Source organism: Listeria marthii, from assembly GCF_014227425.1.
Taxonomy (GTDB): domain Bacteria; phylum Bacillota; class Bacilli; order Lactobacillales; family Listeriaceae; genus Listeria; species Listeria marthii.
The window spans coordinates 172,746-288,088 of record NZ_JAASWB010000004.1 but is presented as its reverse complement, the minus strand read 5'-3'; the positions used below and the strand labels follow the sequence as shown (position 1 = coordinate 288,088).

The following is a 115,343-nucleotide window of genomic DNA, read 5'->3' as shown; positions in this document are numbered from 1 at the left end:
ATTTTTTTCGTTTTAAAGGCCACCTGTATTTTCACCGCATCCGTCCGCATATCGTCCAAATAGTAATCCAGCTCCACACTCGCACCCTTTAGAACAATCACCCGATCCGCAATCGCCTCAAGCTCTTCCAAACGATGAGACGCAATCACAACACTCGTCCCGCGCTTCTTCACCGTATCCTTAATAATCGCCAAAATCTGTTTTTTTATAATAATATCTAACCCGTCCATCGGCTCATCCAGCAACAAATACCGAACATTAAGCGAAAAAGCTAAAATAATAAAAAATAAAGCCTTTCGTCCCTTTGAAAAAGACAGTAACTTCGCCTTCATCGGTAGTTCAAATTGCTTCATTAGCTCCATAAAAAATGTTTCATCAAAAGTTGTATAAATTTGCTTATAAATCTTAACAACCGTGTGTACACTATATGTATTAAAGTGATTCATATTATCTTCCAAGAAAAATAGTTGTTGTTTCACTTCTGGGTGTTTAAAAATACTCTTTTCATCTAAGAAAACATCGCCCTCATCCGGCAAATAAATCCCTGTCATCGTCGAAAATAATGTCGTCTTCCCAACACCATTTCGACCAATTAAAGCCGTTACCTCGCCAGCTTTCAAATCAAATGAAACATCCTTCAAAACCAAGTTATCATCCATCTTTTTAGTTAAGTTCCGAATTTCCATTTTTCCACCTCTTTCACTCATTATATAAGCTCTGTACTATTTTTTCTACACTTTTAAAAACTTTCTATCAATTCACGAAAGAAAGTTGAAACCAATCATTATACTAATTTCACATATTGCGGTAAAATATCTCTATATGAACTTATTTAAAACCCCTGAGGTGAAAACATGATAAAACTTGATACAACCATGCTCGATTCTTTTAAAGAAAACCCGACGCTCCGGAAACACTTATTTTCTGGACATTTTGGTTTGGAAAAAGAAAATATTCGCGTAACTTCTGATGGAAAACTGGCTCTTACGCCACATCCAGCTATTTTTGGCCCAAAAGAAGATAACCCATATATTAAAACCGATTTTTCGGAAAGTCAGATTGAAATGATTACTCCGGTAACTGACTCAATCGACTCTGTCTATGAATGGCTTGAAAACCTTCATAATATCGTTTCTTTACGCGCTAAAAACGAACTACTTTGGCCGTCTAGTAATCCGCCAATTTTACCAGCCGAAGAAGATATTCCGATTGCTGAATATAAAACACCCGATAGCCCGGACAGAAAATATCGCGAGCACTTGGCTAAAGGCTATGGCAAGAAAATCCAATTATTATCCGGAATTCATTACAATTTCTCCTTCCCGGAAGCTTTAATTGACGGACTTTACGCCGAAATTCGCCTTCCCGAAGAATCCAAGCAAGACTTTAAAAACCGTCTATATTTAAAAGTTGCCAAATACTTTATGAAAAATCGTTGGTTACTCATTTATTTAACTGGCGCGAGCCCGGTCTACCTTGCCGATTTTACAAAAACGGCAAACGAAGAAGCTTTGCCTGATAGCACTAGCGCCCTTCGTGACGGCATTTCGCTTCGCAATAGTAACGCTGGCTATAAAAATAAAGAATCGCTTTTCGTCAATTACAATTCATTTGACGCTTATATTTCCAGCATTTCCAACTATATCGAAGAAGGCAAAATCGAGAGCATGCGCGAATTTTACAACCCAATTCGTTTGAAAAATGCTCATACCGACCAAACCGTTGAAAGTTTAGCGGAGCATGGCGTGGAATATTTAGAAATCCGCTCCATTGACCTAAACCCGCTGGAGCCAAACGGTATTTCCAAAGATGAACTTGCCTTTATCCACCTATTTTTAATCAAAGGTTTGCTTTCAGAAGACCGCGAACTATGCGCAAACAACCAGCAATTAGCCGATGAAAACGAAAATACCATCGCGCTTAACGGCCTTGCACAACCAGCCATTAAAAATTGCGATAACGAAGAAATGTCCCTTGCAGATGCCGGACTTTTAGAACTCGACAAGATGAGCGAATTCATCCAAGACTTACTGCCAGAAGACACCCAGCGCCAAGCAATCATCGAAAAACAAAAAGAACGTCTGCTACACCCTGAAAAAACAATCGCCGCACAAGTAAAACAACAAATAACCAAACAAGGCTACATCGGCTTCCATTTAAACCAAGCAAAGACTTACATGGAAGAAACCGAAGCACTAGCCTACAAACTAATCGGCGCAGAAGACATGGAACTTTCCACCCAAATCATCTGGAAAGACGCCATCGCGCGCGGCATTAAAGTAGACGTATTAGACCGAGCAGAAAACTTCCTCCGCTTCCAAAAAGGCGACCACGTGGAATACGTTAAACAAGCCAGCAAAACGTCCAAAGATAACTACGTCTCCGTTTTAATGATGGAAAACAAAGTAGTCACAAAGCTTGTACTCGCAGAACACGGTATCCGCGTCCCATTTGGCGACAGTTTTAGCGACCAAGCCCTTGCACTCGAAGCTTTCTCGTTATTTGAGGATAAACAAATCGTTGTGAAACCGAAGTCCACCAATTACGGATGGGGCATCAGCATTTTCAAAAATAAATTCACACTTGAAGATTACCAAGAAGCTTTAAATATCGCATTTAGTTATGATAGCTCCGTTATTATCGAGGAGTTCATTCCTGGCGACGAGTTCCGTTTCTTAGTCATCAACGACAAAGTAGAAGCAGTACTAAAACGCGTGCCCGCCAACGTAACTGGCGACGGGATCCATACAGTACGCGAACTAGTTGAAGAAAAAAACACCGATCCATTGCGCGGAACTGATCATTTAAAACCACTTGAAAAAATCCGTACTGGCCCAGAAGAAACACTCATGCTTTCCATGCAAAAACTTTCTTGGGACAGCATTCCAAAAGCAGAAGAAATCATCTACCTTCGCGAAAACTCCAACGTCAGCACAGGTGGCGACAGCATTGACTATACCGAAGAAATGGACGATTACTTCAAAGAGATAGCTATTCGCGCCACACAAGTCCTTGACGCCAAAATTTGCGGCGTAGACATAATTGTTCCACGTGAAACAATTGATCGAGATAAACATGCTATCATCGAGCTAAACTTCAATCCCGCGATGCATATGCACTGCTTCCCGTATCAAGGGGAGAAGAAAAAAATTGGTGATAAGATTTTAGATTTCTTATTTGAATAAAAAAGAACCGTCATCCTCCTTAAAGCGAGAGGATGACGGTTCTTTTCAATTCCTAGCTAACAAAAGCTTATTTGTAATTAAATTTAAAACAAAATAAATTCCTACAAAGCTGCCCCAATAAACAAACAAATTCTCATACCCCAACAGCAACATCCTAAATAAAATTTTATGAATAAGAACAACAAATAAGATAAGCCCACTATTCACCAAAGAAATACCAACTATTTTCATTTTATTTCTCCTTTCTGGATTTGAGTGACACGATCTGCTTTTTCGGAGATTTCTTGATATTTAGTATGGAAAATTTATTATCACATCCTTTGTTAAAGGTTATCTTTACTGTAACATTAACAAACCATGTATAACCAAAACCGTAATAAACGACTTAATTCTTATCATAAATAGCTAAAATTATAGTGTCTTAGTGCATTTTCTACACATATCGTGTTAAAAACCTTCATTTTCAGAATAAAAAAAAGCACTAGACGACTCATTATACATGTTTCTATTCAGCATCAAGCTTGATAGTCACAAAAGTTTCACATACCAGCTTAACTTAACTACATATATTTGAAATTTTTCACTTAAACACCGAAACCATGTAAATATCATTGTATATTTATTCAAACACTCACCAACACTTTATCTTTTCGCCCATATATACTACAATGAACTTTAACGAAAAAACGGAACCACCTCCGTTTAAAATAGAAAGGGGTGACTACATGCTTTTTTACGAGCGTATTAAAATCATGGTCCCACCATTTCCCTGTGAAGGATGTTTTTTTCCCAGATAAATAACTTATTCAGGAGAGAATTTTATGGAAAAAAACATCAAAACAAAGAAAATCAATTTAGCATTACTTGTTTGCCTTGTGGGATTTCCACAAATTAGCGAAACCATTTATACGCCCTCTTTAACCGAGATTGCTACGAGCTACGGCGTCTCATTAAATTTGGCTCAAATGACTTTAAGTATCTACTTTCTTGCTTTTGCAGTTGGTGTCTTCTTTTGGGGCGTTAGTTCCGATTTTTTAGGTCGACGAAAAGCAATGAACTTTGGGTTATTTATTTATATTATAGGTTGTTTGGTTTGCCTTATGTCTAATAGTATTACTGTCCTTTTTATCGGGCGGTTTATCCAAGCATTTGGTGCTAGTACGGGCTCGGTTACTACGCAAACAATTTTACGCGACAACTATCACGGAACAGATCGCCACCATTTATTTGCAAAAATATCAGCTGCCTTAGCCTTTTCGCCAGCAATTGGTCCATTAGTTGGTGGGTTTATCGGACAGTATTACGGCTTTCGTGTAGTATTTTTATTTTTAGTAATGATGGGAATGGGCCTGCTATTCTGGAGTTTAAAACGACTACCCGAAACCATTATTGTTACGTCTCATTCTTTCAACGTGCAGAAAATGGTAGGAATTGGTAAAAAAATGGTATGCGACCGCTATACTGTTGTGTTTGGCGTATTAATTGGTATTTTTAACGGAATATTGTTTAGTTACTATTCCGAAGCCCCAACTATATTTATCGAGAAGTTCCATTTTAGCCAGAGTCAGTATGGCTTTATGGGATGTGCTGTCGCGGCGGCAACTATATTAGGTGCGTGGCTTTCCAACCGGCGCCTAAAACAGCACTCGCCCCAAAAGATAATTACAGAAGGAATTTTGTTAGCCCTTGGCGGAACTCTATCTCTTAGCATAGTTTCTGCATTCCCCTTAATAATCCAAGTGATAGCGTATATTCTTTTCGTTTCTATTATCTTGGTAGGAATCGGCATGGCATTACCAAACTGTTTGAGCTTAGCGCTAGTGAAATTTCAAGAAGTTGCAGGTACGGCTGGTGCCTTTTTAAGCTTAGGGTACTATGTCATTGTCAGTATTTGTACGTTTTTAATTGGCATCCTACACTCAGGATCACTGCTTGTATTTCCAGCGTTTTGCACAGTGCTTCTTTTAATTGCACTTACTTGTATAAAAGCAGTAACTAGAAAAAATAGCTAACTAAAAAACAGGAAACTTTTGAAAACCATTTTCGAAAAAGGTGGCTTAAAGAAGTTTCCTGTTTTATTTCAAACTTAAGCTAGTTGGCTTGTTTACATCCAACCTTATTTTAAAATTAGCACTTGATTCTGCAATTACGATACCTTCGCACTCTTCCATAATATTTACAAATGGATTGGAAGTTTCCGAGTATAAAACCCAAAGTAAATTTTTACTCTCATCAAGATAAGCAACAAATCCTTCCGAACCATAACTTCCCTCACCAACACAACAGTAAAAACCATTTGATAACTTAATTTCCTTAAAAACATCTATTTTTGTAATGTTTTCTTGATCCGCTTTATAAACATCCAAAAATGAAAAGTAATGACCCTTTTTGATATCCGGAATGGGATAGTAGCTGATCTCCACCTCCACCCCCGAACCATCTGAAAAATGAATACCATTTTTAATCAGCAATTCTTCTCTATTCCATAAATCATTTATTCGTATCATGGATTTCTTCTACCTCTCAATCTATTTTTCACACATTCATATGATTTTCTGCATTGTTAAAGTCAACAATTCTTGTAGCGAATTATATAACAATTCACTTTCTCCAGAGTCATGATAATAGATAGTTATTTTTCCAGCAGTATCCATCAAAATTGGATTTCCTGAACCATCATCTGAAACAACATAACTCTCGCTTAATTCTTTCGAGATAGTTTCTCCATAAATTTTTCTAAACTTAAGGGTTAAATCTATTACTGTCGCTTTTCCAATTAACGAACCATTGTTAAATGCATGAATACTTATTCCGCCAAAAGCACCACCAAACTGCTTTATAAAATGAATATATTGCTTATTAAACTGCGCATCTAGTATTTTCTCCGCTTCATGTATTTGCTCTTCAGTCGCTGGTTGCCCCTTCAAACCACTATGCTGCTTATAAAATTCTTCTAGTTTCTCAAAAACATCCAATACTATCCCTCCCGCTCAATCTGCTCGTCATGAATTATTTCCGCCACATTAAGCTGATTCATCACGTTTTTCATGAACTTATATCTACTTAATTTATCCGCATTTCTTCCCTCAATGAACGCCATATTAATAATTGTTTCATACTGCTTATGTTCTTCATTCAACCATTCATTTGAGTGTAAATAATTATCCGTTATCTTTAATTCATCCGCATGCATTCCCCTATATCGAAAATAAACACCGAAGTACGAACTATCATTTTCTGTGCATACTATATCCCATCTCGTATCAAGAAAACTACGTATTTCCTCTTTTGAATAATTACTGCCATATTCTAAATAGTAGGTTTTTATCATAATTCTCCTTTCCGTTTCCAGTAACTCTTTTATTTTAAATTATTCAAAATAGAAATTTCATTGGTTTTCACATTTAAAGTAATAAAGAATCCTGCTGTAGATTTTATATATACAATATTATTATTGGTTGTTAGTTCGATAAAAGGGTTTGATGTCGTAGAAAAAAGCATCCAATTAATCTGATTATCTGCATCTGTTTTGACAATAAATCCTTCATTACCCATCTCTCCCTCACCACAGAAAACAAATTGATCATCAACGGAAATACGATCATTTATTTGGTAATTTGCCCATGGATCCTTATAATCTTGCAATAGTTTAGGCAATGCAGTATCTACACCATATGAAATAACATACTCTTTTTTAAAAGTATCTATTAAATTTTCATTGTGCGTATATGTAATATCAATCAGTTTCACATGTCCAGAGTCTTTAACGATAACATCTATACCTATTAGTTGGTTTTGTAGCCATCTTCTTTGTAATTCGTTTAACATCTGTTCACCCCATATCTAATATTTCCCAGGGAATAAAAACTCTCCCCATATACCTATCATAACAAAAAAAGCACCCAACCCCTAAGAGCCTAGTGCTTATTTTTTATGCTAATTGTTCGTTCATGCTTTCCATTTGAGCAAGGAAGGCTTTTTGCCATTTTTTCTCGTTTAGGAATTCAATTGGGAACTGAGGGTCAACCGTAATTAAAATTTTAGCCCATGAATCTGTACGTAATGAAGATGCTTGACGAACTGTCATAACAAACATAACTACAATACCTGCGATTAAATATAGCGTCACAATAATTCCTGAAACTATTATAGCCATTACGTTATTACTCATTATAAAGAAATAAATTATATAACCTAAAATTCCTGCTCCAACAAAGAATCCTCCAACAAAAATGAACGTTTTCTTACGGTCGCGTCCATAAGTAGAAATACCTAGTGCCTTTTCTAACAAGGCCATTTGGCGAATTGGATTTTTTTTCTTCGCAACTTGAATACCATATTTATCAATTAGCAAATGTGCTGCTTTTACTTCTTCTTTATTATTCTTCGGCATAAGTACGATTAGAACAATAAAAAGTGCTATAAAAATTAACTGTACCAAACAAAACACTCCTATAATAAGATTTATAGTTAATTATAGCATTATTAAGCTCTACGCAAATTGTACATTTTGTGAATTAATTACGACATATGCCTAAGAAAATAGCCAATACGCACTTGACAAAATAGCTATATTGCGCAAATGTTTCACATGAAACTTTTTAATGTCCCCTCATTTACATCAAAAACCGGTTAAAGATTCTTCTATTTCCACTAGTAGAAACTCGCCAAAATTATCTGCTACAATCCGCTTCTCGGCATTGTGTTTGAATGATAATTGCGTTTCAACTATCACGGCCTCACCCGCATCTCCAATCGTCGAAGTGTCGATAGAAAATACCGATCCATAGCCTGAATTTTTTATCATAATCAGTTCTTTATTTATATCCCCAAGTGCGCGCGCCTGCTCCGTTGCAAATCTAACATCCGGGATAGATGCAGCGCTTAATCCCCTTTTAGATATGCCGTAAAAAGATTCACCATTAAAAGTTAATGTTCCATATTTTTCTAAAAAAACCTTATATGACTCCGGAAACTCATTCCCTAAAGAGTCCTGATAAACTTCAATTAATTCAGGCGTTCCTGTCCCACTAAATTGATAGGTTGTTTCGCTTAGAATCATTAGTCTTTCTACTTCCTCAATAAAACTACTAGTCATCATAGTTACACTCCCATAGGCTTTTTATTTTTTAACATTAAGATACTTTATTATATCACCCTAGGCGTTTGTAGGACTTATTTATGACTAATCCCATAAAAAAAACAATCTTTTGACATACTCACTCGTCAAAAGATTGTTTCACGTGAAACCTTACTTCTCAATTAATCATTCTAATTTACCATATTCATAATCTAATTCCTCTTGAATACAAGCCTTTTCAAGATATTTGATTACCTTCTTAAAACTAGGACCTGCTGGAATATTAACTGAATAAAACGTCTCATTCATGCATTCCCAAGAACATCCCAATTTCACTAGTTTATTTAAGCTCCTCTTTATCACGTTCTCATCAAAAAATACGATTCGAATCGTGCTATTGCCACTATATCGAACTATTTTATGAAATAAAAATTCAGCATCAGGCCCCACTCTAATTGAAACCACATCATTAAGTGAAACTTCCTTAGCGTAAAAAGGAATATTTTTTATCTTATAGTTCCCTGATGATAATTTCTCTGCCCACAAGCTCTCGGTATATACAGGCGGATAGCCTTCTACAACATCTAGATTAAAAAATATTTTTTCCATAGTAATTACCATCTTTCTAATAAATCAGTTGTTTATATTCTTAAGTATAGCATTAATGGGAACTAATAAAAAACAATCTTTTGACATCCTCGCTCGTCAAAAGATTGTTTCACGTGAAACATATTAAACGTTAAAGCGGAAATGAACAACATCTCCATCTTTCATTTCGTATTCTTTACCTTCTAAGCGTACTTTACCTGCTTCTTTGGCTGCTTGTTCTGAGCCGTGTTCAAGCAAAGCATCATATGCAACTACTTCTGCACGAATGAAACCGCGTTCGAAGTCAGTATGGATAATCCCAGCACATTGTGGAGCTTTCATACCTTTGATGAATGTCCAAGCGCGAACTTCTTGAACGCCTGCTGTGAAGTAAGTCGCTAAGCCAAGCAATGTGTACGCGGAACGAATCAATTGATCTAAACCAGATTCTTCAATTCCAAGCGCTTCTAAAAACTCAAGCTTATCTTCGTCTTCAAGTTCAGCGATTTCTTCTTCGGCACGAGCACAAACCACGATAACTTCGGAGTTTTCAGCTGCAGCGAATTCGCGTACTTGTTGTACGTATTTATTGTCGTCCGGGTTAGAAACGTCTTCTTCACTTACATTTGCCACATATAAAACTGGTTTTCTTGTAAGTAAGAAAAGATTGCGGACGATTTTATCTTCGTCTTCGTTAAATTCAATCGCGCGAGCTGGCTTGTCATTTTCAAATGCTTCACGTAATTTAACTAAAACGTTATATTCTGCAACCGCATCTTTATCTTTTTGTTTAGAAAGCTTCTCAACGCGTCCAATACGCTTCTCTACCGTTTCTAAATCCGCTAAGATAAGTTCCAAGTTGATTGTAGAAATATCGTCTAGCGGGTCTACTCGGCCTTCTACGTGAGTAATGTTTTCGTCGTCAAAACAACGAGTAACATGACAAATTGCATCTACTTGGCGAATATGGGATAAGAATTTGTTCCCAAGCCCTTCACCTTTACTAGCACCTTTTACAATTCCGGCGATATCTGTAAATTCAAAAGTAGTTGGAACAGTTTTTTTCGGTTTTACAAGTTCTGTTAGTTTGTTTAATCTTTGGTCAGGAACTTCAACAATTCCTACGTTCGGGTCAATCGTTGCAAACGGATAATTCGCAGCCTCTGCTCCTGCTTTTGTGATTGCATTAAAAAGTGTCGATTTCCCAACATTAGGAAGCCCGACAATACCAGCTGTAAGTGCCATTATATATAAACTCCTTTTCATTAACTTCATTTTAAAAATGCCCATCAATTAGACATTTTTTCACTAACGTATATTATAAAGGTTTTTCACACAAAAAGCCACCCACCAAAAAACGAAAACCCTTTAAATAACAAAGGATTTCCGTTTTAAATGAACTTATTTTAAATCTGCTACATGTTCTTCAAGATTAATACCAGTTCCCGCAGCCACTCGACTAGCGAATTCAGGCTCTACTTGATAGAAGTTACGCAAGTTGCGAATTTTAATATCATCACGCACGCCAGACCAATCGTCGACAATATTTTTCACAAGCGCCGCACGTTCTGCATCTGAATAACGATCCCACACTTCTTTTGCATGTCCAAAATTATTTGGTTTTTCCGCAATCAGGCGGCCAGCAATATCACCACGAATTTCTTGTTCCGGTTCGATAAACGCTGGGTTTTCTTTCGGTTCTGTATCATAACTATTTGGCTCATAATTAATCGAGCTCGTTTGTTGTTTAAACGGCATATGACCATCACGTTGGTTGTTCGCAACAGGCGCTTTCGGGCTATTGATTGGCAGTTGCAAGTAGTTCGGTCCCACGCGGTGTCTTTGCGTATCTGAGTAAGAGAATAAACGCCCTTGCAACAAACGGTCCTCAGAAGGAAGCATTCCGCGCACAAGTACACCAGGATTAAAACCAACTGACTCTGTTTCCGCAAAAATGTTATCTGGATTGCGGTCAAGCGTCATCGTTCCTACGTGCTCATACGGGAAGACATCTTCAAACCAGTCTTTTGTTGCGTCTAGCGGATTAAAATCAAAGTTATCCAAGTCTTTCGGATCCAACACTTGCACAAATAAATCCCACTCCGGATAATCTCCATTTTCAATCGCTTCATACAAATCACGGCTTGCATGGTTGAATTCTTTTGCTTGAATTTGTGAAGCTTGCTCCGTTGAAAGGTTGACAATGCCTGCTTTTGGAACCCAGCGTAATTTTACATAGACTGTTTTTCCTTCTTCATTAATCCATTTAAAGGCATGCACACTAGAACCGCGAATTTCGCGATAAGATGCCGGAGTTCCCTCATCACTGAACAAGTACATAATCATCGTTGTAGCTTCTGGGGTTAAGCTAAAGAAGTCCCAGTAACGATTGCCATCTTGAATATTCGTGCGCGGATCCGGCTTCAAAGAGTGAATAACGTCCGGGAACTTGATCGCATCACGGATGAAGAATACTGGTAAATTATTGCCAACAAAATCATAATTTCCCTCTTCCGTATAAAACTTAACCGAGAACCCACGTGGATCACGCAAAGTTTCCGGAGAATGTTGACCATGAATTACTGTTGAGAAACGAACAAAAACCTCTGTTTCCGCCCCTTCTTCTTGTAAAAAATTAGCCATTGTATATTTTTTCATGCTCTTTTTAGTAACAAATTTCCCGTGCGCACCAGCACCCCGAGCATGTACAACCCGCTCTGGCACCCGTTCTCTATCAAAATGCGCCAATTTTTCAATAAGCACATAATCTTCTAGCAAAGTTGGTCCTTTAAGCCCCGCCGTCATCGAATTTTGGTTATCACCGACTGGCACACCTTGATTCGTCGTTAAATTCTTTCTATCTGTCATATGTATATACCTCCATAAAAATAATATATCATTTTGTTTATAATAATTATTAAATGATACTATTTATATTCTAAAGAAGGAACAGCTAAACTTCAACTAAAAGGCTTATAAAAAAAGAACAGGCGACTAATTAATCGCCTGTTCTTTATTCTTGTTCTGCTTTAACTAAAATCTTCTTCACTTTTCGCTCGAATTCTCGGCGTGGAATCATGACGCTATGCCCACAACCTTCACACTTAATTCGAATATCCATACCCATGCGGATAATCTTAAATCGATTGGTACCACATGGATGAGGCTTTTTCATTTCTACAACATCATTCAAATCGAAATGCTTTTTTTCCATAAACATCACAACCTATTCATCATCAAACTGAATATCTAAAATCTCTAAAATGCGATCTAAATCATCATCTGATAAAAATTCAATTTCAATTTTACCTTTTTTGTCGCGACGTTTAATCGAAACTGCCGTACCAAATTTATCACGTAATTGGCTTTCGCTTTCACGGATAAAGATAGGCACTCTAGCTGGTTTAATTGTTTCACGTGAAACATTTTCGTTTAGATTGTTTATAACATCTTCTAATTGGCGAACTGTTAAGCCTTGCGCCACAGCCTTTTTCGCAGTTGGTATGATGTTTTTCTTGAGTTTCAATCCTAGCAATACACGGCCATGTCCAGCTGATAATGAACCATCTCGCAACATTACTTGCACTTCTTCTGGCAATGTCAACAAACGAACAAAGTTAGCGATATATGGTCGGCTTTTCCCAACTCGTTCTGCTAATTTCGCTTGTGTTAAGCCTAATTTCTTCATAAGGAACTGATATGATTCAGCTTCTTCTAACGGAGATAAATCTTCACGTTGTAAGTTTTCGATAACAGAAAGCTCCATCATTTCTTCTTCTGTCAAGTCACGAACAACTGCTGGAATCTCTTTTAATTTAGCCTCTTTTGCTGCACGATATCTACGTTCGCCTACAACAATTTCATATCCTTTTTCCGTATTTCTTAAAATAATTGGCTGTAAAACGCCGTGAATTTTAATGGAATCACGTAATTCATTGATTGCTTTTGCATCAAAGATTTTACGTGGTTGGTATGGGTTAGGCTTAATTTCTTTTATTGCGATATTTTGAACTGTTTCTTCGTTGGCATCAACATTATTAAATAGTGCATTGATTCCTTTACCTAGACCTTTAGCCATGTGCAACCACTTCCTTTGCTAATTCTAAATAAACTTCTGCACCTTTCGATTTTGCATCATATAGCAAAATCGGTTTTCCATGACTAGGTGCTTCACTTAGGCGTACATTACGTGGAATGATGGTACTAAATACTTTATTTTGGAAGTATTTTTTCACTTCTTCTATTACTTGAATGCCCAAATTTGTTCTGGCATCAAGCATTGTTAGTAAAACACCTTCAATTTGTAAATCTTCATTAAGATGTTTTTGAACGATTCTAATTGTGTTTAAAAGCTGGCTTAGACCTTCTAGCGCATAATATTCGCATTGGACTGGAATTAAAACCGAGTCCGCTGCTGTTAATGCATTTAAAGTCAAAAGCCCAAGTGATGGTGGACAATCAATAATTACATAGTCATAATCATCACGGATTGAGTCGATTGCTTTTTTCAATCTAATTTCACGTGAGATAGCTGGAACTAGCTCTACTTCAGCACCCGCAAGTTGAATTGTAGCTGGAATAACATTTAAATTATCTAAGTCTGTTTTTTGCAACACATCTTGAATGGCTACATCGTCAACTAGTACATCATAAATACAATGTTCAATTTCACCTTTGTTAACACCAACCCCACTTGACGCATTACCTTGTGGGTCAATATCAACTAGTAATACTTTTTTACCTAAAAAAGCTAGGCTAGAGCTTAAATTAACGGATGATGTCGTTTTACCAACCCCACCTTTTTGGTTTGCTAGTGCAATCACTTTGCTCAATCTTTTTCACCAACCCTTATTTTGTACCGAGATTTCCGGTTCTTTTATCTTCTATTCTACCAAAAGATTTTCATTTAGTCTTACAAAAAGTAAAAATAAATTGAAATTCGTGTTTTGAAAGCCGAAAAATGATGAAAATAATGTTTTGAAAAACTAGAAATGTTTCACGTGAAACATTTTAAAACAAAAAAAGCAACCAACCTAAGCTGATTACTTTTCTATCTTCACTCTACTGAAAAAGTTGCTTTAACCCCTAGAACTGTGCAGACTTTCTGATACATTCTAAGAGTTAAATCTGGATCTCCAGCTTCTAAACGACCAATAATAACAGGAGATAAATCTGATTTAAGTGCTAAATCTAATTGCGACCATTTTTTCTCCATTCGTTTAGCAAAAATATATTTACCAAGGCTTGCGGAAAAACTATCTAAGTAATGAGCAATGCCTTCATTTTCTAATGCTTTATTTTTCAGTGTTTCAAATTGATACTCTGAGTTGCCAATGCTTGTTTCAGCTTCGATACGGCGCAAGAATACGCGTTTTACTTCCTCGCGATAAGAGCCCATTTGATCTGTAAATGGATTTTTATCCTTAAAATAGCCTTTAACGAAGCAATAATATGTTTCATCTCCACTAAATGCAGTGAAGTAAATTAAACGACAATTTTTATCTTTAAAATGTGCTTTCATCTCTTGAATTGGTTGGTCTACAGTTGTTTCTATACGAGTGGTTTGCAGTGAATAAGCTTGACTTTTACCGATGATTAAATGCACATCGGGGAGAATTTGCTTCCCAGTACTAAGTTTTCTTGTTTCTGCTGTTTCTAATTGTAGTAGGCCTTGGAATACTAAAGTGGCCATGAGTGGTTCTTCCACAATTAAATTTTGTAAGAAATCATAAGCTTGGAACTCATTTTGTTCGTCTTTCACAAAAATGATTTTTGCCATTCGTTTCGTGATTCCACCCAGAGTTGAGTGAATCACTCCCTCCTTTACAACTTTACCTAATTCTATTGTACTTTTTTCTGTTCAAAATTGCACTTATTTTCTCTAATTTTTAAGAAATAAAGCCATATCACTCAATTTGAGTTGATTGGCAATTAAAAAATAAAAACCCCACTTCGCTAAGTAGGGTTTCACGTCTATTTTTTTGCTTCTTTAGCTATTTGGTACCAACCATAAATCTTCACTATTGCAAAGAAAGTATATGCAAAAGCGATGATATACGCGCCATAATTCGTTAGTAAAATATTAAAGCCACTTCCCCAGCCAGCCTCTTCTGCTACGGCAACTGCTCGTACGTAAGGGCTGGTGAAAAAGTATGTAATGTATATTGGGTTCAAGCTCATGATAGCGCTAGTGATTGCTATTGCTAGGGATGGCAGCACCATGAAGGAGCTAATAATCCCGATTGCATGGCCAATTATCTTCAAAAACCTCACTGTTACACCTCTTTACTTCTTTTTAGGAATTTGAATGGTAATTTGATAAAAATCATCTGTTTCTTCTTCGGTGAAATCTAGGTCCATTCCGTTATCTTTAACCATTGTCACCGACTGTTTAATCGTGTTCATGGCGATGCGCACGTCACGACTAATAGCTTGGCGTTTTGGTTTTGGTTTTTTCGGTGCTTCTGGTTTTTTCACGCCTAAAATTTCTTGAATTCTTGCTTCGGTTTGTTTGACGTTCCAGTGATTTTCTTCTATTTCAGCTAAAAGAGCCACTTGTTGCGCTTCCGTTTCTAAAGCTAGTAACGAACGAGCATGGCGCTCCGAAATTTGTTTGTTAAGAACGGCATCTTGAATTGTTTCTGGTAGTTTTAGAAGACGCATTTTGTTTGCAATGGCAGATTGGCTTTTGCCAACACGCTGCGCAAGTGCTTCTTGTGTGACTTCTTGCATGTCCAGCAAGCTCCGGTATGCTTTTGCTTCTTCAATTGGTGTTAATTCCTCACGTTGTAAGTTTTCAATTAACGCAATCGCAGCTACTTCTTCATCATCTAAATTTTGAATAATTGCTGGGATTTTTTCCAATTCTAAAGAAAGCACGGCACGAAAACGGCGCTCTCCTGCAATGATTTCATAAGAATCTGGTTCCATTTCTCTAACCACAATCGGCTGTATAACACCGTGAATTCGGATAGTTCGAGCAAGCTCATCAATCTTATCTTGATCAAATACTGTCCGTGGTTGGAATTGGTTCGGGAAAATTTTATCTGTAGGAAGTTCTTGTACGCGCTGTACCTCTTCTTCTGCTACTTTATTATCATTATCGATATCATCTACTTGATTCTTATCTTTTTTTCCAAATAAACGTGAAAAAGGCATCTGGGTCCTTCCTTTCCGGAAAATCTTGGGGTTTCTTACTATAGGCTATTATCCGCAAGTCTCTTAAACTATTTTAGCAGAAATGTTACAGAAAAACACGCTTATTCTACAGTTTACATACGAAAAAAATAGATCGAGCTGCGAAAATTCCACAGTTCCATCTATTTTTCTAATGTATCTTAATGAAATTCATCGGTTACTGTATTGATGGTTTTTTCCATATTTTCCCGGTAAGACTCATTTTGCAGTAGCATCATGGAAATAATATCCATCACATACATAATCGAAAACTGGCTGTTGGCGAAGTAGTGTTTGCTTACGAATAAAGTATTATAAACCGGGATTGTCACGTCACTAATTTCGGTCATTTCGCTGTTTTCAAAGCTAGTAAATGTGGCGACTTTGCTTTTGTTTTTCTTGGCAATTTTTAGCGCTGTGACTAGCTCTGGGGTGTTGCCTGAATTGGAAATACCGATAACGAAATCTTCTTTTGTCGTAATCGAGCTGGTGATAATCATCATGTGCGGATCGTTGACACTGATAACGTTCAGCCCCATCCGAATCAGGCGCTGCGACATCTCCACGGCAGTGAGCCCCGAACTTCCAACACCGCAAATATAGACCCGTTTCGCTGCTTGAATATACTGCACCACTTCACGGATTTTCGCTGGTTCAATCAACTTGACCGTGTTATCAATCACTTTATGGTAAAACGAATAAACTTCTTCAAAAAGGTCGTCGTAGCCAAGCGACGGAACCATTGTTGCTGCTGTATTTACCCGCATTTTCAAATCAACAAAACTATCACAGCGAACGTGGCGGCAAAATCTCGTTATTGTCGAAATGGACGTACCGGTTTCTTCAGCTAGCTCTTTAATATTAATGTTCTTGAGTTCATCACTTTTTTCTAAAATATATTTCGCAATTTGCTTTTCTTTATTCGGTAATCGATTGTAATTTTGTTGAATTTCATTTAAGATCGTCATCTTTTTTGACCTCTTTCTGGTTTAAGAAATGATAGAGCGCGCCAATCATCCCCGCTTCATTTCCCAGCTTTGCAAAGGTAAGATCTGCTGTATCGAACATCGGTGAGATTAATTTAGCTGAAATAGCCGCTTCGATCCGAGGTTTAAAGAACGCCTCTTCTTCCATTAATCCGCCACCGAGCACAATCACTTCTGGGTTGAAAATATAGATTAAGTTTACTACACCTTCTACTAAATTCTCAATCCATTGCTCTATTTCGGCCAGCACATCCGCATCCTCGCCATAGGCCCATTTCATCACTTGGCGTCCATTTAATGCATTTACATCGATATTTTTTCGCGAGGCTACTTGTTTAATCAATGTTTTTGTCGAAGCGACATCTTGAAATTTCCCATGTGACAGCTGCATATAACCGACTTCGCACGCGGTAAAAGAATAGCCGTTTATTAATTTATCATTTAACAGCATTGCTCCACCGATACCAGTTCCGATTGTCAAACAGAGCACGCTCCCACGCCCCCGTGCTCCACCTTGCCAAAACTCGCCGAGACAGGCCGCATTTACATCATTTTCCACTGCGCACGGAAGACCAAAACGATGCTCTATTGTTTTTTTTATTTCCGTTCCAGTATATCCGGGAATCGTATAACCAGCATAAATAATTTTGCCTTTTTCAGGATGAACGACGCCCGCAGAAGCCACACAGACACCTGCTACATCCATTTTTTCTTGTTCGACAATCCGAATAAGCGCGGGCATGATTTGATTCGCTCCGTCGCTTATAGGGGTCGCACAAGACTCAAGCGCACTTACCCGCTCGCCTGCTTGGTTAAATTTGGCATATTTGATACTCGTTCCACCAATGTCGACACAAAGATAATTTTCCATTTCTTCACCTCTTTAGTGAAATTATTATCCTTCTTTTGTTAATTCATCATAAAATGCTTGGCTTGAGATTGCTGTGATTAAACGGGCTACTTTTTCCTCGTCCATGAGCACTTCAGCAAGCTCCGATAATACTTCTAAATGGCTTTCTGAATCTGTTGCCGCTAGCGTAATAATCAGCTTCACTGGGTCAAACATTTCACTACCAAAAGCTACACCATCAGCGAGTGTTGCAAATGTTAAGCCACCGTGGATGACGCCAAACTCTGGTCGTGTGTGTGCCAGTGCGATATGTTTCGCGATCACTATATATGGTCCATTATTTTCTACACTTTGAATCATTCCGTCGATGTAACTCTCTTTGATGGCACCGCGCTTTAGTAAAAGTCTCGCGGATGTTTGGATGGCTTCACGCCAGTCTTTTGCTTCAATATTTACCTCAATATCTTCCAAAGTAACTCGGTCTAACAACATACTTGCGCCCCCTTATTTGTTATATTCAGCTATTATTTCAGCTAAATCCACCTTAGCTAATGACTCTCGCTCCAAATAGTTCGGTGTTAAATCGCTGTGTTTCGTCACTTCATTTGGAACGACAAGTACATTTACACCCGCACTATTCCCCGCCAAAAGTCCATTGCGCGAGTCTTCCACAATAAGCGCCTCCTCGGCCTTAACATCAAGCGCCCGCAAAGCTTCTAAAAACAAATCCGGTTCTGGCTTAATCCGCGTAACATCCTCCGCTGTAATAATTGCGTCAAAATATTCCAGTAAACCAAGTCGTTCCAAATGATAAAGTGGTTTTGGTCGCTGCGATGAGGTGGCGAGCGCTAACTTTAATCCTCGCTCTTTTAAGTTGTGAATAAAATGCTCTACGCCTTCTTTGGCCGGTAAATTTTTACTCTTTTCAATAAAAGTTGCTTGGGTTTCTGCTTCGAACACTTGTCGATTAACATCCATTTGCTGCGTCTCGTTTAATTCGCGAAACAAATCGTCCACATTAGACCCAACACACTGCAAAAACTCCTCGATAGAAAGGTCGTAATGTTGCTTTGTTTTAAACCAATCTTTGAAAATTTCATACCAAACTACCTCTGTATCAATAACAATTCCATCAAAATCCATCACAATCGCTTTTAACATCATTTTCCTCCTACCCACTTTACTATTCAAAGCGCTCCTAAAAAGAAGCGCTTACAAATAAGTTAATTCTTTTGTTCTCGGTCTGCAACTATTTTATCTATCAGCTCTTGATATTCAGGTGCACCGAGGTAATCCGTTATTTCGACATAATACGCGTCTGGTTGCTTTTCTTTGGCTCGGTCGATGAGGGATTTGTGCGTCACGACCACATCACATTCGGTTGGCAATTCATGGATGGCGATATGGAACACTTTGATATCGTCCAAGCCAGCGTTTTTGATTTTTTTCTGTAACACGGTTGCGCCCATCGCACTTGATCCAAGCCCCGCATCACAAGCATAAGCGATTCTTTTAACATTTTTAAAATTAAAATCATCGACTGGTGATTCGAAAACAGAGGAAATACTGCTTTTTTTGCCTTTAAGACTTTCCATTTTCTTCGCCGCATCTTGTAATTCAGCGTCTTTGTTGCCCATGCGTTTAATAAATGGAATGGCGGTAATGAACGTAACGAGCGCCGCACATAGCACTGCGATAAGTATCTTAATATGGTCGCCGGGCGCTGCCATCATCATAATCGTGATAATACTACCCGGGGAAGCTACACCAACAAGTCCCGCGTTTGTCATTGTTAAAATAAATGTTCCTGTCATACCACCAAGAATTAGCGGCAAAATTAGAATTGGATTCATTAAAACGAACGGGAAGTAAATTTCGTGAATACCACCAAATAAGTGAATAACACTTGCCCCATAAGAAGATGCTTTAGAGTTTCCTTTTCCAAAGAACATATAACCAAGTAAAATTCCAAGACCTGGTCCGGGGTTAGATTCCAGTAAGTAAAGCACCGACTTCCCTGTTTCCGCGAGTTGCAAGGTGGCTAGTGGACTAAGAATACCTTGACCAATCGCATTGTTTAGGAATAGCACTTTGGCTGGCTCAATAATTAAGGCCGTTAGTGGGAGCAAATGGTTATTAATTAACACATCCACGCCGCTTGCTAACACTTTTGTTACCGTTTCAACCATAGGAGCAATTGCAACATAAGAAAATAGTGCTAAACCTGCTCCGATAATCCCAATCGAAAAGTTATTAACTAATAGTTCAAATCCAGCTGGTATTTTTCCATCAATACGTTCGTCAAATTTTTTGAGTAGCCAAGCAGCGAGCGGACCCATTATCATTGCGCCGATAAACATGGTTATATCCGAACTAATAATTGCCCCCATCGTTGCAACAGTACCAATAACTCCACCTCGGTAACCGTGAACCGCTCGACCTCCAGCAAAAGCAATCAGAAGTGGTAACAAGTAATTTAGCATTGGTGCGATAAACCCTTTTAACATCTCAGAGCCTGTCGCTACCCCAATTGCCGTTAAAATACCCCAAGCCATAAAAGCCCCTAAATTCGGAATGACCATACCACTTAGCTTACTCCCAAACTTTTGTACATGTACCCGAATAGACATAATTCCCCCTCCAATCATATGTGTGGCGCTATTTTATAGTGATACTTCTTTTCCTTCCGCAATCGAACGTTCAATGGCATCTACTACTCGCAAGGAATCATACGCTTCTTTTGGTGTGATAATCGATTTTGTGTTATTTGCAACGTTATTAATAAAAGCCATAACTTCTTCTGCCAAATCTCCGGACACTTCTCCATTTGTGTAGTACCAGTGCCTTGAGTCAGGATAGGAAACCCCTTTTTCACTAACAAAACGAACGCCGTGGTCACAAGAGTCTACATATGCCACGCCTTTTGTTCCGACTAATTCTAGCTTGTCATCAATGATGGTTGGTGAATTTTCTGGTAGCACCCAGCACGCTTCAAGGCAAGCAATTGCGCCATTTTCGTACGTAACAATGGCATAGATAACATCATTCATGCCGTATTCTTTTAGCAATACACTGCGGCTTTTAGCAATAACTTTGACTGGCTCGCTATCCATATACCAATTGATATAGTCAATATCGTGAATCATTACGTGCATACTTAAATCAGATGCACCTATGTAACGCTTTGGACCGGTAATTGGGCTGTTACGACGACAATAAAGATGAATAATATCGCCTAATTCGCCGTTGTCTAGGCGCTGCTTAATCATATTAAAACGAGGATCAAATCTTAGTAAAAATCCAACTGTAAATACTTTGTCGTAGTCTTTTGTCAGTTCATACATGGCTTTTCCGTCTTCAAGTTCTTTTGCAAGCGGCTTTTCGAGCAAAATGTGCTTGCTGTGTTTCACGGCTTCTTCTACACAATCACGGTGCATATTATCAGGTAAAACAATGCTCACAGCTTCAATCTCCGTATTTGCTAGAAGTTCATGGTAGTCTTTGTATGCTTTGCACTGAAATTTCTCTGCCATTTCGGCGCGTCTTTCATCGTTAAACTCACAAATTGCTACTAACTCAACTTGCGGAAGTTTTTGATAAATTTCTGCATGATACTGCCCCATTTGTCCAACGCCAATTACGCCAACTTTGATTTGCTTTGTCATGTCACTTACCTCTTTCTTCTTGAATTTTTTGGATTTCGTTTGTAAAGCGGGTGGTTATTTCCTGTGGCCGAGTTACTGCGCCGCCAACAACGACGGCATAACAACCTAACGTAAGAACTTGTCGTGCTTTACTAGGCGAATCGATTTTCCCTTCTGCAATCACCGGGCGCTTCGTACTTTTCAATACTTCTTTCAAATGGGAAAAATCGTGATCGCTGATATTTTTATTCGCTGTTTCCTCGGTGTAGCCGTAAAGCGTTGTACCAATTAAGTCGAAGCCAAGGGAATCAGCGTAATAAACGTCTTCAATACTGCCTGTGTCCGCCATAAAAAGTGTATCTGGAAACTCTTTTCGAATGGCGCTTAGTATCTCTTTGAGGTCTTCGTTATGTGGTCTTTTTCTCGTTGTCGCATCCATTGCAACAATTCCCACTCCCGTTTCGCATATTTCTCTAACTTCTTTTAAAGTGGGGGTGATAAACACGTCCGAATCAGCGTAGTCTTTTTTGTAAATGCCAATAATTGGGACGTCTACCTCACTTTGAATTGCGCGAATATCTTTTGCCGTATTTGCTCGAATGCCAACAGCACCACCTTGAACTGCGGCCAGAGCCATTTTCGACATAATAAATGCGCTATGAAGTGGTTCGTCTTCTAAAGCTTGGCAGGAAACCACTAACCCGCCTTTGATTTTTTCCATAACAGAATTAACCACTGATACTCCTCCTCTATACTGTGTTTCAGTGTAAAGTATGCGTTTTCAAACAGACTATATCACAAGAAAATGGTTTTATCAATATCGATTAAATGAAAATTATTTTCATATTTAGGTGCGGTTGCTTATGGAAACTAGCTTTGAAAAATGACGTTGCTGTTAAAAATAAAAAGCCCTTTCGATTGAAAGGACTTATCTTAGATTATTCGATTGGTAATTTGTTGGGTGTGCCTGGTTTGCGTGGATATTTGTTGGGCGTTTCTTTTGTTTTATTAATGACGTAAATGTTGCGCTCGCTTTCTTCTACTGGTAATAAGAAGGAGTAATGATTGACCACTTTTCCGCCAAATAGTTTGATGGCTTTTTCGGCCGTTTGTAGCTCTTGCTCGGCTTGGGCTGCTTTCATTACTAGAAACGAACCGCCTTTTTTGACAAGCGGCATGCAAAGCTCGGATAATACGCTCATTCTTGCTACGGCACGTGCGGTTACAAGGTCGTATTTTTCGCGGTGTGCTTTGTTTTGGCCAAATGTTTCAGCGCGATCATGGTAAAAATGCACATCGGTTAGGCCTAATTTTTCTGCTAGCGCATCAAGGAAAGTCATGCGTTTTTTCAAGGAATCCACGATGCTCACTTTTAAATGCGGGAAACAGATTTTAATTGGAATACTTGGAAAACCAGCGCCAGCCCCGACATCACAAATGGACTCGAATTTCGTAAAATCAACATAAAACGCAGCTGAAATGGAGTCGTAGAAGTGCTTTAAGTACACTTCTTTTTCGTCAGTAATAGCTGTTAAATTCATTTTTTCATTCCATTCTACTAACATTTCGAAGTAGTCGTGAAATTGTTTTAGTTGCGTGTCGCTTAGTTCTATTCCTTTTTCAGCAAGTGCTGTTTGGAATTGTTCTGGGTTCATGTTTTTTCCTCACTTTATTTTCGCGATTTTGCCATGTTTAGGTGGTTATTTATAAACTTTTAAACAGGCTTGTACCGTTGATTTTCTATATTTAGCTCATTATTTTCAAGTATAAATATTTTCTTCTTATTTAGCAAGCTCCTATTATGTGACGCATTTAACAATTATCGAACTTATTTGCGTTCTCTTTAAAGCTTTTTTTGGCTTGATTTACCCATTTTCCTTTTGCTGTGGTAGAAATTCCGTCTATGTAAGCCTGACAATTGCTTTTGATATCGGCTATTTTGTCCCGCTTGATCATTTTTAACATTCGTTTGCGATTTTCTGATGTTGCATGCGTTTGACTCGCCACAAACATCCCAATAAGATTTTTTTCTAAATTTCTGCGTGACTCTAATAATTCTGCTTTTAGTTTATCTATCATGTTATAAATCACGATCCTTTTTTAGCTGATGTAATTCTTCTTCATAAGAATTCACTTGTTTCTTATAAAGCGCTTGATGCTCTTCGTGTTCATTTTCTAGTTTTGTTAGTGTTTTTTTTACTGTCCAATCGCCTTCTTCTTGGATAGAACTGATTAAATGGTAGGCTTTTTGCAAGTCTTCAGATGCTTCGTAATCTCTTTTTTGATGGATGTACCTGATTTGATCAGAAAGGTTTTCTAGTTCTTGGTGAAACCGCCATTTTTCTTGAGAAGCCTCATCCATCGCTTCATCCAATTGACGTCTTTTTCTATTAAAATCATCATCTGAATTCTCGATTTTTAGCAGTAGTTGTCTTTGTTTATCCATACATGCTCCCTATTTGTTTGGCTAATTCTTGGTCGGTTTTTAGCTGGCTTTTTATCGCTGCGTTGATTTGTTCTAGCAATTTATCATATTCTTGCTCTATTTTGGTTGCTTCGACTAAGGATTTTTCGCAATCTTGCACTGTGTCTATCACAATTTTCGGCTCAGTCGCCCCGCCCCAAGCAAGTGCGGCGTGTATTTCTGACTCAGATAGATGGGAACCGATGTCCCTTGCGTCCGAAAGCGTATCCCGCCACAACTCTTCGGCATTCTCGATTTCTTTATCAAAAACATCTTTTAAATCTCTAATTTCGCCTTGAATCGTTTGTTTCATCCCTTGCGTAATTGCTAATGCTTCCGCTGCATCCAAAAATATTTCTTCGGATGAGGATAGGCCACCGCCGCTTTTTGTGAAACTGGTTCGCATGATGTTGATTGCTGCTAATTGTTGAGCTGTTGCGTATTTGGCTAGTTGCAGGCTGCCTTCTTTATTTGTTAGGATGTTTCCTTCTTTGTCAAATTGATAACCACCCCACATATGCTGCTCCACCATACCAGCTTTTTTAGAATCAATCTCTATTAAATGACCAATTGTCGGGTCCCCGATACCATAACCAATTGGCACAAGATCCTTTCTATCAACGAAATTAAATAGTCTATCTAAAGCGTTTAATGCTTTTACAGTGTCTTGTTGTTTTGGCGTTAGGTTCGAGTAGATATTGGGACCTTGGTAGAAGAAACCACCGCTGATACGTTTGATGTCTTTTTTATCTAAGTCTGCGATAGCGTATTGGGCATTCATGGAGCCTAGAGAATGACCGTAAACATAGACCTGAGCGTTTGGGTAGGTTTTCATTGCTTGTTTTAAAGTTATAGCCGCGGACTTTAGTTGGTTTGTTACTGTTGAGCCTCCTCCATTTGCAATTTGGATTGCGGTTGGAATATCATTTTGTCCCCAGTCCATCCATACATCCAAACTATCCTTATGAAATGGCGTAAGAGCACTTCCAGGAGTGGGCGCAGTGGAGCCTCTGTAAAGGATTGTTAGTTCTTTTACTTGGTTTCTTTCAGTGATTGGGGCTGTGGGTGGTGTGTATTTGTCTGTGATGATGAAGGATTGTTCTCCCAATGCTTCTTTGTTGATTATTTGGGATACGATGCCGATGGTTTTTTCAGTTCCATTAGCTGTAGGGATTTTCACTACTTCCTCCTGGTTAATTTTAGCATACTCTTTTCGGGCTAATTCAACTCTTTCTTGATCAGTATAAGCTCCGTTCAATTACTTTCACTTCCTCTTTCTGTTTGTTTTGCAAGTTCCTTTGATACAATTGCACCTCCACCACTTAATTCTCCATTATTCTTGCTCATGGTATATGATACGTATAGTTCTGGATCATTATTAATTATTAATTTGACTTCTATACCTCCCATTGGATTGTGCTCTATACTTTCTTCTTCAATTTTATAAGAATGAATTATACCTTTTTCTGTAAAAGCATTTGGATCTAAATTTGTTAACCTTTTTTTGAATACTTGTTTCGCTTCATCACTATAAACTACATTCATCATTTCTTTATTTAATTTCTCTTCATCCATATAGAATTTCACCCCTAAACCCAAAATGGTTATTACTGTAATTGCTAGTACTATTATCCATCTCTTTTTCAACTTTTCACCTCTGTTGTATGATTTTTATTTGTAGGCCTATTTTATCACATGTTAGAAATTTTCACTTTCTTTTTTTTCAGTCTTTTAACGTTTGTTTAATTTCTTAGTTAGTATCGGCTGGACTATCTTAACTCCCCTTAAGTTCCAATTTCTTTGTAAGCTCCTTAGAGATGCTAGCACCCCCACCATCCATATTTGTCAGCCTTTTTTCGAATACTTCTTTTGCTTCATCACTATAAACCACTTGCTTCATTTCTTTGTTTAATTTCTCTTCATCCATATAGAATTTTACCCCTAAACCCAAAATGGTCATTACTGTAATTCCAAGTACTATTATCCATCTCTTTTTCAACTCTTCACCTCTGTTGTAAGACTTTTTATCTGTAGGTTAATTTTATTATATGTTAGAAATTTTCACCTTCTTTTTTCAGTCTTTTTAAAATCGATGGTTAGTATTGTCGTGATTCATTAGCTCTCTTCTAGTTCATAAGAAGTTTATCAAGATTTCCCGATGTAACTGAAGCTCCACCGCTCAGTTCTCCATTAAAATCGTTCATAGTATATTTTATATATAATTCAGAATTTCCGTTTATAATTAAAGTGATATTGATTCCTCCCATTGGATTTTTCTTTATACTTTTCTGATCTATTTCATACGATTGAATTACACCTTTTTCTGTAAAAGCATCTGCATCCGCGGCTTTCAATCTAACTTCAAATACCTTTTTCGCTTCATCACTATAAACCACATTCATCATTTCTTTATTTAATTTCTCTTCATCCATATAGAATTTCATCCCTAAACCAAAAATAGTCAATACTGTAATTCCTAGTATTATTATCCACCTCTTTTTCACACATTCACCTCTGCAGTATGTCTTCTATGTAATCTAATTTTACCTTAATTAAAGACAAGAAGAAACCACATTATTCAACGAAAACTTTAAACTTAGACAATAAGTTTGAAGTTTTCGTGAACATGTGGTTTTGGTTTTGATAATCAGCGCTCTTATTTACTTATTTTCGCGATTTTCCCTTGCTCAATATAAACTAGCAATATCGATATATCAGCTGGGTTTACCCCACTAATACGGCTGGCTTGAGCGATGGAAAGGGGTTCGATTTTCTTTAATTTTTCTAGGGCTTCTGTTGCGAGTCCGCTGATTGCATCATAGTCGATGTTTTCTGGGATTTTTTTGTCTTCCATGCGTTTCATTTTTTCTACTTGAAGGTTGGATTTTTGGATGTAGCCTTCGTATTTTACTTGGATTTCTACTTGTTCGGCGATTTCGTCGGTCACAAATGTTTCACGTGAAACAATTTGGGCGATTTTATCGTAAGTTATTTCTGGGCGGCGAAGTAAATCTGCTGCTAGAATTCCGTCTTTTAGCTCTCCTGAACCGATTTCTTTTAGCATTGCTTGTACTTCAGCAGTTGGTTTGATGCGTGTTTTTTGTAGTCTTTCTTTTTCTGCTTCGATGGCACTTTGTTTCGCTAAAAAGCGTTCATAACGTTCGTCGCTAATTAAGCCGATTTCATGACCGATTTCAGTTAAACGTAAATCTGCGTTGTCGTGACGTAATAGCAAACGGTATTCAGCACGAGAAGTAAGCAAACGATATGGCTCTTCTGTTCCTTTTGTTACTAAATCGTCAATCAAAACGCCGATATAAGCTTGGTCACGACCGAGGATAACAGGTTCTTTTTCAAAGACTTTGCGTGCGGCATTAATTCCTGCCATTAAGCCTTGGCCAGCTGCTTCTTCATAACCACTTGTACCATTAATTTGGCCTGCTGTGAAAAGTCCTTCGACTAATTTGGTTTCAAGTGATGGCCATAATTGGTCAGGCATCACTGCGTCATATTCGATTGCATAGCCAACGCGCATCATTTCGACATTTTCAAGTCCCGGAATGCTTCTTAACATTTCGCGTTGTACTTCTTCTGGTAAACTTGTGGAAAGACCTTGGACATATACTTCTTCAGTATTTTTGCCTTCTGGTTCAAGGAAGATTTGGTGTCTAGGTTTGTCGCTGAAACGGACGATTTTATCTTCAATGGATGGGCAATATCTTGCGCCAGTACCTTTTTTTGTTGCTGTAAACATTGGTGAACGGTGCAAATTGGCTTGGATTATTTCGTGTGTTGTTTCGTTTGTATAGGTTAACCAACATGGTAGTTGATCGAGCATCATATCTACCGTATCAAAACTAAATGCGCGCGGATGATCATCACCCGGTTGTTCTTCTGTTTTTGAGTAATCAATTGTACTTGATTTTACGCGTGGTGGTGTTCCGGTTTTAAAACGGCGTAGTTCAAAGCCTAGTTCTTCCAGATGCTCCGAAAGTTTCACAGATGGTTGTTGGTTATTCGGACCACTTGAGTAGCGCAGTTCGCCGACAATAATTTCGCCACGTGAGAAAGTTCCTGTCGTAATAACGACTGTTTTCGCGTAGTAAATCGCGCCGCTGTTTGTGATAACACCTTTACACACGCCATCTTCAATAACTAAACGGTCAACAAGTCCTTGACGCAAAGTGATATTTTCTTCTTTTTCAATCGTGTGTTTCATTTCGTGTTGGTAATCCCATTTGTCTGCTTGAGCACGTAATGCGCGAACAGCCGGGCCTTTACCTGTATTTAGCATCCGCATTTGGATGTACGTTTTGTCTGTATTACGACCCATTTCGCCGCCGAGAGCATCAATTTCGCGCACAACCACACCTTTTGCTGGACCTCCAACAGAAGGATTACATGGCATGAAAGCGACCATATCTAAATTTATCGTTAACATCAGTGTTTTGGCGCCCATTCGGCCACTGGCAAGACCTGCTTCTACACCCGCATGGCCTGCACCAACAACAATGACGTCAAAAGTTCCTGCATCATAGGTTTGCATTTTATAAAAACATCTCCTAAAAAATCATTTTCCAAGGCAAAATTGGTTAAACAGCTGATCGAGTAATTCATCCTGGACAGAATCACCAGTAATTTCGCCTAGTAAATCCCATGCGCGAGTCATATCAATCTGGACGATATCCACCGGCATGCCGAGTTGAATTCCTGTTGTAACGGCATTTAACGCATCCAGTGCTTGATGAAGGAGCGCAATATGGCGGACATTCGATACATAAGTTGCATCGCCGGCATCAATATCACCAGCAAAAAATAGTGTTTTAATCGCTTCTTCTAAAGCCTCTAAACCTTCATCGTTCACTAAAGAAGTCGCGACAATCGGGTTTTCACCGGCGATTTCACGCACTTTCTCTATATCAAGCTTTGTTTCCAAATCGGTTTTATTTAAAACAACCACATAATTATGACCTGCCGCTGCTTCAAATAATGCTTCATCTTCCGCAGTTAGTTCTTCATTTTGGTTTAATACTAGCAGGATAAAGTCCGCATCCGCTAGCGCTTTTCTAGACCGTTCTACGCCGATTTTTTCGACGATATCTTCTGTTTCGCGGATTCCAGCTGTGTCTATTAAACGTAATGGGACGCCGCGGACGTTGACGTATTCTTCTATAATATCTCGTGTCGTACCAGCAATATCTGTCACAATCGCTTTTTCTTCTTGAATTAGTTGGTTAAGCAAGGAAGATTTTCCGACATTTGGTCGACCGATAATTGCTGTTGCTAGACCTTCGCGGAGGATTTTCCCTTGGCTGGCTGTTTGTAAAAGTTGCTCGACGGAAGCGCGAACTAGCTCTGTTTTTTCCAGTAGCATTCGCTGGGTCATTTCCTCTACATCGTCGTATTCGGGATAGTCGATATTTACCTCGACTTGCGCGAGTGCATCCAAAATTTCTTGGCGCAAATTGCGAATTAAACGTGAAAGATTCCCGTCCATTTGTCTAATTGCTACACCCATCGCCCGGTCTGTCTTGGCGCGAATTAAATCCATCACAGCCTCTGCTTGTGATAAATCGATTCTTCCATTTAAAAATGCGCGCTTTGTGAACTCACCTGGTTCAGCTAGGTTGGCGCCATTTCTAAGTAACAATTGCAATACGCGATTCACGGAAACGATTCCGCCATGAGCATTTATTTCGACGACATCTTCTCGTGTAAAAGTCCGCGGGGCACGCATTACTGTGGCCATCACTTCCTCAATCACTTCGCCGTCTTCTTTTATATGACCATAATGAATGGTGTGACTTTCCGCATCACTTAAACTATTTTTGGCATAAAAAATACGATCCGCTATCTGAATCGCCTCTGGACCGCTTAATCGAATAATAGCAATGGCCCCTTCTCCCGGCGGTGTTGAGATTGCAGCAATAGTATCAAATTCCATTCTTTACTCATCCTTTCTCATTAGAATTCCAGCCCAAATAAGCCTTATCCTATTTTGAATAAATTTTGGCACATGATTTTGTGCATTTTCAACAACTTACGCTCCGCTTTGACCAAAGCAATTAAATTGTTAGTATTTTGAAGGTTATCCATAGACTTATTAACATATCCACAGAAAAACCGTTAATAAAAATTCATCCCTATTATTTTAACTTATCCACATGTGAATAACAATAGTTTTATCTCTACTAGTTAAGAAAACTTAAATTTTCCGACCAAAGCTTTAAAATATCCTTCTACTTCCTTGGCTTTAACTCAATTCTTTTTCTCTATACTGAAGTCAAAAGGAGGAGAAAAAATGAAAATACATAAACTCACTTGGGTGCTACTAATAGGGCTATTACTGCTCTCATCATGTTCCGCGAAGCAGCCAGATGTATATTTATCAGCCAAAGCTGCCGCGGTTTTTTCAATCGAAAATGGCAAATTGTTATATGAAAAAAATGCCGATAAAGTCATGCCAATCGCAAGTTTAACTAAATTAATGACAGCTTTTTTAGTTCTTGAGGCTGTGGATAACAAAAAATTATCGTGGGACGAGCAACTTGATCTCGTTCGGCTCGATGATCCCTCTGCGGTTTCACTTTACGCTATTACGCAAAAAAGAACGTGGTCGGTCAGGGATTTATATAGCGCAATGCTTGTCATGTCTGCAAATGATGCCGCCGAGACGTTAGGTGACCGTTTGGAAGGAGCGAGTTTCCCTCAAAAAATGAATAATGAGGCGAAAAAACTCGGATTGTCTAATAAAACCAAATTTGTCAGTGCCAGCGGGCTTGATGTTGATGGGGAAATGGCTGTTTCTACTACAAAAGATTTATTTTTGCTATCATCTAAATTAATTTCCACTCATTCTGAAGTGCTTGAAACAACTTCCAAATCCAGCATCATAACCGAAAAAGGCGCCAAACTCGAATCAACTAACGACTTAATTGGTGCAATACAAGGACTAGACGGGCTAAAAACTGGTTTTACAGATGAAGCTGGCTATTGTTTTATTGGAACGGCTGAGCGCGGAGGAAAACGTGTTATTTCAATTGTTTTGGATGCGGATACTGCGGAGAAACGGTTTAAGGATACGGAGCAGTTGATGAAAGTTGGATTTTGACCATAATAAAAAGGGATTTGCTAAAGAGCAATATCCCTTTTTGTCACTTAACTAACTGCCAAACACGCTCAAATAATTCTTGATAGCCCGCTTGCTCCCAACGATTCGCAAAATATGGATTGTGAAAATAAACAAACGCCGTTATAATCGCGGCGCCTTGTTCCTTCCGCCCGCTAACTTCCTCTGCTTTTTGCGCTAAATGCTCTAAATGATCCTTCACCAATGCTTCATTTTGTTCAATGTAATCCGTATAAAGCAAAAACATCTTCCGATCAGTTGCATATAGCTTTCTCTTCGTCCCAGCTAAGAGCCAGAGCCAATCGTGAAGCGCCTCATCTGATGATTTCCCAGCGTCCGGCATCCACGCAAAAATTTCTTGTGAAGTTTCCTCCAGCCAACGCAATGCTAGTTTTTGAAATAAATCCTCTTTGTTTCGATAATGCTTATAAAGCGCCGCATGTGTGACGTTCAAATTCCCCGCAATATCATAAAGAGTCGTTTTCTCCATCCCTTTTTCATAAATAATTTTTTCTGCCATATCTAAAATAATTTCTTGTGATAAACGTGCCATTTCAAGCCCTCCATTCCGCTTATTCTTTGCTTTTAATTATACATGAATTTAAAAAAGTTACAAATCCTTGACAAAGTAACCAAAAGGAGTATACTTCCAACTATAAAGTTACTTAAAATAAAAAAAGTAACTATTTTACAATTAAAGGAGCGAATAGACCATGACAAATAAACGTGTTGCATTTATTTTAGGGGGTTCTGGCGGTATTGGTAAGGCAGTTGTTGAAAAATTAGTCGCGCAAGATTACGCGGTGGCTGTTCATTATGCTGGAAATAAGGCGAAAGCGGAGGCGCTGGTCGAAACGATTGTGAAAGCTGGTGGAGAAGCGATTAGCGTTGGTGGCGACGTTGCAGATGAGGCGCAGATGATTAGCGCATTCGACTTAATCGAAGCGCATTTTGGTGGGGTTGATGTCGTCGTTAATACAGCCGGCATTATGAAATTAAGTCCAATTGCCACTTTAGATATGGACGAGTTTGACCTTATTCAGCGAACCAATGTCCGTGGCACTTTTGTTGTTTCCAAGCAGGCTGCCCTCAGAGTGCGAACAGGTGGCGCGATTATTAATTTCTCCACTTCGGTAACCAGAACCAATTTTCCGGCGTATGGGGCTTATGTGGCTAGTAAGGCTGCCGTTGAGTCGCTCACTTTAATCCTCGCGCGCGAACTTCGTGGCAAAGATATTACCGTCAACGCAGTCGCTCCCGGTCCAACTGCCACCCCGTTATTCTTAACTGGAAAAGATGAACAAACGATTGAAAACTTAGCAAAAGCAACACCACTCGAACGCCTCGGACAGCCGGATGATATTGCTGAAACTGTAGCCTTTTTAGCCGGACCTGCACGCTGGGTCAATGGACAAGTCATCTTTACCAATGGCGGATTAGCTTAATTAAAAAGGAGGAAAACAAAGCCAATCTTGTTTTCCTCCTTTTATTTTATTCGCTGATTACGGAACGTTTTTTAATTGCTAAAACAATAATTCCTGATATTAATAAAGTCAGTGCCAAGAATAGAAAAGCAGACTGGTAGGAGTCAGTAGCTTTCACCAAGTCTCCGATAATCATCGGTGCAAAAAATCCACCTAAAACCCCGCCCGAATTAATAGCCGCATATTTTGTCGCAATGTGGCTCTGTTTAAATAACTTGTGCGGCAGCCCCATCAGCGTTGTAAAGGCCATAATGAGGAACACATTGCATAAACACAAGCAAATAATCGAAAGCGTCAACTGATCAAATAAATACACGCCGTACACCGTAAATGCCCCAAGTACGCAAAACGTGAAAATGACCATTGGCTCTTTTCCTTTGAAGAAACGACTAATAAAATAGCCACCAACAACACCCGCGATTAAGATACAGAGACCCGCTAAAGAACTAATATAACTCACTTCACTAATAGAAATCCCGCGCACCTCACTCAAATAGGAAGCAAGCCAACTTGTTAGACCGTAGTTCGCCGCATTGATAAAAAGTGCCGATAACAACAGAATCCACAACTTTTTGTCCTTTAAAAGTTCCGAAAAAGGTACTTTGATTTTTTCTTTTTGAGCGTTTAAATCTACTTTTGGCGCTTTGGGTACTACTAGTAAAATCAAAAATCCAATCAAAATTACTGCAATCCCAATCCAATAATATGTATTACGCCAACCTACTGTTAGTAATAGTTGCGCGATTAAAAGCGGACCAATAAAGGCCGCAAAGCCAGAGGACGCTAGCATTGCCGATTGCGCAAAACCTCGCTTATTTAAAGGGATATGCAGAGAAATATAGTTGCTGACAGATGGCGGATAACCCGCATGTCCGAGCGCCCCAGACAAGAAACGAATCACAACCAAAAACAACAAGGAATAGCCAAAACCAAAAATAACAAGGAACAACCCGACAATCATAATGGATATTGCAAGGACAGGACGTGCGCCAATCCGGTTATTTAAATACCCCATCGGAATTTGAAAAAGCGTATAACCTAGAAAGAAAGCACTTAAAATCAAACCTTTTTGACTTGGATCAAATCCTAAATCCTGAGAAACAGTTACAAGCGAAATTCCGATAGTATATTTATCCACGTATACACTGGTATAACCTATAAACAGAACAAGTAATACCATTAACGAATGCCTTTCTCCTTTTGCCTGATTCATTTGAATTCACTCCTCTTTAAATCCCGCTACTAACAAAAGAGCATAGCCAGATTCTTAAAGTCTGACTATGCTCTTTTCAAAGCTATTATCCATTTAATTTATAATAATCTAACACAACGTCTGCAACTGATTTAGCCGCAACTAACAACGCATCTTCATCAATGTCAAATTTCGGATGATGATTAAAATATGCATGTGAGACATTTTTTGGCTTTGCACCAATGTAGAAGAAAACGCCCGGGATTTTTTGTAGATAATATGCAAAATCTTCTGACCCTGAAAGCATATCATATTCAGAGATTTCTGTTAAGTACTCCCCAAGACCTTTTTGCAAACTACCAATAACTTGTTCCGTTACAGCTGGATCATTATAAAGTGGCGGATAATCGTTTGTATACGTTAATTCCACGCTTACGCCAAACATCGCCTCAATACCAGCAACAATTCGGTGGATTTCCGCATCCATTTTGTCCCGATTTTCGGTATTCATGTAACGAACGTCGCCTTCTAACTCCACAGCATCTTTAATTACATTAAAGCTACCTTTCCCGTCAAAAGAACCAATTGTTATAACACCCGTATCAAATGGATTCAAGCGTCTGCTCACAACCGTTTGAATAGCTGTCACAAAATAAGCACCCGCAACAATCGCATCATTCGCCATATGCGGAGATGAGCCATGCCCACCAACACCTTGAATTTTTAATTTAAAATAGGTGCGGCCAGCCATCGCGTAGCCACTATGATAATATACTTGACCACTTTCACCGAATGGAAATACATGAATCCCAAAAATTTGGTCCACATCATCCAAAATACCAGACTCGACAACGCTTTTCGCTCCGCCGGGTGGTGCTTCTTCGGCATGTTGATGCACAATTTTAATCGTTCCAGGAATATTTTCTTTCAGCTGGATTAAGCAATCTGCCAACACAAGTAAATAAGCCGTATGTCCATCATGACCACAAGCGTGCATTACGCCAGGATTTTTAGACTTAAATGGTAAATCGGTTTCTTCTTCAATCGGAAGTGCATCGAAATCGGCGCGCAAGGCAATTGTTTTTCCTGGTTTTCCACCTTTGATCGTTACAACGACCGCGTGGCCATTACCTACTTCCGTTGCAATTTCTACATCTTTTCCTTTGTAAAAATCTTGAATGAATTTTGCTGTTTCTGCTTCATGAAACGATAATTCAGGATGTTCGTGTAAATGACGTCTAATTTGAGTGATTTCATCTTTTCGTTCTTCAAGCATGTTCATTAACTTGGTACGCATGATAAATACAGCCTCCTATTCTTTTGCCGCTTTTAATTCGAGTGCTTTTTTCGCTGACGGTGTTGTTACCGCAACAGCAATAAGTGACACTACACAAAAACCAACATTTGTTAAAAGTCCAACCATTGCAGCTAAATCAATATTTCCGGAAAGTGCGATAACACCGTAAATTGTAGCGGAAATCGCCACACCGAATGAGCCGCCTAGCGAACTTGCCATTTTGTAAATCCCAGAAGCTACTCCGACTTTATCTTCCGGCGCGTTGGAAATAGCTGTATCTGTTGAAGGTGTTGCATACATGCCAAGTCCGATACCGAATAACGCAAAACCGATGAATACAAGTACTGTATAAAGTGTTCCCGGAACAAATGTTAGTGCCATTAATGCGATACCAACAGCTGTAATCCCAGAACCTAGAATCATTGGTTTACGCGCACCAACACGTTGCAAGATTTTTTCACCGATACGAATCATTCCAAGTACACAGACTAGATAACCGATAGAAAGTAAACCTGATTGGAATGCCGTAAAACCACGACCAATTTGTACATAAGTATTTGCAACAACAAGTGTTCCAGCTGCTGCGTTTAATAAGAAGTTAGAAAGTGTTGCGCCTGTGTAAGCTTTATTTTTAAATAGCGAGAAATCAATAAATCCATTGGCTTGTCGTAGTTCCACTCGGAAAAATAATCCTGCAGAAATTAGGAAAACAACGAGCATAGCGATTGTAATTGGGCTTGTCCAGCCAAATGTAGCACCACGAGTAATGATAAGGTTTAAACAAACCATTGCGATAACAAAAAGAACAAGTCCAAATGAATCAAATTTTGCTTTTGTATTTTGAATTACTTTGCTTTCTGGAGTGCCTTTAATTAGTAGCATTCCAAGTAGTGCGAATACGATGGAAATAATGAAAATCCAGCGCCAACCCATGTAAGTTGCAATAGCTCCACCTGCGAATGAACAAATACCAGATCCGCCCCATGAGCCGATTGACCAGTAACTAAGCGCTCTTTGTCTGTCCGCGCCTTCAAAATAAGCTTTCATTAGTGCAAGAGTTGCTGGCATAATACAAGCAGCCGAAAGCCCTTGAATAATACGACCGATAATAAGTAACGTTGCCCCTTGAGTTACAACAAGAAGTAGTGAACCGATAATGCTAAGAATAAGTCCAATATAAGTTAATTTTACACGACCAAATTTATCAGCCATCCCACCCGCTACAACGATAAAAATACCTGAAAATAGCGCGGTTAAGCTGATTGCGATACTAAGTAAATCCGAAGAAATCCCCAGATCCGATTGTACCGCTGGAATAATGTTTACCATTGATTGAGCAAATAGCCAAAACGTGATAACCCCGAAAACAATCCCAACAATAAGTTTATTTGTGCCTTTATAAGCAGTTGATGTCATTAGTTATTCTCTCCTTTTAAGTAATCTACAACACAAGCTCCCATTGCTTTTGATGCAATTAATAATGCGTCTTCATTAATGTCGAATTTTGGATGATGATGCGGGTAAAAATGACCATCAGCCGGCATCGCGCCAACATAGAAAAATGAGCTCGGACGCTCTTTTGCATAATAAGCAAAGTCTTCCGATGGCGGTTGCGGTTCGCAGCGTATAACATCCGTGATTTCTGGAATATCCGCGCCTTTAATTGATTTAACAACAAACTCTGTCAAAGCTTCGTCATTATTTAAAACCGGATAATCATTTTTGTAATCCAGTTCACAAGTAACGCCAAACATCGCTTCAATCCCGCCAACGATGCGCGTAATTTCTTTTTGAATAGTGTTGCGCGCCTCTTCTGACATCGAGCGAACATCACCTTCAAGTTCCACAGCATCCTTAATTACATTAAAACTACCTTTTCCGTCAAAAGAACCAATCGTAATCGAACCAACATCAAACGGATTCAAACGGCGGCTAATAACGGTTTGCACAGCGACCACAAATTCACTTGCTGCAACAATTGCGTCATTTGCCAAATGGGGAGAAGATCCGTGCCCACCTTGACCTTGAACTTTAAGTTTGAAATAAGAACGACCAGTTTGAATCGCACCTTCGCGGTAAAAGACTTCGCCAGTTTTCATGGTAGACATAACATGAATCCCAAGTACATTATCCACGCCGTCTAATGCGCCATCTTTAATCATTTGAATCGCGCCACCAGGAGGAGTTTCTTCCGCATGTTGATGCAGAATAACAATTTTCCCAGTTAATTCTTGCTTCATTTCGATAAGCGTTTCACCTAAAATAAGCATATAAGCCGTATGACCATCGTGACCACAAGCGTGCATTACACCAGGGTTTTTAGAGGCAAAAGCTAAACCAGTTTCTTCTTGGATAGGTAGTGCATCAAAGTCGGCACGAATAGCAAGCGTCTTACCCGGTTTTCCTGTATCAATCGTTACAACAACGCCATTTCCCCCAACATGCGTCCGCACATCGCAGTCCATACCTTTGTAAAAATCCGCCACATATTTCGCCGTATTTTCCTCTTGAAAAGAAAGTTCAGGGTGCTCATGTAAGTAACGACGAATTTCTATCATTCGATCTCGTTTTTCGTCTAGTTTTTGAAACAATTTCTCTTTCATTATCCAAACCTCCATTTTTAATACTTCTGCTGGCCAGAACATCCGTATTCTTACTACACCTTTATTATAAAAAATTTTAATCTAAAAGAAGTTTGCTTTTTTGCTTAGTTTTAGCTTGAAATTTTCTTCTTTTGTAAACGGCACCGGCCAATGTCAAAAATTCGGTGTTGAAGGTATAAAAAAAGCTCAACTGCAATAGTTGAACTTTTTAAATCGAACTTCTAAACTCATAAAAATGAATCGCATTAATATCTAAATACGCATAAAACGACCAATCTTCCGTAATTGACTCATCCGTCACCGTAAGCGTTGGCTGAGAAACATCCACAATATAATCTAAAATTTCTTGATCCATCCCATACTTACTATTCAGCTGCCAATACTTTGAATAAAGCGCCCCATTATCTCGGTCAAACTGCCATTTACGGACCTGATAATCACCAGCCTCAAGTCCCGTAAGCCGAATATGCATTTCTTTTTGCTCTTCTTTAATGAACCGTTCCTCCACCGAATAGCGCGGATTAATCGTCGCACAGTTCATCAAAATCAGTTGATATCCGTCCACATGCTTCGTCATAATAAAGTCTGGACCTTCCGCGACAACAACACCTTTAAGCCGTCTCAAAAATTTCACCGAGTAAAACGCTGGCCTTTTCCCATTAAAAAAGTGGAACATTTCAATCCCATCAAGGCTAATATTTAACTTGCTATCGTCGCCTTCATGCAGCTCCGTATTAATCCAAAAGCCTAACGCATCCACTTCTGGCACCAAATCTAGCATCGTTTTCAGAACGAGCGCGCCCCGGAAAAATGTCCCATTCGTATACCTAGTATTCCCTGATAACGTATTCCAATTCACCAACATCAACGGCTTATTAATATGATGATGCTTCAAGAACGCCTTTAACTTCAACGTTTTCGACAAACAATGATCCTCTGAAACTAAAAACGACTGCGTATCCTCTTTCGAAAAATCTACCGCTTCATTTTGGTTTGCATTAAAGGCAACAAAATCAATCTTGTCCGCTTCTTCTAAAAACCACGTGTGGCACTCTGGCACCGCATCTTTTGACAACGAAAACGGGACAAAATTCCCAACTTGGATAGCAGGAAAACGCGATTTTATAATTTGATATAGCTTCAAATAGAGTTTTCTTAACTCCTCTTTATCAGCATATGTATTTTTCGGCTCAAAAAACATAAAATGCCATTTAGAAACAAATTCCCGACCAAAAACTTGAATACAATGCCTTAAAAAATGATCCAACCTCTCAAAAACAGCTTCTTCCTCACCTAAAATATCTTGATACTCCAACCGAATAAACAACTGTAAATTCTGCTGTTTTAAAAAAGTGAGCGCTAAATCCGCATTAGCGTATGGCGAAGACGTTGGCACTAACTCATCCGTTTCCGTTTCAGGCAAAAACGTCGAACCTCTAAACAAATGGCGAATACCAATATAATTTATCCCAATTTCATCACGCGTCGTAATAATCTGCTTTTGCACGTTATGCTTCAACACTTCTTTAAGCTCACCAATCGTTAAAATATTCATATTCTTGCTGAGAGAGCGCGCCGACTTTTCCGTAATATCAATCTTCTTTTTCTCAAAAGGCGCTTTGTTTAATTCCTTACCAAGCTCCACATCATAATAAAGCCCCGCTAACTTCACTAAAATCTCCGGCGATGGCGCAATGTGTTCGATACTTGCACCCATTTGCGACGCCCGGTTTTCTATTAGCAAATTAGTTTCCGAGTGATGCTCCATGCGATATTCGCTAGGCGTTAACTCAAAATGAAACTTGAACACTTCCGAAAAATGTTTTTGACTCGAAAAGCCATTTTTAAGTGCTATTTCCGTAATAGTTTCCGCCGAATGAAGCAAATCTTGAATCGCATGTTTCAGCCGAACTTCCGTCAAATACTGCAAAAATCCCAGCCCCGTCGTCTTTTTAAAATAACGCGACAAATACGCTTCACTCAAAAACTCTTTTTGGGCAAACTCCCGCAGAGACAAGGCTTCATCAAACCGCTCTTCCACTTCCCGAATAATACGCGAAATCCGTTTATCATTAACTTCTTTCCGTGCCGAAGACGGAATTCCTCTTTTCAAAAAGCGCGTAAGCAAAAGTAAAATTTGGAACAACGCCGATTGCGCCTCTAATTTATTCGCGCGTTTTTTAGTCGCCGAGGCAATCAAAAGCTCACTAACCGACTTTCGCAAAGACCCAACAACCCGCTCGCGCCCCGGATCACTCTCCTTCGAGAAAAATTTAAACGAATGCTGGAAATAATCCTCATAATAATGCGCAAAAAATGTATCTGAAATAGTTAAATCAATAATTAAATTAGCTTCATTTCCTTCAATTGTATAAAAAGTGTTGCGATCAAGAACTAAAATATCGCCTTCCTGCAAATAAAACTTCTGCTCTGAAAGCTTAATCGTTATCTGTCCAGAAATAGCAAATACCAACTTTGTTCCAAGTGAAATTTCCGAAGTCAGCTGCTTTATATGTTGAATCCCAATCGTATAATCTTTCAAATGTGGCACATGATTCACTCCTTCGTTTAACTTAATCGGACACTTTTATATTATCATAGACGTGAAGATTAAGCGCTAGTGTTTTTGGTTGGGGTTTATAGAATCTTGCCAACTACCACCAAAAATGCTAAAATTTATTCAAAGGAAAAAACGGTTCGACCGTTTATCACTCATGTACAACATTGTATGTAAGTTGGTTATTCTTCACAAAATAAACTATTTAAGACAAGCTTCCGTTTTCTAGTCTGTCTTAAGTAGTTTATTTTTTTACTGTATAAAAAAGCCAGCCAGGATTAATTTCCCGACCGGCTTTTTGATTTTAATCTTCTTCCACTTGAATTGAAACACCCACATCTAGCAATTCTGAGATAGCATCAATAACAGAAAACTCGCCATACTTGTATACTTCCTCATTCACAACTAAAACCGGCAAAGTCTCCATCCCATTCTCGTCAAGCAGCGTCTCAACCAACTCTGGCAAGTCCTCTTTCCCGACTTCTCCTAGCTGAATATCAAACACAATGCCTGTATAATCAAAATGGATTTCTCGCTCAGCTTCACTTTGATTCATAAACACTTTCCATATCTCTAAGTTAATCTCCGACTCATTTTCCGCAGAATAAAAGTAACTAATTTGCTTCATCCTAAAATTACTTGCTCTCTAAATCATGAACAAACAGCCCACTTAATAATTTCGGCTCAAACCAAGTCGATTTCGGCGGCATGATTTCCGAAGCATCCGCCACACTAAGTAAGTCGTCCATTGTTGGCGGGTACATTGCAAACGCGACCGAATGACTGCCATTATCAACGAGACGCTCTAGCTCACCCAATCCGCGTATTCCGCCAACAAAATCAATACGATTGTCGCGACGAATATCCTCAATCCCAAAAATCGGCGTTAAAACTTGCGATTGTAATATCGAAACATCCAGCTGCCCGATAACATCACTTGGAATCACTTCACTTTTCGCCGTAAGTTTGTACCAATTTCCGTCCAAATACATCCCAACTTGTTTTGGCTTTTCGGGTTTAAATGCTTCTTTACCAACCTTCTCCACGTCAAAACTAGCTCCTACTTTGCTAAGAAAATCCGCTTCAAGTGGTACATTCACAACCCGATTATAATCAAGAATTTCTAATTGCTCTTCCGGGAAAACAACCGATAAAAAGAAATTGAATTCCGCTTCTGGCCCAGCCTCCGGGAATTCTTCACGCCGCTTCAAGCCAACTTTTACAGCAGATTCCGTTCTATGGTGTCCGTCTGCAATATATAGCGCTGGGACTTCCGAGAACGCCGCTGACAGGTCTTCTAAAATATGTGCGTCCGTAATTGCCCAAACCTTATGAGCAACCCCATGGAAGCTCTCAAAGTCGTATTCCGGCTCATTTTCCCTCACCCAAGACTCAACAAGCGTATTGATTGCTTCTTTTCCACGATAAGTCAGGAAAATCGGACTTGTATTCGCATCACAAACATCGACATGACGAATCCGGTCCAACTCTTTCTCCTCACGAGTCAGCTCATGTTTTTTAATCTCCCCATTCATATAATCATCAATCGAGGTACAAACAACCAGCCCCGTTTGCGGACGGCCATCCATCGTCAGCTGATAAATATAAAATGCCGGATTTGCTTCTCTACCAAGCCAACCATCCAGCTCAAATTGCTCCAAGTTATCAGCCGCCTTTTGATAAACAGCTGAGTCGTAAGGGGAAATCGCCGGATCTAAATCAATCTCCGCCTTATCAATATGTAAAAAAGAATATTTATTTGCATCACCAAGTTCGCGCGCCTCATCCGAATTAAGTACATCATATGGCAATGAAGCCACTTTTTCCGCTAAATTTTTAATTGGACGAATTGCTTTAAATGGACGTATGTTTACCATTGTTATCCTCCTTTTTAGTAAAAGAGCATGAACCCCTCTGGCAATAACCATCACGTTTCATGCTCTCATTATTTCCCGGGTAATAATTTAAACTGTTACACCTAATGGTTCAATAAGTCGAACACGCAAAACCCCTTGTACAGACAACAAATCTTGCTTTAATTGTTCCAAATTAGCTTGCGTTTCCTTATCGATATCAATTAACGTGTAGGCATATTCATTTTTACTGCGGTTGGTCATATCTAAAATATTTAAAGAATATTTCCCAAGTTCTGTCGTGATTTGCCCAACCATATTCGGAATATTTTTGTGGCAAATACCAATCCGCGGATGCCCATTATACGGCATTTCAACGTTTGGATAGTTAACAGAGTTTTTAATGCTACCAGTTTCAAAATAAGCTTGTAGTTCTTTCGCAGCCATTTTGGCGCAGTTTGTTTCCGCTTCTTCCGTCGATGCGCCTAAATGAGGAAATACATGTACTTTTTTATGGTTTAATAATTCTTTTGTCGCGAAATCTGTAATATATAAACGTAAAAGTCCATCGTCTAAAGCTTCTCTCATAGAAACAGCATCCACTAATTCGCCGCGTGAAAAGTTCAGTAAAACCGCATTGTCTTTCACTAATTGCAGCGTATCTGCGTTAAACATGCCGCGCGTTTTATCTGTTAAAGGCACATGCACCGTTAAATAATCACATGTTGCTAAAACTTCTTCTATCGTCATCGCGCGTTCCACTTCTTTAGAAATTCTCCAAGCCGTGTCCACCGAAACGAACGGATCATAACCAACCACATCCATTCCAAGTGATAAGGCATCATTCGCCACTAAGGCACCAATCGCGCCCAAGCCAATAATGCCCAATTTTTTACCCGCAAGTTCTGTTCCCGCAAAAGCTTTCTTCCCAGCTTCGACTTTTTGCTCGACATCATCTTCCGCCGGTAATTCTTTCACCCATTCCGTCCCTTCCAAAATAGGGCGCGCCGAAACGAATAAACTCGCAAGAACCAATTCCTTCACAGCATTGGCATTCGCACCAGGCGTGTTGAATACAACAATACCTTTTTCAGAACAATTTTCTACGGGGATATTATTAACTCCCGCACCAGCTCTAGCAACTGCCTTCACTGTTTCTGGAAAGTCAAAATCGTGTAAGTTGTAACTCCGTAGTAAAATCCCGTCTGCTGGCTGGTTCGCATCAATCACATATTTTTCAAGATCAAATGTCTTTAAGCCTTCTTTCGCGATAGCATTAAACGTTTGGATATTAAACACGTACTTCTCCCCCTTTTCTTGCATTTGCAAATTTTTCCATAAAGGCGATTAGTGCTTCAACCCCTTCAATTGGAAATGCATTGTAAAGACTTGCTCGCATCCCGCCCACTGAGCGATGTCCTTTCAAGTTTTCAAAACCATTTGCTTCAGCTTCTTTGACAAAAGCTTTATCAAACTCCGCGGAATTCGTCACAAAAGGAACATTCGTGAGCGATCTGGCAGAAGGTTCGACCGGTGAAGAAAAGAAATCCGATTGATCAATATAATCATATAATAATGCCGCTTTTTTGCGATTTAACGCTTCGATTCCAGCAACGCCACCTTGCTCTTTAATCCATTCAAATACTAATTTCGCTACATAAATGGCGAACGTTGGTGGTGTGTTATACATCGAATCATTCTCGGCTTGTACTTTGAAATCTAACATAGAAGGAAGCCCCTCCACTTGTCCTATCAAATCTTCGCGCACGATGACAAGCGTTAATCCAGCAGGCCCAATGTTCTTTTGCGCTCCCGCATAAATTAAACCGAATTTCTTCACATCATAAACGCTAGACAAAATATTAGAGGACATATCGGCAACGATTGGGACAGTTGAATCTGGCACATCAAACATCGCTGTTCCTTCGATTGTATTATTTGTTGTTACATGTAAGTAAGCCGCATCACTAGAAACTGTAGGAATTTCAGGAATATAGCTGAAATTGCGGTCTTCCGATGAGGCAATCACTTCCACCTCAACACCCTGAATTTTCTTGGCTTCGGAAATTGCTTTCTTCGCCCAAGATCCAGTATTTACATACGCCGCCTTTTTACCATTTGCAAGATTCATCGGCACCATATCGAATTGCAAACTCGCGCCACCTTGCAAAAACAGTACTTTGTAATTATCTGGAATCTCCATCAATTCTCGAATTAAGCTCTCCGCGTCGTCTAAGATGTTTTGAAATAATTCTGAACGGTGACTCAGCTCCATTACTGACATTCCTGAACCATTATAAGAGAGTAGCTCCCTTTGAACCTTTTCAAGTACCGGTAATGGTAAAACTGCCGGACCTGCCGAAAAATTATAAACACGTTCCACTCAACATCTCTCCTGTCATCAAATTTCCCCAATTACTTACAAAAATTTTCACCAATAATAGAATACTTATTGGCCAGATATGAGCCTTCCTCGTTACACTTATGCTTTTCGAAGTTCTGTTCTTAAGAAATAAAAAAAACGAACCTGTGATATTCCACACAATATTCGGATTTTTCAGCGCTTAAAAGTAAACACTGCCTTTTGTACTTTTGTATATTATAGCAGAAACAGCGCTGTTTTTCAGAAAATTTATACTAAATCTACAAATAAATGTGATGTTCCAAGTTTTTACTATAAAAAAAGCGCGAGAATCGGCTATTTAAAGCAATTCTCGCACTTATAAAATTTAAACCCAGCTTCACAAAAGATGTTAGCTATTTTTCACTTTTCGTCCTAAAGTAAACCAATACACGGCAAAAAATACGACAAGCGCAATAATTGCTGTGCGGTACATGATCGCATAATTGTAGTAAGTCGCCACAATACTCAGGCCAAAACTACCAACAGCCATCCCAATATCCATCCCCGAAAGAAACGTCCCATTCGCAGTACCTTTATTATGCGGTGCGGCCCGGTCAACAGCAAGCGCTTGAAGTGCCGGCTGTGTCATCCCGTAACCTAGCCCGAAGAACAGCGATGCAATAAACAAACTAATTGCTCCCGTTGCAAAAGAAAGGATCAATATCCCAATAATCATCGAAAGCGCGCCCGGAATAACAACAAAACGGTGCCCCTTCGTATCATAAAGCTGTCCAGCAAACAAGCGACTAACAAGTACCATAATCGCCTGCCCGATGAAGTAAACCCAAGTCGTCGAAATACCAAGCTCCGTCCCATATACCATCATAAATGTCTGAATCCCACCTAGCGGAACAGCCATTAATAAACATAATCCAGCCGGAAGCAAGGCCGTTTTCTCGAATAATTTCATTTTTTGATGTACGACTTTTTCCGATTTTGGAATTTTCAGCTGTGTCATTAAAATTAAAATAAACACCATCAAAACTAGCGAAAATGTCACCAATACATCGAAAGAAAAATAATTCATAATTAAAATTGCAATAATCGGCGCCAGTGACATTCCAAGCGCAGTCGTAAGTCCGTAAAATCCAATTCCTTCTCCAGTTCTGCTCGGCGGTACTAATTTAGAAACCCCAGTCGCAATCGACGTCGTCCCAATCCCCCAACCAGCCCCGTGAAAAAGCCGTAATATAAGTAAGGCCGCAACCGCAGTCGACCAATAAAAGTTCACCGTCGTTAAAATTAAAATCAAAAACCCAACAATAATTAATACTTTCGGGCCAAATTTGTCGTTCCAACTCCCCGCAATCGCTCGCATCAGTAGAGCCACAATCGAAAATAGTCCTACCGCCAAACTTGCTTGCATTTGTGTCCCGCCAAGTTCAATAATCCGGGCCGGTAACGTCGGCATAAACACCATAAATCCAATATATAAAAGCACACTTCCTAATAATAAAAATACGTAGTCCTTCGTCCAAAGTCTTGTCTTATTTTCCAAAATTTACCCCTCTTTACTCTATATTAGTAGAAATGTTCTTTAAAACAGCCGTGAATTGCTCTAAATCCTCGTGCGCAATTCCCGCAAACATTTTTTCACAACTTGCTTCCACGATATCTCGCAGTTCATTCGTCTCTTTTCGCCCTTTTTCCGTTAAAGATAACAGCGAAATCCGTCTATCTTCGGTACTGATTTCCCGTACAATAAGCTCTTTCCTGAGTAAAACATCTACAATTCTGTTCACAGTTGGCGTGTCCTTCTTCGTCCAAAGCGCAATCTCTTTTTGTGAAATTGGCTCGTTCGCCTCAATCCCTTCTAAAACAGACCACTGCTCAGGCGTCACATCATAACTCGCAATCGAACGCAGCAAAAACAAATGCATTTTCTTCGCTGTCGTATTCACATCAAATGAGATTTCATCATAATATCCGCGCATTACTATCCCCTTTTCCATTGTCGTAACAATAATTGTCATAACAACCATTATACATATAGACTGTCTCTTTGACAAGAAAAGCAGTCGAATAAACGACTGCCCCTACAATAATTCCACATCTATAATATCTCTAAATTCAATAACGTACTCATACCCAACTATATCCTTAAAAATAACTTCTTCTGTTAACATATCTATTTCGAGCGGCACTAAGTCTTGTTTTTCAAGTTCTCCAAGCCCAAGGAATGCGGAAGGATATTCAAAGGATGCTAGACGTAAAGAAGAAACATCTGCTTCTTGAAAATAATTTAAACGAACAACCCATTCTCGCTTCACGGCGTCTTGTAATGTGATAAAGAAGCTCTCACGTTCTAAATAATCCACTTCTGGCCGACTCGTTAAAAAAGCAGCATTCTTCGCTGTCCTTACTTGCTCCTTCTGAATTGCCGTAACCATAATTATCACCTCTTAACCATATTATACGAACAAACGTTCTTAAAATCAAGTTTTTTGTTAAAAAAGTTTTTTCGCAAGAGCCAGAACTGGTTTAGCGCTTACATAATCTTTTTCCGACAAAAACACTTGCAAATTAATGAATAGTTGCTATACTTATGTAAGTAAATAACATTAACAAAGGAGTTTTATTATTATGACTAATACATTTTTAGATTCTATTAAAGTTCGTCGTTCCATTTATGCACTAGATAAAAACGTTTCCCTAGAGGATTCCAAAATTGAAGAAATCATTAAAGACGCTGTTAAATATAGCCCATCTTCATTCAACTCTCAAAGTTCTCGCGCTGTGATTCTTTTAGGCGAAAACCATGATAAACTTTGGAATATCGTAGAAGATACTTTACGCGCTATCGTACCTGCTGAAAACTTTGCAGCTACTGAAGAAAAAGTTGGTTCTTTCCGCGCTGGATACGGAACAGTTCTTTTCTTTGAAGATACTGCTGTTATCGAAGGCTTACAAGAAAACTTTGCTTTATATGCAGATAACTTCCCTGTATGGTCTGAACAATCTTCAGGTATTGCGCAACACTCTGTATGGGTTGCTCTTGCAAACGCTGGTATTGGTGCGTCTCTTCAACATTACAACCCACTAATTGACGATGCTGTTAAAGCTGAATGGAATATTCCTGCAAGCTGGAACCTACGTGCACAAATGCCGTTTGGTAACATCGTTCAAGAAGCTGGTGAAAAAGAATTTATCGATGACGCTGATCGTTTCCGCGTTTTCAAATAATAAATGTTTCACGTGAAACAAAAAATTCCGCGACCATTAACTGGTATCGCGGAATTTTTATTTTGCTAGACTTTTAAATCTGCTTCTAAGTTCTTCACAACTGACAATACCAGCAATTGCGCCTTTAATTTCTCCATCAACAAGAACAAGCGAATTGGGTATTCCTTTTACATCAAACTGTTGAGCTAATGCACGTTGTTTATCTACATTAATTTTTACAACTTGGACATTACCTTCTTCCATCTCAGAGAATTGCTCAAGTGTTGGCCAAAAACAGCGGCACGGTGCACACCACTCTGCCCAAAAATTAAGTAATATTTTAGGATGGCTACTAATAATCTCTTCCAAGTCATCTTCTTTTGCAAAAATAATCGCCATACATATCCACCTCACATTCAGAATATTCCAAAGTTGTATCGTGGTCAAGTAAAGGGTTTTAGAATAGCAATATATCTTGCTCTTTGTTCATTTTTTGACACTTTTGTTTCACGTGAAACATTTTATTTGCTATGTAATATCTCTAAAATACGTAAATCTAGCAAACCGGTACTTTTCAGGGTCATGTCCGCCTCGCGCAGTCCAGAACCAACGCCCACACTTACAATTCCAGCTGCATTTATAGCTTCAATACCAGCTTGAGCGTCTTCAACTCCGACTACTTCAGACGTTTCTAAGCCCAAACCACGACACGCTTCCACAAAAATTTCTGGATCAGGTTTTGACTTAGTGATTTTAGCAGCGTCGACAATATAATCAAATTCCTGTTCCATTTCTAGCGCGCTCAACACTGTACGAGCATTTTTTGAAACAGATGCAATTGCGCATTTAAGATTTTGCTTTTTAAGATCTACAATAAGGTCTTTAATTCCTGGCAAAACATCAGCTGGCGTAATTTCTTGCAGTAAGCTCACATAAAACTCATTTTTATCAGCTGCAAGGGCTTCGATTTGCTCTTGTGTAAAGTCGTTTTCGCGTCCGTCTTTTTTCAAAATAAGCAGTAGCGAGTCAATTCTACTCACGCCTTTTAAATTCTCATTAAATGCTTCATCGAACTCAATTCCGATGCTTTCTGCTGTTTTTTTCCAAGCTAAGTAATGATAATGCGCTGTATCTGTGATGACACCATCTAAATCGAAAACTACTCCTTTTAATGCTGTTGTCATTCTACTCTTCCTCTCCAAACTGCCGCCACATTTCGCGCGGTTCTTCTTAAATTATTTGGTGTTTCTTTAAGTATGTTTTCTAAAGTTGCTGGTTTGGCAATGGATGGAAATACTGCGCTGATTCCGACTTCATAAACTGCTTCGAGGCCCTCACCAACACTTCCACAAATTGCAAAAACCGGTGTTTCTTTCGGCACTACTTTTGCAACGCCAACAGGAGCTTTTCCTTGAGCGGTTTGCCCGTCCATTTTCCCTTCACCAACGATGACTAAGTCGGCATCTTCGCAAATGGTTTTGATTTGAAGTGCTTCAATCACAAAATCAATTCCCGATAACAAATTCGCTTCTGCAAATGTCACAAGTCCAGCGCCAATTCCGCCTCCAGCACCAGCTCGCGGCATTGTAATCATCTCTTGGTTGGCTAACTGATAAAAATGGCGCATGGCTTCATCTGCTCTTGCCAAATCAACTGCGGCCAAACCTTTTTGCGGCCCAAACACATACGATGCGCCAGATTCCCCACAAAGCGGATTTTCAACATCAGTCACAATATTCACTGTGATATTCTTTAGCTCGGCTGCTACATTTTCAGAACGAATCGTTGCAATTTCTGCTAAATTGGCGCCAATTGGATTGACGACATTATTTTCTGCGTCTAGGAACTCATAACCAAGCGCGCTAGCCATGCCAATTCCGCCATCGTTTGAAGCGCTTCCACCAATACCAATGATAATCTCGGTCGCACCTTGCTCTATCGCGTGCAACATTAGCTCGCCCACACCTTTTGTGCTCACTTGAAGTGGATCGCGCTTACTCGCCGGAACTAAGTGTAAACCGCATACCTCGGCCATTTCAATTAACGCAGTTTTGTTCCCATCTGTAAATGCAACTTGCGCTGAGATTTGGTCGCCAAAAGGTCCAGACACGCCCATTTTCATTTTTTTCGCACCTAAAGCATTACTTAAAATCTCTAGCGTACCTTCCCCGCCATCACTGACAGGGAGCAAATGATAATCTGCATCTGGATAAACTTCTTGAAAGCCCTCTTTAATATACTCTGCCACCTCATGCGCCGTCAAACTTTCTTTGAATGAATCCGGTGCAATGACAATTTTCATAAAGACACATCCTTCTGTTCCAAATTAATGGTTAATGTATCCGTTAATTGTTGTTTTTCTCCGTAGATAACTAATTCTAGCACGCTTTTTGTGTTTTTTGAAAGTTGCAATCTGTTTGCTGCAATATCTACTAAGATTGTTTCACCTTTCCAAACAAATTCAAACGCGACAAATTGCCACGCATCCGGTAAGTTTGGCGCAATTTCCAGCAATTCCCCACTAGTATCAATACCCGCAAATCCAAAAACTACCGCCAGCCAAATTGCCCCAAGCGACGCCGCATGAAGTCCATCATCTGATGAATGAGGCTCACTTCCAAGATCAATTAAACACGCTTCTTGGAAAAATTGGTAAGCTTGCGCACGGTTTCCAGTTTGATTTTCCACAATTGCATGGATTGCTTTACTTAAAGAAGAATCATGAATCGTTCGTTTTTCATAATAGTCCAGGTTTTTCTTCACGATTTCCGGTGCAAACATCTTAGGGAAAAGATAAAACAGCATCACTAAATCCGCTTGTTTTAAAATTTGTAATTCGTTTACTTCTTGACGTGAATAATCTAGCAAAATCCCTTGCGTGCCTTGTGCCGCCTTATATTTATCTAAATTTATCCAGTCTTTTTGCAAGAAAGTATCATCTTGTGGGATTAAGCCGGCTTCGTTTGTGACTGGTAAATATAAGTTATTAAGGAATTTTTCCGCTCGTACCGTGAAAGATTCATTATCTTTATTCCATTCAAGCGCCTTTTTGACATTGTAGTGCGCCATGTAATTTGTGTAAGTATTATTATCGATATGCTCCGTGTACTCGTCTGGCCCAATCACATCAAGGATTTCCAAGCGACCATTACGCTTAGTTGCACGGCTCATCCAAAATTCAGCTGTTTCGAGAAGTAGTTCCGCGCCACAATCAGCCATGAACTGCGCATCGTCCGTTGCAGCTTCATACTCACAAACCGCATAAGCAATATCCGCCACTAAATGATGCTCCGAAATTGCAGAAGCTACCTTTTGACGTGTTCCAGTCCGAATGTTAATCGCTGCAAATTCTGGCGTTTCTTCTTCTCCAGAAAATGCACTCTCCCACGGATAAAGTGCCCCATTGTAGCCATTTTTAGCCGCTTTTTCTTTCGCTTCTTTCAAATGAAGATAACGATATCGCAGCAATTGTTTGGCAATTCCCGGCTGATTATAAAGGAAAAATGGCATAATGAAAATTTCTGTATCCCAAAAAACATGCCCCTTGTAACCTTCCCCAGTCAGCCCTTTCGCACCAACACTGCAGCGAAAATCATCTTTCGGCGTCATAATTTCTAAATGATAGCACGCAAAATCCAGTGCAAATTGATCGAAATCATTCGTGCTCTCGACGCGAACACCCGCATGCTCCCAAAAATCAGCCCACATAGTTTCCGATGCTGATTTTAGTTCGGCGTAGCTAGCTTTTGGAAATTCCGCTTCCACTTCATCTAGCGAAGTTTTAACAACACTTATTTTTTCCAAAACAAACGTTTCATTCACAGCGACTTCTTGCTCCACTTCGGTCATCAATTGCCGATTTTTCGCAGTGAAAATCCCTTTTTCATTCACTTTTGTCGCTACTGTAATTCGCTGTTTGCTCTCGATTGTTTCGTATTCGCCGACCATCAATTCCTCGTCAAAAATCCGCAAACCCGACTCTGCCAGCTGCTGCGTTCCAAAATTAGTTTGTTGCGCGTCAATCCCCGTCTTTACTTTCACTTTCATATCGTCGCTTAAAGGTGTGATCTCCACTTTAGCCGCGATAATATGTTTTACAGCTTTTGAAACAAATCGGTGAAAATTTAGTTGATATTTTTTGCCCGCGCTACTTTCCCACGTAATTTTGCGAACTAATTCTCCCGTGTCCATATCTAAAAAACGTTCGTATGTATGGACCTTCCCCGCTTGCATCGAAAAAACTTCGCCATCAAGCGTCACTTGGAATCGCGTCACATCCGGCAAATTCACTAGCTCTGAACTCATCGAACCGCTCGGACGATTGTAGATTCCCGCCACATACATACCGCGAACTTGCTCCGGGTACTCTTCTTCAAGAGCACCGCGCACGCCCAAATAACCGTTGCCCACAGTCATTTGGCTACCATATTTATTTAGATAATTTAATGCAAATTCCTTCTCGATTATTTTCCTCATAAAGAAACACTCTCACCTTTTTCTGCTGATTCGTACAAGCTTTCAACGATTTGTTGGATGATATAACCTTGTTCTGCCCCAGCTAACTCCACTTTCCCATCACCAAGAACGCTATCAACAAAGGCTTTCATACTATTTTCGTGTTTATTTTCGTCCAGTTGACCAAGACTCTCCAACAATTGAAATTCACCCGCATTATCAGTATAAATTTCAGCCGGATATAAACTTCCACCTGCTAAATCACCGAAAAAATCGACATTTAGCATATTTTCCGGTTTAATATGTAGCGCAAAAGAAGTATCCAGCTCAATCAATCCGCCATTTTCCAATTCAATAAATCCAAATAAAGAATCTTCTACGGTATATTTTTCCGGATCCCATGAACCAAACGTCCCAGCACTTTTCTTCGTACCGATTTTTTGGAAACTTTTCGCAGTTACTTTCTTCACTTTTGGAAAACCAAGAACGAACATCGCCGCGTCAAGCATATGAATCCCCATATCAATCAGCGGACCGCCGCCTTGCATTTCTTTATTCGTAAAAGTACCCCAACCCGGGACACCAGAACGACGAAGCGCAGTAGCCTTCACACAATAAATCTCACCTAAAAGTGCCGAATTTCCTTTTAAAAACTGTGCTTCACTAGAAAAACGATGGTGGAAATCATATGCCAAAATCGCACCCTTTTCCTCAGCCAGTTCCCACATCGCTTTTGCTTCCACCGCACTCATAGCGGGTGGCTTTTCACACATAACGGCCGCACCATGCGACAGCGACAGCATCACATTGTCAAAGTGGAACCGATTGGGCGTACAAATGCTCACAATATCGATTTTCTCGGTCGCAAACATCTCTTCTGCCGTAGCATAATGCTTCTCAAAACCATTGTTCACGCGAAACTCTTCGCCGCGTTCCATACTCGGATCGCAAACAGCTACAAGTTCCAGTTCATTTCTTGTCTTATAATACGCAGCGTGGACCTTCTCAGCGACTTGTCCCGCACCGATAATCGCAACTCTTTTTTTCATATCCGAAACTCCTTTTAGAAAAATCCGTCCGCTTTGAATGGGACGGATTTTCTATTTTAAATTAAACAGCTTTTTAAATGTGCTAATGCATCTTTATAAGCTTGTTCAGGATTTTCACTGCGAACACGACATTCAAAAGTTAAAAATCCGTTGTAACCATTCTTTTTCAGTTGATCAAAACTTGTTTTAAAATCAAGGCTGCCGCTTCCTGGTTGGTAGCGATGATTATCAGCAACATGAATATGACCAATCGAAGCTTTGTACGTCTCAAGTGCAGCTGGAATGCTATCTTCTTCAATGTTCATATGATAAAAGTCAGCAATAATTTCTACATTTTTAAGATTATTTTCATCAATGTATTTCTGCGCATCACCCAGCAAATTAATCATGTGATCTTGGTATCTGTTAAGCGGCTCAAGATAAACTTTCGTGCCAGTCTCACCAGCAATTTTATCCAAGTAAACTAACGACTCGCTCACAGCTTTGAAATCGCCGGCTTGGCTACGCGGTGAAGTCATTGGTGGAAGGCGGTACGTGAACATTCCCCATGCCGCTGGAACAACAATCCCTTGCCCGCCAACTTCTGCTAAAGCTTCTAAAATCGCCTTAATTTCTTCTAAACCGTTCAGTCTGCGCTCTTCAATGAAGTCACCAATCCAGCCATCATAACCACCACATGCAGTACTAACAGGTAGCCCAGTTTTTTCGATAGCCTTCTTCACTTCATCCAAATTTTCAACAAGCAATTTACCATCAATTTCAAAACCTTCAAAGCCCATTTCTTTTACATAAGCAAATTTTTCTTCAATATTTTCTGGGAAAAATGCTTGGTTTTGTGTGCCTAATTTCATTATTATCGCTCCTTAAAGGGTAATCCCCATTTTAATACTTAAATCAGGTTGTTGGTCGACATATTTCATGTAACTCTCAGCAGAATCAGCGAATGGAACGACTGGATCAATAATATCTGAACAATCTAAGTAGCCATTCATCAGTAGTTCCCAACAAGTTTCCTCGATACGCTTACGATCCCAACGCGGATAATCCGGATTTGGTTCACTTGCTGCACGTGAAAAGACGATTTTCGCGTTGTTGAAATGAGCTTCTCTCCCAAGGTTAAATCCTTCTGGGAAAGGTTTCGCGAATGCTACGTAAGAAATCGTGCCTCCGTATGCAATTCCGCGCAACGCAGCTTGAAGTGCCGCCGCATTCCCGCTTGTTTCAATAATAGAATCCGCACCAAGTTTACCAGTAAGACGTTTCACTTCTAAGCCAACATCTGTAGTAATCGGATCAAATGTAGCATCTGCACCGTGTTTTTCAGCGATTTCACGACGATGACTAAGTGGATCGACCCCAATAACAACACTTGCGCCAGCTTTTTTCGCTAGTTGAATCGCAATTTGACCAATCGCGCCAAGTCCGACAACAACAACGTAATCACCCGCACGAACATGTGCATCTCGCACGCCACTCATTGCAAATTGAGCCGGGTCATAGCAAACTGCATTTTTCCAATTAGCACCTTTTGGCAATTTACGTAATTTATAATTATCAACAGCTTTTACAATAACTGTTTCCATAATCGGTCCGTAAGAACAAACGATGTCTCCAAGCTCGTATTCTGTTACTTTGCTCCCGCGTTCAACTACTTCACCAACGACCATGTTACCTAGCTGAAACTCGCCAAATACAATGCCTCGCGCACTATTTGTTTCACGTGAAACAAATAGATTCCATTCTGGTGAAAATTCTTCATCAATAAAAGGACTAATTCCTCTAAAATCAACTACTTCTGTACCATGTTTTGGAGAAGCAAATTGCACTTTAATTTTTACTTCATCTTCTAAAACTTCACGATCATTATATTCTACTAATGCCGCCACACGAGGCGCTGTCGCTACTAATTTTTTCATTTTAAATTACTTCCTTTCTTATCCTTTAACTCCACCATCAGTTAAGTTTCCTTTGATAAATCGTTCTGAAATTGCGTACATAATAACGACTGGAAGCGCCGTAACAAGCGATGCCGCCATCATTCTACCCCAAATATAATCTGGTGTACTAAATAATGTATTCAAGCCAATCGGTAACGTGAATTTCTCTGAGCTAGATAGGAATATCGAAGCAAACAGATAATCATTCCAAGCTACCATGAAGCAATATACGAACACGGAAACAATACCCGAAATCGCAAGCGGAACGATAATTCGTAAAATAATCTGGAAGCGATTCAGCCCGTCCATCATTGCGGCTTCTTCAATATCAGTTGGAATCGTGTCGAAATAACTTTTTAGCATAAATACCGCGGTTGGTAGTGTTTGTACAACCATCGTGATAATTAAAGCTGTTTCCGTATCATATAATCCCAAACTCGAAATTATTTTGAACAACGGAACGATTAGCAAAATTCCTGAGAACATGTAAACCGTGTAAAAACTTGCATTAATCGTCATTCGCCCTTTAAAGCGTAATTTCGACAACGCGTAAGCGCCTAAAATCCCCAAAACAACCGCAATTCCGGCCGCAAAAATCGAAACAACCAAGCTATTTTTAAAGTACGTTAAAAACGGGAAAATATCTGGATTAAAAATATCGATATAATGCTGGAAAGTAAATTCTTTCGGGAAAAATGTAGGATTCGTGGAAATGGCTTCTTTACTACTCTTGAATGAAGTCATTAACATAATCGCAAATGGGAATAACGTCATACATAAAAACACAACCATCGTCGTATAAAACGCGATTTTCTTCGTTCTTTTTGACTTTTTACTACTTACCGCCATTCAAATCCACCCGCTTTCTTGCAAAAATAATAACAACAAAAATAATGACAAATAATATCACAGAAATCGCTGCTGCTTTTCCTAAATCATTGAATGCGAATGCTGTTTTATATAAATAAACTCCAAGGATATTTACTTTATTCGTGAGTAAGTATACATCGGTGAACATATAGAACATCCAAATCGCACGAAGCGTAATAACTGTCGCAAGAACCGGCATAATCGCTGGCAAAGTAACAATTTTGAATTTATCCCAAATGTTCGCTCCGTCCATATCAGCCGCCTCATAAAGCGACTTATCGACCGTCTGCAAAATCGCCAAAAACGAAATAAATGCATACGGGAAATAACGCCATATCGCAAAGAATGTTACTAAAAAGAAACTAGAAACTGGATTATCAAACCATAGTGGCGCTTCTTTGAACATATGAAGCACATCCACTGTCATAAAATTAATTACGCCATAGCCATTATTAAACATATACTTCCATGCAAAAATAAGAGAAATAGATGGTGTTACATACGACAAAATAATAAGCGACCGAGCCGTTCTTCTAAAACGAAATTCGCGGTTAAAGAATATCGCCACAAGTAGCCCCATCCCAGTACTTCCAACTACTACCAGCCCTGTATAAGCCACCGTAAGACCAAGTGATTTATAAAACTCTGGATCCTTCAAAATATCTATATAGTTTTGAAAGCCAATAAAAACCGATTTAATATTCGGGTTTAAAGGCATATCTAAAAAACTAATCTGGATATTTGAAATCATTGGATATAAAACAAGTGCTGCTAATAAAACAAAACTTGGTGCAAGTAAAATCATTGCTAACTTAAAGTCGGACCTTTTATATACTTTTGTTTTCATAATGCCTCCTTAAATCAAAAAGCGACGTGCTAAACTGTTAAAAAAGACGGGGAGACTCAACTCCCCGCTATTTGATTATTTACCTTCTTCGGCTTTTTTCTGTGCAGCTTTTAAGTCCGCTGATACATCTCCACCGCCAACAGTTACGTTATTAACCATTTGTGCGAGGATGCCTGAGCTAGTAATATCACCCATTTTTGTAAGGTTTTTACCGTCAACAAGTCCGAACACTTGGATGTCATTGAATGATGCTGCGATTTCATTTGGAAGATCACCAAACGATTTAATTACTTCATTTTCTTTGTAAGCTTCTTGTTCTACTACTTCTTTATTTACTGGTTGCGCCCCGCCAGGAGACATTAATACCCAAGTTGCCATATTTTTCGGTTGAGACAAGTATTCAACAAATTTCTTCGTTGCTTTCTTTTGTTCATCATCAAGACCTGCAGAAATAGTTAAACCAGAAACTGTTCCATAAACTGCTTTTTCTTTTTCTTCTGGAATTGCGAAACCGATGTTTTTTGGATCGCCTTCTTCATAAACGGATGGAAGGATATACGTAGAGTACATTGCCATTGGAACAGTTCCATTCATGAATGCATCTTTAATTTCTGTTACGTCATTTGAACCAGGCATAGTATATGCTGATAAATCTTTGTAGTATTGAAGCGCTTCTTTCATTTCTGGTGTATCGATTGTTACATTACCTTTTGCATCTAAAACGTTTGCTTTGTTAGAAAGCGCAAATTGCGAGAATGCTTGCTCACTCATAGTGCTTTCTGCTGTTGGAATAGCAATACCGTATTTTTTATCTGCTTTATTCGTGAATTTTTTAGCTACTTTTTCAATATCTGCCCAGTTTTTCGGTTCTTCAAAACCAGCATCGGCTAACGCTTTTTTGTTATACCAAATACCTTGAACCCAACCGCTTAATGGAGCTGCGATAAAACTTTTACCATCTTCAGAACGTACTAAGTTTGTTGCACCTTCGTAGTATTTATCTTCTCCAACAGAGTCGATAACTTCTTTTACTGCCGCTTGGTCAATCAACTGATCTTTATCCATTACTTTGGCAAAATCTTGGCTTACCTCCATAACTGCTGGAAGTTTACCAGAACGAGCAAGTGTTACAACTTTTGTATTAAAAGCATCTTCCTCAACTGGAATTTGTTTGATTTTAATTGTTGGATTTTCTTTTTCAAAATCAGCAATTAATTGATTAATCACATCTAAACGTTCTTTTTCAACGGATGAATGCATAAATTCGATTGTTACTTCCTCACTACTAGAACCTTTTCCTCCACATGCAGCTAAGACCGCACTTAGAACCAACACAACAACAAGTAATACAAGACTCTTTTTCTTCATTTTTGTTCCTCCCTGTAATTTTTGGTTTTTAGCCAGCAGAATTCATAGCCACTAAGCTTTATGGAATCGCTCCCAGTTAGCGTGGAGCCCGTATAAAGATTTGTATAAACACCGCTGTCTAGTGAATAACTCACTTCTTTTTCTGATAAATTATGAATCAATATAATCGATTCTGCGTCGGATGCGCGTTTAACAACAAACAATTCCGCCGTAGATTCTAAAACTTCCATCGGGATTTCTGGATGGAAAAGTGATTCCGCTTTTCGTGTGCTAATTAATTTCGTTAGAGCATCATATGTTTCTTTTCGTAAGGAGCCAGCTTGTTCCAACTCAGCTGTAATTTCCGCCAAGTCGTATTTTTTTCGATTAATAGAGCGATTGTGACTTGTTGCTTCTACGCCTAAATAATCATTGCGGCTTCCTAAAATACTTTGAACATAAACGGCTGGAACGCCTGGGATAGACATCAGTACTGCATGAGCCACAAGGAATCTTGCAAGTCGCAAATCATCTGTATCCGTTTGTTTACTTAGCGCATCCATGTACGTCACGTTAATTTCATAAGGACTCTGAGAACCATCCGGATTTTGTTTATAAGAAACAAGTGCTCCTTCTTTCTCCAAATCATCCACTAGCGCCAAAATGTCCGCTTCTGGAATAATGCCGCGCACTGGATTTAACCCAATACCGTCATGTGAAGCAAGGAAATTGAAGAATGTGCGCTTGCCTTCTGGTAGCTCTAAATGTTTCGCCCAATTACGGAGGAACGCCGCATTGCCATGATGTATCGCATGGAGCACAAGTGGCGGAAGCGGGAATTGATAAACCATATGCGCTTCTTTTTCACCATTTCCAAAGTAACTAATATTATCTACATGCGGCACATTGGTTTCGGTTATAATAATCGTCCCCGGTGCTGCAATATCTACTAAATCTCTAAATAATTTCACGATTTCATGCGTTTCTTCCAAGTGAATCGAGCTCGTTCCCGGCACTTTCCACATAAATCCAACCGCATCAAGTCGCACATATTCCGCGCCTTCTTCTAAATAGAACATCAAGACATCAATCATCTTATAAAGCACTTCCGGACAAGCAAAGTTCAAATCAATTTGATCCTCACTAAACGTCGTCCAAATATGTCCTACTTTACCTGACTCAAACTGAAATGGCGTAAGTACCGGTGTCGCACGCGGCCTCGTTATCGAACTAAGGTCTGTATCCGGATCCATCTCCACAAAGAAATTCTGAAACTCCTCATCACCCGCCAAATATCGCTTAAACCAGTCACTTTTCGCCGACATATGATTACAAACAAAATCAAACATCAAGCGTGCCGACTGCTCCATTTCCTTAATATCCGTCCAATCACCAAGCTCCGGATTCACCGCTTTATAATCAATGACCGAAAACCCATCATCCGACGAATAAGGATAAAAAGGTAAGAAATGAACTACCTCAAAAGTCGATTTTAAATAACTATCATACATTTTCTTAAAAGTTGTTAACGTTTTTTGGGATTCCTCTTTAAACTGGTCCCCATATGTAATTAAAACAATATCTTTCTCGTCCCACTTATCTTTTCGTGTTAACTTTCGTTGTTGCGTTTGCTGTACCCGTGCTTCGATTCTTGCTGCCAAACTTTCCACTACATCTTCGCAATATAACCGCGAAAGTCGTTTTCTTAAATTCGTCATCATTTACCTCCTAACCGGGAGCGCTCCCACAAGAAGAATTATAGTATGGAAAGCGCTTTCTGTCAAACACAATTTTAAATGTTTTTTCTAACATGTTGGTAAGAGTGAGTTTTCATGCATGCGCACCATCTAGTTGGACATTTAGCAAAAAATTGAGTAATATAAACATGGATGATAATGACCGGAACCGATACCGGAAACAATAGAGAGAAAGGAAGATTACCTTGGCATCGACCATATACGACATAGCAAAACACGCGGGAGTTTCAAAATCAACGGTATCCAGAGTACTAAATAACCAAGCCAACATCTCCGAAGAATCACGCAAAAAAGTACTAGAAGCAATTGATGAACTAAACTATCAACCAAGCAAACTAGCACGCGCACTTACTTCTTCGGGTTTTGATGCTATTATGGTTATCTCAAATCGCTCTACTACAACCACAACTGGAAATCCATTTTTTTCCGAAATAATTCAATCAATTTCCACTCAAGCTGAGTTGGAAAATTTTGACCTAATCCTTCAAACTGCCAAAAACAGCGAAGACGAACTTAAAAAATGCCTCTCCAAAATCCAAGAAAAAATGATTAAAGGTATTATCATGCTAAGTTCACCAGCTGATGAAGATTTTTTCCATCAATTAGATCCTTATAACATTCCCATCGTTGTTACTGGAAAAGTAGAAGGACATTACAAAAACATCTACTCTGTCGACACAGACAATTTTGGCGACAGTTATGCTCTAACAAAACATTTAATCAAACAAGGTCATCAAAAAATTGCTTGTATCCATGCTCCACTTGATTATCACGTGTCAATTGATCGTCTTGCCGGTTTCCGTAGTTGCCTTTTCGACCATCAATTAGACCTGCGTAATGACTGGATTATTGATAGTGGTTACAGCATAGAAGATAGTTACAAAGCCGCACTACGCCTAATGGAAGGCCCTGACAAACCAACAGCAGTTTTCGCAACTGACGATTTAAAAGTACTTAGCATTTACAAAATGGCAGCCGATAAAAACTTACAAATCCCAACAGATTTTTCCGTCATCGGCTATAACGATAAAATAGCATCTTCATTCCTATCACCGCCGCTAACGTCTATCGATATTCCCATTAACAAATTAGGCAAAAAAGCGACCAACCTATTATTCCGCCTAATCCATCAAGACAAAAACGTACCAAAAACAACTATTATCAAAACCGAAATGATTGAACGCGAATCCATTCAGAAAATAAACGCCTAAGCTTGTTTTCTGAATCCCCTTGGTCCTGTAGCTCAGTTGGGAGAGTATCACCTTGACATGGTGGGGGTCGCTGGTTCGAGACCAGTCGGGACCATTCATAGAAAAAGCATCTCTTTTGTAAGAGATGCTTTTTTTGACTCTATTTAAATAACTTACCTAATTTCTTAAACAATCCATCTTCAATGATATCAATACCGATACCCCAGTTACTATCAAGTACTTGTTTATTAGCTTTAACATATTCTTCCAAATCTTTCCCTTTAATAGCAAGGTTGTGATATGGACGATACTCGATATAACAAGAAGCACCGTTTTTATGAAGTTTCTTAGTCATGCGATGTTTCAAGTACTTAGACTTGATGTCGCATTCTTGGCGTGTGTAAGAATCTTGCTGATCGATAGCATGATCTGTCGTTAAATGAATCTCTGTTTTGATAACATTTCGATCAATCCAATATGGGTAATCCTTATGGAAATGCTTCTCCGCACCATCATCGATAAAGTTGCCATAGTTCCAGAAGTGTAAATAACGTTTTTTATTTTCAACTTCATATGGATCCGTAATAGTCGCTTTATACACTACCGAAAGCTCATTTAAATCCTTGTTATCTTCAATTATTTGAACAGAAGTATTACTAAAATGCTGCTCAATTTCATTCTCTTCAAAGCTTTTATACAACGTCATGCACTTATATGTTGTATAGTTGTAACGGCTAAGAATCTCTTTATTAGACTCATTTTTAAACATATCACGCGATCCGTTCGCCATTCCTCCGCGTAACTTTCTTTCAAAGATAACCTCAGCCACATTTCCTTTCACATCACAACGGAAATTTTCTTCCGCAGCTGGCTCTTCATCTTCAAATGGTTCTTGTTTTTGTAATTCCGTGCCAGCTTTAATTTCTAAATAATACATAAAGCTATTTTTTTGACGATTAGCTAAAAATCCTTGGTCATTACTCATTGTAGCATCAACAAAGTAAACTTGACCTTCATGTGTTATTTTTAAAATCGCATGGTTAAAGTTGAACGGTGACGGTGTATAAACTGGCAAGAATACATCACTACCATAGTTAACTAAAATAAGCTCTGAATCCACTCCTAAATAATCTAAAATCACTTTCAAAAGAACTGTTTTCGCTTTGCAGTCCCCTTGTTTCGTTTTATAAGTAACTTCAGCAGCTTGCGGCTCGTGTCCATCCATTTCTGTTTCATTGTATAAATAGTATACTTCTTTTTGAACAAAATCGATCGCATGCTTAATTTTATGGTCTAAAGACGGTAACGCATCTAACTCAGCCACTAAATCAGCCGCAAATCCAGCAATATCTACTTGATAGAATTTTTGATAAATGTCGCTAATTGTTTTTGTGATTTCCGGATAAGTCTGCTCCGTCACAAAATCAATAAATGGCGTAAGTTCAAGTTCTTTCGCATCTTCACCAATATAATTTTCTTTTTCGATTGTATAAGATTCGTTATGCGGAACCATCACTTTGTCTTTTTCTAAAATTGCTCCCGCTTCGTCTCGGAAATAATGGAAGTTCGTTTCTAATTTCTTCTCTGTTTCATTTTTCAATTCAAAACGATATTTCCCATAAGCCCAGTAAGAGTTTGGAGCCGAATAAATCCAGCGGAAAAATTGATTACGAATGCTGCTCTCTTCATATTTGCGCTCAATAGAAGTTTCAATGACGAAAATATCATTCAAATGCAAATCGCGAATAAGTACGGTTACCTTTTTCTCGTCGTTAAAGCTCGCTTGATTTTCATCACGCACATAGTCCAACACTTTTACATTAATATCGTCTAATTTATCAATCACTTTCCCATCACGAACAACGGATAAAGTGTGAATATATAATACTTCTTCTTCAGATAAAATAAAGCTAGTTTTCCCAGCAGAGTTAAGCATACTCGGCTCATTTAACGTATAAGCCATCGAAGTATAACTCGTGCGAGAATTTGGTTTAGCCGTTTCTACAATATTACACCAGAAGCAATAATCACGTTCTTGCGCGATTTGGGCATCATAAAAAGCTTTATCTTGTGTGTTTAACCAAGAATCTATGTTTTCTTGTTTTGTTTCAGGAGAGCTTAATTCTGGTTTTATAAAATAATATTCTTTTGACATTTGGTAATCTCCTTAAATTTTTTTAGATACCCCTATTTTAGCAATAAGTAAATAGAACAAACAAGGCAAAATCTTTATGAGATAGCAACTGTCGGTTTATCTACACTATTTAGTAAAAAATTAGACACAATTGCTGCTAATTTCCATCTATCCACGAGAACAATTTCACATCTTGGTATACTTCGCCAATTTTTTCATAATCTCGAAGTAGCCCTTCCTCTGAAAAACCAAGCTTATCCAATAATACTATAGAAGCTGTATTTCTCGGGTCCACTTTAGCTTCAATCCGGTGCAGTTCAAACGATTCTTTTCCCCACTCCATCAACGCTTTCACAGCTTCCGTCGCGTAACCTCGTTTCCAAAAACGAGTACCTAAATCATACGCAATTTCTGCACGCCGGTTTTCATGATCAATATAATTAAAGCCACATGTCCCAATAATTTCCCCAGTTGCCTGCAAGATAATGACACATCTGAGCGCTTTTCCTTCGATTTCCAATTGTCTTAACATCCGAATCATTTCTTCCACCGGTTGTAAACTTTGGAAAGGTTCAATATTCATATATCTGGTAACCGAATCATCTGACCAATAACCAAACAAAATCTCTGTATCCGCTAAGGTCATTTCACTTAAAAAAAGTCGTTCTGTTTTTATCATTTGCTTTCGATTTTCCATAGATTTACCCCCGCCTTTTTAATAAAAAAAGCTTATCAAATCTCACTCGTAAAGTAAAATGTTTCACGTGAAACATTTGCGCCTTCTTTATTCGTAGTAGTTTTCAACATTTAGGTTTATAATGAAAAATATCTTAAAAAGGAGAATGATTTATGGAACAAACAGATAGACGTAAGACTTTAGCACTTATTTCGATTATGCTTGGCGCTTTTATTTCATTACTAGATACAACGATTGTCAACGTTGCCTTACCAGATATTACGACTGCACTTCATGCCACAAGCGAAACGATTGAATGGGTCATTTCAGGCTATGCGCTCGCATTTGGAATTGTACTTATTTTAGCTGGCCGTCTCGGTGACAAATTCGGTAGGAAAAACATCTATATTATCGGTATTACCTTATTTCTAATAATGAGTGTGACGGCTGGTTTTGCAGATTCGGAAAACAGCTTAATTATTTCCCGGGTAATACAAGGACTTGCTGCCGGACTATTTTTTCCGCAAATCAATGCCACCATTATGGATATGTATTCTGGAAAAAGCCTTGGGAAAATCTTTGGTATTCTTGGCTCTGTTATTGGCGTTGGAACCGCGATTGGACCGCTTACCGGCGGACTTTTAATTGAACTTTTCGGAGCTACAAACGGTTGGCGCGCAGTCTTCTTTGTTAATGTTCCCTTCGTTTTAGTCACGCTCGTACTAGCAATGCTTTACCTCCCAAAAAGAACTATCTCCACGAAAAAAATCAGCTTCGATTTGCCTGGTGTCGGGTTACTAACAATCGCACTTTTACTATTACTATTCCCGCTTATTTCAAACGGAGCAAATGATTTCAAACCAATTGATTACCTTTTAATGGCGCTATCTATCCCGCTCTTTATCATTCTTTATAAATGGAGCGTCTATCAAGAAAAGAAAGGCAATCAACCATTAATTGCGCCTAACTTGCTTAAAAACAACCAATTTGTATCCGGCATGCTCTTATCACTCGTATATTTTGCTGCCTTTACAAGCATCTTTTTCGTCCTATCACTAACTTGGCAAACTGGTTTTAACCGCTCCGCTATTTTATCTGGACTGGCTATTAGTCCATTTGCGTTAGGTAGCGTTCTTGCAGCTTCGAATAGTTACCGCTTGATTCCTGTACTTGGAAGAAAACTTTTAATGCTTGGTGTAACTCTAGTTATTGTTGGCCTTGGAACCGTTTCTATTGTTTTTCATCTCCATGATGGTGCTTTTTCCGCTTGGTTGCTCTTCCTTCCGCTGTTTATTGCAGGTATTGGTAGCGGTTTGATTATTGCTCCTTTAAACAGCTTCACACTGTCTACTGTCCACGGCATAGAACGCGGCGGTGCAAGTGGTATGTTTAATACAGCGCAGCGAATTGGTTCATCGTTTGGTATTGCTGTTGTCGGATCTGTATTTTTCCGCACACTAGGAAATACAACGGCGACTTCCAAAGCAAGTGCCTTTTCAGATAGCTTACAAATGAGTATGTATGTAAATATCGCTCTCCTCATTGTTTGTTTCTTGCTGATATTCCGGTTACCAAAAAATATCTAAAAAAGAGCCCTCTGTATGGGGCTCTTTTTTTGTTTCACGTGAAACATTTTATTTAAATACAACCTCAAATTCTTCGCAAACCACTAGAGCATCTTCTTCAAACGAAATACCTAGCTCCACACATTCATTCGTAAAAAAAGAAGTATGTACTTTCCGCCAATAATCCAACGTCCGGTCCCCTTCTCCTTCTAAATAAGCAAATGTTTCCGGAACTTCATTAAAAGGCATAATCGTTACACCAACCAACTTAATAATCCCCATTGCCTCTTCTTCACCATTTAAAAGAACAACATGCGAACCAACTGACGGCATCGTTTCCTCGCCCTGATCATACCAGTAAAATAGGCTACTAGTCCCCGTTTTCACTCCGTTCATCACAAGCTCGCCAAGTTCATTCGCCATTCGCGCAGAATTACCAAATGCCCAAGCCTCAAATTTATTAGAAATCGCCGGGTTCTCCGCTCGATATTTTTGCCACATTTCATTAACCGAATCTTTATAAACCACCACTTAAATCCCTCCTAAAAAAAAGACTGAGGTTCCTAAAAACCTCAGCCTAAAAATTTATTTCCGAACTGGCTTAATCACAATATAACGATAAGGATCGCGTCCTTCAGAATGCGTTTCAATTTGGTCATTCTCACTTAAAATAGCATGAATGATTTTCCTTTCAAATGAAGGCATTGGTTCTAAATGAACAGCGCGCTTTGTTTTAAGAGCTTTATCCGCCATTTTATTCGCTAAAATCACTAACGTTTCATGACGTCTTTCACGGTAATCCCCTACATTAACAATAATGTTTTTGTATTGGCTCGTTGTTTTATTAGCAATTAATTGTGTTAAGTATTGAAGCGCATTAAGGGTTTGACCGTGTTTGCCGATTAGCATACCTAGGCTGTCACCTTTAATTTGCAACTTCACATCTTTACCAACTTCTTCTACATCGATCGTGATTACTGCACCCATCTTGGTAGCAACATCTAAAAGATAATCAATCGCTACTTGGATACCATCTTCTTTTTCAATTACTTTTACCATAGCCAGTCTTGAACCAATTCCGAAAATACCTTTTTTACCTTCATCTAGAACTTCTACTTCGACCTTGTCGCGTGTTGTTTCTAAAGTGGCTAATGCATTTTGGATAGCTTCTTCAACGTTTGAGCCTTGCGCAGTTAAATCTCTCACTTTCTTTTCTTACCTCCTTTTTTGGAAGCTTTCATGTTAGCTGCTTTTTTCTTCAAGCGATCTTCTGCAAGTTGAGCAGCAGCCAGCGCCTCCTGTTCGCGTTTGTTTTTAAAAGGATTATTAATTAAAAGTGTTTGGAATACGGTGAAAACGTTACCGATAATCCAGTATAGAGCAAGTGCAGACGGTAATGTAATACCCATAAATAGAATCATTACTGGCATGATATAAACAATCATAGCCATTGATTTATTTTGCTGTGTTTGCCCCATCATAGAAATTTTTGATGATAAGAATGTTGTTAGTGCTGCAACAACCGGCAAGATGTAATATGGATCCGGATTTCCCAGTTGCATCCATAAGAATGAATCTGTTTTAATTTCTGCTGTTCTACTAATAGCTTGGTAGAATCCTAGTAGAATCGGCATTTGAATTAATAATGGTAAACAACCCATCATTGGATTTACACTATTTTCTTGATATAAACGCATTGTTTCTTGTTGTAATTTTTGTTTTGTTTCATTATCTTTGGATGAGTATTTTTCTTGTAGTTCTTTGATTTTCGGTTGTAAATTTGTCATGGCTTTTTGGCTTTTCAGCTGTTTGATCATTAAAGGCATGATAAGTAGACGAATTAAAATTGTAACAACAATAATTCCGACTGCATAACTTCCCCCGAATAAATCGGAAAACCACGTAATTGTCCAGGATAATGGGAATACGATGTAATGACTCCAAAATCCAGTTGATTCTGATGTAATTGGATCAGTTGAATAGCCACAACCCGAAAGTACAGCCATTAATCCGATTACAAGACTTGCGATGAGCAACTTCTGTTTGAATCGCTTTTTCTTCTTCAAATTGATGTAACCTCCAATTTCGCCTTTTTCAAATTTCCACTCATTTTGAATTGTTTGCTTTTTGCTTTAAAACACGCCCCACTTTTAAAACATGAATCAAACTTTTCTTTACTTCATGAAAATCCATATTGGCCGCCGGTTTTCTGGCGATGATAATATATTCATTTTCAGGATTGATTTGGTCTTCTAATTCATGGAATGATTGTCTTATGTAACGTTTAATCCGATTTCGGCAGACAGCGTTTCCAATTTTTTTACTAACCGATAAACCAATGCGAAAATGATTCGATCCTTCTTGCTTTAAAGTATAAACAACAAATTGACGGTTAGCAAAAGATTTTCCTCTTCGGAATACTTTTTGAAAATCGTCATTTTTTTTAATTCTATATTTTTTTTTCATACATTCTCCATCTTCTTACATATCTTAGTATAAGGCCGTTTAACTCAGCGATTTTTCAAAAAAAAAACCACTGAGTCGTTTTCAGTGGTCTACGCAGATAAAACTTTTCTTCCTTTACGACGACGACTTGCTAAAACTCTACGTCCGTTTTTAGTACTCATACGCGTACGGAAACCATGCACTTTTTTTCTTTTACGTTTACTTGGTTGATATGTTCTTTTCATTAATTACACCTCCCATGAAAGGGTCCAATCGAATTTATCTATTAGACAGTCTTAGATATTGTACGTGAACTGGTCATTTTTGTCAATACTATTTAGACGAATTTCTATTTAGACTCCGTTCACTATCATATCATATTTTTATAGAGAGAAAAACCATTTTTCGAAAATTATTGTGTCAAATAGACATATTTTTCTCTAGTAGTCTCTGGTATTGCAATTTTTCGGCCGGAAATCTCTACTAAATACTGCGCAAATTCCCCAATCTTCTCAAATTCAGCAGGATATTCAAAAATGAGTTTTTCTTTTATTAAATAGTTATCCACATAATGACTTGTTTCTGGCTGAAAAGATAATAAACCTTCTATAAAACGAATTACTTTTGTAAATTTTGGAATTTCCTGTTCTTCTTCTAAATCTGTAAAGTGAAAAAACATCGTGTAAAAATGATTTTTTTTGATATTTACTGAAAAAGCTTCTTTATTTATATTACTTTTTGCAAATACCGTAAAATCGTCAATCTCTGCCGGTTCCCGTTTGTCGTGAATTAATAAGTAACCAAACACGTCGTCAATATTCCCGTTTTGTATAACCCGATAAAATTCTGTATCTCTAGTTTTCAAAAGCCGTTGAAATATCATTTTTCACAACCTCATTTTTTTGTCTTTTTTTTCGTATTCGGTAAATAGTTTAACACATTGTCGCAATGAAATCCTTTCCCAGAAAATGTGGATAACTAGTTAATAACGTTCTTTTATTGTGGATAACATTTTGATTTAGTTCAAACTTATACACAATTAGTGGTTACTTACACACAATGACTTGTGGATAATTAATTTTAACAATTTCGTTACAGATTTCTTTACACACAAGTTATACACAAGTTAACTGGCTGTGGACAACCGTTTTTCACATCTGGACAGTTTTGTGGATAGATTTGGTAAGTCCTTGCTATCAGAGTGATTTTCTGATATTATAATTCCTGTCGAATAGAAATATAGCTGGGGAAAACTAAAGTTATCCACAATGCATTTTCACTTTGTGGATAATTTTTTAACAGTGTTTGGATAACCTTATCCATAGCTTTTTCTATCTGTGGATAACTTTATAGCATCCATTTACATTACATAAAAAAGGGGGGTTACTAGTGCAATCAATTGAAGACATCTGGCAGGAAACACTGCAAATCGTTAAAAAAAATATGAGTAAACCGAGTTACGATACATGGATGAAATCAACAACGGCTCATTCATTAGAAGGTAACACGTTTATTATTTCAGCGCCCAATAATTTTGTTCGCGATTGGTTAGAGAAAAGCTACACGCAATTTATCGCTAACATTTTGCAAGAAATAACTGGTCGCTTATTTGATGTCCGCTTTATTGATGGCGAGCAAGAAGAAAACTTCGAATACACTGTGATTAAACCGAATCCAGCGTTAGATGAAGATGGCATTGAAATTGGAAAACATATGCTTAATCCGCGTTATGTTTTTGATACGTTTGTCATTGGTTCAGGGAACAGATTCGCCCATGCAGCGTCACTTGCAGTAGCCGAAGCACCAGCGAAAGCATATAATCCACTCTTCATTTATGGAGGAGTTGGCCTCGGCAAAACACATTTAATGCACGCAGTTGGCCACTATGTTCAACAACATAAAGATAATGCGAAAGTAATGTACCTTTCCAGCGAAAAATTCACGAATGAGTTTATTAGCTCTATTCGTGATAACAAAACCGAAGAATTCCGCACAAAATACCGGAATGTCGATGTTTTACTTATTGATGATATTCAATTTTTAGCCGGTAAAGAAGGAACACAAGAGGAATTTTTCCATACATTTAACACGCTTTATGATGAACAAAAGCAAATTATTATTTCCAGTGACCGACCACCAAAAGAAATCCCTACACTGGAAGATCGACTGAGATCCCGCTTTGAATGGGGCTTAATCACTGATATTACGCCACCAGACTTAGAAACACGGATCGCCATTTTACGTAAAAAAGCAAAAGCTGATGGATTAGATATTCCAAATGAAGTCATGCTTTATATCGCAAACCAAATTGATTCGAATATTCGCGAGTTAGAAGGCGCACTCATCCGAGTAGTTGCTTATTCTTCCCTCGTTAATAAAGATATAACAGCTGGTCTTGCAGCAGAAGCACTAAAAGATATTATCCCCTCTTCTAAATCACAAGTTATTACTATTAGTGGTATTCAAGAAGCAGTCGGTGAATATTTCCATGTGCGTTTAGAAGATTTTAAAGCAAAAAAACGGACGAAAAGTATCGCATTCCCGCGCCAAATCGCTATGTATCTTTCTAGAGAGCTTACAGACGCCTCATTACCAAAAATCGGTGATGAATTTGGTGGCCGAGATCATACAACAGTCATTCATGCACATGAAAAAATATCGCAACTGCTAAAAACCGACCAAGTGTTGAAAAATGACCTTGCTGAAATTGAAAAAAATTTAAGAAAAGCACAAAATATGTTTTAATAGACCTGTGTACAATGTGGATAACTGAAACATACTTACCCACAAGTTATCAACATGTGGAAAACTTTATACATCATGGCTTGCAACCTACTTATCCACAAATCCACAGCGCCTATTACTATTACTACGATTTTTTATTAATTAATTAAAGGTTTTTGAGGTTTTACAAAATATAAAAAAATGGGGGATACTCATGAAATTTGTTATTGAGCGTGATCGTCTTGTCCAAGCAGTCAATGAAGTTACTCGTGCCATCTCTGCAAGAACAACGATTCCAATATTAACGGGAATAAAAATTGTCGTAAATGATGAAGGTGTAACACTAACTGGTAGTGATTCCGATATTTCCATCGAAGCATTTATTCCATTAGTTGAAAATGATGAAGTAATTGTAGAAGTGGAAAGTTTTGGTGGGATTGTTCTTCAATCCAAATACTTCGGCGATATCGTTCGTCGTTTACCAGAAGAAAATGTAGAAATTGAAGTTACTTCTAATTACCAAACCAACATTAGTTCCGGTCAAGCATCTTTTACATTAAACGGCTTAGATCCAATGGAATATCCTAAATTACCAGAAGTTACTGATGGTAAAACTATCAAAATTCCAATTAATGTACTGAAAAATATCGTTCGCCAAACAGTATTCGCTGTTTCTGCTATCGAAGTTCGCCCAGTACTTACTGGTGTTAACTGGATTATTAAAGATAATAAGCTTAGTGCAGTCGCAACAGATAGTCACCGTCTAGCTTTACGTGAAATTCCACTGGAAACAAACATTGACGAAGAATACAACATTGTTATTCCAGGAAAAAGCTTATCCGAATTAAATAAAATTTTAGATGATGCAAGCGAATCAATTGAAATGACACTTGCAAACAATCAAATTCTTTTTAAATTAAAAGATTTACTATTCTACTCTCGTTTACTTGAAGGTAGTTACCCAGATACATCTCGTCTAATTCCAACTGATACTAAATCAGAATTAGTCATTAATTCCAAAGCGTTTTTACAAGCAATTGACCGTGCGTCCCTACTTGCTCGCGAAAATCGTAATAACGTTATTAAATTAATGACACTGGAAAATGGCCAAGTAGAAGTATCCTCGAATTCTCCGGAAGTTGGGAATGTTTCTGAAAATGTCTTCAGCCAAAGCTTTACTGGCGAAGAAATCAAAATATCTTTTAACGGTAAATACATGATGGATGCCCTGCGTGCTTTTGAAGGTGATGATATTCAAATTTCCTTCTCTGGTACAATGCGCCCATTCGTACTTCGACCAAAAGATGCAGCCAATCCAAATGAAATTTTACAATTAATCACGCCGGTTAGAACTTACTAATCTCGCAAAAAGCACATCCGTCTTGGTTTCAAGGCGGATTTTTTTTGTTATAGTACAGTTTTTGGATAGAAATGTATATTTATGCAAATGGAGGTAATTCTTAGCATGATGAAAGATATGACAACAGGTAATCCGACAAAATTAATTTTTTTATTCGCGATGCCGATGTTGATTGGAAACTTATTCCAGCAATTTTATACGATGATTGATGCGGTTATTGTTGGGAAATTTGTCAGTGTCGATGCGCTTGCTGCTGTTGGCGCGACAAACTCAGTCAATTTTTTTATGATTTCTTTGATTATTGGACTTATGAGCGGGATTTCTGTCGTAGTTGCACAGTATTTTGGCTTTAAAGATTATGATCGTTTAAAAGATGTTATTGCTACGGCAACTTATGCGGTGGTTTTTTCGGCGATTATTTTGACTGTTGCGGGTGTTTTACTTGCGAAGCCATTACTTGTGTTACTTAGAACGCCAGCGAATATTTTAGATGATTCGACCATCTTTTTAACCACCCTATTTATCGGAATTTTACCTATGAGTTTGTATAACGGAATGGCGGCGATTCTTCGGGCACTCGGAAATTCGATTACGCCACTGATTTTTTTGATTTTATCGTCTTTAATGAATATTGCGCTTGATTTTTTATTTGTTGTTTATATGGATATGGGCGTTCGCGGGGCTGCGATTGCGACGGTTTTATCCCAAACAGCTGCAGCAATTGCCGTTATTTACTATGCTTATCGTCACGTGCCGTTTATGCGGATAGAACGTGCGAAATTCAAGCTTTCCACCCCACTGCTTAAAGAGATGGTGCGCATTGGACTGCCTTCTGGATTACAAGGATCCTTTATTTCTATCGGAAATATGGCTCTTCAAAGTTTAATAAATGGATTCGGTTCATCGGTCGTTGCAGCTTATACGGCGGCAAGTCGAATTGATTCACTTACATATCAACCAGGGATTGCTTTCGGTGCGGCCTCTTCCATGTTTGCTGGTCAAAATATCGGTGCTGGGAAAATTGACCGCGTTCGCGAAGGATTTTGGTCGGGAATCAAAGTAGTTACTGCTATCAGTATTGGCATCACAATTTTAGTGCAACTTTTCGCTCGGCAGTTTTTATTACTATTTGTAGATTCCAGCGAGACAGAAGTTATTAATATTGGTGTGAGCTATTTACTTATTGTGTCGTTATTTTATGTTGTAGTCGGAATTTTGTTTGTTGTTCGTGAGACATTGCGAGGTACTGGGGATGCGATGGTTCCTTTAGCGATGGGGATTTTCGAGTTAATTTCACGACTTGTTATCGGTTTTATTTTATCACTTTACATTGGTTATGTAGGGCTTTGGTGGGCTACTCCAGTTGCATGGATTACCGCAACAATGCTCGGCGTTTGGCGATATAAATCAGGAGCATGGCAAAAAAAGGCAGTTATCAGGCGAAAATAACCATTTTAGTGAAAAAACGCCAGAGAAGCTCATATTTTCTTTTTTTGAATAAATAATATCCCCCCATTAGTTTTGCTAAAAAAAGCTGAAAAACGAATATATGAAAATATTCTTTGTATTATTGGCAAAACTTTAGTAAAATAGAAGGTAGTGATAAAAAAAGATTGGGCGTGAAATTTTTGGCTGAAACAGTGAAGATAAATAGTGAGTTCGTAACGCTTGGTCAACTTTTACAAATGATTGATGTAGTTTCGACTGGTGGAATGGCAAAAGCGTACCTGAGTGAAAATACGATTTACATCAACGGAGAGCAAGACAATCGCCGGGGGAAAAAGCTTCGTAATGGCGATGTTATCTTAGTTCCCGGTATTGGAAAAGTGAAAATTGAGCAAGGAAAATAGCAGATGCATTTAGAAAGTATTGTTTTAAGAAATTTCCGCAATTATGAAAACTTAGAACTAGAATTTTCCCCATCTGTAAATGTTTTTCTTGGCGAGAACGCACAAGGTAAAACCAACCTTTTGGAAGCCGTATTGATGCTTGCACTTGCAAAATCACACCGGACAACGAATGATAAAGATTTTATTATGTGGGAAAAAGAAGAAGCCAAGATGGAAGGTCGGATAGCAAAGCACGGGCAATCAGTGCCTTTAGAGCTTGCTATCACCCAAAAAGGCAAGCGAGCTAAAGTAAATCATTTGGAACAAAAGAAACTAAGCCAATACGTTGGAAACTTAAACGTGGTTATTTTTGCCCCAGAAGATTTATCGCTTGTAAAAGGTGCGCCTGGAGTTAGACGTCGCTTTTTAAATATGGAAATTGGACAAATGCAGCCGATTTATTTGCATAATTTAAGTGAATATCAGCGGATTTTACAGCAACGGAACCAATATTTGAAGATGTTGCAAATGAAACGCAAAGTAGATCCAATGTTGCTTGATATTTTGACAGAACAGTTTGCGGATGTCGCCATTAATTTGACGAAAAGACGAGCTGATTTCATTCAAAAATTAGAAGCATATGCGGCGCCGATTCATCACCAAATTTCCCGAGGTTTAGAGACGTTAAAAATCGAGTATAAAGCTTCCGTCACGCTAAATGGGGACGATCCCGAAGTGTGGAAAGCGGATTTACTTCAAAAAATGGAATCAATCAAACAAAGAGAAATCGACCGTGGTGTCACACTTATTGGGCCACATCGGGATGATTCTCTGTTTTATATTAATGGGCAAAATGTGCAAGATTTTGGTTCACAAGGCCAGCAACGGACAACGGCACTTTCTGTAAAACTAGCAGAAATTGACTTAATCCACGAAGAAACTGGAGAATATCCGGTTCTTCTTCTTGATGATGTGCTAAGTGAACTTGATGATTACCGTCAATCACATTTGCTTGGAGCTATTGAAGGAAAAGTACAAACCTTTGTAACGACAACAAGTACGAGCGGGATCGACCATGAAACGCTCAAACAAGCAACAACTTTCTATGTAGAAAAAGGTACAGTAAAAAAATCCTAATCTAGGTTAATATAATTTGATGAAAAAGAAAGTGCGGTGGAATAATTAATGTCAGAAGAAAATATTACAAATGTACAGGAAAGTGCTTCCGATTATAACGAAGATCAAATACAAGTACTGGAAGGCTTAGAAGCAGTTCGAAAAAGACCTGGTATGTATATTGGTTCAACTAGTCAACGTGGACTCCATCACCTTGTATGGGAAATTGTTGATAATGCAATCGATGAAGCCCTTGCTGGTTTTTGTACAGAAATTGAAATTACAATTGAAGATGATAACAGCATTACTGTTCGCGATAACGGACGTGGAATTCCAACTGGGATTAACGAAAAAATCGGTCGTCCAACAGTAGAAGTTATCTTTACCGTTCTTCATGCCGGTGGTAAATTCGGCGGTGGCGGATATAAAGTATCAGGCGGACTTCACGGGGTTGGTGCATCTGTAGTTAATGCCCTTTCTACCTCTCTTGAAGTACACGTTCATCGTGAAGGTAAAAAATATTACCAACGTTTTGAACGCGGTGATGTTGTGATGGACATGGAAGAACAAGGCGAAACGGATTACCGTGGAACAATTGTTCACTTTACGCCAGATCCACAAATTTTCACAGAAACAACAGAATTTGATTTTGACACGCTTCGTACTCGTACGCGCGAACTTGCTTTCTTGAACCGTGGTCTAACAATTTCGATTGAAGATAAACGTGACGAGCATAAAGTACGTAAAAATTTCCACTATGAAGGCGGAATTCGTTCTTACGTTGAGCATTTAAATAAAGCAAAAGACGTTATCCATGAGCCACCAATTTATTTGGAAGGCGAACGCGATGACATTATGGTTGAGATTTCCATGCAATATAACACTGGATTCTCAAGCAATATCATTTCATTTGCGAATAATATTCATACCTATGAAGGCGGAACACACGAATCTGGATTTAAAACGGCATTAACGCGTGTTATTAATGACTATGCGCGCCGTAATAAATTGTTCAAAGATAGTGATGATAACCTTTCTGGTGAAGATGTTCGTGAAGGTTTAACAGCAATTATTTCCATCAAACACCCAGATCCACAGTTTGAAGGACAAACAAAAACAAAACTTGGAAATTCAGAAGCCCGTTCTATCACCGATAAACTGTTTTCTGAGGCTTTAAATAAATTTATGATGGAAAACCCGGATGTTGCTAAAAAAATCGTTGAGAAGGGCGTTGTGGCCTCTCGTGCACGTCTGGCTGCTAAGCGCGCGCGTGAAGTTGCTCGTAAAAGCAGTGGGCTAGAAATTTCTAGCTTGCCAGGTAAACTAGCTGACTGTTCTTCCCGTAATCCTGAAATCAGCGAACTTTACATCGTTGAGGGTGACTCAGCTGGTGGTTCCGCTAAACAAGGTCGTGACCGTTTATTCCAAGCAATTTTGCCGATTCGTGGTAAAATTTTGAACGTAGAAAAAGCGCGTTTAGATCGTATTTTAGCTAACGAAGAAATTCGAACTATTTTTACAGCAATGGGTACTGGTTTTGGCGGAGATTTCGACGTTTCTAAATCTCGTTACCACAAACTAATTATTATGACTGATGCCGATGTTGATGGTGCACATATTCGTACACTACTTCTTACGTTATTTTATCGTTATATGCGTCCACTGCTTGATGCAGGTTATATCTATATTGCACAACCACCGCTTTATCAAATTAAGCATGGTAAACAAGTGGAGTACGTATACAGTGATGGACAATTAGAAGATTATCTAGCATCCCTTGATGGAGACACTAAATACAGCATTCAACGATATAAAGGTCTTGGAGAAATGAACCCTGAGCAACTTTGGGAAACAACCATGAATCCTGAACACCGTACACTACTTCAAGTCAATATCAAAGACGCTATTGATGCCGATGAAACTTTTGAAATGTTGATGGGTGACCGCGTGGAACCTCGTCGTAAATTCATTGAAGACAATGCACAATACGTTAAAAACTTGGATGTTTAATAAATATTTCCCGGGTAATAATTGGGATATTAATTGTTTTTAAAAGGTTTGAACTAGATTCAGCCTTACTTTTGAAAGGGAGGTTTCTCTAACAATGGCAGAAACACCAAATCAACGAATAACAGAGATAAACTTAAATAAAGAAATGCGGACTTCATTCTTAGACTACGCGATGAGCGTAATTGTTGCCCGTGCCCTACCAGATGTTCGTGACGGATTAAAGCCAGTTCACCGTCGTATTTTATATGCGATGAATGACTTAGGTATGACTTCTGATAAAGCCTATAAGAAATCGGCGCGTATTGTTGGGGAAGTTATTGGTAAGTATCACCCCCACGGCGATACAGCGGTTTACTTTACAATGGTTCGGATGGCGCAAGATTTTAGTTATCGTAATATGCTAGTTGACGGACATGGTAACTTTGGTTCGGTCGATGGTGATATGGCGGCAGCGATGCGTTATACAGAAGCACGTATGTCAAAAATTTCGATGGAACTACTGCGCGATATTAACAAAGATACGATTGATTACGCGGATAACTATGATGGTTCCGAGCGCGAGCCAGTTATTTTACCAGCGCGTTTCCCTAACTTACTAGTCAATGGTTCGTCAGGTATCGCGGTTGGTATGGCTACGAATATTCCTACCCACCATCTTGGTGAAGTTATTGACGGCGTTTTGGCGCTGAGTCGTGATCCAGAAATTACTATTCGTGATTTAATGGAATACATCCCAGGACCTGACTTCCCTACTGCTGGGATGATTATGGGACGTAGTGGAATTCGTCGCGCTTACGAAAGTGGTCGCGGTTCGATTACTGTTCGTGGTCGTGTTGACATTGAAGAAAAGAAAAATGGTAAAGAAACAATCGTTATTACTGAAATTCCTTACCAAGTAAATAAAGCGCGTCTAGTTGAACGTATTGCCGAACTAGCTCGTGAGAAGAAAATTGACGGTATTACTTCCCTAAATGATGAGTCTGACCGTTCCGGAATGCGCATCGTTATTGAAGTTCGTCGTGATATTAGCGCAAGTGTTATCGTGAATAATTTATTCAAAATGACAGCACTTCAAACTACTTTTGGTATTAATATGCTCGCACTTGTCGACAACCATCCAAAAGTCCTTAATTTAAAAGAAATCCTTTATTATTATTTGGAACATCAAAAAGTAGTTATTCGTCGCCGTACTGAATTTGAGCTTCGTAAAGCAGAAGCTCGTGCTCATATCTTAGAAGGTTTACGAATCGCTCTTGATAACATTGACGCGATTATTAAATTAATTCGTGGATCAAAAACTTCCGATGTCGCTAAAGAAGGTTTGATGACACAATTCAACCTTTCTGATAAACAAGCGCAAGCCATTTTAGATATGCGTTTGCAACGTTTAACAGGTTTAGAACGCGAAAAGATTGAAGAAGAATATCAAAACTTAGTGGCATTAATTAACGATTTAAAAGCCATTTTAGCTGATGATGAACGTATTCTTGAAATTATTCGTGAAGAATTAGAAGAAATCAAAGTTAAATATGCGGATAAACGTCGTACAGAAATCTTGGCTGGTGATTTAGTAAGCCTTGAAGATGAAGACTTAATCCCAGAAGAAGAAGTAGCAATCACGCTAACTAAACGTGGCTATATTAAACGTTTACCATTATCGACTTATCGTAGTCAACGTCGTGGTGGCCGTGGTATTCAAGGTATGTCTACACATGAAGATGATTTCGTAGAACACCTTGTTGCAACGAGCACGCATGATACGTTACTATTTTTCACTAACACTGGTAAAGTTTACCGTTCGAAAGGTTATGAAGTGCCTGAATACGGTCGTACCGCCAAAGGTATCCCAATCATCAACTTGCTTGGAATCGAAAGCCAAGAACAAGTGAATGCCGTGATAAATCTATCCGAATTCACCGATGATAGCTACCTATTCTTCACGACAAAACATGGTGTCGTGAAGCGTACAACCCTTTCTCAATTTGCGAAAATTCGTCAAAGTGGTCTTCGTGCAGTTGAACTTCGCGAAAACGATGAACTTATTTCTGTTCAAATGACAGATGGTAGCAAAAACATGATTATCGCAACGAAACATGGACAATCTATCTACTTCCCAGAAGAAAATATCCGCGTAATGGGCCGTACAGCTGCTGGTGTTCGTGGTATTAGACTTCGTGAAGACGATGAAGTTATCGGCATGGAAGTACTGGAAGATGACGAAAAAGTACTCGTTGTAACGGAAAAAGGTTATGGTAAACAAACGCCAGCTTCCCAGTATCCGCTTCGTAATCGTGGTGGTATGGGTGTTAAAACCGTTACAATCACTGAGAAAAACGGTAACTTAGTAGCAATGAAAACTGTTACTGGTGAAGAAGACTTAATGCTAATGACCGTGAGCGGCGTCTTGATTCGTTTTGAAATCGAAACCGTATCACAAACAGGTCGTAGCGCAATGGGTGTCAAACTAATTCGTCTTGATGAAGATGAAAAAGTAGCCACTGTTGCAAAAGTTCCAAAAGAAGAAGATGAAGTTGAGCTTGAGGAAGAAATCGACGAAACATTAATCACGCAAGTTCCTGATGAAAGTTTTGAAGATGCTCCTGGAAGCGACATAGAAGAATAAAACCAAGCTGGAAATGACTCTAATTTGCGAATTAGAACGATTTTCCAGCTTTTTTTCGGTATTAAAAAGCGCTTTTTGGTCGCATTTTATGTATAATATCTTTAATACGTCTAAAAAAGGGAAGAGTTGAAAAAAATGCGCAAACTGATCCAATTTCTGTTTATAGCAGTAGTTTTATTTTTAGTGGAATATGTTTTAATTAATCAAGCAGCCATACTTTTCTTAGTAACAAGTGCGATTATTCAATTATGCGGGGTTGTTATTACGGTTCGGCTACTCCTATTTGATCAGCGGAATACTAGCTCAAAAGTCGCCTGGATTGCGGTTATTTTCATTTTACCTGTACTTGGAACGATTAGTTACCTTGTGTTCGGTAGAAACCCAGCAACTAGAAAATTCAGCACAGCTCAAGTTACGGAAAAAGCTAAATTAATAAATGCAGTTCATGCAATTCCGAATAACACCAATGAAAAATTACCAAGACTCTCTAAAAGGATTGCTCATTTAACCTCCATAGAGCCGATTAAGGGGAATAAAATTGAAATACTAACAAATGGTGAAGAAACTTTCCCAGTGCTCTTAGACGCGCTTAGAAAAGCGGAAAACCACATCCATATTCAATACTATATTTTCAAAACGGATGAAATTTCTACCGAGATTCGCGATATTTTGGTAGAAAAAGCGAAATCTGGCGTTGAAGTTAGATTTATGTTTGATGGACTAGGTTCAAGTAAGCTCCATAAAGCCTTTTTGGCCCCTTTAAAAGAAGCTGGTGTTAGTATTCACGCCTTTGATCCAATTTCCTCGCCGTGGATTGTAAGAACGGCCAATTTAAGAAATCACCGTAAAATTGTCGTGATTGACGGGCAAATAGGCTTCACGGGTGGGCTCAACATTGGGGAAGAATACCGTTCCAATACGCCTGATTTCCGTGTTTGGCGCGATACGCATATTAAAATCACCGGTCAAGCCGTAATCGAACTCCAAGAATCTTTCCTAAACGATTGGATTTATATGGAAAATCGAGCTGGCGCTGCCGACGGATTTATCAGCGAAACCGGATTAAAACAGTATTTCTCTCCAGTTGATATGGGCGACGAATGGGCTCAGGTCATATACGGCGGACCATACGATAAAGAAAAATGGGTTCGCGATTCGATGCTTGATTTGATTGATTCCGCTAAAGAGTCAGTTTGGATTGTGTCGCCCTACTTTGTTCCTGATGAGGAATCGCTTGCGGTTATCCGCCGGGTTGCAATGAGTGGCGTTGACGTACGGGTTATCATTCCTGGAAAAGGCGATCGCGGGATTTCATTCCACGGAAGTAATGCTTATGTGAAAACGATGATTGAGGCAGGCGCGAAAATGTATGCCTACGCCGATGACTCTTTTGTTCATGCGAAGGCAATGTTAGTGGATGGAACGCGTGCAGCTATTGGGACTGCGAATTTTGATGTTCGTAGCTTTAGATTGAATCATGAATTAATGGTGTTTTTATATGATGAAAGCGAGGCTATGCATCATTTAAAGCGCGATTTCAAGAAAGATTTTGAAGATAGCCGATTATTTACGATGAAAGACATGGAGAATAAGCCATTGTTTACGCGTATAAAAGAAGTTCTATCCAGTTTACTATCACCAATTTTATAATTTAGGAGTGGAAAAATGAGTGGAGATTTAAAACTTAGACCGCTTGAACGAGAAGATTTGAAATTTGTTCATCGGTTAAATAATGATGCGAAGATTATGTCGTACTGGTTTGAAGAGCCATATGAGGCATTTGTCGAGCTTCAGGAGTTATATGATAAGCACATTCACGATCAGTCAGAACGCCGTTTTATTTTAGAATTAGATGGCCAAATGGTTGGATTAGTCGAGTTAATGGAAATTGATTATATTCACCGAAGAGCGGAATTTCAAATTATTATTGATCCTAAGTTTCAGGGACACGGTTATGCTGTGTCTGCCACAAAACTCGCGATGAAATATGCTTTTCACGTACTAAATCTGCATAAATTATATTTAGTCGTTGATAAAGTAAATGAAAAAGCAATTCACATCTATGAAAAAGTTGGTTTTATTCGTGAAGGCGAACTAATTGATGAATTTTTTGTTGATGGAACTTACCACGATGCGATTCGAATGTGTATTTTCCAACAACAATATCAAGAAATGGATATTTAAAAGGTGATTGGCGCGGGAAAAGTTGCGCCAGTCATTGTTTTGGGTCAAAAAAAGTTCTATAATAAGGTTTTAGTGAAAAAATTATGGTATCATGAAGTATTAAAGTTTGTATTATTTTGATGGAGAAAGGATTGGCGTGCATTGGCTACAGGCATTGGGACAGCTAAAATGATATTATGCGGAGAACATGCAGTTGTATACGGAGAACCGGCAATTTCAGTCCCATTTACACAAGCAGTAGTAACGACAAATGTAGAAGCTTCTACAAAAACCAAATTCTCTTCGGCATTTTTTACAGGTGATTTAGAAGATATGCCTGATTTCTTAGCGGGAATCAAAGCATTAGTTGTAGACGTTTTAAACAAAATTGGTAATGGTGAATGTGTTTCTATTCATGTTATGTCAGGCGTTCCAATTGGACGAGGATTAGGATCAAGTGCCGCAGTAGCAACAAGTATTGCGCGCGGCTTATATAAATATTTCAATCAAGAATTAGACTCTAAAAAACTATTAGCAATTGTTAATGCGGCAGAAAAAATTGCTCACGGTAATGCTAGTGGTGTTGATGCCATTACGGTTGTTAGTGAAAAGCCAGTTTGGTACGAGCGAGATCGAAAACTAGAAATTATGAGCTTTCCTAAAAAAATCACGTTCGTCGTAGCGGACACAGGTGTTCCAAGTGAAACGAGAGACGCGGTTAAGGATGTTCAAGTGTTATACAAAGAAAACGAAGCTAAAATCGGTAAAATAATTAAGCAACTCGGCGATATTTCCCGGGAAATAAAGACGCATTTAGAAGGCGATGCAGACACTGTGAAGATTGGTGCTGCAATGAATCAAGCACAAACTTATTTGGAAACTTTGACAGTAAGCGATAGCAGTTTAGAGAAATTAATTAAAGTAGCTAGAAGTAGTGGCGCAGACGGGGCAAAACTTACAGGCGGTGGTCGTGGTGGATGTATTATCGCTGTAGCAAAAAATCAAGAAATCGCTGAAAAAATAACGAAGGCGCTTCATGATGCTGGAGCTGCACAAGAATGGATTTTTACGATTGGAGAAGGTAGTTATGAGAGCGACAGCCATCGCACACACGAATGTGGCGCTAATTAAATACTGGGGAAAACGCGATGAACACTTGATTCTACCTGCAAATAGCAGTTTATCCTTCACGGTAGATAAATTTTATACAAAAACAACAGTAGAATGGGACAAAAATCTATCCCAAGATACATTTATTCTTAACGATGAACAAAAAACGGATGCAAAAGTAGCTCGTTTTATAGATAAAATGCGTGAAGAATTCGGCTTAACAGCAAAAGCAAAAATCATTTCCGAAAATCACGTACCAACTGCGGCCGGACTAGCTTCATCGGCATCGGCATTTGCGGCGCTTGCGCTTGCAGGGTCGAGCGCAGCAGGCAGAAACGATACAAAAGAATATATTTCCAGACTGGCTCGATTCGGCTCTGGATCTGCTTCTCGTTCGATTTTTGGCGATTTCGTTATTTGGGAAAAAGGCGAGCTTGCTGATGGCAGTGATTCATTCGCGGTACCTTTTACTAACAAATTATGTGATAAAATGTCCCTTGTAGTCGCAGTCGTTTCGGACAAAGAAAAGAAAGTTTCTAGCCGTGATGGCATGCGTCTAACCGTTGAAACATCCCCGTTTTTCGAAAACTGGGTAGCTGCTGCTAAGACGGATTTGGAAGAAATGAAACAAGCTATTTTGGACGAAGATTTCATCAAAGTTGGCGAAATCACAGAGCGAAACGGCATGAAAATGCATGCGACAACACTTGGCGCAGAGCCACCCTTCACTTATTTTCAACCACAGTCACTTGAAATAATGGACGCCGTTAGAGAATTGCGCGAAGATGGCATACCAGCTTATTTTACAATGGATGCCGGCCCTAATGTGAAAGTGATTTGTGAACGTGAAAATGAAAATATCGTAGCAGAGAAGTTGTCAGGTTTGGCTAAAAACGTTCTAATTTGCCACGCTGGTAAGGAAGCGAGTGTTATATCAGATGAAAAATAAACTACAGGTTAAAATACCCGGAAAATTATATGTTGCTGGTGAATATGCGGTTGTAGAATCCGGTCACACAGCCATTCTAACTGCGGTTAACCGTTATATAACGCTAACGCTAGAAGATAGTGAGCGCAATGAATTATGGATTCCACATTATGAAAATCCAGTTTCATGGCCAATCGGCGGCGAACTTAAACCAGACGGGGAACATTGGACTTTTACAGCTGAGGCAATCAATATCGCGACAACGTTCCTAAAATCAGAAGGCATCGAGCTAACTCCAGTGAAAATGGTCATTGAAACAGAATTAATCGATCAATCTGGCGCAAAATATGGACTAGGTTCAAGCGCAGCCGCAACGGTAGCTGTAATCAACGCGCTGATGACGAAATTCCATCCAGAAATATCCATGCTGAAAAAATTTAAACTAGCTGCACTTTCCCATTTAGTCGTTCAAGGAAACGGTTCATGTGGTGACATTGCATCTTGTATGTACGGCGGCTGGATTGCGTATACAACATTCGATCAAGAATGGGTGAAGCATCGTTTAGCGTATAAATCACTGGAATGGTTTATGAAAGAACCATGGCCGATGCTACAAATCGAAACATTAGAAGAACCAGTTTCAACATTTTCAGTTGGTTGGACGGGTACACCTGTGAGTACTGGCAAACTTGTTTCGCAAATTCACGCGTTTAAACAAGAAGATAGCAAAAATTATCAACATTTCTTAACTAGAAATAACGAAATCATGAAGCAAATGATTCAAGCTTTCCATACGAAAAACGAAGAATTGCTTTATGCATCAATCAAAGAAAATCGTCGTATTCTTCAAGAACTTGGAACAAAAGCGGGCGTCAACATTGAAACGAGCTTGCTAAAAGAACTAGCAGACTCAGCCGAAAATATGGGCGGCGCAGGAAAATCTTCCGGTTCTGGTGGCGGAGATTGCGGAATAGCTTTCTCAAAAACGAAAGAACTCGCCGAAAAACTAGTTCAAGAGTGGGAATCGCTTGGTATTAAACATTTACCTTTCCATACAGGGAGAGTTCAAATTACTGAATAATGGAGATATCACTAATAAAGCCGAACAACTTTTACATAAAAGTTGTTCGGCTTTTAGTTTGATTACTAAATCTTTTTTTCCGTCTTATCTTTATTAGATAAATCAGCTGCATGATTAAAAATAACCACACCAACAACTGTCAAAATGCCAGATTCTGCACCAGAAAGAATATCCATGAAATATAATATGGATGGTAAAACAATACCTATAATTCCAATTATTAATTCAATCATTCGAAATATCTTTAATTTTTTACTCACCCAACCACTCCTTGTGGAATTAAAGTATGCGACAAAACTAATATACCATGAAAAACAACTTTTCATATAAAAATCATTTCCCATTTGTTTCGAATTTCACAATCTAGGGAATAGTGAACAGAATAAAAGTTTGTGAAATATTTAATATATCAGGTTTTTGAACTAAGATATCAAATCAGATATAATGAGTTAGAGTATGAACATAGTGATTTTAAAAATGCTAATCAGTTTTAAAAAAGTTTGTGAGTTTTTTTAAAAGAACTAAATAGTAAAAGGCATTTTTTCAGTTACATAGGAGTTCTAAAAAGCTTCTTTCAGCACTCCGGTAATGGTATTTTTGCGCAAAAATACACATTAGAAAACATCAAAAGGAAAAGAGGGGATTCGGGTGTCAAAGGTACTTAAATCTTTGCTACTCACGGCACTACTTGGGGTTACCGGCCTTATAAGTGGTTGTGGTGACTTGACGGTACTTAATCCAAAAGGGCCAGTTGCTAAAGGTCAGTCGGACTTAATTATTTATTCGATTATATTTATGCTGGTTATTGTTTTGACGATTTTTGTATTGTTTACAATTATGTTGGTTAAATACCGCGAACGGAAAGACATTTCAAACTACGAGCCAGATATGCATGGCAGTAAAAAACTGGAAATTTTTTGGACATTGATTCCAGTGGCTATCGTTATTGCTCTAGCTATTCCGACGGTAAAAACAATTTATGCAGGGGAAGAAGCACCAAAAGTGACTTCGCATAAAGATCCAATTATTATTTACGCAACAAGTGCAGACTGGAAATGGATTTTTAGTTATCCAGATGAGTCGATTGAAACGGTGAACTATGTAAACATTCCAACCGACCGTCCTGTATTATTCAAATTAACTTCCGCAGATACGATGACAAGCTTTTGGGTTCCGCAATTAGGTGGACAAAAATATGCGATGTCTGGCATGACGATGAATTTATATTTACAAGCAGATGAAGTTGGTACATACAAAGGTCGTAACGCAAACTTCAACGGCGAAGGTTTTGCAGATCAACGCTTTGATGTAGTAGCTCAATCTGAAAAAGATTTCAAAAAATGGGCAAAAGAAACAAAAGCTAGCTCACCAGTTATTACGCAAGACATCTATGACCGTCTGTTAATTCCTGGAAGCTCTAAGCAAAAAACTTATTCTGGTACGCATTTAGCATTTGTTGATGTTGCAGCTGATCCAGAGTATGTTTTCTATGCCTACAAACGTTTTGGTTATGAGATGACAAATCCACATAATCCAAACACAAAATCGACCATTTCTGACAAACCAATGCTTCCGGTTCGTCCTGTTACAGTAACTAATCCGCAATTTGAGCGTCATGATATGAAGCCACAAATTATTAAAAATGGTGAAGGTTACCATGAGGACAAACACCGTGAAGACGAAATGAAGAAAATGGAAGAAGACATCCAAACAAATGAATTCAATAAAAAAGAATCGGATGACGCAGGGAAGTAAAAGGGGGGACATAAGGCATGAAATGGAATGAGTTTATCGTAACTGGTGACCCGATGATTTTAGGTGCGCAAATTTCTATCGTACTTGTAAGTATTGGTGTTGTTGCGTTACTAACTTATACAAAAAAATGGAAGTGGCTCATGAAAGAGTGGATTTCTTCCGTTGATCATAAAAAAATAGGTATTATGTACTTGCTTGCTGCTGTCTTAATGTTTTTCCGTGGCGGTGTGGATGCGCTAATGATGCGTACCCAGCTCGCTTTACCGGATATGAAATTTTTAGACGCACAGCATTACAATGAAGTATTTTCTACGCACGGAACGATTATGATTTTATTTATGGCGATGCCGTTTATCATTGGCTTGATGAACATTGCCGTACCACTTCAAATTGGTGCGCGTGATGTAGCATTTCCGTTTTTAAACAACTTAAGTTTTTGGACGTTCTTTATGGGAGCGATGCTATTTAACTTATCATTCGTAATTGGTGGTTCGCCAGATGCTGGTTGGACAAACTATGCGCCACTTGCGACAGATTTTAGCGCTGGATATGGAATTAACTTCTATCTTCTAGGTGTTCAAATCGCTGGTATTGGTACGTTGATGACGGGGATTAACTTCTTCGTGACGATTTTAAGAATGCGTACAAAAGGTATGACGTTGATGAAAATGCCAATGTTTACTTGGTCTTCATTAATTACAAGTTTGATTATTATTTTCGCTTTCCCAGTTTTAACAGTGGCGCTTGCTTTAATGTCATTTGATCGACTGTTTGGGACAGCATTCTTCACACTCACGAATGGCGGGCTTCCAATGATGTGGGCCAACTTGTTCTGGGTTTGGGGGCATCCGGAAGTGTATATTGTTATTTTGCCAGCTTTCGGTATTTTCTCAGAGATTATTTCTACTTTCTCAAGGAAAAAATTATTCGGTTATCCGGCGATGGTTGCTGCGATGGCAGTTATTTCTTTACTAAGTTTCCTAGTTTGGGTCCATCACTTCTTTACAATGGGATCAGGGGCGCTTGTTAACTCCTTCTTCTCCATTACAACGATGATGATTGCGATTCCGACCGGGATTAAGATATTCAACTGGCTCTTTACGATGTACAAAGGGCGAATAACCTTTACAACGCCAATGCTTTGGTCGCTTGCCTTTATCCCTAACTTTGTTGTCGGTGGGGTAACTGGGGTTATGCTTGCGATGGCTGCGGCCGATTATCAATATCACAATACGTATTTCTTAGTATCCCATTTCCACTACGTATTAATTGCCGGAACCGTGTTCTCCTGCTTTGCCGGGCTTACATACTGGTATCCAAAAATGGTCGGTTACAGACTGAATGAAAAAATTGGTAAATGGTTCTTCTGGATTTTCGTTGTTGGATTTAACGTTTGTTTCTTCCCGCAATATTTCCTAGGACTTGATGGTATGCCTCGTCGTATTTACACTTACGTTCAAGGTGATGGCTGGACAACGCTTAACTTTATCTCTACAGTGGGCGGATTCTTGATGGGTGTGGCGTTCTTAGTTCTTTGCTACAACATCTACTACAGCTACAAAAACTCTAAACGTGAAGTTACAGGTGACCCGTGGGATGCTCGTACGCTTGAATGGGCTACAAGTTCCGCAGTTCCGCCAAAATATAACTTTGCTGTTTTACCTGAATGGAATGACTTGGATGATTTCTGGAATAGAAAACAAAAAGGCGATCCATATGTAAATGATAAAAATTATAAACCAATCCATATGCCAAGCAATACGATGGTTGGATTTGTGATGTCGGTCTTCTTCTTCATTGCCGGTTTTGGACTAGTCTTCTACTGGTATTGGATGGGAATTATTGGTCTTGTTGGTATTTTAGGATGTATGATTTATCGTTCGTTCCAAAATAACGACGGCTACCACGTGGAAGTGGACGAAATCAAAGAAACAGAAGAACATAATGCGCGCGAACTTGCGACTGGTGTGAAGGAGGGTAACCCATGGAATCTGTAGAAACAAATAAAAATCTACCCATTGAATATAGGTCAGAACAAGGTCGATTAAATATTCTTGGTTTCTGGATTTTCCTTGGCGCCGAAATTGCATTGTTTGCGACGCTTTTTGCAACTTACTTTGTTATGAGAAAGGCTGGCTCGAACGCGGGTCATCCTCCAGCTGAAATGTTTGAACTTTGGCTAGTCCTAATAATGACATTTTTACTATTAACAAGTAGCTTCACGTGCGGTCTTGCAATTGGTGAAATGCGTAAAGGCAATGTGAAAATGTTGACGATTTACTCGATTATCACATTGATTCTTGGTGCGGGATTTGTTGGCTTTGAGCTGTATGAATTTGCACACTATGTGACGGAAGGCGTTACGATGCAAGTCGGTTCTTACTGGTCGGCATTCTTCGTTCTACTAGGGACGCATGGTCTTCACGTAACGGTCGGGATTTTCTGGATTAGTTTTATTCTGATTCAAATTAAAATGCATGGTTTGACGCCAAAAACAGCATCAAAAGTATTTATTTCCAGTTTATACTGGCATTTCTTGGATGTTGTGTGGATTTTCATTTTCACCGGTGTCTATTTGCTAGGGATGGTGAACTAATATGACACAAAATAATAAATCAAATGCAGCACATGCTGAAGGTGGCATTCCTTGGAAGCATATTGTTGGCTTTGCGCTATCGGTTATTTTGACGCTTCTAGCAGTCTGGGTGGCTCTTTATTCGACGCTAACAACGAATGTTAAGGTAGTTATTATTTTCATCTTTGCGTTCATTCAGGCAGCCCTACAGCTTCTGATGTTCATGCACATGACAGAAGGCCGCGATGGTAAAATCCAAATCGGTAATATTTTATTCGCAGCATTTATTGCGATTGTCGTAGTTATTGGTTCTTATTGGGTAATGGAAATTGGCCATATGAATCATTTGTTATAAAAAATAAGCTGATCCATGGAACGGTGTATACCGAACCTGGCATCAGCTTTTTTTATTTTGCGGAAATATCACCATTACTATTAATGGTTGCATTTGGAGAAATGGATTGCAGATAATTTAATTATGCTGTCTTGGAAGAGCCTTCAAGCATATTAATTTGATTGCCTGAAATAATACCCGGATCAAAATGGGCGGTTACTTTACCTTGATTAAAATTCAATTTATAAATCCCTGTTTCTGCTGAATGACCAGAAACATAGTCAGGGAATAAGAAATTACCTAATGAATAAGCAATTGGAACATCTTTGTAAACTTCAAACCCTTGGAGCCAGTGTGGATGGCTGGCAACAATCGCATCAACTAAATTATCATCCACTAGTTTTTTCATGTATTGGGTTTGATAATCTACAGGTGTATTCGTCTTTTCAACACCCCAGTGAAAATAAACGACCATATAATCAATATCTTTATTTCTTGCGCGTTCTTCTTTGATTTTTTCTTCGACAAGGTTTAAATCATAACCATTAGTAACCCTGGAGTATCTTCGTCGGCAATCCAACCCGTATTCGGGAAAAAGTGGCAAAACGACATGAAACTAACTTTATTTCCTTTGATGTCAGCTACTTTCAGTTGATAAGCTTCATCTTCATTTTTACCAGCCCCAACATAGGCTAAATTATTGGCGCGCAATGCCGCTGTTGTATCAAGCAATCCAGATTCGTAATAGTCTAAAATATGGTTATTACTAATATTAACCATATCAACCCCAGCATTTTTCAAAGCGGTTAAAGAACTAGGATCACTTTTAATCCAAAATTCTTGGTAAGGGACTTTTTTTGTTCGAGTTGTAATAGCTGTTTCTAAATCAACAAATGTATAGTCGCTCGATTTCAGTTCCTCGCGAACGTTATTAAAAGGATAATCCATTCCCTTTTCTGCTAAAACTGGTCGTAAATCCCAATCAAACATAATATCACCTGTAAAATCAATGTTAAATGGTTCTTTTGGTTTTGGCGGTGTCTCTTTTTTCTTTTTAACAGCAACGACGGTTTTCTTTTTTGGCTTAGCGGTTTCTTTGTTGTTTGTCATGATGGTGTTCACTAATAAACCAATGGAAAAAATTAAAATAATTGACACTATCAGTATAATCCCTTTTTTTCTGGATTTCATTTTTTCTCCTCCTAATTTAAAAGTTAACTAATTCTATCAGTGTGGAGAAAAAGACTTTTATCAAAAACAGGCTCTTTTGAGGAAGAAAATGGCTAAAGTGTGAACTTTGAAATCATAAAAAATAAGACGAATTTAAAAAAATTTAAATTATTGCTTGCTATGTAATGCATTACATATTTTATAGTGGAGAAGTAAATTATATTCGTGAGAGGAGTTAGACATAATGACAGAATCAAAATTTCCTAAAGGCTTTTTATGGGGCGGAGCAGTTGCTGCAAACCAATGTGAAGGCGCATATCTTGAAGACGGCAAGGGACTTTCACTAGTAGATATAGTACCAACAGTAGAGGACGGACGCTGGGATGCCTTATTCAATCCAACGAAAGCGCTTTCTACTGATTACGGTTTTTACCCAAGTCATGAATCAATTGATTTTTATCATCGTTATAAAGAAGACATTAAATTAATGGCAGAAATGGGCTTCAAATGTTTCCGTATGTCCATCAGCTGGCCGCGTATTTTCCCAAATGGTGACGAAACTACACCAAATGAAAAAGGATTAGCATTTTATGACAAAGTTTTCGATGAATGTCATAAATACGGCATCGAGCCAGTAGTTACAATCAACCATTTCGATACTCCACTAGAAGTTTTCAAAAAATATGGTGGCTGGAAAAACCGTAAATGTATCGATTTTTACTTAAATTTCTGTGAAGCTATTTTCACGCGTTACAAAGATAAAGTAAAATATTGGATGACATTTAACGAAATTAACATGATTCTTCATATTCCTTTCTTTGGTGGCGGCATGGACGTTACTAACGAAGAAAATCCAGAAGAAGTAAAATATCAAGCGGCTCATCACCAATTAGTTGCATCTGCTTTGGCGACAAAACTTGGTCATGAAATCAACCCAGAAAACCAAATCGGTTGTATGCTTGCAGCTGGGAACACATACCCAATGACATGTAACCCAGAAGATATTTGGAAATCCATTCAAGCTGACCGTGAAGGCTACTTCTTCATCGACGTTCAAGCACGTGGTTACTATCCAAGCTACACTAAACGTTTCTTCAAAGAACACAACATCAACATCAAAATGGAAGATGGCGACTTAGACGCATTACGCGATCACACAGTTGATTACGTGGCATTCAGCTACTATTCTTCTCGTCTAACAAGCGCTGATCCAGAGAAAAACAAAGAAACAGAAGGCAACGTTTTCGCAACACTAAAAAATCCATACCTAAAAGCAAGCGAATGGGGCTGGCAAATTGATCCACTAGGTCTACGTATTACTATGAATACAATTTACGACCGTTACCAAAAACCACTTTTCATCGTTGAAAATGGCTTAGGTGCAGTGGATACAGTAGAAGAAGACGGCTCAATCAATGATGATTACAGAATCGACTACATGCGTGAACACGTTCGCGAAATGGGCGAAGCAATCGAGGACGGCGTGGAACTTCTTGGCTACACACCATGGGGCTGCATCGACCTTGTCAGCGCTGGTTCTGGCGAAATGAAAAAACGCTACGGCTTCATCTACGTTGACCGTGACAACAAAGGCAACGGAACACTAAACCGCTCGAAGAAAAAATCATTCGACTGGTACAAAAAAGTAATTGAAACAAACGGTAAAGATATCGACTAGAATATAGGAAACCCCCACTTTCGGTGATGAAGGTGGGGGTTTTGTTTTATTGGTTTTTTGAGTTTTCTTGTTGTTGAATTTCAGAAACTGTTTTTATATTTTCTTCGTTTTCAGTTTTCAGAAACTTTTCATCTACTTCTTTTGCAGAATTTACTATCTCTACTCCGGCTGAATCAAAGAGTCCAGCATCAATCCATAGATCTTCGTCCCCATTTATATAACCTTTAATGTGAACTACACCAGTTGGATTTTCCTGTAAACTAGTTAAAGTAATTTCATTAACACCATTGTAATTATAATCGAAAAACGCTTCAATTCTTGGTTTTTGTTGAGTGAATATCCTGTTAGTATTTTGATTTTCATATTTTCCCCAAAATAAAAATCCACATAACGAACATAGCAATATGATTAAAATAGAGATGAGAATAATAGGCTGTTTTTTCAAAGAAGTTCACCTCAAGGATTTTTGTCTTTTTCTTGTTGAATTTCAGTTACAGATTTATCAACCTCATATTTGCTCCATTCTCCAACCTGTTTTGGTATACTAATACTTCTTTCAAAGTGGTCTTCGAATATAGATGCACTAAAAGCAAGCTCTTTATCATCGTTAATATACCCTTCAATATAAGGGATTCCCATAGGCGAAACCTTTACATGAGTAAAAGTTACTTTATTAATATTGCTATAGTTATATTTTAAAAATTGTTCAATTCTAGGAGACTCTTCTTTTAGGAACGCTTCTCTTTCCACATTTTCTTGATGTTTTTTCAAAAATAAACCCCCACTAAAAACTAGGATTAAAATTAAAAAAAGAATAAAAATTGTGCGTTTCTTCAAAGGTCTTCACCTCAAGGAGTTTTATTTTCTTCTTGTTGGATTTCAGTTACCGTTTTATCTACGGGATATTTAGCCCATTCATACATTTCTATTGGCATTCCAACATTTTTTTCAAAATGATCGTTATAAATAGAAGTCGTGAAGTATAGATCTTTATCTCCGTTTACATATCCTTCTATGTATGGAGTACCCATTCCTGTAAAATCAGCCTTAGTAAAGGTTACGTTCTCAATATTATTATAGTTATATTTTAAATATTTTTCGATTCGTGGAGGTTCTTCTTTTAAAAGAGTTTTATTTGCTATATGAATTTCATATTTTTTCCAAAATACATAGCCAGTAAAACAACTCAAAATGATGATTAAAATAGATACGATAATAATAAGCTGTTTTTTCAAAGAAGTTCACCTCAAGGATTTTTGTTTTTTTCTTGTTGCTGAATTTCGGAAACAGTTTTATTTATTTCGTTTTTACGCCAATTGTTAACATCTTCAGGGACACTAATGCTATTTTCAAAATGTTCATCATAAATAGTAGCACTGAAAAATAGATTTTCGTCATTATTGATAAACCCTTCTATGTATGGAATCCCCATAGGAGAAACTTTAACATGAGTAAAGTTCAATTTGTTAATATTGTTATAGTTATACTTCAAAAATTGTTCAATTCTAGGGGCTTCTTCTTTTAAGAATGCTTCTTTTTCTATGCTTTCTTGATGTTTTTTCAAAATTATGTATCCTCCAATGCAACTAAGTATTATAATTATAATAATGAAAAAAATTACAATATTTCTTTTTTTCATGTTTTCACCTCATAAAAATAATAACATAGAAAAGGGCTGAATGTGAGTGAAATTAAAAGATGATACAAATTTCTATTTAGCAGAAAAAAGTTATGAAGATAAAAATTTAAACAGAGGCACTGCAATAGAGCTAGCTAACAAAGAAAACTGGGTAACCATCAACTCCACAAACCAAAACAACGGTCTTCAAGCAATTGCAGTGGTGCCCTTAAAAGACTACAAAAACTATAATAGCGGGAATTTAAAAACATATAATCATATTATTTTTGTTTCAAGAGGTTCGGAAGAGTTAGATGATTGGAAGGAAAATATAGGTTTGCTTGATAAGGATGGTAGCAAGCAAAGTCAATTTAAATCCTATGATAAATTTGTTAATGAAACACTGAAAAAATATAGAACGATGGATTATAGTTTCACAGGTCATAGTTTGGGCGGTGGATTGGCTCAGTATGAGGCAGTGAAACATTTAAAGCCTGCCGTAACGTTTGCTGCTGCGCGGTCATTTAATAAATTAACAGAAGAAGAGCAAGAAAAAGCTCTACGTGGAGAATATTGGAATCTAATAAAAGACTATTATCATTCAGATGATGTTGTTGGGATGTTACCTCCGAATGCAACCGTTTTTTACCAGCAATTTTTAATGAAACGAAATACGAGCAAAAATAAATTAGACAAACTAGGTATCGGTGGGCATATGCAGTCTACTTTTACAGGGTGTTTTGGGGAAAATGGTTCAGCTGAGTTACTAGTTAAACCAGATGAAATCATCAATCAAATTAGACGATTAGATGATGTTTTTATGAAAATGCGCCAGATAGAAAATATCATGCAAGATTACGAGGAATGGGAGAAGAGTCAGTCACAACGTTTGCGATATAGGCTAGATGAAGAAACTTGGGAGGGTGGAAAGTATAGCGAATTAACGAATTGGGATGTGGATGATGTGCTTACAGAAGTCTCGCAGAAATATAAAGATGGTGTATATAGATTCCATGACACGGATAAATTTGAAGAGTTCTATGATGGAAATCGGAAAGCAATTCAAAAGTTAAGTGATTTTAAAGAAGAAGTAATTAGTGCTGCACTCTCCTTTAGTAAAAAAGATAAAGAGCTAGGAAGTTGGATAAAAGAAAATAGTAAAGGATGGTAGAAATGTACGGGAGTTCACCAAGATCAAGCAAAATAGAGAGCTATGATTATTATGCGAAACAAGAGCAACAGCGACTACAAGCTAAGTTAGATAACAAAGATAAAGAACTAAGTAGCCAAGAAAGAGCGGATATAATCGCTGCGCAACGAGCTTTAGACAAGCAGATGCAAAAACAACATTTACAATCAGAAGTCCCTAAAAAAGTATCAGAAATAATAGAAGATGGAAAACAAGAATTGGCAAGAATTGACCAGTTATGGGTAGATTTACTTGCAGATTATGCGGATATTGTTGCGCAAATGGAATGCTCATTCGAGTCTAAAACAGGGCATGCTTTAAAAGATTGGATGATACAATATCGTAGTTATCAAATTGTTCCAAATGAAAATTTAATCTATGACTGCAAAGCATCCCTCAAATTAGATAAGTAAAAAACCTGCTACCATAATCGGATAGCAGGTTTTTCCTTAATAAGAAATCGTGCGTTTTGCTTGTTTGCTCCAACAAGTATTAAAATAACTTTGCGAAATTCGGGCGTTTTTTTGGCCAGACCAGCTGTCGTTGTAGTAAAAATTATTTTTATCATACCCAGTAATAGTGATTGCGTGGACAGAAAAGCCGTGGAAATTACTAACCCAAGCCACAACCGGACGTTTTTTATTCAACTGATTTTTAATACCGCCTAAATTCGTACCAGTCATATTTTTCGCAGTGCCGGTATATTTTTTCACTTGATTCACCAAAGCGGGAGGATAAATTGTCCAGCCACTTTTAGAAAAAGGATTCCCAACGAAACCATAATTCGGATTGGATTTATGTCGTTTCATTTCTTTGGCGAGTTTGACTTTATCGACATTTTTCCCAGCATAGCGTAGCATCATCGCAATGTTTGTGATTTCACAGCCTGTTGGTAATTGCGGGCGCTGAACGATTAGCGGTACGTTCATTTGTACAATTTTTGGCGTTGACGGTGCTGGTGTGGGAGCTGGTGCGGCGGTTGCAACTTTTACATATTTCCCAGATACGTAGCCGTTTTTTCCTTTAAAACTAAAGCGATACCAGTTATTGGATGTTTTTGCGATCGCTTTGAATTTTGTATTATTTTTAAGCCAGCCGACAACTTTTCCTGATGTGGCGTTGGTTGAACGAACGTTGAGACTTGCGGTTGTTACCATTTGCTTATTTATCACCGTTTCCTTTGCCGCCGCCTGACCAGTTGTAGAAACACTAAATACACTTAAAACTAATCCCAAGACGAGTATCCATTTCCCCCATTTCCCCAAAAAAGTCCCCATTATTTCCCCCTTTGACACAGATTACTTATGTATACCCTATTTTTCAAAAATAAAAAGAAAACGCTTGCATAAATGAAATGCCCGTGTTACTATAAAAATGAACTTAACGTGTTAACCGGTTATTAGTAAAAAGTTCAGTGATAGCAGGCTAATTCAAGTTTGCAATCAAAAAATTATCATGGTACCATTAACCTAAAACTTAACGTGTTAACGCGCGGGATGCTTTAGGGGGAATTTGTTATGGCGGAACCAAAATACGCTATTATAATCAATGATATCAAGCGATTAATTAATGACGGAACTTTTAAGCCAGGAGAAAAAATTTATTCAGAAGATGAACTGAAAAAGAAATACAACGTTAGTAATACAACGGTGGTTCGTGCTTTACACGAATTAGTACGAGCTGGGATTTTAGCGCGTTATCAAGGAAAAGGCACCTATGTCAGTAAATCGATTATCAACGAAGAAGTTATTTTTAATGAATATACAACAGTGCCGAACGGAAGATTCAACCGTAAAACAAAAATTACTAATGAGCACACAAGAGTTGTAGCAATTAATGAAATTCAGGATGCGCGAATCGCTGAAAAATTACAGATTCCACCTGAAAATATGATTGTTCATTTTCAACGAATCCGCCTTATTGATGATCTACCTTGGACTGTTCAAAATAACTATATGGCGAAATCCAATTTGATTAACGTCGATCTAACGAATTTCGAAAAGTTTAATTCTTTATCTGAAGTGATTAAAGAGCTGTATGGCATTAATATTCTGCACGAAGCGATGAAAGAAAGAATTCAAGTCGAATTTCCAGTAAAAGACAAAAATAATTTCAAATTACTCGAAATTGATACCGAATTGCCACTTTACCGTATTGAAAGAATAACTTATGTGCCAGAGGGGCAACCCTATGAATATATTGAAAGCTATTTACGGCATAATTTTTACTCTATTGAAATTGAAAAGAAAAAACAATAGAAGGGAGTTAATTACTTGGATTATATTATCGCAGCACATGGCCGGTATGCGCAGGAAGTGAAAAATAGCTGCCAAATGATTACTGGCCAAACAACCAATATTGCAGCAATTACTTTTACCGAAGAAATGGGGGTGACAGATGTAATAGATGCTTACACGGCAGTTTATTCACCTATAAATGAAACCGCTATCATTGTTGATATTGTTGGTGGAACTCCGTGTAATGCAGCTCAAATGTTTCGTGCAAAAAATCCAGAAGTTAAAGTCATATCAGGTTTGTCGTTAGGATTAATCATCCCACTTAGCCTTGGAGAAAATTTAGAAGGGGCGATGCTTGAAGCGAAAGAAAACATTCAATTTGTAGAGCAGAAAGCAAATAATGCAACAGTAACCGATGATGGGGAGGAAGAGGACTGATGGGAACTAACGGAATTAAACACGTACGCGTAGATGAAAGACTAATTCACGGGCAAGTCGCAACAATGTGGACAAATACTATAAAAGCAACACGAATCATGATTGTTGATGACGCTGTTGTGAAAAATGATATGGAAAAAATTGCCCTAAAAACCGCCGTGCCAGCTGGTGTTAAATTAAGCATTTTGACAGTCAAAGGTGCAGCAAATAATATCAATAACGATAAATACGCAGGTCAGCAAGTTTTCTTAATTGTAAAATCACCTCAAGCTCTTCGCGGTTTAGTGGATGCTGGTGTAGAACTTCCCCAAATCAATGTTGGAAATATGTCGACGAAAGCAGGGAGCCGTCAAATCAAAAAATCAGTAAGCGTGACGGATGAAAATTTGGAAGATTTTGATTATTTATCCAAAAAAGGCATTAAAATCACTGCTCAAATGGTTCCAAGTGAAGATGCAGTTGAATTTGCAAGTTTATTAAAAAATAAGTAATAAGAAGGGAGAACTACAATGGATTTAGCAGTTTGGCAGATTATATTGTTAGTTATACTTGCAGCTTGTACCATTCTTGATGCTTTAACTTTAGTAATAGGACTTAATTTCCCTGTAATAACAGGAACGCTTGCTGGAATCATTATGGGTGATATGGTGCTCGGACTTGCAATTGGGGCAACGTTACAGCTGATGGTTCTAGGTGTTGGTACATACGGCGGCGCGTCGATTCCTGACTTTACAACGGGAGCAATCGTCGGAACAGTGTTTGCCGTTTTATCAGGTCAGGATGCGGAATTTGCGATTGGACTTGCGATTCCAGTAGGACTTTTAATGGTTCAATTAGATATTTTAGCAAGATTTACCAATACATTTTTCTTGCACCGGATTGATACTAACATCGCTTCGGGAAATATCTCGGCGGTTAAAAGGAATATTTGGTACGGAGCATTACCATGGGCTTTATCACGTGCGGTTCCAGTATTTATCATGTTGACTTTCGGACAAAGCGTGGTTGATTTTATTCTTAATGAAATTCCAGAATGGCTGATGGGCGGACTTCGTGTAGCTGGTGGCATTCTTCCAGTAGTTGGTATCGCGATTCTCCTTCGTTACTTGCCAACAAACAAATTCGTCGCCTATTTGATCATCGGTTTTGTAGCAGCAGCCTATCTAAAAGTGCCGATGCTAGGTGTAGCGCTAATTGGTGTGGCTTTAGCAATCATTTACTTCAAACAAAATTTCAAAAATCCAGTAGCTGTAGGAGCAAATGGCGCAGCGCTAGTTGGGGAGGAGAATGAAGATGGCGAATACGAAGACTGAGCAGGATTTTGAAAAAGTCCTCAAGAGACGCGATTTAATAGCAGCAAACTTTCGTTGGTTGTTTGCTAGCCAAATCTGTTGGAACTATGAGCGAATGATGTCGACTGGTTATCTTTATAGTATTATGCCAACGCTTCGTAAGCTTTACAAAACAGACGATGATTTAAAAGATATGATGAATATGCACAACCAATTTTTCAATACGAATCCTATGGTCGGCGGTCTGATTTTAGGGATGGACATGGCGATTGAAGAACGAGAAAAGAAAGCTTCAAAAGAGGTCGTAACTGGTTTGAAAACTGGTTTGATGGGACCGTTTGCTGGTGTGGGAGATACGATTTTCGGAGTTATTTTACCAACGATTTTTGGATCAATTGCAGCTTATATGGGGCTTCAAGGTAATGTGACGGGTGTGGTTATCTGGGTATTAGTTAATATTTTAGTTGTAGGAGCTAGATTCACTCTACTTCCACTCGGATATAAGCAAGGTGCGAAACTAGTAACTGAATTTGCAGACAGACTTAACGCGTTAACCGATGCAGCTATTTTACTTGGGGTCACAGTCGTTGGAGCACTAATACCAACCGTAATCAAAGCAACTGTCCCATTTGTTTATAAATCAGGAAAAGTAGAACTAAAAATGCAAGACATGCTCGATCAAATCATGCCTTCACTCGTTCCAGTTTTACTCGTGGCGCTAATCTATGCACTTTTAGGCCATAAAAAAATGACATCTACGAAAGCAATTTTATTAGTAATGGTTATTGCGATTATTTTATTCAACCTAAAAATTCTAGGTTAAAATATGAAAATTGGAGGAATAGACAAAATGGGATTAACTTTTTTTGACAAAGCGCGTGAATTAACGGAAGAACTAGAAAAAACACAGGCGGAAAGTATTCATCAAGCAGCAAAATTGGTGGCAGACAGTATTATGAATGACGGGATTATTCAAGCATTCGGTAGTGGGCACTCTTATGCGGCGGCCATTGAAGTATGCGGGAGAGCGGGAGGACTTATTCCATCGAAAGTTATTATGGATCCGGCTGGTGGCTATTATGAATCTATTGAGGGCGTTGGTTCCTTGCTGACTCATAGATTACAAGCTAAACCAAATGATATCTTTTTCCTTATATCTAATTCAGGTCGTAATCCGATGGGAATTGAGCTTGCGGAATGGATTAAATCGCAAGGTTGCAAATTGATTGTTGTAACAGCACTAGATGCCTCGCAAACAGCCGCTTCTAGACACTCTTCTGGAAAACTGTTGTATGAATTTGCGGATGTTATTTTAGATAATCGCTCGATCCAAGGGGATGCGGCACTTGAATTAGATGGATTAGAAGGAAAAGTTTGCGGAACATCTTCCTTCTCAGCCGTTCTGCTTCTCCAACAAACAATTTATGAAGCGGTAGAACTTATGCTGGAAAAAGGCTATACACCGCCAGTTTATCGCAGCGCTAATATTGATGGCGGCTACGAATACAATTTTGCGATTGAAGACAAATTCGCTGATCGGATTTTCCACTTATAATAAAAACGGGCGCGAAAATGAACGTTGTTTTCGCGCTTTTTTTGGAGGCTAGAAGATGGTTTTAAAAGAAGCGTGTATTGAAAACACTACTAACTTGGCAAAAGTTATTGCTGCTGGAGCTAATCGAGTTGAGCTTTGTGATAATCTGGCGGAGGGCGGGACTTCTGTTAGTTACGGAGTTGCAAATTATGTGGTACGAGTTTGCCATGAACAAAATGTGAGCGTAATGGCGATGGTTCGTCCTCGAAAAGGCAATTTTAGCTATACAAAAGAAGAAATTGCGATTATGCGCGAGGATATTTTGATGTATAAGAAAATAGCAGTTGATGGTGTGGTTTTTGGCTGTATTACGGATGCAGGGTTACTAGATAAACCAGCTATAAATGAGTTGATAAAGGCGGCGAAAGGTGTCGAAGTGACTTTTCATATGGCATTTGATGAGTTAATAGAATCGGAAAAATTACCGGCGATTGATTGGCTAGCAGAGCAAGGTGTCACGCGAATTCTTACGCACGGCGGGGACGGAGCTAAACTTCCAGAAGAAACCTTTATCAATTGGCGAAAATACATCAATTACGCAGCGGACCGAATAATTATTTTACCCGGCGGCGGGATTAAATCACACAATATAAAATGGATTTTAAAAGAAACTGGAGCAGCTGAAATCCATGGCACTGACTTGTTTGGGGAGTACTAAAACTCCCCAAATAAATTTATTTTTAAAAAAGGGTTGCAACCGTTTTCTTTATATGATATATTTATCTCATCACAAAGGATTGTTACCAATTCATTGGGCAAAACCTAAGCTGATTTGAAGGACACGTATATACGTGGAGTCCTCGAATGAGCTTAGGTTTTTCTTTTTGCCCAAAAAACCAAAAAGAGGAAGGAAGTCGTCAAAATGAAATATGAACAGTTAGCAAAAGACATCCTGAAAAATGTCGGCGGTAAAGAAAATATCAACAGTGTTTTCCATTGTATTACCAGACTTCGGTTTAAACTGAAAGATGAGAACATTGCGAACACAAAAGAAATTGAAAAACTTGATGGAGTAATTTCTGTCATTAAAAGTGGTGGTCAATACCAAGTAGTTATTGGTAACCATGTACCAGACGTATTTAAAGCAGTATTAGAAGTTGGTGGGATTTCAGCTGAAGGAGAAGAAGAAAGCGCTCCTGCAAGTGGTAACCTATTCAACCGCTTCATCGATATGATTTCTGGCGTATTTACACCAGTTCTAGGTGTATTAGCCGCAACAGGTATGATTAAAGGTTTCACAGCAATGTTTGCAGCATTTGGTTGGATTACAGTTACTTCAGGTACGTACCAACTACTTTATGCAATTGGGGATTGTTTATTCTACTTCTTCCCAATTTTCCTAGGTTACACAGCAATGAAGAAATTCGGCGGAAACATATTTATCGGGATGGCAATTGGTGGTTCGCTAGTTTATCCAGCTCTTGCAGGTATTTCAGCAGGTGACCCAATTTACACACTTTTCGCAGGAACAATTTTTGAATCTCCAATTCACGTAACATTCTTAGGAATTCCAGTTATCTTGATGTCTTATGCATCTTCTGTTATTCCGATTATTTTAGCAACTTACTTTGGTGCAAAAGTAGAAAAAGGCTTCAAGAAAATCATTCCAGATGTAATCAAAACTTTCGTAGTTCCATTCTGTACATTATTAGTAGTAGTTCCACTTACTTTCCTTGTAATCGGACCAATCGCAACTTGGGCTGGACAATTACTTGGAGCAGGAACAATTTGGATTTATAACTTAAGCCCAATCGTTGCTGGTTTAATCTTAGGTGGTTTCTGGCAAGTATTCGTTATCTTTGGACTTCACTGGGGTCTTGTTCCAGTGGCAATCAACAACTTAACAACACTTGGAGCAGATCCAATTCTTGCAATGATGTTTGGTGCTTCTTTTGCCCAAATCGGTGCAGTATTAGCAGTATTCTTCAAAACTAAAAACACAAAAATTAAATCTCTTAGTATTCCAGCATTTATTTCCGGTATCTTTGGCGTAACTGAGCCAGCGATTTACGGGGTTACTTTACCACTGAAAAAACCATTCATCATGAGCTGTATCGCTGGTGGTATTGGTGGCGGAATCATTGGCTTTGCAAGTGCAAAAGCTTATATCATGGGTGGACTTGGAATCTTCGGTCTTCCTAACTTCATCCAACCAGGCGCTGGTATTACAAGCGCATTCTGGTGGGTAATTATCGCAATGGTTATCAGCTTCATCCTTGGTTTCATCTTAACTTATGTAGTAGGATTCAAAGATCCAGCTGAAACAGTTGTAGAAGAATCTAACACAGTTGAAGGCGAAACTTTAATCGAACGTGAAACAATTCCAGCTCCAGTAGTTGGCGAAATCGTAACTTTAGCAGAAGTAAAAGACGAAGCATTTTCATCCGGTGCACTTGGAAAAGGTGTTGCAATCATCCCGACTGTTGGACGTGTAGTAGCTCCAGCAGCAGGAACAGTAACAACTATCTTCCCAACTGGTCATGCAATCGGTATTACAACTAAAGACGGTGCAGAAGTATTAATCCACATTGGTATGGACACAGTTCAACTAGAAGGTAAATTCTTCACAGCACACGTTAAACAAGGCGATACAATCGAAAAAGGTCAATTACTAACTGAATTTGATATTGAAGGCATTAAAGCTGCTGGATATGACGTTACAACTCCAGTAGTAGTAACAAACTCTAACCAATATTTAGACGTAATGATCACAGATGCAAAAGAAGCGAAACTTGAAGAACGTTTAATCACATTAGTAATTTAAGACTTCTAAATAAACAGCTTGGGCGCTATCTTGCTCAAGCTGTTTTTGTGTTATACTGGGGAAAAATAGGCGGTGAAGCATGTGTTAGTAAAAGGTGACGCAGTGGGGATTATTTGTTGTTCTGATGGCCGGAAAGCGGAAGATAAGTCGCGAATTGAGTGGCTGGAGGAAGTTTTGAGAGCAGAATTTGGTTTGCGAGTCATATTTGCTCAGACCATTTTTCAAATTGAACCCTCGCCTTATAGTGGTTCTCCTAAAGAACGGGCGGCGGAACTGATGAATTTATATCAAAACCCAGAAGTGAAAGTGATATTTGATATTTCTGGCGGAGATGCGGCAAATCAAGTGTTGCCATATCTTGATTTTGATATTATTCGAAACGCGCGAAAGCCTTTTGTTGGTTACAGCGACTTAACGGTCATTTTGAATGCTATTTATGCGAAAACGGGGCAGCTGGGTTTTAATTATCAATTATTGCATTTAGTCGGCAAAGATAGCGAGTTGCAGCAAAGTCAGTTTAGAAGTACATTTTTTGAAAATTGCATATCAATTAATGGAGAGCAGCTCAATGATTTTGAATGGCGCGCTGGAGAAGTTATCGGTGGAAATATTCGTTGCTTTTTGAAATTGGCAGGAACGGAATATATGCCAGATTGTACTAATAAAGTGATTTTGCTAGAGAGTTTAGGTGGGAAAGAGGCGAGAATCGCTTCTTATGTAGCGCAATTAGAGCAGTTAGGTGTGTTTTCTAGCTGTATGGGGATTATTGTGGGACAACATTCAGAGGCGGAGGAAAGTGGCGAGTATGACAGGATAGGCCGCTTATATCAACAGATTGGACGAGAACATAAGGTGCCGATTTTCCGAACGAACGAAATTGGGCATGGTAGAGATGCGAAACCATGCTGCATTGGAGAGAAAGTTAATATCTCACGAGAAACATTAACAAATTTTTAATATTTTTATTGCGAAATGTTCATAATTAACCTTTAATATAGAATTTGTAAGCAAGGAATACAATTAGTTTTACTCCCTTTTTGCTAATTGTAAACTTCCTTAAAATCCTAAACTCCCTTTTTTGGACCGACTTGATTGTCGGTCTTTTTTTATTTCTTTTCAAGCAAGATAGTCATAGCATCAAGTTCTTCTGATTTTGTTTTTCTAACCGTCAAGATTTCTCCAGCTTTCAAATTAATAGTATATGCCTGCTTGTTTTCAAATTGTATTTCAGCACGAGCATCATCAGCGTAAGACGGTAATATTTGAATAAAAGGTTTTTCGATACTATTTTTGTCAGCGATATAAGTCAGGCTATATTTTCCAACTGGAATTTGTTTACCCACCTCATAAGAACCAGAATGTTCGATTGTAAAAATGTTGGCAGAGGATTTGATGGGGAGGAATTCTGCAGGTGTCAGCTCAACTTCACCGGATCCTTCAAAATACAGTTTATTAGCATCTAGTAAATTAATACCAATTATTTGATCGCCTTTAGAAAGCTTTGTACCATAGTAAGATAGCGAACCTTTTGTTACTTGCATATCATAGATTCCAACTTTTATATCTTTTCCAATTGTGTATTCACCTGATTGAAGTTTAACGTTTTCAGCCGTATTCAATAGCTCAGGATTTTGGTTTTTGAGATATTTTATACCTTTAGGAACGAGGAATAAAAGCAGTGTAATAACTGCTAGCGCAATGAAGATACCTAGTTTGGTTTTAGTCATGGATAATTTTTCCTTGGTCCATTCGGATACTTATATCACAAAGAGGTTCTATGTCTTCTTTATGATGACTTGCAATAATAATGGTGGCACCACGTTTCTTTTCTTCTAAGAGCAGCTGGTTAATTAGTTCAATACCTTGATCATCTATCGCATTCGTGGGTTCGTCAAGCAAGATGACAGCAGGTTTTTCAAAAATGGCTTGTGCAATATTAAGTCTTTGCTTCATTCCAAGCGAATATTTTTTAACTTTTTTATCAACATGTGGGGATAATCCTACTCTATAAATGGCGTTATCAATATCTTGATTGCTTGCAATATTTTTTATTTTAGATAATATTTTTAAATTTGTCTGCGCATCAAATTGGGGTAATAACTCCATGTTTTCGATAATAATACCCATGCTTGGCGGAAAAGAAATATCTTGATGAAGTTCTTTATCATCAATGAATATCTTGCCGCTTGTTGGAATAATTAAGCCAGCAAGCGATCTAAGTAACATAGTTTTTCCAGATCCATTTTTACCGAAAATACCATAGATTTTCCCCGATTCAAATGAATAATTAATATTAGTAAGCACTTCCGTATGCTTGATTTTTTTTTGTAAATTAACAATTTTAATCATAAAAATCCTCCGTTATCATAAAATGTCTGTTGTTTTAAATTTTTTAAGAGCGACTATAAATACGCACAGTAAAACTACTAGCAAAATAATTAAACTGGTAGGTTCTGAGATTAGTAAAGTAGATGTATTAGTAAACGGAATTAATCCAGTTCTAAAGCCCATACCATAATTAGGAATTAATAAATAATAAGGCCAAGTAACTGTTGTGTTTTGATAGATTAAATCTGCTATAAGAACAGAAATAATTACATATCCATTTATAATTAATAAAGCTTTTTGCGCATCTAGAAATAGTTCCAAAAGATATTGCAAACTAAAAATAGTAAATAACATAATGGAATATCCAAGTAATAAATAGAAAAAAGAAGCAGTAAAATGTAGAGAATAGGGCGTGATTATAGAAATTAAAGCGTGTTGTAAACAAGTAAAAAGAACAATTCTTATGAACAGTTTTAAAAATTGCTTCATTAGCCAATATTCTTTTTTATAGTTACGAGAAATTTGTAAAAAACCATAATTAGACAATAAATCTTTTATATTACCTGAAATATAGAAACTAAAAGCAATAATTGGTAAGTACCAGTATAGTAATAATCGTGTTACTACTGGCGTTGCTAGTCCGACTGGAAAACCACTTAGATTTGGTAATGTTTTGAACGGGAAATCAAAGGCCATGAATAATATCGCTTGTAGAAATAAACAAATAACTACTAAAATGATAAGTTTGTTATTTTTCATACTAGTAAAAGTCCTTTTTTATAAAGATATTAGAACTAATCAAATATAGGGTAAATGCCAGCGCAGCGTTTGGGATTAGAATGAACGGTATTTCAGAAATTATGGAACTATTTTGTAACCAAAGATCAAAGAAATTTAAATTGTGAAGAGGTGTCCAGTAGATACCTTCTAAAATTATCCAATCAATAAGATAAAAAATACACATCACGAAAGCCCCAAAGATAAGCGCTTGGCCAGTTGAAGCGGTGAAGTCATATATAATTCTGAAAAGAAAACCAATAGCTAAATAAAAGAGAAAAAGTAGCAAGAAGTAAAAGAAAATTCCACTATAAAAATGAGTAGTAGTGAGCAACTTATTACTTAGAAAAATGAAAGAATACATCTGATTCACACCAAGATATAGACCTACAAATAGTGCTGTTGCGATAACTATATCTTTCAATATTTTATGGTAGAATCGTAAGCGATTTTTTTCTCTGGATAAGGCAACAATTTGTTCCTTTTTTGAAAATAGTAAAAGAAAAATAAGATAGGGGAAAACAAGCATCAAGCAAAGGGATTTGATGGAGACATACCCATACAAACTACCATTCATGATGAGAACGAGCTCTCTGTTTTTAGGAAAACTTAGATACTCCAGGTTTTGTGTGAACCAAAAAACAGAAAAAAAGAGGAACATGGAAAGAATTAGAAGAAAATATCTACTCTTTAACATATTTCACCTCATATAAGTAAAGAATACCAACAATTATTAAAACTATTAAGCTGAAAACTAGAAAAATAGGCAGAATTATTTCAAAGCCGTATTCTGTAAAAGGTTGGAAAATAAACATAATGGAATTATTTGGAAGAATCATCAGAAACCAAATAAAAAATGCAGCTGGATACGCGAATTTCTTATTCAAAAAGAACAGACTGGAGCTGGTGCCGATAAGTCCGGCCATTCCAGCCATTAGGCAAGCCATAAATCCAAAACCAATATCTGCTAAGTAGGGGTTTTGAATGCTAAAATCAAATAAAGCATTAAGGGATCCTAATCCATTTAACCCCATTTTATAAGTGCCGCCTAGGAATATAATAGAAACTAGAATAAAATTTAATAATAAAGTTGTAAACATTGTGATAAAACAAAGAATAAAACTTACAGCCAATTTTTGAAGAATATAAGATTTTTTTCCTATTTTATTAATAATAATATTACGAACACCGGTCTGATATTCTTGAATGGCCGAGTCCGCTCCAAGTAACAGACTTAAAACAGGTAAGAACCAAAGTAATAATATTTGAGTGATATGACCTCGGCTTGAACCTGCGAGGAAAAATGCAAAAGCAGGATGAATATTGACTGCTTCTGGTTTTAACATTATGTATAATTGAATGATTTCAATACAAGGTATAAGTAAGATTAAAATGAACATTCCTTGAGTGGTTTTATTGTTAATTAAGTAGGTAAACTGATTTTTCATTTTGTATACTCCGTTTCGTCATTTTAAAAAGGAAAGGGATGTATTTAACTCCCTTTCCTAATTAGAATAATTACCAAGTTTCCTCATCCCAAATACCATCGACATAGTACGTTTTGGAATTATAATTATTATTTTCTGCAGCCAAATAGGTTGTATTTTTATTAGCTACTTTGTAAGCACCACAATACCGTGTTTTTGCCCCTTGTTTAACATTCATTATTGCTGAACCTTGTACAGCATTCTTGTTTTTATTATATGTACCTAGCCAAAAAGAAGCAATTGTACCCTTTCCTTCTGTTGAGTTATCGAGGCGAACTTTCCAAGGGTTATTTACAGAAGAAGTCTCTCTATATCTTGAGCTTGACCCTGAGTTAGCGCAATTTGGTTTTAGTTTGAAATCGAAACCAATGTTATTATCAGCAGCTTTTGAATGGAAAGCAGGTGCGAAAACCATTACTCCGATAACAAGTGCTATGATAAGTCTAACGTTTTTTGATGCGAATTTTTTCATGATAATCATCTCCTATTCTAATAGAATAATGTTGCTTGTTAAATATATCACAATCTATCAAGCTGGTCAATATGTTTTTTGAATTTACAGAAAATGATAAATACTTTACAAAAAGTGATATTTAATCATATATAATTTACGAGAAATAAACTGTCCAAGCTGATAACTATTCAATTTTTTGTTAAAATGATAACATAAAAGAAAATGCGTATGAAAAAGGAGTTTTTATCATGAAAGTTGAAGGATTGCTTGGATTTTTAGGGGCGGCGCTAGGAATTGGATTTAGTTTGATGGTTCTTGTTATTCCTGATATTTCACAGGCTTTAGAAGAGGAATCGTTTTTCTTCTATATGTTAACAATTGGTTCGCTTGTGCTTTCAGGGGTTGGGCTTACAGGATCGTTTGTTGTTTCGCATAAGCCACGTCTTGGTGGAGCGATGATGGTTGCAGCTGCAATCGGTTGTACAATGTCGATTTCGATTATGTTCTTACTACCAATCGTGTTACTTGCTGTTGGTGGATTAATTGCACTAATTAATTATGAAGAAGCTGTTTCAGTAGAAGAATAAAACAAAAACGCTGTCCGCGCGGGCAGCGTTTTTTTATTAACGATTAAGATATTTTTTCAAAAAGTAATAAATTCCGTCAGCGTCATTTGCTGCGGTGACAAAATCAGCGCTTTTTTTCACAAGTTCGCTTGCGTTTTCCATTGCGACCCCTGCGCCAGCTACTTCAAGCATTCCGATATCATTTTCACCATCGCCGAAAGTAATTACGTTTTCTGGCTTAATATTTAAATGCGCAGCGAGATTTTTCACGGCATATTTTTTATCCATATCTTTTGGTAAGATTTCGATGTTATTTGCATGCGATGAAAGAATAGAAACGTCGGCTAATTTTTCTAATTCGTTTCGAAGGATAGCTAGTTTATCGAAATCTTCTTCTTCAATCACGATGCCGTTAATAAATTGATCCGAATGTTGTAGGAAAGCTTCTTCCGTTTTAATAGCAACGAGTTTTGTTGCATTAACTCGGCCTTTGTCTTCCTCATCGGTAAAATAGTAAGGTGGATTTTTCGTATAGTAAACTGTATCCGTGGAGAAGAAAAACACTGGCAAATCATGAGCTTGGCATAACGAAAATGTTTCGAGTAATGCAGATTGCTTCATTTTCTCTTGTTGGATGATTTCGCCGGATACTGCGACCACACCGCCGTTTGAAGCGATAATATCTGCTTTTGGATGGACAAGTTTGGCGAAATCTGTTGCAGAATTGTACATGCGACCAGTAGAAACGGCAAAATGATGCCCTTCTTCTATTAATTGTTGCAAGATAGTTAGTGTTTTTTCAGAAATTGTTTGATTTTTGAGTAGTAATGTTCCGTCTAAATCGGAGCAAATTAAGTATTTTTCCAAGTAAACCTTCCTTTCGTTATAGCTTAGAGCCGCAAGATTCGCGGATAATTAATTCTGGATTATGGTTAATAATCATTGGTTCTACTTGGCCGTTAATTGCGCTAATTAGTTGTAAAATCGCCATTTTGCCAAGGTATTCATTGTGTTGGTCCATCGAAGTTAGGCGCGGAGTTTGGTAATCTCCATTCATAAATTGGTCGCAGCTGACAATCGCGATGTCTTCCGGGCACGAAAGCTTGGCATCATTAATCGCCCGAATCGCCCCGATAGCAACATTATCATTAATAGCGACGAGCGCTGTCGGCAAAGTGGCGTTATTTTCTAGAAGTTGAGTCATCGCCGCGTAACCATCCGCCGTATAGTAATCAGAAAGTACAACCCAGTCCTCGTTTAGCGGATGCTGATAGCTAGCCATCGCTTCTTTAAAAGATTCTAGTCGATAACTGGTAATTTTTACGCCGGCTTCCCCGCCAATAAAACCGATATTTTTATGACCAAGTGCTGTCAGATGGCTGACTAAAGTTGTAACACCTTTTTTCAAATTACGTTCAATAAATAAACAGTTGAGCTCAGGGATTTTCGACCCGATAACAACTACTGGAATAGCTTTATTTAACTGATTCAAAGCAGAAATATAATCTGCCGGAACGACTTCTTTGTCAATTTCGCCACCTAAAATAAGAAGTCCGTCAACTTGTTTTTCTAAGATGATTTTCAAGTAATCTTCTTCGGTTAGTTGATGTTGGTTGTTCTTATTATTTGGCTCGGCAAGCATGGTGTTGAACAAAATCGTTGAAAACATATAATCTAGCGCGAATTTTTGAATTTGCGTTATTAGTGAAATGAAATAGGGGTTGGAAATATCTGGCAAAATCACGCCGATATTCTTGGTTTGCTTATTAACCATTCCACGAGCAAATACGCTAGGTGTGTAGTTATGTTCATCGATGATAGCTTGGATTTTTTGGCGTTTCTTAGCTGAAACGGACGGGCTGTTATTGATGACCCGCGAAACAGTGGAAACAGAAACACCACTAAGTTTAGCTATTTCTTGTATAGTTATTTTTTTCATTAGGAATGTTCACCTCATAAGCATTTTTAACTATTTTAAGTGTAGCTTATTTACCGGGAAATAACAAGCATAATTTGGTAACGTTATCAAAAAAATGCAAAAAGGGGTTGACATATTAAAAATATCCAGTTATTCTATGTTAGAAAGCGCTATCAACAAATGGTTTAATTTGGTAACGTTACCAAAAATGAGGTGGAATAGTTGAACATACAAGAATCTGTCATCGGCATTGATCTAGGTGGCACTAAAATTTTAATTGGTGAAGTAACGAGAGATGGGGAGGTGCTAAATTCCAAGAGCTATCCAAGCGATACGGAGAACCAAGCCAAAGCAGTGGAGGTTTTACTGGATGCGTTAGATGATTATACGCAAAATATCGGCTTCGTAGCAGAAAAACAAATCGGAATTGGCGTTGGTCTTGTCGGCCGAGTGGATTATAAATCAGGCATCTGGTTAGAAATTGAACCGGGAAAAACAAACCCAACTCCACTTGCGGAAATTTTAGAAGCGAAAACGGGATTACCTGTCAGCCTTGGCAATGATGTTGTTTGCGCAACAATGGCCGAAAAACAATTTGGTTGGGGACGAGAAACAAACGATTTTATTTATTTGAATGTCGGAACAGGTCTGGCTGCTGGGTTTGTAGTAGATGGCCGCATTACGCAAGGTGGGCACTTTAACGCTGGCGAAATTGGTCACGCGGTGATTGACATTCATAGTGATGTAGCTTGTGGTTGCGGCAGACGTGGTTGCGTGGAGCGACTTGCTTCTGGCCTTGGGATAAAAGAAGAGGCGCTTAGACATATCAATGATTACCCAACATCCGTACTTGCCAAAAATCCGGCAGAACTAACTGGGAAAATGGTTCTTCATGCAGCGGAACAAAAGGATGAACTTGCTGAAAAAATCGTTGATAATGCGACGCTTCAATTAGCTAATCTGATTATGAACCTGGTTCGAACAACAGATCCAGAGTGTGTAATTCTTGGTGGCGGCGTGACGAGAAATGAGCATTTTTTCCAAAAGATAATGGATAATCTTCAAAGTAATACAATTCGTTTCGTTACAAAAGGCGTTGTTCGTTCTAAGCTTGAGAAAGATAAAGTTGGCTTAATTGGCGCGGCGGTTATTGGGATGAAACTAGGAGATGAAGGAGGAAAAGAATGAAACCAAGTATGAAACGACAAATTGCCCAAACTGGTATTATTCATCGACCACTCCCTATTGAAACAGAACATGCGCTAGAAACATTGGCGAAAAGGAAACAAGTCTTATCAAGTAGAACGTTATTTAGCGTGGAACAACAAATTTCCTTGGAGTTCACACATCAAGGGGCAGGAGATTTTACTATTGCAGAACAAGGGGAGATTAAGCTTGCTTCACCAGTCGTTATGCCACATTGGCCTGCTGGTGCGCCGGATGACGGTGACTACACCAATTTTGGTAACGTTACCATATCTGCACCGCTCGAAAATGAGGACTGGAGCGGCTTTAACCGCGTAAGAGTTCAAGTTTTGCCTGACTTTCCTGGAGTAACGAACCCGTATTTAATGATTAGTTTTAAAAACGATGGAACTGTGAAAGTGCCTGATATATATGGCCGCGAGGGAGTTCATGGGGTGAATTTAATCAATCATGAATGGAACGATGTCGTTTTTGAAATTGAAGGTTTGCCGCGCGATCAGATGACGGAAATTAGTTTTAGTTATTACTTGAACGGCCCAGAGAGACTTACGGCTGGAACAATGGAATTATTTATTAATGAAATTAAATTAGAGCAAATCAGTGAACCGGAAATTTCAAAAGGCTGGGTGCCGCAAGATAACGCGCTGATTTATTCCCACAACGGTTATTCCAAAGATATGCCAAAAGTGGCGTTTTGCTCAAACAAAAATGCAGCGAGTTCTTTTACGATTCATGAAAAAGAAACGGAAAAAGTTGTTTTCACTGGAAAAAGTTACCAAAATACGACGGAAACTGGCAACTTCATTATTCTTGATTTTTCCGAGTTGCAGACAATTGGCGAATATTACTTGAAATTTGCTGATATGCAGTCGGAAATTTTCCAAATTGGGACTTCCGAAGTGATTTGGGAATCGTCTATCTGGAAATCGCTCAATTTTATTTTCTGTGAACGTTGTGGTTGTCCAGTTTTTGGGAAACATACGACTTGTCATGCGGATATTATCGCTGAACATGATGGGAAACAGTTGTCATTTAATGGTGGTTGGCACGATGCAGGTGATGTTTCGCAACAGCTCATTCAAACGGCGGAAGTAACGATGGCTTTATACGAAATGGCGGCAAGTTTATCTGAAAAAGATGAAATGTTACGGATGCGTCTTTTAGAAGAAGGCGAGTGGGGACTTGATTTCATTTTGAAAACGCGCTTTGGGGATGGATTTAGAGCGACTAGTGCTGGTATGACGCGGTGGACAGATGGTCTTGTTGGTGGCATGGATGACGCGATTGCGCGAGTGCATAATCAAGCGTATGAGAATTTTTATTGCGCGGGGATTGAAGCCTATATTGGTAGCCAAATTACTGATAACGCAACTATGCAGAACCATTTACTTCGAATTGCAGAAGAGGATTTACTTTTTGCGATAGCGGAACTGGAAAAACACGGAACGAGTCAAAAACCAATTTTCTGGGAGCATACGTATCAAACCTCGGAAAGTTTATATTATGCAACGGCTTCTTGGGCGGCTTCGATGGTTTACCAACTGACAAATAAAGAAAGTTATGCTGAAAAAGCGCTCGAGTGGTTAGATTTGATGCTAGAGGCTCAGGAAAAAGCAGGAATTAAAGACAGCGAAACTAGCGAGCTTTATAAAGGGTTTTTCTACCGCGATAAAACGCACAATGTCATTCAGCATTTCAATCATCAAGCGCGCGAACATCTTTATTTAATGGCACTTGAGGCGGCTCTCGAAACGCAACCAGATCACGCTGAAAAACAAACTTGGCTACAGTCGGTCGAAATGTACGGCGACTATTTGAAAAAAGTAACACGTTTCACTAAACCATATCCGCTCATTCCAGCAGGACTTTACAAAAAAGATGAGTATTTAGATGAAGCGAGTTTTAACTTACAACATCTACTCATTGATGAACGCGCGATAGAAGAATACCAACTGCAATTCGAGCAAGGTATCAAAATAAACGACGAGGTAGCTTTGCGGAAATTCCCAATTTGGTTCTCATTTAGAGGAAATAATGCCATTTTACTTTCAGCAGGAAAAGCGGCATCGATTGCTGGGGGGATTTTGCAAGATAAGGCCCTTCTGGATATTGCGGAAGGTCAATTGCAGTGGGTGATTGGAATGAACCCATTTGGACAATCAATGATGCACGGCGAAGGTTACCGTTACGCGCAGCAGTACAGTGTGCTGAACGGCGAAATTACAGGGGAAATCCCAGTCGGAATGGAAACGTTTAGAAATGAAGATGAACCATACTGGCCGGAGTTTAATAATGCAACATATAAGGAAGTTTGGGTCGGGAATGCCGGCAAATGGATGTCAATTGTAGCAGATTTAAACAAAATAACAGGAAAGTCATAGGAGGACAAAAAAATGAATTCAGAGAGAACTTTATCTAGCCGATTTATTGAAGGATTATCAATTTTTGCCCAAAAAATTTCATCGCAAAAGCATATCATGGCAATTCGTGATGGCTTTGCAGCAATGATTCCAATTACGATCATTGCAGCATTTTTCTTACTTGTAAATAATGTTTTGCTTCAACCACAAAACGGTCTGCTTAAATTCATTCCAAATGTGGAAAATTATTTAGGTGTTGGTGTGCAAGTTTACAACGCGACACTTGGTATTATGGCGATTTTAGCGGCATTCCTAATCGGGAACTTTTTAGCTAAATCATACGGAATGGAAGGGCGTACGGAAGGGATGGTTGCTGTTGCAGCTTATGTAGTTTTAATCCCAGCATCTTCTCATTTAATGTCTGTTGACGGCAAAGCTTTTGAGGCTGGCGGCGTTTTAACTCAAGAAATGACAAGTTCAACAGGGATGTTCCTTGCGATTATTGCTTCTTTAGTCAGTATCACTATGCTTGCGAAATTCTCGAGAAGTAAAAAATTGAAGATTTCCATGCCTGAAAGTGTACCACCAGCAATTGCGAAATCATTTAACATTTTAATTCCATCTTTCTTAGTTTTAAGTATTTTAGCTATTATTGAAGTGCTTGTAGTTAGTTTTGTATCAATGAGTATTCCAGAAATTATCGTAAAAGTATTGCAAATTCCGTTAGTTGGTG

117 protein-coding genes, 1 tRNA gene and 2 pseudogenes (2 of these 120 cut by a window edge) are annotated in these 115,343 nt (G+C 38.4%); 40 read left to right on the top strand and 80 right to left on the bottom strand.

All coding sequences use genetic code 11. The annotated features are described in order from the left end of the window. Positions 1-686, bottom strand: the 5' portion of a protein-coding gene (locus HCJ55_RS09125; protein WP_185517861.1) for an ATP-binding cassette domain-containing protein. It extends 202 nt beyond the left edge of the window; 686 of the gene's 888 nt are visible here — the first part of the coding sequence; it begins with the start codon at positions 684-686; its stop codon lies off the left edge, out of view. 168 nt (positions 687-854) lie between these two features. On the opposite strand from HCJ55_RS09125, the gene gshAB reads away from it, so the two are divergent. Then, on the top strand, positions 855-3,185 hold the full coding sequence (gshAB, locus tag HCJ55_RS09120; RefSeq protein ID WP_185517859.1) for a bifunctional glutamate--cysteine ligase GshA/glutathione synthetase GshB: 2,331 nt from the start codon (positions 855-857) through the stop codon (positions 3,183-3,185). Positions 3,186-3,230: 45 nt separating this feature from the next. Here the strand turns inward: gshAB and HCJ55_RS09115 are convergent, their stop codons facing one another. Next, positions 3,231-3,416 (bottom strand): bacteriocin-like WGxF protein, encoded by a 186-nt coding sequence (locus tag HCJ55_RS09115; protein ID WP_185502838.1) that lies wholly within the window; start codon positions 3,414-3,416, stop codon positions 3,231-3,233. Positions 3,417-4,006: 590 nt separating this feature from the next. Here HCJ55_RS09115 and HCJ55_RS09110 point away from each other — a divergent pair. Further along, positions 4,007-5,197: a multidrug effflux MFS transporter gene (locus tag HCJ55_RS09110; protein ID WP_185517857.1), complete on the top strand. Its 1,191-nt coding sequence runs from the start codon at positions 4,007-4,009 to the stop codon at positions 5,195-5,197. A 63-nt stretch (positions 5,198-5,260) separates the two neighbouring features. On the opposite strand, the gene HCJ55_RS09105 is transcribed toward HCJ55_RS09110, so the two are convergent. From HCJ55_RS09105 to mnmE, 31 genes and pseudogenes are all read right to left on the bottom strand, one after another. Continuing rightward, positions 5,261-5,692 carry a hypothetical protein gene (locus HCJ55_RS09105; RefSeq protein ID WP_185517855.1) on the bottom strand — a complete coding sequence of 144 codons (432 nt, stop codon included), beginning with the start codon at positions 5,690-5,692 and terminating at the stop codon, positions 5,261-5,263. Positions 5,693-5,728: 36 nt separating this feature from the next. Then, the gene (locus HCJ55_RS09100) at positions 5,729-6,160 is read right to left on the bottom strand and encodes an SMI1/KNR4 family protein (protein ID WP_061388201.1); all 432 of its coding nucleotides are present in this window, start codon (positions 6,158-6,160) and stop codon (positions 5,729-5,731) included. Positions 6,161-6,162: 2 nt separating this feature from the next. After that, positions 6,163-6,378 carry a hypothetical protein gene (locus HCJ55_RS09095; protein WP_012582287.1) on the bottom strand — a complete coding sequence of 72 codons (216 nt, stop codon included), beginning with the start codon at positions 6,376-6,378 and terminating at the stop codon, positions 6,163-6,165. A gap of 167 nt (positions 6,379-6,545) precedes the next feature. Next, a complete protein-coding gene (locus tag HCJ55_RS09090) occupies positions 6,546-7,013 on the bottom strand; it encodes a hypothetical protein (protein WP_070299120.1) in 468 nt (155 codons plus the stop codon). Positions 7,014-7,116: 103 nt separating this feature from the next. After that, complete coding sequence (locus HCJ55_RS09085; RefSeq protein WP_008949006.1) at positions 7,117-7,626, bottom strand: hypothetical protein; 510 nt, start codon at positions 7,624-7,626, stop codon at positions 7,117-7,119. 180 nt (positions 7,627-7,806) lie between these two features. Then, the gene (locus HCJ55_RS09080) at positions 7,807-8,286 is read right to left on the bottom strand and encodes an SMI1/KNR4 family protein (protein ID WP_008949007.1); all 480 of its coding nucleotides are present in this window, start codon (positions 8,284-8,286) and stop codon (positions 7,807-7,809) included. A 165-nt stretch (positions 8,287-8,451) separates the two neighbouring features. Then, on the bottom strand, positions 8,452-8,874 hold the full coding sequence (locus tag HCJ55_RS09075; RefSeq protein ID WP_185502833.1) for a DUF4265 domain-containing protein: 423 nt from the start codon (positions 8,872-8,874) through the stop codon (positions 8,452-8,454). A 123-nt stretch (positions 8,875-8,997) separates the two neighbouring features. Continuing rightward, positions 8,998-10,098: a redox-regulated ATPase YchF gene (gene ychF, locus HCJ55_RS09070; RefSeq protein ID WP_185391803.1), complete on the bottom strand. Its 1,101-nt coding sequence runs from the start codon at positions 10,096-10,098 to the stop codon at positions 8,998-9,000. Positions 10,099-10,254: 156 nt separating this feature from the next. Continuing rightward, positions 10,255-11,721, bottom strand: coding sequence for a catalase (locus HCJ55_RS09065; RefSeq protein WP_185502832.1), 1,467 nt, complete (start codon positions 11,719-11,721; stop codon positions 10,255-10,257). Between the two features lie 145 nt (positions 11,722-11,866). Next, positions 11,867-12,073 carry a DUF951 domain-containing protein gene (locus tag HCJ55_RS09060; protein WP_003728659.1) on the bottom strand — a complete coding sequence of 69 codons (207 nt, stop codon included), beginning with the start codon at positions 12,071-12,073 and terminating at the stop codon, positions 11,867-11,869. A gap of 6 nt (positions 12,074-12,079) precedes the next feature. Then, positions 12,080-12,931, bottom strand: coding sequence for a ParB/RepB/Spo0J family partition protein (locus tag HCJ55_RS09055; RefSeq protein ID WP_185517853.1), 852 nt, complete (start codon positions 12,929-12,931; stop codon positions 12,080-12,082). Next, positions 12,924-13,685 (bottom strand): ParA family protein, encoded by a 762-nt coding sequence (locus tag HCJ55_RS09050; protein WP_008949010.1) that lies wholly within the window; start codon positions 13,683-13,685, stop codon positions 12,924-12,926. The genes HCJ55_RS09055 and HCJ55_RS09050 overlap by 8 nt, the downstream gene beginning before the upstream one ends. Before the next feature lie 224 nt (positions 13,686-13,909). Continuing rightward, positions 13,910-14,668, bottom strand: coding sequence for a helix-turn-helix domain-containing protein (locus HCJ55_RS09045; RefSeq protein WP_185502830.1), 759 nt, complete (start codon positions 14,666-14,668; stop codon positions 13,910-13,912). A gap of 158 nt (positions 14,669-14,826) precedes the next feature. Then, the gene (locus HCJ55_RS09040; RefSeq protein WP_185517851.1) at positions 14,827-15,126 is read right to left on the bottom strand and encodes a hypothetical protein; all 300 of its coding nucleotides are present in this window, start codon (positions 15,124-15,126) and stop codon (positions 14,827-14,829) included. 12 nt (positions 15,127-15,138) lie between these two features. Further along, entirely contained in the window at positions 15,139-16,011 is an 873-nt protein-coding gene (noc, locus tag HCJ55_RS09035; protein ID WP_008949012.1) for a nucleoid occlusion protein, read from the bottom strand. A gap of 179 nt (positions 16,012-16,190) precedes the next feature. After that, positions 16,191-16,997 carry a MurR/RpiR family transcriptional regulator gene (locus tag HCJ55_RS09030; RefSeq protein ID WP_185517848.1) on the bottom strand — a complete coding sequence of 269 codons (807 nt, stop codon included), beginning with the start codon at positions 16,995-16,997 and terminating at the stop codon, positions 16,191-16,193. Beyond that, positions 16,981-17,886, bottom strand: coding sequence for an ROK family protein (locus HCJ55_RS09025; protein ID WP_185517846.1), 906 nt, complete (start codon positions 17,884-17,886; stop codon positions 16,981-16,983). The genes HCJ55_RS09030 and HCJ55_RS09025 overlap by 17 nt, the downstream gene beginning before the upstream one ends. A gap of 24 nt (positions 17,887-17,910) precedes the next feature. Beyond that, positions 17,911-18,357 carry a PTS sugar transporter subunit IIA gene (locus HCJ55_RS09020; protein WP_185517845.1) on the bottom strand — a complete coding sequence of 149 codons (447 nt, stop codon included), beginning with the start codon at positions 18,355-18,357 and terminating at the stop codon, positions 17,911-17,913. Positions 18,358-18,369: 12 nt separating this feature from the next. After that, a complete protein-coding gene (locus HCJ55_RS09015) occupies positions 18,370-19,026 on the bottom strand; it encodes an HAD family hydrolase (RefSeq protein ID WP_185518009.1) in 657 nt (218 codons plus the stop codon). A 62-nt stretch (positions 19,027-19,088) separates the two neighbouring features. Next, positions 19,089-20,495, bottom strand: a complete 1,407-nt coding sequence (locus HCJ55_RS09010; RefSeq protein WP_185502824.1) for a PTS mannitol transporter subunit IIBC — start codon at positions 20,493-20,495, stop codon at positions 19,089-19,091. A 33-nt stretch (positions 20,496-20,528) separates the two neighbouring features. Further along, positions 20,529-21,530 carry a Gfo/Idh/MocA family protein gene (locus HCJ55_RS09005; protein WP_185502823.1) on the bottom strand — a complete coding sequence of 334 codons (1,002 nt, stop codon included), beginning with the start codon at positions 21,528-21,530 and terminating at the stop codon, positions 20,529-20,531. Position 21,531: 1 nt separating this feature from the next. After that, positions 21,532-22,245: an N-acetylmannosamine-6-phosphate 2-epimerase gene (locus HCJ55_RS09000; RefSeq protein WP_185502822.1), complete on the bottom strand. Its 714-nt coding sequence runs from the start codon at positions 22,243-22,245 to the stop codon at positions 21,532-21,534. Positions 22,246-22,447: 202 nt separating this feature from the next. Beyond that, positions 22,448-23,164 carry a 16S rRNA (guanine(527)-N(7))-methyltransferase RsmG gene (rsmG, locus tag HCJ55_RS08995; protein WP_185506474.1) on the bottom strand — a complete coding sequence of 239 codons (717 nt, stop codon included), beginning with the start codon at positions 23,162-23,164 and terminating at the stop codon, positions 22,448-22,450. A 157-nt stretch (positions 23,165-23,321) separates the two neighbouring features. Then, positions 23,322-23,588, bottom strand: coding sequence for a hypothetical protein (locus HCJ55_RS08990; protein WP_008949020.1), 267 nt, complete (start codon positions 23,586-23,588; stop codon positions 23,322-23,324). Position 23,589: 1 nt separating this feature from the next. Next, on the bottom strand, positions 23,590-23,955 hold the full coding sequence (locus HCJ55_RS08985) for a hypothetical protein (protein ID WP_008949021.1): 366 nt from the start codon (positions 23,953-23,955) through the stop codon (positions 23,590-23,592). After that, positions 23,948-25,231: a lipase family protein gene (locus HCJ55_RS08980; RefSeq protein ID WP_185502820.1), complete on the bottom strand. Its 1,284-nt coding sequence runs from the start codon at positions 25,229-25,231 to the stop codon at positions 23,948-23,950. The genes HCJ55_RS08985 and HCJ55_RS08980 overlap by 8 nt, the downstream gene beginning before the upstream one ends. Further along, positions 25,228-25,620: a DUF1310 domain-containing protein gene (locus HCJ55_RS08975; RefSeq protein ID WP_185502819.1), complete on the bottom strand. Its 393-nt coding sequence runs from the start codon at positions 25,618-25,620 to the stop codon at positions 25,228-25,230. Before HCJ55_RS08975 ends, HCJ55_RS08980 begins: the two co-directional genes overlap by 4 nt. 187 nt (positions 25,621-25,807) lie before the next feature. Further along, positions 25,808-25,972 (bottom strand): annotated as a pseudogene (locus HCJ55_RS08970) (DUF1310 family protein); the annotation flags it as partial. A gap of 127 nt (positions 25,973-26,099) precedes the next feature. Next, positions 26,100-26,477 (bottom strand): DUF1310 domain-containing protein, encoded by a 378-nt coding sequence (locus HCJ55_RS08965; RefSeq protein WP_185502817.1) that lies wholly within the window; start codon positions 26,475-26,477, stop codon positions 26,100-26,102. Positions 26,478-26,629: 152 nt separating this feature from the next. Beyond that, positions 26,630-28,519: a tRNA uridine-5-carboxymethylaminomethyl(34) synthesis enzyme MnmG gene (gene mnmG, locus HCJ55_RS08960; protein ID WP_185517843.1), complete on the bottom strand. Its 1,890-nt coding sequence runs from the start codon at positions 28,517-28,519 to the stop codon at positions 26,630-26,632. A gap of 24 nt (positions 28,520-28,543) precedes the next feature. Further along, the gene (gene mnmE / locus HCJ55_RS08955) at positions 28,544-29,917 is read right to left on the bottom strand and encodes a tRNA uridine-5-carboxymethylaminomethyl(34) synthesis GTPase MnmE (protein WP_014602307.1); all 1,374 of its coding nucleotides are present in this window, start codon (positions 29,915-29,917) and stop codon (positions 28,544-28,546) included. 357 nt (positions 29,918-30,274) lie between these two features. Between mnmE and HCJ55_RS08950 the strand changes: the two genes are divergently transcribed. Beyond that, positions 30,275-31,084 carry a D-alanyl-D-alanine carboxypeptidase PBPD2 gene (locus HCJ55_RS08950; protein ID WP_185517841.1) on the top strand — a complete coding sequence of 270 codons (810 nt, stop codon included), beginning with the start codon at positions 30,275-30,277 and terminating at the stop codon, positions 31,082-31,084. Positions 31,085-31,127: 43 nt separating this feature from the next. Here HCJ55_RS08950 and HCJ55_RS08945 read toward each other — a convergent pair whose 3' ends face one another. Then, positions 31,128-31,655 carry a TetR/AcrR family transcriptional regulator gene (locus HCJ55_RS08945; RefSeq protein WP_185517839.1) on the bottom strand — a complete coding sequence of 176 codons (528 nt, stop codon included), beginning with the start codon at positions 31,653-31,655 and terminating at the stop codon, positions 31,128-31,130. Positions 31,656-31,815: 160 nt separating this feature from the next. Between HCJ55_RS08945 and HCJ55_RS08940 the strand changes: the two genes are divergently transcribed. Further along, a complete protein-coding gene (locus tag HCJ55_RS08940; RefSeq protein ID WP_185517836.1) occupies positions 31,816-32,547 on the top strand; it encodes an SDR family oxidoreductase in 732 nt (243 codons plus the stop codon). A 46-nt stretch (positions 32,548-32,593) separates the two neighbouring features. On the opposite strand, the gene HCJ55_RS08935 is transcribed toward HCJ55_RS08940, so the two are convergent. The 12 genes from HCJ55_RS08935 to HCJ55_RS08880 form a co-directional block, all read right to left on the bottom strand. After that, positions 32,594-33,799, bottom strand: coding sequence for an MFS transporter (locus tag HCJ55_RS08935; protein WP_185517834.1), 1,206 nt, complete (start codon positions 33,797-33,799; stop codon positions 32,594-32,596). Between the two features lie 85 nt (positions 33,800-33,884). Next, positions 33,885-35,075: a M20 family metallopeptidase gene (locus HCJ55_RS08930; protein WP_185502811.1), complete on the bottom strand. Its 1,191-nt coding sequence runs from the start codon at positions 35,073-35,075 to the stop codon at positions 33,885-33,887. 15 nt (positions 35,076-35,090) lie between these two features. Further along, complete coding sequence (locus HCJ55_RS08925) at positions 35,091-36,491, bottom strand: MFS transporter (protein WP_185502810.1); 1,401 nt, start codon at positions 36,489-36,491, stop codon at positions 35,091-35,093. After that, positions 36,491-37,693, bottom strand: a complete 1,203-nt coding sequence (locus HCJ55_RS08920; protein WP_185502809.1) for a M20 family metallopeptidase — start codon at positions 37,691-37,693, stop codon at positions 36,491-36,493. Before HCJ55_RS08920 ends, HCJ55_RS08925 begins: the two co-directional genes overlap by 1 nt. A gap of 193 nt (positions 37,694-37,886) precedes the next feature. Further along, positions 37,887-40,229 carry a helix-turn-helix domain-containing protein gene (locus HCJ55_RS08915; RefSeq protein ID WP_185517832.1) on the bottom strand — a complete coding sequence of 781 codons (2,343 nt, stop codon included), beginning with the start codon at positions 40,227-40,229 and terminating at the stop codon, positions 37,887-37,889. Between the two features lie 310 nt (positions 40,230-40,539). Next, positions 40,540-40,863 carry an arsenic metallochaperone ArsD family protein gene (locus HCJ55_RS08910; protein WP_185517830.1) on the bottom strand — a complete coding sequence of 108 codons (324 nt, stop codon included), beginning with the start codon at positions 40,861-40,863 and terminating at the stop codon, positions 40,540-40,542. 7 nt (positions 40,864-40,870) lie between these two features. Continuing rightward, positions 40,871-42,112 carry a DUF1015 domain-containing protein gene (locus HCJ55_RS08905; protein ID WP_008949036.1) on the bottom strand — a complete coding sequence of 414 codons (1,242 nt, stop codon included), beginning with the start codon at positions 42,110-42,112 and terminating at the stop codon, positions 40,871-40,873. 87 nt (positions 42,113-42,199) lie between these two features. Further along, on the bottom strand, positions 42,200-43,387 hold the full coding sequence (locus tag HCJ55_RS08900) for a phosphoglycerate dehydrogenase (protein ID WP_008949037.1): 1,188 nt from the start codon (positions 43,385-43,387) through the stop codon (positions 42,200-42,202). Next, entirely contained in the window at positions 43,380-44,471 is a 1,092-nt protein-coding gene (gene serC, locus HCJ55_RS08895) for a 3-phosphoserine/phosphohydroxythreonine transaminase (protein ID WP_185517828.1), read from the bottom strand. Before serC ends, HCJ55_RS08900 begins: the two co-directional genes overlap by 8 nt. A 370-nt stretch (positions 44,472-44,841) precedes the next feature. Further along, positions 44,842-45,990 (bottom strand): lmo2826 family MFS transporter, encoded by a 1,149-nt coding sequence (locus HCJ55_RS08890; protein WP_008949039.1) that lies wholly within the window; start codon positions 45,988-45,990, stop codon positions 44,842-44,844. Between the two features lie 13 nt (positions 45,991-46,003). Then, the gene (locus HCJ55_RS08885; protein WP_185502805.1) at positions 46,004-46,426 is read right to left on the bottom strand and encodes a MarR family winged helix-turn-helix transcriptional regulator; all 423 of its coding nucleotides are present in this window, start codon (positions 46,424-46,426) and stop codon (positions 46,004-46,006) included. Positions 46,427-46,528: 102 nt separating this feature from the next. Beyond that, positions 46,529-46,882 (bottom strand): hypothetical protein, encoded by a 354-nt coding sequence (locus HCJ55_RS08880; RefSeq protein WP_185502804.1) that lies wholly within the window; start codon positions 46,880-46,882, stop codon positions 46,529-46,531. A gap of 193 nt (positions 46,883-47,075) precedes the next feature. On the opposite strand from HCJ55_RS08880, the gene HCJ55_RS08875 reads away from it, so the two are divergent. Further along, positions 47,076-47,675: a nitroreductase family protein gene (locus tag HCJ55_RS08875; RefSeq protein WP_003768793.1), complete on the top strand. Its 600-nt coding sequence runs from the start codon at positions 47,076-47,078 to the stop codon at positions 47,673-47,675. A gap of 57 nt (positions 47,676-47,732) precedes the next feature. On the opposite strand, the gene HCJ55_RS08870 is transcribed toward HCJ55_RS08875, so the two are convergent. From HCJ55_RS08870 to HCJ55_RS08820, 11 genes are all read right to left on the bottom strand, one after another. After that, on the bottom strand, positions 47,733-48,053 hold the full coding sequence (locus HCJ55_RS08870; RefSeq protein WP_070294427.1) for a thioredoxin family protein: 321 nt from the start codon (positions 48,051-48,053) through the stop codon (positions 47,733-47,735). A gap of 122 nt (positions 48,054-48,175) precedes the next feature. Continuing rightward, positions 48,176-48,838 (bottom strand): beta-phosphoglucomutase, encoded by a 663-nt coding sequence (gene pgmB, locus HCJ55_RS08865; protein ID WP_008949042.1) that lies wholly within the window; start codon positions 48,836-48,838, stop codon positions 48,176-48,178. Beyond that, a complete protein-coding gene (locus HCJ55_RS08860; protein WP_185517826.1) occupies positions 48,835-49,956 on the bottom strand; it encodes a glycerate kinase in 1,122 nt (373 codons plus the stop codon). Before HCJ55_RS08860 ends, pgmB begins: the two co-directional genes overlap by 4 nt. After that, positions 49,953-52,130 carry a glycoside hydrolase family 65 protein gene (locus tag HCJ55_RS08855; RefSeq protein ID WP_185517824.1) on the bottom strand — a complete coding sequence of 726 codons (2,178 nt, stop codon included), beginning with the start codon at positions 52,128-52,130 and terminating at the stop codon, positions 49,953-49,955. The genes HCJ55_RS08860 and HCJ55_RS08855 overlap by 4 nt, the downstream gene beginning before the upstream one ends. Beyond that, positions 52,127-53,158 (bottom strand): Gfo/Idh/MocA family protein, encoded by a 1,032-nt coding sequence (locus tag HCJ55_RS08850; protein ID WP_185517822.1) that lies wholly within the window; start codon positions 53,156-53,158, stop codon positions 52,127-52,129. Before HCJ55_RS08850 ends, HCJ55_RS08855 begins: the two co-directional genes overlap by 4 nt. A gap of 56 nt (positions 53,159-53,214) precedes the next feature. Next, positions 53,215-54,009 carry a sugar phosphate isomerase/epimerase family protein gene (locus HCJ55_RS08845; protein WP_185480501.1) on the bottom strand — a complete coding sequence of 265 codons (795 nt, stop codon included), beginning with the start codon at positions 54,007-54,009 and terminating at the stop codon, positions 53,215-53,217. A 12-nt stretch (positions 54,010-54,021) separates the two neighbouring features. After that, the gene (locus tag HCJ55_RS08840; RefSeq protein ID WP_031665424.1) at positions 54,022-55,074 is read right to left on the bottom strand and encodes a zinc-dependent alcohol dehydrogenase; all 1,053 of its coding nucleotides are present in this window, start codon (positions 55,072-55,074) and stop codon (positions 54,022-54,024) included. An 18-nt stretch (positions 55,075-55,092) separates the two neighbouring features. Next, positions 55,093-55,944, bottom strand: coding sequence for a carbohydrate ABC transporter permease (locus tag HCJ55_RS08835; protein WP_003732160.1), 852 nt, complete (start codon positions 55,942-55,944; stop codon positions 55,093-55,095). Then, on the bottom strand, positions 55,931-56,812 hold the full coding sequence (locus HCJ55_RS08830; RefSeq protein ID WP_008949049.1) for a carbohydrate ABC transporter permease: 882 nt from the start codon (positions 56,810-56,812) through the stop codon (positions 55,931-55,933). Before HCJ55_RS08830 ends, HCJ55_RS08835 begins: the two co-directional genes overlap by 14 nt. Before the next feature lie 75 nt (positions 56,813-56,887). Further along, positions 56,888-58,180: an ABC transporter substrate-binding protein gene (locus HCJ55_RS08825; RefSeq protein ID WP_185502797.1), complete on the bottom strand. Its 1,293-nt coding sequence runs from the start codon at positions 58,178-58,180 to the stop codon at positions 56,888-56,890. Beyond that, a complete protein-coding gene (locus tag HCJ55_RS08820; RefSeq protein WP_185517820.1) occupies positions 58,177-59,877 on the bottom strand; it encodes a sugar phosphorylase in 1,701 nt (566 codons plus the stop codon). The genes HCJ55_RS08825 and HCJ55_RS08820 overlap by 4 nt, the downstream gene beginning before the upstream one ends. A 224-nt stretch (positions 59,878-60,101) precedes the next feature. Between HCJ55_RS08820 and HCJ55_RS08815 the strand changes: the two genes are divergently transcribed. Both HCJ55_RS08815 and HCJ55_RS08810 read left to right on the top strand, forming a co-directional pair. Continuing rightward, a complete protein-coding gene (locus HCJ55_RS08815; RefSeq protein WP_185506486.1) occupies positions 60,102-61,127 on the top strand; it encodes a LacI family DNA-binding transcriptional regulator in 1,026 nt (341 codons plus the stop codon). Between the two features lie 21 nt (positions 61,128-61,148). Continuing rightward, a tRNA-Val gene (locus HCJ55_RS08810) sits at positions 61,149-61,221 on the top strand. A gap of 45 nt (positions 61,222-61,266) precedes the next feature. Here HCJ55_RS08810 and HCJ55_RS08805 read toward each other — a convergent pair. Next, on the bottom strand, positions 61,267-63,261 hold the full coding sequence (locus HCJ55_RS08805) for a DUF3857 domain-containing protein (protein WP_185517818.1): 1,995 nt from the start codon (positions 63,259-63,261) through the stop codon (positions 61,267-61,269). A gap of 136 nt (positions 63,262-63,397) precedes the next feature. Beyond that, a complete protein-coding gene (locus HCJ55_RS08800; protein WP_185517816.1) occupies positions 63,398-63,937 on the bottom strand; it encodes a GNAT family N-acetyltransferase in 540 nt (179 codons plus the stop codon). Positions 63,938-64,089: 152 nt separating this feature from the next. On the opposite strand from HCJ55_RS08800, the gene HCJ55_RS08795 reads away from it, so the two are divergent. After that, positions 64,090-65,502 carry an MFS transporter gene (locus tag HCJ55_RS08795; protein WP_008946377.1) on the top strand — a complete coding sequence of 471 codons (1,413 nt, stop codon included), beginning with the start codon at positions 64,090-64,092 and terminating at the stop codon, positions 65,500-65,502. A 48-nt stretch (positions 65,503-65,550) separates the two neighbouring features. Here HCJ55_RS08795 and HCJ55_RS08790 read toward each other — a convergent pair whose 3' ends face one another. From HCJ55_RS08790 to HCJ55_RS08765, 6 genes are all read right to left on the bottom strand, one after another. Then, on the bottom strand, positions 65,551-66,012 hold the full coding sequence (locus tag HCJ55_RS08790) for an ASCH domain-containing protein (RefSeq protein WP_185517814.1): 462 nt from the start codon (positions 66,010-66,012) through the stop codon (positions 65,551-65,553). Positions 66,013-66,066: 54 nt separating this feature from the next. Continuing rightward, positions 66,067-66,687 (bottom strand): RNA-binding cell elongation regulator Jag/EloR, encoded by a 621-nt coding sequence (gene jag / locus HCJ55_RS08785; RefSeq protein WP_008946379.1) that lies wholly within the window; start codon positions 66,685-66,687, stop codon positions 66,067-66,069. Continuing rightward, positions 66,684-67,547: a membrane protein insertase YidC gene (yidC, locus tag HCJ55_RS08780; protein WP_008946380.1), complete on the bottom strand. Its 864-nt coding sequence runs from the start codon at positions 67,545-67,547 to the stop codon at positions 66,684-66,686. The genes jag and yidC overlap by 4 nt, the downstream gene beginning before the upstream one ends. A 40-nt stretch (positions 67,548-67,587) precedes the next feature. Continuing rightward, positions 67,588-67,947, bottom strand: a complete 360-nt coding sequence (gene rnpA, locus HCJ55_RS08775) for a ribonuclease P protein component (protein WP_185480511.1) — start codon at positions 67,945-67,947, stop codon at positions 67,588-67,590. Positions 67,948-68,036: 89 nt separating this feature from the next. Continuing rightward, positions 68,037-68,171 (bottom strand): 50S ribosomal protein L34, encoded by a 135-nt coding sequence (gene rpmH / locus HCJ55_RS08770; RefSeq protein WP_003718062.1) that lies wholly within the window; start codon positions 68,169-68,171, stop codon positions 68,037-68,039. Between the two features lie 167 nt (positions 68,172-68,338). After that, on the bottom strand, positions 68,339-68,809 hold the full coding sequence (locus HCJ55_RS08765; RefSeq protein ID WP_008946382.1) for a hypothetical protein: 471 nt from the start codon (positions 68,807-68,809) through the stop codon (positions 68,339-68,341). A 506-nt stretch (positions 68,810-69,315) separates the two neighbouring features. On the opposite strand from HCJ55_RS08765, the gene dnaA reads away from it, so the two are divergent. The 12 genes from dnaA (at position 69,316) to HCJ55_RS08705 (ending at position 84,870) form a co-directional block, all read left to right on the top strand. Then, positions 69,316-70,671: a chromosomal replication initiator protein DnaA gene (gene dnaA / locus HCJ55_RS08760; RefSeq protein WP_003727573.1), complete on the top strand. Its 1,356-nt coding sequence runs from the start codon at positions 69,316-69,318 to the stop codon at positions 70,669-70,671. A gap of 193 nt (positions 70,672-70,864) precedes the next feature. Further along, positions 70,865-72,010 (top strand): DNA polymerase III subunit beta, encoded by a 1,146-nt coding sequence (gene dnaN / locus HCJ55_RS08755; protein ID WP_008946384.1) that lies wholly within the window; start codon positions 70,865-70,867, stop codon positions 72,008-72,010. 105 nt (positions 72,011-72,115) lie between these two features. Continuing rightward, entirely contained in the window at positions 72,116-73,459 is a 1,344-nt protein-coding gene (locus HCJ55_RS08750) for an MATE family efflux transporter (protein WP_185504242.1), read from the top strand. Positions 73,460-73,638: 179 nt separating this feature from the next. Next, a complete protein-coding gene (gene yaaA / locus HCJ55_RS08745; protein WP_008946386.1) occupies positions 73,639-73,860 on the top strand; it encodes a S4 domain-containing protein YaaA in 222 nt (73 codons plus the stop codon). A gap of 3 nt (positions 73,861-73,863) precedes the next feature. Beyond that, the gene (gene recF / locus HCJ55_RS08740; RefSeq protein WP_008946387.1) at positions 73,864-74,976 is read left to right on the top strand and encodes a DNA replication/repair protein RecF; all 1,113 of its coding nucleotides are present in this window, start codon (positions 73,864-73,866) and stop codon (positions 74,974-74,976) included. Between the two features lie 48 nt (positions 74,977-75,024). Then, a complete protein-coding gene (gyrB, locus tag HCJ55_RS08735; protein WP_185517812.1) occupies positions 75,025-76,965 on the top strand; it encodes a DNA topoisomerase (ATP-hydrolyzing) subunit B in 1,941 nt (646 codons plus the stop codon). Positions 76,966-77,059: 94 nt separating this feature from the next. Next, the gene (gene gyrA / locus HCJ55_RS08730) at positions 77,060-79,588 is read left to right on the top strand and encodes a DNA gyrase subunit A (RefSeq protein WP_185480513.1); all 2,529 of its coding nucleotides are present in this window, start codon (positions 77,060-77,062) and stop codon (positions 79,586-79,588) included. A 135-nt stretch (positions 79,589-79,723) separates the two neighbouring features. After that, entirely contained in the window at positions 79,724-81,238 is a 1,515-nt protein-coding gene (gene cls / locus HCJ55_RS08725; RefSeq protein ID WP_185506491.1) for a cardiolipin synthase, read from the top strand. Positions 81,239-81,253: 15 nt separating this feature from the next. Then, positions 81,254-81,772 (top strand): spermidine N1-acetyltransferase, encoded by a 519-nt coding sequence (speG, locus tag HCJ55_RS08720; protein ID WP_185391750.1) that lies wholly within the window; start codon positions 81,254-81,256, stop codon positions 81,770-81,772. Between the two features lie 141 nt (positions 81,773-81,913). Further along, a complete protein-coding gene (mvk, locus tag HCJ55_RS08715; protein ID WP_185517811.1) occupies positions 81,914-82,882 on the top strand; it encodes a mevalonate kinase in 969 nt (322 codons plus the stop codon). Continuing rightward, positions 82,839-83,810, top strand: a complete 972-nt coding sequence (mvaD, locus tag HCJ55_RS08710; RefSeq protein ID WP_185517809.1) for a diphosphomevalonate decarboxylase — start codon at positions 82,839-82,841, stop codon at positions 83,808-83,810. The genes mvk and mvaD overlap by 44 nt, the downstream gene beginning before the upstream one ends. Continuing rightward, on the top strand, positions 83,800-84,870 hold the full coding sequence (locus HCJ55_RS08705; RefSeq protein WP_185502785.1) for a phosphomevalonate kinase: 1,071 nt from the start codon (positions 83,800-83,802) through the stop codon (positions 84,868-84,870). The genes mvaD and HCJ55_RS08705 overlap by 11 nt, the downstream gene beginning before the upstream one ends. Before the next feature lie 65 nt (positions 84,871-84,935). On the opposite strand, the gene HCJ55_RS08700 is transcribed toward HCJ55_RS08705, so the two are convergent. After that, positions 84,936-85,130: a hypothetical protein gene (locus HCJ55_RS08700; RefSeq protein ID WP_008946399.1), complete on the bottom strand. Its 195-nt coding sequence runs from the start codon at positions 85,128-85,130 to the stop codon at positions 84,936-84,938. 388 nt (positions 85,131-85,518) lie between these two features. On the opposite strand from HCJ55_RS08700, the gene qoxA reads away from it, so the two are divergent. Genes qoxA through qoxD form a run of 4 tightly spaced genes read left to right on the top strand, consistent with a single transcriptional unit; the run spans position 85,519 to position 89,555 of the window. Then, positions 85,519-86,625: a cytochrome aa3 quinol oxidase subunit II gene (gene qoxA, locus HCJ55_RS08695; protein ID WP_008946400.1), complete on the top strand. Its 1,107-nt coding sequence runs from the start codon at positions 85,519-85,521 to the stop codon at positions 86,623-86,625. Between the two features lie 17 nt (positions 86,626-86,642). Beyond that, a complete protein-coding gene (qoxB, locus tag HCJ55_RS08690; protein WP_003732172.1) occupies positions 86,643-88,622 on the top strand; it encodes a cytochrome aa3 quinol oxidase subunit I in 1,980 nt (659 codons plus the stop codon). Next, positions 88,610-89,221 carry a cytochrome aa3 quinol oxidase subunit III gene (qoxC, locus tag HCJ55_RS08685; RefSeq protein ID WP_003721631.1) on the top strand — a complete coding sequence of 204 codons (612 nt, stop codon included), beginning with the start codon at positions 88,610-88,612 and terminating at the stop codon, positions 89,219-89,221. The genes qoxB and qoxC overlap by 13 nt, the downstream gene beginning before the upstream one ends. A gap of 1 nt (position 89,222) precedes the next feature. Next, positions 89,223-89,555, top strand: a complete 333-nt coding sequence (gene qoxD, locus HCJ55_RS08680) for a cytochrome aa3 quinol oxidase subunit IV (RefSeq protein ID WP_003725633.1) — start codon at positions 89,223-89,225, stop codon at positions 89,553-89,555. 52 nt (positions 89,556-89,607) lie between these two features. On the opposite strand, the pseudogene HCJ55_RS08675 reads toward qoxD, so the two are convergent. Further along, positions 89,608-90,725, bottom strand: a pseudogene (locus HCJ55_RS08675) (CapA family protein). A 223-nt stretch (positions 90,726-90,948) separates the two neighbouring features. On the opposite strand from HCJ55_RS08675, the gene HCJ55_RS08670 reads away from it, so the two are divergent. After that, complete coding sequence (locus tag HCJ55_RS08670; protein ID WP_003740039.1) at positions 90,949-92,382, top strand: 6-phospho-beta-glucosidase; 1,434 nt, start codon at positions 90,949-90,951, stop codon at positions 92,380-92,382. Between the two features lie 46 nt (positions 92,383-92,428). Here HCJ55_RS08670 and HCJ55_RS08665 read toward each other — a convergent pair whose 3' ends face one another. From HCJ55_RS08665 to HCJ55_RS08650, 4 genes are all read right to left on the bottom strand, one after another. After that, the gene (locus tag HCJ55_RS08665; protein ID WP_185517807.1) at positions 92,429-92,827 is read right to left on the bottom strand and encodes a DUF1433 domain-containing protein; all 399 of its coding nucleotides are present in this window, start codon (positions 92,825-92,827) and stop codon (positions 92,429-92,431) included. 11 nt (positions 92,828-92,838) lie between these two features. Beyond that, positions 92,839-93,153, bottom strand: a complete 315-nt coding sequence (locus HCJ55_RS08660) for a DUF1433 domain-containing protein (RefSeq protein ID WP_185517805.1) — start codon at positions 93,151-93,153, stop codon at positions 92,839-92,841. Positions 93,154-93,230: 77 nt separating this feature from the next. Beyond that, positions 93,231-93,617 (bottom strand): DUF1433 domain-containing protein, encoded by a 387-nt coding sequence (locus tag HCJ55_RS08655; protein ID WP_185517803.1) that lies wholly within the window; start codon positions 93,615-93,617, stop codon positions 93,231-93,233. Positions 93,618-93,628: 11 nt separating this feature from the next. Further along, complete coding sequence (locus HCJ55_RS08650; RefSeq protein ID WP_008946407.1) at positions 93,629-93,946, bottom strand: DUF1433 domain-containing protein; 318 nt, start codon at positions 93,944-93,946, stop codon at positions 93,629-93,631. 121 nt (positions 93,947-94,067) lie between these two features. Here HCJ55_RS08650 and HCJ55_RS08645 point away from each other — a divergent pair, with 121 nt between their 5' ends. Both HCJ55_RS08645 and HCJ55_RS08640 read left to right on the top strand, forming a co-directional pair. Continuing rightward, the gene (locus HCJ55_RS08645) at positions 94,068-95,171 is read left to right on the top strand and encodes a Tle-like phospholipase domain-containing protein (protein WP_185517799.1); all 1,104 of its coding nucleotides are present in this window, start codon (positions 94,068-94,070) and stop codon (positions 95,169-95,171) included. A gap of 2 nt (positions 95,172-95,173) precedes the next feature. Further along, entirely contained in the window at positions 95,174-95,602 is a 429-nt protein-coding gene (locus tag HCJ55_RS08640; protein ID WP_185517797.1) for a hypothetical protein, read from the top strand. Positions 95,603-95,638: 36 nt separating this feature from the next. Here the strand turns inward: HCJ55_RS08640 and HCJ55_RS08635 are convergent, their stop codons facing one another. Next, positions 95,639-96,466 carry a C39 family peptidase gene (locus HCJ55_RS08635; protein ID WP_185517795.1) on the bottom strand — a complete coding sequence of 276 codons (828 nt, stop codon included), beginning with the start codon at positions 96,464-96,466 and terminating at the stop codon, positions 95,639-95,641. 240 nt (positions 96,467-96,706) lie between these two features. Here HCJ55_RS08635 and HCJ55_RS08630 point away from each other — a divergent pair, with 240 nt between their 5' ends. The 9 genes from HCJ55_RS08630 (at position 96,707) to HCJ55_RS08590 (ending at position 104,471) form a co-directional block, all read left to right on the top strand. Further along, the gene (locus HCJ55_RS08630; protein WP_185517793.1) at positions 96,707-97,447 is read left to right on the top strand and encodes a GntR family transcriptional regulator; all 741 of its coding nucleotides are present in this window, start codon (positions 96,707-96,709) and stop codon (positions 97,445-97,447) included. Positions 97,448-97,462: 15 nt separating this feature from the next. Beyond that, complete coding sequence (locus HCJ55_RS08625) at positions 97,463-97,864, top strand: PTS sugar transporter subunit IIA (RefSeq protein ID WP_185517791.1); 402 nt, start codon at positions 97,463-97,465, stop codon at positions 97,862-97,864. Next, a complete protein-coding gene (locus HCJ55_RS08620) occupies positions 97,864-98,355 on the top strand; it encodes a PTS sugar transporter subunit IIB (RefSeq protein WP_185517789.1) in 492 nt (163 codons plus the stop codon). The genes HCJ55_RS08625 and HCJ55_RS08620 overlap by 1 nt, the downstream gene beginning before the upstream one ends. An 18-nt stretch (positions 98,356-98,373) precedes the next feature. Beyond that, positions 98,374-99,177, top strand: a complete 804-nt coding sequence (locus tag HCJ55_RS08615; RefSeq protein WP_185517787.1) for a PTS mannose/fructose/sorbose/N-acetylgalactosamine transporter subunit IIC — start codon at positions 98,374-98,376, stop codon at positions 99,175-99,177. Then, entirely contained in the window at positions 99,152-99,979 is an 828-nt protein-coding gene (locus HCJ55_RS08610) for a PTS system mannose/fructose/sorbose family transporter subunit IID (protein WP_185391736.1), read from the top strand. The genes HCJ55_RS08615 and HCJ55_RS08610 overlap by 26 nt, the downstream gene beginning before the upstream one ends. A 27-nt stretch (positions 99,980-100,006) precedes the next feature. Next, positions 100,007-100,711, top strand: coding sequence for an SIS domain-containing protein (locus tag HCJ55_RS08605; protein WP_185391735.1), 705 nt, complete (start codon positions 100,007-100,009; stop codon positions 100,709-100,711). 55 nt (positions 100,712-100,766) lie between these two features. After that, positions 100,767-101,408, top strand: coding sequence for a copper homeostasis protein CutC (locus HCJ55_RS08600; protein WP_185517785.1), 642 nt, complete (start codon positions 100,767-100,769; stop codon positions 101,406-101,408). Positions 101,409-101,612: 204 nt separating this feature from the next. After that, a complete protein-coding gene (locus tag HCJ55_RS08595; RefSeq protein WP_185502779.1) occupies positions 101,613-103,514 on the top strand; it encodes a beta-glucoside-specific PTS transporter subunit IIABC in 1,902 nt (633 codons plus the stop codon). 81 nt (positions 103,515-103,595) lie between these two features. Then, positions 103,596-104,471 carry a S66 family peptidase gene (locus HCJ55_RS08590; RefSeq protein ID WP_185517783.1) on the top strand — a complete coding sequence of 292 codons (876 nt, stop codon included), beginning with the start codon at positions 103,596-103,598 and terminating at the stop codon, positions 104,469-104,471. A 149-nt stretch (positions 104,472-104,620) separates the two neighbouring features. On the opposite strand, the gene HCJ55_RS08585 is transcribed toward HCJ55_RS08590, so the two are convergent. From HCJ55_RS08585 to HCJ55_RS08560, 6 genes are all read right to left on the bottom strand, one after another. Beyond that, positions 104,621-105,241, bottom strand: a complete 621-nt coding sequence (locus HCJ55_RS08585) for a hypothetical protein (protein ID WP_185504231.1) — start codon at positions 105,239-105,241, stop codon at positions 104,621-104,623. Continuing rightward, positions 105,234-105,863: an ATP-binding cassette domain-containing protein gene (locus HCJ55_RS08580; RefSeq protein ID WP_185504230.1), complete on the bottom strand. Its 630-nt coding sequence runs from the start codon at positions 105,861-105,863 to the stop codon at positions 105,234-105,236. Before HCJ55_RS08580 ends, HCJ55_RS08585 begins: the two co-directional genes overlap by 8 nt. Positions 105,864-105,878: 15 nt before the next feature. Then, positions 105,879-106,601 (bottom strand): DUF2705 family protein, encoded by a 723-nt coding sequence (locus tag HCJ55_RS08575; RefSeq protein ID WP_185504229.1) that lies wholly within the window; start codon positions 106,599-106,601, stop codon positions 105,879-105,881. Between the two features lies 1 nt (position 106,602). Further along, positions 106,603-107,316: a WxPxxD family membrane protein gene (locus HCJ55_RS08570; protein ID WP_185517781.1), complete on the bottom strand. Its 714-nt coding sequence runs from the start codon at positions 107,314-107,316 to the stop codon at positions 106,603-106,605. Next, positions 107,303-108,067 carry a hypothetical protein gene (locus HCJ55_RS08565; protein WP_185517779.1) on the bottom strand — a complete coding sequence of 255 codons (765 nt, stop codon included), beginning with the start codon at positions 108,065-108,067 and terminating at the stop codon, positions 107,303-107,305. Before HCJ55_RS08565 ends, HCJ55_RS08570 begins: the two co-directional genes overlap by 14 nt. A 70-nt stretch (positions 108,068-108,137) precedes the next feature. Next, positions 108,138-108,587: a DUF2712 domain-containing protein gene (locus tag HCJ55_RS08560; protein WP_185504226.1), complete on the bottom strand. Its 450-nt coding sequence runs from the start codon at positions 108,585-108,587 to the stop codon at positions 108,138-108,140. Positions 108,588-108,808: 221 nt separating this feature from the next. Here HCJ55_RS08560 and HCJ55_RS08555 point away from each other — a divergent pair, with 221 nt between their 5' ends. After that, entirely contained in the window at positions 108,809-109,147 is a 339-nt protein-coding gene (locus tag HCJ55_RS08555) for a DUF4064 domain-containing protein (protein ID WP_185517777.1), read from the top strand. Between the two features lie 36 nt (positions 109,148-109,183). On the opposite strand, the gene HCJ55_RS08550 is transcribed toward HCJ55_RS08555, so the two are convergent. Beyond that, positions 109,184-109,993: a Cof-type HAD-IIB family hydrolase gene (locus HCJ55_RS08550; RefSeq protein ID WP_185506501.1), complete on the bottom strand. Its 810-nt coding sequence runs from the start codon at positions 109,991-109,993 to the stop codon at positions 109,184-109,186. Positions 109,994-110,009: 16 nt separating this feature from the next. After that, positions 110,010-111,065, bottom strand: a complete 1,056-nt coding sequence (locus tag HCJ55_RS08545; RefSeq protein ID WP_185502776.1) for a LacI family DNA-binding transcriptional regulator — start codon at positions 111,063-111,065, stop codon at positions 110,010-110,012. A 201-nt stretch (positions 111,066-111,266) separates the two neighbouring features. Between HCJ55_RS08545 and HCJ55_RS08540 the strand changes: the two genes are divergently transcribed. The 3 genes in view from HCJ55_RS08540 to HCJ55_RS08530 are tightly spaced (at most 12 nt apart) and all read left to right on the top strand, a layout consistent with a single transcriptional unit that may run on beyond the window. Continuing rightward, positions 111,267-112,232, top strand: a complete 966-nt coding sequence (locus HCJ55_RS08540) for an ROK family protein (protein WP_185517774.1) — start codon at positions 111,267-111,269, stop codon at positions 112,230-112,232. Continuing rightward, a complete protein-coding gene (locus HCJ55_RS08535; protein ID WP_185517772.1) occupies positions 112,229-114,631 on the top strand; it encodes a glycoside hydrolase family 9 protein in 2,403 nt (800 codons plus the stop codon). Before HCJ55_RS08540 ends, HCJ55_RS08535 begins: the two co-directional genes overlap by 4 nt. Before the next feature lie 12 nt (positions 114,632-114,643). Then, positions 114,644-115,343, top strand: the 5' portion of a protein-coding gene (locus tag HCJ55_RS08530) for a PTS sugar transporter subunit IIC (protein ID WP_185480537.1). It continues 659 nt past the right edge of the window; 700 of the gene's 1,359 nt are visible here — the first part of the coding sequence; it begins with the start codon at positions 114,644-114,646; its stop codon lies off the right edge, out of view.

Bases quoted from the DNA above. Each gene is read 5' to 3' on its own strand.
- gshAB (WP_185517859.1), top strand. From the start codon at position 855: ATGATAAAACTTGATACAACCATGCTCGATTCTTTTAAAGAAAACCCG.
- HCJ55_RS09115 (WP_185502838.1), bottom strand. From the start codon at position 3,416: ATGAAAATAGTTGGTATTTCTTTGGTGAATAGTGGGCTTATCTTATTT.
- HCJ55_RS09110 (WP_185517857.1), top strand. From the start codon at position 4,007: ATGGAAAAAAACATCAAAACAAAGAAAATCAATTTAGCATTACTTGTT.
- HCJ55_RS09105 (WP_185517855.1), bottom strand. From the start codon at position 5,692: ATGATACGAATAAATGATTTATGGAATAGAGAAGAATTGCTGATTAAA.
- HCJ55_RS09095 (WP_012582287.1), bottom strand. From the start codon at position 6,378: ATGCATGCGGATGAATTAAAGATAACGGATAATTATTTACACTCAAAT.
- HCJ55_RS09090 (WP_070299120.1), bottom strand. From the start codon at position 7,013: ATGTTAAACGAATTACAAAGAAGATGGCTACAAAACCAACTAATAGGT.
- HCJ55_RS09080 (WP_008949007.1), bottom strand. From the start codon at position 8,286: ATGATGACTAGTAGTTTTATTGAGGAAGTAGAAAGACTAATGATTCTA.
- HCJ55_RS09075 (WP_185502833.1), bottom strand. From the start codon at position 8,874: ATGGAAAAAATATTTTTTAATCTAGATGTTGTAGAAGGCTATCCGCCT.
- ychF (WP_185391803.1), bottom strand. From the start codon at position 10,098: ATGGCACTTACAGCTGGTATTGTCGGGCTTCCTAATGTTGGGAAATCG.
- HCJ55_RS09065 (WP_185502832.1), bottom strand. From the start codon at position 11,721: ATGACAGATAGAAAGAATTTAACGACGAATCAAGGTGTGCCAGTCGGT.
- HCJ55_RS09060 (WP_003728659.1), bottom strand. From the start codon at position 12,073: ATGTTTATGGAAAAAAAGCATTTCGATTTGAATGATGTTGTAGAAATG.
- HCJ55_RS09055 (WP_185517853.1), bottom strand. From the start codon at position 12,931: ATGGCTAAAGGTCTAGGTAAAGGAATCAATGCACTATTTAATAATGTT.
- noc (WP_008949012.1), bottom strand. From the start codon at position 16,011: ATGCCTTTTTCACGTTTATTTGGAAAAAAAGATAAGAATCAAGTAGAT.
- HCJ55_RS09030 (WP_185517848.1), bottom strand. From the start codon at position 16,997: ATGACGATCTTAAATGAAATTCAACAAAATTACAATCGATTACCGAAT.
- HCJ55_RS09025 (WP_185517846.1), bottom strand. From the start codon at position 17,886: ATGGAAAATTATCTTTGTGTCGACATTGGTGGAACGAGTATCAAATAT.
- HCJ55_RS09020 (WP_185517845.1), bottom strand. From the start codon at position 18,357: ATGTTGTTAGACCGAGTTACTTTGGAAGATATTGAGGTAAATATTGAA.
- HCJ55_RS09015 (WP_185518009.1), bottom strand. From the start codon at position 19,026: ATGTTAAAAGCGATTGTGATGGATTTTGATGGAATTGTTATTGATACA.
- HCJ55_RS09010 (WP_185502824.1), bottom strand. From the start codon at position 20,495: ATGTCTATTCGGGTACATGTACAAAAGTTTGGGAGTAAGCTAAGTGGT.
- HCJ55_RS09005 (WP_185502823.1), bottom strand. From the start codon at position 21,530: ATGACAAAGCAAATCAAAGTTGGCGTAATTGGCGTTGGACAAATGGGG.
- rsmG (WP_185506474.1), bottom strand. From the start codon at position 23,164: ATGAACCCAGAACAATTCCAAACAGCACTTGCTGAAAAAGGAATAGAA.
- HCJ55_RS08990 (WP_008949020.1), bottom strand. From the start codon at position 23,588: ATGATAGATAAACTAAAAGCAGAATTATTAGAGTCACGCAGAAATTTA.
- HCJ55_RS08985 (WP_008949021.1), bottom strand. From the start codon at position 23,955: ATGGATAAACAAAGACAACTACTGCTAAAAATCGAGAATTCAGATGAT.
- mnmG (WP_185517843.1), bottom strand. From the start codon at position 28,519: ATGCAAACCTATGATGCAGGAACTTTTGACGTCATTGTTGTTGGTGCA.
- mnmE (WP_014602307.1), bottom strand. From the start codon at position 29,917: ATGGAATTTGATACTATTGCTGCAATCTCAACACCGCCGGGAGAAGGG.
- HCJ55_RS08950 (WP_185517841.1), top strand. From the start codon at position 30,275: ATGAAAATACATAAACTCACTTGGGTGCTACTAATAGGGCTATTACTG.
- HCJ55_RS08945 (WP_185517839.1), bottom strand. From the start codon at position 31,655: ATGGCACGTTTATCACAAGAAATTATTTTAGATATGGCAGAAAAAATT.
- HCJ55_RS08940 (WP_185517836.1), top strand. From the start codon at position 31,816: ATGACAAATAAACGTGTTGCATTTATTTTAGGGGGTTCTGGCGGTATT.
- HCJ55_RS08935 (WP_185517834.1), bottom strand. From the start codon at position 33,799: ATGAATCAGGCAAAAGGAGAAAGGCATTCGTTAATGGTATTACTTGTT.
- HCJ55_RS08930 (WP_185502811.1), bottom strand. From the start codon at position 35,075: ATGCGTACCAAGTTAATGAACATGCTTGAAGAACGAAAAGATGAAATC.
- HCJ55_RS08925 (WP_185502810.1), bottom strand. From the start codon at position 36,491: ATGACATCAACTGCTTATAAAGGCACAAATAAACTTATTGTTGGGATT.
- HCJ55_RS08920 (WP_185502809.1), bottom strand. From the start codon at position 37,693: ATGGAGGTTTGGATAATGAAAGAGAAATTGTTTCAAAAACTAGACGAA.
- HCJ55_RS08910 (WP_185517830.1), bottom strand. From the start codon at position 40,863: ATGAAGCAAATTAGTTACTTTTATTCTGCGGAAAATGAGTCGGAGATT.
- HCJ55_RS08905 (WP_008949036.1), bottom strand. From the start codon at position 42,112: ATGGTAAACATACGTCCATTTAAAGCAATTCGTCCAATTAAAAATTTA.
- HCJ55_RS08885 (WP_185502805.1), bottom strand. From the start codon at position 46,426: ATGCGCGGATATTATGATGAAATCTCATTTGATGTGAATACGACAGCG.
- HCJ55_RS08880 (WP_185502804.1), bottom strand. From the start codon at position 46,882: ATGGTTACGGCAATTCAGAAGGAGCAAGTAAGGACAGCGAAGAATGCT.
- HCJ55_RS08875 (WP_003768793.1), top strand. From the start codon at position 47,076: ATGACTAATACATTTTTAGATTCTATTAAAGTTCGTCGTTCCATTTAT.
- HCJ55_RS08870 (WP_070294427.1), bottom strand. From the start codon at position 48,053: ATGGCGATTATTTTTGCAAAAGAAGATGACTTGGAAGAGATTATTAGT.
- pgmB (WP_008949042.1), bottom strand. From the start codon at position 48,838: ATGACAACAGCATTAAAAGGAGTAGTTTTCGATTTAGATGGTGTCATC.
- HCJ55_RS08860 (WP_185517826.1), bottom strand. From the start codon at position 49,956: ATGAAAATTGTCATTGCACCGGATTCATTCAAAGAAAGTTTGACGGCG.
- HCJ55_RS08855 (WP_185517824.1), bottom strand. From the start codon at position 52,130: ATGAGGAAAATAATCGAGAAGGAATTTGCATTAAATTATCTAAATAAA.
- HCJ55_RS08850 (WP_185517822.1), bottom strand. From the start codon at position 53,158: ATGAAAAAAAGAGTTGCGATTATCGGTGCGGGACAAGTCGCTGAGAAG.
- HCJ55_RS08845 (WP_185480501.1), bottom strand. From the start codon at position 54,009: ATGAAATTAGGCACACAAAACCAAGCATTTTTCCCAGAAAATATTGAA.
- HCJ55_RS08840 (WP_031665424.1), bottom strand. From the start codon at position 55,074: ATGAAAAAATTAGTAGCGACAGCGCCTCGTGTGGCGGCATTAGTAGAA.
- HCJ55_RS08835 (WP_003732160.1), bottom strand. From the start codon at position 55,944: ATGGCGGTAAGTAGTAAAAAGTCAAAAAGAACGAAGAAAATCGCGTTT.
- HCJ55_RS08830 (WP_008949049.1), bottom strand. From the start codon at position 56,812: ATGAAAACAAAAGTATATAAAAGGTCCGACTTTAAGTTAGCAATGATT.
- HCJ55_RS08825 (WP_185502797.1), bottom strand. From the start codon at position 58,180: ATGAAGAAAAAGAGTCTTGTATTACTTGTTGTTGTGTTGGTTCTAAGT.
- HCJ55_RS08820 (WP_185517820.1), bottom strand. From the start codon at position 59,877: ATGACGAATTTAAGAAAACGACTTTCGCGGTTATATTGCGAAGATGTA.
- HCJ55_RS08805 (WP_185517818.1), bottom strand. From the start codon at position 63,261: ATGTCAAAAGAATATTATTTTATAAAACCAGAATTAAGCTCTCCTGAA.
- HCJ55_RS08800 (WP_185517816.1), bottom strand. From the start codon at position 63,937: ATGGAAAATCGAAAGCAAATGATAAAAACAGAACGACTTTTTTTAAGT.
- HCJ55_RS08795 (WP_008946377.1), top strand. From the start codon at position 64,090: ATGGAACAAACAGATAGACGTAAGACTTTAGCACTTATTTCGATTATG.
- rnpA (WP_185480511.1), bottom strand. From the start codon at position 67,947: ATGAAAAAAAAATATAGAATTAAAAAAAATGACGATTTTCAAAAAGTA.
- rpmH (WP_003718062.1), bottom strand. From the start codon at position 68,171: ATGAAAAGAACATATCAACCAAGTAAACGTAAAAGAAAAAAAGTGCAT.
- HCJ55_RS08765 (WP_008946382.1), bottom strand. From the start codon at position 68,809: ATGATATTTCAACGGCTTTTGAAAACTAGAGATACAGAATTTTATCGG.
- dnaN (WP_008946384.1), top strand. From the start codon at position 70,865: ATGAAATTTGTTATTGAGCGTGATCGTCTTGTCCAAGCAGTCAATGAA.
- HCJ55_RS08750 (WP_185504242.1), top strand. From the start codon at position 72,116: ATGATGAAAGATATGACAACAGGTAATCCGACAAAATTAATTTTTTTA.
- recF (WP_008946387.1), top strand. From the start codon at position 73,864: ATGCATTTAGAAAGTATTGTTTTAAGAAATTTCCGCAATTATGAAAAC.
- gyrB (WP_185517812.1), top strand. From the start codon at position 75,025: ATGTCAGAAGAAAATATTACAAATGTACAGGAAAGTGCTTCCGATTAT.
- gyrA (WP_185480513.1), top strand. From the start codon at position 77,060: ATGGCAGAAACACCAAATCAACGAATAACAGAGATAAACTTAAATAAA.
- cls (WP_185506491.1), top strand. From the start codon at position 79,724: ATGCGCAAACTGATCCAATTTCTGTTTATAGCAGTAGTTTTATTTTTA.
- speG (WP_185391750.1), top strand. From the start codon at position 81,254: ATGAGTGGAGATTTAAAACTTAGACCGCTTGAACGAGAAGATTTGAAA.
- mvaD (WP_185517809.1), top strand. From the start codon at position 82,839: ATGAGAGCGACAGCCATCGCACACACGAATGTGGCGCTAATTAAATAC.
- HCJ55_RS08705 (WP_185502785.1), top strand. From the start codon at position 83,800: ATGAAAAATAAACTACAGGTTAAAATACCCGGAAAATTATATGTTGCT.
- qoxB (WP_003732172.1), top strand. From the start codon at position 86,643: ATGAAATGGAATGAGTTTATCGTAACTGGTGACCCGATGATTTTAGGT.
- qoxC (WP_003721631.1), top strand. From the start codon at position 88,610: ATGGAATCTGTAGAAACAAATAAAAATCTACCCATTGAATATAGGTCA.
- qoxD (WP_003725633.1), top strand. From the start codon at position 89,223: ATGACACAAAATAATAAATCAAATGCAGCACATGCTGAAGGTGGCATT.
- HCJ55_RS08670 (WP_003740039.1), top strand. From the start codon at position 90,949: ATGACAGAATCAAAATTTCCTAAAGGCTTTTTATGGGGCGGAGCAGTT.
- HCJ55_RS08640 (WP_185517797.1), top strand. From the start codon at position 95,174: ATGTACGGGAGTTCACCAAGATCAAGCAAAATAGAGAGCTATGATTAT.
- HCJ55_RS08635 (WP_185517795.1), bottom strand. From the start codon at position 96,466: ATGGGGACTTTTTTGGGGAAATGGGGGAAATGGATACTCGTCTTGGGA.
- HCJ55_RS08630 (WP_185517793.1), top strand. From the start codon at position 96,707: ATGGCGGAACCAAAATACGCTATTATAATCAATGATATCAAGCGATTA.
- HCJ55_RS08620 (WP_185517789.1), top strand. From the start codon at position 97,864: ATGGGAACTAACGGAATTAAACACGTACGCGTAGATGAAAGACTAATT.
- HCJ55_RS08615 (WP_185517787.1), top strand. From the start codon at position 98,374: ATGGATTTAGCAGTTTGGCAGATTATATTGTTAGTTATACTTGCAGCT.
- HCJ55_RS08610 (WP_185391736.1), top strand. From the start codon at position 99,152: ATGAAGATGGCGAATACGAAGACTGAGCAGGATTTTGAAAAAGTCCTC.
- HCJ55_RS08605 (WP_185391735.1), top strand. From the start codon at position 100,007: ATGGGATTAACTTTTTTTGACAAAGCGCGTGAATTAACGGAAGAACTA.
- HCJ55_RS08600 (WP_185517785.1), top strand. From the start codon at position 100,767: ATGGTTTTAAAAGAAGCGTGTATTGAAAACACTACTAACTTGGCAAAA.
- HCJ55_RS08595 (WP_185502779.1), top strand. From the start codon at position 101,613: ATGAAATATGAACAGTTAGCAAAAGACATCCTGAAAAATGTCGGCGGT.
- HCJ55_RS08585 (WP_185504231.1), bottom strand. From the start codon at position 105,241: ATGACTAAAACCAAACTAGGTATCTTCATTGCGCTAGCAGTTATTACA.
- HCJ55_RS08580 (WP_185504230.1), bottom strand. From the start codon at position 105,863: ATGATTAAAATTGTTAATTTACAAAAAAAAATCAAGCATACGGAAGTG.
- HCJ55_RS08575 (WP_185504229.1), bottom strand. From the start codon at position 106,601: ATGAAAAATAACAAACTTATCATTTTAGTAGTTATTTGTTTATTTCTA.
- HCJ55_RS08570 (WP_185517781.1), bottom strand. From the start codon at position 107,316: ATGTTAAAGAGTAGATATTTTCTTCTAATTCTTTCCATGTTCCTCTTT.
- HCJ55_RS08565 (WP_185517779.1), bottom strand. From the start codon at position 108,067: ATGAAAAATCAGTTTACCTACTTAATTAACAATAAAACCACTCAAGGA.
- HCJ55_RS08560 (WP_185504226.1), bottom strand. From the start codon at position 108,587: ATGATTATCATGAAAAAATTCGCATCAAAAAACGTTAGACTTATCATA.
- HCJ55_RS08555 (WP_185517777.1), top strand. From the start codon at position 108,809: ATGAAAGTTGAAGGATTGCTTGGATTTTTAGGGGCGGCGCTAGGAATT.
- HCJ55_RS08545 (WP_185502776.1), bottom strand. From the start codon at position 111,065: ATGAAAAAAATAACTATACAAGAAATAGCTAAACTTAGTGGTGTTTCT.
- HCJ55_RS08535 (WP_185517772.1), top strand. From the start codon at position 112,229: ATGAAACCAAGTATGAAACGACAAATTGCCCAAACTGGTATTATTCAT.